This is a genomic window from Cohaesibacter intestini (assembly GCF_003324485.1).
GTDB classification, from domain to species: Bacteria; Pseudomonadota; Alphaproteobacteria; order Rhizobiales; family Cohaesibacteraceae; genus Cohaesibacter; species Cohaesibacter intestini.
The window spans coordinates 56,454-171,796 of record NZ_QODK01000001.1 but is presented as its reverse complement, the minus strand read 5'-3'; the positions used below and the strand labels follow the sequence as shown (position 1 = coordinate 171,796).

At 56.9% G+C, this 115,343-nt stretch carries 96 protein-coding genes and 1 tRNA gene (2 of these 97 cut by a window edge); 70 read left to right on the top strand and 27 right to left on the bottom strand.

Annotation, left to right across the window (positions count from 1 at the left end; genetic code table 11):
- From DSD30_RS00775 to DSD30_RS00755, 4 genes are all read left to right on the top strand, one after another.
- Positions 1–612, top strand: partial view of an ABC transporter substrate-binding protein gene (locus DSD30_RS00775; protein WP_114007703.1) — the 3' portion only. It extends 399 nt beyond the left edge of the window; only the last 612 of its 1,011 coding nucleotides appear in the window; its start codon lies off the left edge, out of view; the stop codon is at positions 610–612.
- A 59-nt stretch (positions 613–671) separates the two neighbouring features.
- Positions 672–1,649, top strand: a complete 978-nt coding sequence (locus DSD30_RS00770; RefSeq protein WP_114008546.1) for a FecCD family ABC transporter permease — start codon at positions 672–674, stop codon at positions 1,647–1,649.
- Positions 1,646–2,404 carry an ABC transporter ATP-binding protein gene (locus DSD30_RS00765; RefSeq protein ID WP_114007702.1) on the top strand — a complete coding sequence of 253 codons (759 nt, stop codon included), beginning with the start codon at positions 1,646–1,648 and terminating at the stop codon, positions 2,402–2,404. The genes DSD30_RS00770 and DSD30_RS00765 overlap by 4 nt, the downstream gene beginning before the upstream one ends.
- A 445-nt stretch (positions 2,405–2,849) precedes the next feature.
- A complete protein-coding gene (locus DSD30_RS00755; RefSeq protein ID WP_114007700.1) occupies positions 2,850–3,737 on the top strand; it encodes an NAD-dependent epimerase/dehydratase family protein in 888 nt (295 codons plus the stop codon).
- Between the two features lie 509 nt (positions 3,738–4,246).
- Here the strand turns inward: DSD30_RS00755 and DSD30_RS00745 are convergent.
- Positions 4,247–4,322, bottom strand: a tRNA-Ala gene (locus tag DSD30_RS00745).
- 290 nt (positions 4,323–4,612) lie between these two features.
- Entirely contained in the window at positions 4,613–4,996 is a 384-nt protein-coding gene (locus tag DSD30_RS00735; protein WP_114007698.1) for a TIGR02300 family protein, read from the bottom strand.
- Positions 4,997–5,252: 256 nt separating this feature from the next.
- On the opposite strand from DSD30_RS00735, the gene aroA reads away from it, so the two are divergent.
- The 14 genes from aroA (at position 5,253) to DSD30_RS00665 (ending at position 20,116) form a co-directional block, all read left to right on the top strand.
- Positions 5,253–6,590: a 3-phosphoshikimate 1-carboxyvinyltransferase gene (gene aroA, locus DSD30_RS00730; RefSeq protein ID WP_114007697.1), complete on the top strand. Its 1,338-nt coding sequence runs from the start codon at positions 5,253–5,255 to the stop codon at positions 6,588–6,590.
- 4 nt (positions 6,591–6,594) lie between these two features.
- On the top strand, positions 6,595–7,335 hold the full coding sequence (locus DSD30_RS00725; RefSeq protein ID WP_198662759.1) for a helical backbone metal receptor: 741 nt from the start codon (positions 6,595–6,597) through the stop codon (positions 7,333–7,335).
- A gap of 191 nt (positions 7,336–7,526) precedes the next feature.
- Positions 7,527–8,159: a (d)CMP kinase gene (cmk, locus tag DSD30_RS00720; RefSeq protein ID WP_114007695.1), complete on the top strand. Its 633-nt coding sequence runs from the start codon at positions 7,527–7,529 to the stop codon at positions 8,157–8,159.
- Between the two features lie 320 nt (positions 8,160–8,479).
- Positions 8,480–10,174: a 30S ribosomal protein S1 gene (gene rpsA, locus DSD30_RS00715; protein ID WP_114007694.1), complete on the top strand. Its 1,695-nt coding sequence runs from the start codon at positions 8,480–8,482 to the stop codon at positions 10,172–10,174.
- A gap of 331 nt (positions 10,175–10,505) precedes the next feature.
- Positions 10,506–11,471, top strand: coding sequence for a signal peptide peptidase SppA (gene sppA / locus DSD30_RS00710; protein ID WP_157967499.1), 966 nt, complete (start codon positions 10,506–10,508; stop codon positions 11,469–11,471).
- A gap of 85 nt (positions 11,472–11,556) precedes the next feature.
- Complete coding sequence (locus DSD30_RS00705; protein WP_114007692.1) at positions 11,557–11,853, top strand: integration host factor subunit beta; 297 nt, start codon at positions 11,557–11,559, stop codon at positions 11,851–11,853.
- Between the two features lie 33 nt (positions 11,854–11,886).
- A complete protein-coding gene (locus DSD30_RS00700; protein ID WP_198662758.1) occupies positions 11,887–12,276 on the top strand; it encodes a lipopolysaccharide assembly protein LapA domain-containing protein in 390 nt (129 codons plus the stop codon).
- A 241-nt stretch (positions 12,277–12,517) separates the two neighbouring features.
- Positions 12,518–13,483 (top strand): bifunctional Delta(1)-pyrroline-2-carboxylate/Delta(1)-piperideine-2-carboxylate reductase, encoded by a 966-nt coding sequence (gene lhpI, locus DSD30_RS00695; protein WP_114007691.1) that lies wholly within the window; start codon positions 12,518–12,520, stop codon positions 13,481–13,483.
- A gap of 64 nt (positions 13,484–13,547) precedes the next feature.
- Positions 13,548–14,192 (top strand): phosphoribosylanthranilate isomerase, encoded by a 645-nt coding sequence (locus DSD30_RS00690; RefSeq protein WP_425359441.1) that lies wholly within the window; start codon positions 13,548–13,550, stop codon positions 14,190–14,192.
- A 65-nt stretch (positions 14,193–14,257) separates the two neighbouring features.
- Positions 14,258–15,490 carry a tryptophan synthase subunit beta gene (trpB, locus tag DSD30_RS00685; RefSeq protein WP_114008544.1) on the top strand — a complete coding sequence of 411 codons (1,233 nt, stop codon included), beginning with the start codon at positions 14,258–14,260 and terminating at the stop codon, positions 15,488–15,490.
- Positions 15,491–15,508: 18 nt separating this feature from the next.
- A complete protein-coding gene (gene trpA / locus DSD30_RS00680) occupies positions 15,509–16,339 on the top strand; it encodes a tryptophan synthase subunit alpha (protein ID WP_114007689.1) in 831 nt (276 codons plus the stop codon).
- Between the two features lie 452 nt (positions 16,340–16,791).
- On the top strand, positions 16,792–17,823 hold the full coding sequence (gene accD / locus DSD30_RS00675) for an acetyl-CoA carboxylase, carboxyltransferase subunit beta (protein WP_114007688.1): 1,032 nt from the start codon (positions 16,792–16,794) through the stop codon (positions 17,821–17,823).
- Positions 17,824–18,008: 185 nt separating this feature from the next.
- Positions 18,009–19,316, top strand: a complete 1,308-nt coding sequence (locus tag DSD30_RS00670) for a bifunctional folylpolyglutamate synthase/dihydrofolate synthase (RefSeq protein ID WP_114008543.1) — start codon at positions 18,009–18,011, stop codon at positions 19,314–19,316.
- Between the two features lie 647 nt (positions 19,317–19,963).
- The gene (locus tag DSD30_RS00665) at positions 19,964–20,116 is read left to right on the top strand and encodes a DUF1127 domain-containing protein (protein WP_114008542.1); all 153 of its coding nucleotides are present in this window, start codon (positions 19,964–19,966) and stop codon (positions 20,114–20,116) included.
- Between the two features lie 376 nt (positions 20,117–20,492).
- Here DSD30_RS00665 and trxA read toward each other — a convergent pair whose 3' ends face one another.
- The 7 genes from trxA to ahcY form a co-directional block, all read right to left on the bottom strand.
- A complete protein-coding gene (trxA, locus tag DSD30_RS00660) occupies positions 20,493–20,828 on the bottom strand; it encodes a thioredoxin (protein WP_280955298.1) in 336 nt (111 codons plus the stop codon).
- A 114-nt stretch (positions 20,829–20,942) separates the two neighbouring features.
- On the bottom strand, positions 20,943–24,527 hold the full coding sequence (gene addA, locus DSD30_RS00655) for a double-strand break repair helicase AddA (RefSeq protein ID WP_157967498.1): 3,585 nt from the start codon (positions 24,525–24,527) through the stop codon (positions 20,943–20,945).
- Between the two features lie 2 nt (positions 24,528–24,529).
- Complete coding sequence (gene addB, locus DSD30_RS00650; protein WP_114007685.1) at positions 24,530–27,652, bottom strand: double-strand break repair protein AddB; 3,123 nt, start codon at positions 27,650–27,652, stop codon at positions 24,530–24,532.
- 34 nt (positions 27,653–27,686) lie between these two features.
- A complete protein-coding gene (locus DSD30_RS00645; protein WP_198662757.1) occupies positions 27,687–28,430 on the bottom strand; it encodes a nucleotidyltransferase family protein in 744 nt (247 codons plus the stop codon).
- Between the two features lie 44 nt (positions 28,431–28,474).
- A complete protein-coding gene (tsaE, locus tag DSD30_RS00640) occupies positions 28,475–30,076 on the bottom strand; it encodes a tRNA (adenosine(37)-N6)-threonylcarbamoyltransferase complex ATPase subunit type 1 TsaE (RefSeq protein WP_114007684.1) in 1,602 nt (533 codons plus the stop codon).
- 144 nt (positions 30,077–30,220) lie between these two features.
- Positions 30,221–32,857, bottom strand: a complete 2,637-nt coding sequence (locus DSD30_RS00635; protein ID WP_114007683.1) for a PAS domain-containing sensor histidine kinase — start codon at positions 32,855–32,857, stop codon at positions 30,221–30,223.
- A 505-nt stretch (positions 32,858–33,362) separates the two neighbouring features.
- Positions 33,363–34,760: an adenosylhomocysteinase gene (gene ahcY / locus DSD30_RS00630; protein WP_114007682.1), complete on the bottom strand. Its 1,398-nt coding sequence runs from the start codon at positions 34,758–34,760 to the stop codon at positions 33,363–33,365.
- A gap of 272 nt (positions 34,761–35,032) precedes the next feature.
- Between ahcY and DSD30_RS00625 the strand changes: the two genes are divergently transcribed.
- From DSD30_RS00625 to chrA, 16 genes are all read left to right on the top strand, one after another.
- Positions 35,033–35,740: an SDR family oxidoreductase gene (locus tag DSD30_RS00625; protein WP_114007681.1), complete on the top strand. Its 708-nt coding sequence runs from the start codon at positions 35,033–35,035 to the stop codon at positions 35,738–35,740.
- 220 nt (positions 35,741–35,960) lie between these two features.
- Entirely contained in the window at positions 35,961–37,343 is a 1,383-nt protein-coding gene (locus tag DSD30_RS00620) for a lipopolysaccharide biosynthesis protein (RefSeq protein WP_114007680.1), read from the top strand.
- 66 nt (positions 37,344–37,409) lie between these two features.
- A complete protein-coding gene (locus DSD30_RS00615; protein ID WP_114007679.1) occupies positions 37,410–38,552 on the top strand; it encodes a glycosyltransferase family 4 protein in 1,143 nt (380 codons plus the stop codon).
- Positions 38,549–40,075 carry a glucosamine inositolphosphorylceramide transferase family protein gene (locus DSD30_RS00610; RefSeq protein WP_114007678.1) on the top strand — a complete coding sequence of 509 codons (1,527 nt, stop codon included), beginning with the start codon at positions 38,549–38,551 and terminating at the stop codon, positions 40,073–40,075. Before DSD30_RS00615 ends, DSD30_RS00610 begins: the two co-directional genes overlap by 4 nt.
- Before the next feature lie 182 nt (positions 40,076–40,257).
- Positions 40,258–42,960 (top strand): GumC family protein, encoded by a 2,703-nt coding sequence (locus DSD30_RS00605; RefSeq protein WP_198662756.1) that lies wholly within the window; start codon positions 40,258–40,260, stop codon positions 42,958–42,960.
- 61 nt (positions 42,961–43,021) lie between these two features.
- Positions 43,022–43,780 carry a WecB/TagA/CpsF family glycosyltransferase gene (locus DSD30_RS00600; protein ID WP_114007676.1) on the top strand — a complete coding sequence of 253 codons (759 nt, stop codon included), beginning with the start codon at positions 43,022–43,024 and terminating at the stop codon, positions 43,778–43,780.
- 8 nt (positions 43,781–43,788) lie between these two features.
- Positions 43,789–44,982 carry a glycoside hydrolase family 5 protein gene (locus tag DSD30_RS00595; protein WP_114007675.1) on the top strand — a complete coding sequence of 398 codons (1,194 nt, stop codon included), beginning with the start codon at positions 43,789–43,791 and terminating at the stop codon, positions 44,980–44,982.
- A 136-nt stretch (positions 44,983–45,118) separates the two neighbouring features.
- A complete protein-coding gene (locus DSD30_RS00590) occupies positions 45,119–45,472 on the top strand; it encodes a hypothetical protein (protein WP_114007674.1) in 354 nt (117 codons plus the stop codon).
- A 196-nt stretch (positions 45,473–45,668) separates the two neighbouring features.
- A complete protein-coding gene (locus DSD30_RS00585) occupies positions 45,669–46,289 on the top strand; it encodes a ribonuclease H-like domain-containing protein (protein ID WP_114007673.1) in 621 nt (206 codons plus the stop codon).
- Between the two features lie 257 nt (positions 46,290–46,546).
- The gene (lptC, locus tag DSD30_RS00580) at positions 46,547–47,443 is read left to right on the top strand and encodes an LPS export ABC transporter periplasmic protein LptC (protein WP_114007672.1); all 897 of its coding nucleotides are present in this window, start codon (positions 46,547–46,549) and stop codon (positions 47,441–47,443) included.
- Between the two features lie 2 nt (positions 47,444–47,445).
- Complete coding sequence (locus DSD30_RS00575) at positions 47,446–48,075, top strand: LptA/OstA family protein (RefSeq protein ID WP_114007671.1); 630 nt, start codon at positions 47,446–47,448, stop codon at positions 48,073–48,075.
- Positions 48,076–48,348: 273 nt separating this feature from the next.
- Positions 48,349–49,083: an LPS export ABC transporter ATP-binding protein gene (lptB, locus tag DSD30_RS00570; RefSeq protein ID WP_245418362.1), complete on the top strand. Its 735-nt coding sequence runs from the start codon at positions 48,349–48,351 to the stop codon at positions 49,081–49,083.
- A gap of 366 nt (positions 49,084–49,449) precedes the next feature.
- Positions 49,450–51,063, top strand: a complete 1,614-nt coding sequence (gene rpoN / locus DSD30_RS00565) for an RNA polymerase factor sigma-54 (RefSeq protein ID WP_114007669.1) — start codon at positions 49,450–49,452, stop codon at positions 51,061–51,063.
- Positions 51,064–51,587: 524 nt separating this feature from the next.
- Positions 51,588–52,160 carry a ribosome hibernation-promoting factor, HPF/YfiA family gene (gene hpf / locus DSD30_RS00560; protein WP_114007668.1) on the top strand — a complete coding sequence of 191 codons (573 nt, stop codon included), beginning with the start codon at positions 51,588–51,590 and terminating at the stop codon, positions 52,158–52,160.
- A 155-nt stretch (positions 52,161–52,315) separates the two neighbouring features.
- A complete protein-coding gene (gene ptsN / locus DSD30_RS00555) occupies positions 52,316–52,780 on the top strand; it encodes a PTS IIA-like nitrogen regulatory protein PtsN (RefSeq protein ID WP_114007667.1) in 465 nt (154 codons plus the stop codon).
- A gap of 167 nt (positions 52,781–52,947) precedes the next feature.
- Entirely contained in the window at positions 52,948–54,288 is a 1,341-nt protein-coding gene (gene chrA / locus DSD30_RS00550) for a chromate efflux transporter (RefSeq protein WP_114007666.1), read from the top strand.
- A gap of 83 nt (positions 54,289–54,371) precedes the next feature.
- Here the strand turns inward: chrA and DSD30_RS00545 are convergent, their stop codons facing one another.
- The 4 genes from DSD30_RS00545 to DSD30_RS00530 all read right to left on the bottom strand — a co-directional run bounded on the left by DSD30_RS00545 (position 54,372) and on the right by DSD30_RS00530 (position 56,668).
- A complete protein-coding gene (locus DSD30_RS00545; RefSeq protein WP_157967497.1) occupies positions 54,372–54,635 on the bottom strand; it encodes a DUF1150 family protein in 264 nt (87 codons plus the stop codon).
- 78 nt (positions 54,636–54,713) lie between these two features.
- Entirely contained in the window at positions 54,714–55,166 is a 453-nt protein-coding gene (locus DSD30_RS00540) for an Hsp20 family protein (protein WP_114007664.1), read from the bottom strand.
- A 238-nt stretch (positions 55,167–55,404) separates the two neighbouring features.
- Positions 55,405–55,977, bottom strand: a complete 573-nt coding sequence (locus DSD30_RS00535) for a L,D-transpeptidase family protein (RefSeq protein ID WP_157967496.1) — start codon at positions 55,975–55,977, stop codon at positions 55,405–55,407.
- Between the two features lie 172 nt (positions 55,978–56,149).
- Complete coding sequence (locus DSD30_RS00530) at positions 56,150–56,668, bottom strand: GcrA family cell cycle regulator (protein WP_114007662.1); 519 nt, start codon at positions 56,666–56,668, stop codon at positions 56,150–56,152.
- An 881-nt stretch (positions 56,669–57,549) separates the two neighbouring features.
- Here DSD30_RS00530 and DSD30_RS00525 point away from each other — a divergent pair.
- From DSD30_RS00525 to DSD30_RS00500, 5 genes are all read left to right on the top strand, one after another.
- Entirely contained in the window at positions 57,550–58,746 is a 1,197-nt protein-coding gene (locus DSD30_RS00525) for an aspartate aminotransferase family protein (protein WP_114007661.1), read from the top strand.
- 15 nt (positions 58,747–58,761) lie between these two features.
- Positions 58,762–59,694, top strand: coding sequence for an ornithine carbamoyltransferase (gene argF, locus DSD30_RS00520; protein ID WP_114007660.1), 933 nt, complete (start codon positions 58,762–58,764; stop codon positions 59,692–59,694).
- Positions 59,695–59,918: 224 nt separating this feature from the next.
- A complete protein-coding gene (locus DSD30_RS00515) occupies positions 59,919–60,926 on the top strand; it encodes an Hsp33 family molecular chaperone (protein WP_114007659.1) in 1,008 nt (335 codons plus the stop codon).
- Between the two features lie 534 nt (positions 60,927–61,460).
- A complete protein-coding gene (locus tag DSD30_RS00505) occupies positions 61,461–62,945 on the top strand; it encodes an efflux RND transporter periplasmic adaptor subunit (protein WP_114007657.1) in 1,485 nt (494 codons plus the stop codon).
- Positions 62,942–66,349, top strand: a complete 3,408-nt coding sequence (locus tag DSD30_RS00500; RefSeq protein WP_114007656.1) for an efflux RND transporter permease subunit — start codon at positions 62,942–62,944, stop codon at positions 66,347–66,349. The genes DSD30_RS00505 and DSD30_RS00500 overlap by 4 nt, the downstream gene beginning before the upstream one ends.
- A 298-nt stretch (positions 66,350–66,647) precedes the next feature.
- On the opposite strand, the gene DSD30_RS00495 is transcribed toward DSD30_RS00500, so the two are convergent.
- Positions 66,648–67,511 carry a DUF2189 domain-containing protein gene (locus DSD30_RS00495; protein ID WP_157967495.1) on the bottom strand — a complete coding sequence of 288 codons (864 nt, stop codon included), beginning with the start codon at positions 67,509–67,511 and terminating at the stop codon, positions 66,648–66,650.
- A gap of 310 nt (positions 67,512–67,821) precedes the next feature.
- On the bottom strand, positions 67,822–68,568 hold the full coding sequence (locus DSD30_RS00490) for an SDR family NAD(P)-dependent oxidoreductase (protein WP_114007654.1): 747 nt from the start codon (positions 68,566–68,568) through the stop codon (positions 67,822–67,824).
- Positions 68,569–68,690: 122 nt separating this feature from the next.
- Here DSD30_RS00490 and DSD30_RS00485 point away from each other — a divergent pair, with 122 nt between their 5' ends.
- From DSD30_RS00485 to DSD30_RS00400, 18 genes are all read left to right on the top strand, one after another.
- A complete protein-coding gene (locus tag DSD30_RS00485; protein WP_114007653.1) occupies positions 68,691–68,960 on the top strand; it encodes a (2Fe-2S)-binding protein in 270 nt (89 codons plus the stop codon).
- Between the two features lie 254 nt (positions 68,961–69,214).
- The gene (gene bfr / locus DSD30_RS00480; protein WP_114007652.1) at positions 69,215–69,700 is read left to right on the top strand and encodes a bacterioferritin; all 486 of its coding nucleotides are present in this window, start codon (positions 69,215–69,217) and stop codon (positions 69,698–69,700) included.
- A 437-nt stretch (positions 69,701–70,137) separates the two neighbouring features.
- Positions 70,138–71,331, top strand: a complete 1,194-nt coding sequence (locus DSD30_RS00475; protein WP_114008540.1) for an ABC transporter substrate-binding protein — start codon at positions 70,138–70,140, stop codon at positions 71,329–71,331.
- Positions 71,332–71,465: 134 nt separating this feature from the next.
- Positions 71,466–73,163: an ABC transporter permease gene (locus DSD30_RS00470; protein WP_114007651.1), complete on the top strand. Its 1,698-nt coding sequence runs from the start codon at positions 71,466–71,468 to the stop codon at positions 73,161–73,163.
- A 75-nt stretch (positions 73,164–73,238) separates the two neighbouring features.
- On the top strand, positions 73,239–73,910 hold the full coding sequence (locus DSD30_RS00465) for an ATP-binding cassette domain-containing protein (protein WP_114008539.1): 672 nt from the start codon (positions 73,239–73,241) through the stop codon (positions 73,908–73,910).
- 59 nt (positions 73,911–73,969) lie between these two features.
- Positions 73,970–76,432, top strand: coding sequence for an ATP-dependent helicase HrpB (hrpB, locus tag DSD30_RS00460; protein ID WP_114007650.1), 2,463 nt, complete (start codon positions 73,970–73,972; stop codon positions 76,430–76,432).
- A 604-nt stretch (positions 76,433–77,036) separates the two neighbouring features.
- Positions 77,037–78,035: a BMP family lipoprotein gene (locus DSD30_RS00455; RefSeq protein WP_198662755.1), complete on the top strand. Its 999-nt coding sequence runs from the start codon at positions 77,037–77,039 to the stop codon at positions 78,033–78,035.
- A 277-nt stretch (positions 78,036–78,312) separates the two neighbouring features.
- Positions 78,313–79,974, top strand: coding sequence for an ABC transporter ATP-binding protein (locus DSD30_RS00450; RefSeq protein ID WP_245418320.1), 1,662 nt, complete (start codon positions 78,313–78,315; stop codon positions 79,972–79,974).
- A complete protein-coding gene (locus DSD30_RS00445) occupies positions 79,971–81,092 on the top strand; it encodes an ABC transporter permease (protein ID WP_114007648.1) in 1,122 nt (373 codons plus the stop codon). The genes DSD30_RS00450 and DSD30_RS00445 overlap by 4 nt, the downstream gene beginning before the upstream one ends.
- Before the next feature lie 12 nt (positions 81,093–81,104).
- On the top strand, positions 81,105–82,076 hold the full coding sequence (locus DSD30_RS00440; RefSeq protein ID WP_114007647.1) for an ABC transporter permease: 972 nt from the start codon (positions 81,105–81,107) through the stop codon (positions 82,074–82,076).
- Between the two features lie 15 nt (positions 82,077–82,091).
- A complete protein-coding gene (locus DSD30_RS00435) occupies positions 82,092–82,520 on the top strand; it encodes a cytidine deaminase (protein WP_114007646.1) in 429 nt (142 codons plus the stop codon).
- Positions 82,521–82,658: 138 nt separating this feature from the next.
- On the top strand, positions 82,659–83,468 hold the full coding sequence (locus DSD30_RS00430) for a purine-nucleoside phosphorylase (protein WP_425359446.1): 810 nt from the start codon (positions 82,659–82,661) through the stop codon (positions 83,466–83,468).
- Between the two features lie 120 nt (positions 83,469–83,588).
- Positions 83,589–84,347, top strand: a complete 759-nt coding sequence (gene deoC / locus DSD30_RS00425) for a deoxyribose-phosphate aldolase (protein WP_114007644.1) — start codon at positions 83,589–83,591, stop codon at positions 84,345–84,347.
- Complete coding sequence (deoA, locus tag DSD30_RS00420; RefSeq protein ID WP_114007643.1) at positions 84,347–85,666, top strand: thymidine phosphorylase; 1,320 nt, start codon at positions 84,347–84,349, stop codon at positions 85,664–85,666. The genes deoC and deoA overlap by 1 nt, the downstream gene beginning before the upstream one ends.
- Positions 85,667–85,749: 83 nt before the next feature.
- Positions 85,750–86,991, top strand: a complete 1,242-nt coding sequence (locus DSD30_RS00415; RefSeq protein WP_114007642.1) for a phosphopentomutase — start codon at positions 85,750–85,752, stop codon at positions 86,989–86,991.
- Between the two features lie 110 nt (positions 86,992–87,101).
- Positions 87,102–88,121, top strand: a complete 1,020-nt coding sequence (locus tag DSD30_RS00410; protein ID WP_114007641.1) for an adenosine deaminase — start codon at positions 87,102–87,104, stop codon at positions 88,119–88,121.
- A gap of 133 nt (positions 88,122–88,254) precedes the next feature.
- Positions 88,255–88,884 carry a uracil phosphoribosyltransferase gene (gene upp, locus DSD30_RS00405; protein WP_114007640.1) on the top strand — a complete coding sequence of 210 codons (630 nt, stop codon included), beginning with the start codon at positions 88,255–88,257 and terminating at the stop codon, positions 88,882–88,884.
- A gap of 176 nt (positions 88,885–89,060) precedes the next feature.
- Positions 89,061–89,612: a retropepsin-like aspartic protease family protein gene (locus DSD30_RS00400; protein WP_114007639.1), complete on the top strand. Its 552-nt coding sequence runs from the start codon at positions 89,061–89,063 to the stop codon at positions 89,610–89,612.
- Between the two features lie 66 nt (positions 89,613–89,678).
- Here DSD30_RS00400 and DSD30_RS00395 read toward each other — a convergent pair whose 3' ends face one another.
- The gene (locus DSD30_RS00395) at positions 89,679–90,293 is read right to left on the bottom strand and encodes an HAD family hydrolase (protein ID WP_114007638.1); all 615 of its coding nucleotides are present in this window, start codon (positions 90,291–90,293) and stop codon (positions 89,679–89,681) included.
- A 240-nt stretch (positions 90,294–90,533) separates the two neighbouring features.
- On the opposite strand from DSD30_RS00395, the gene DSD30_RS00390 reads away from it, so the two are divergent.
- Complete coding sequence (locus DSD30_RS00390; protein ID WP_114007637.1) at positions 90,534–91,679, top strand: phosphate/phosphite/phosphonate ABC transporter substrate-binding protein; 1,146 nt, start codon at positions 90,534–90,536, stop codon at positions 91,677–91,679.
- Between the two features lie 103 nt (positions 91,680–91,782).
- Here the strand turns inward: DSD30_RS00390 and DSD30_RS00385 are convergent, their stop codons facing one another.
- The 3 genes from DSD30_RS00385 to DSD30_RS00375 all read right to left on the bottom strand — a co-directional run bounded on the left by DSD30_RS00385 (position 91,783) and on the right by DSD30_RS00375 (position 93,853).
- Positions 91,783–92,325 (bottom strand): TadE/TadG family type IV pilus assembly protein, encoded by a 543-nt coding sequence (locus tag DSD30_RS00385; RefSeq protein WP_157967494.1) that lies wholly within the window; start codon positions 92,323–92,325, stop codon positions 91,783–91,785.
- A 45-nt stretch (positions 92,326–92,370) separates the two neighbouring features.
- Positions 92,371–92,928, bottom strand: coding sequence for a TadE/TadG family type IV pilus assembly protein (locus DSD30_RS00380; protein ID WP_157967493.1), 558 nt, complete (start codon positions 92,926–92,928; stop codon positions 92,371–92,373).
- 445 nt (positions 92,929–93,373) lie between these two features.
- The gene (locus DSD30_RS00375) at positions 93,374–93,853 is read right to left on the bottom strand and encodes a pilus assembly protein N-terminal domain-containing protein (RefSeq protein ID WP_114007634.1); all 480 of its coding nucleotides are present in this window, start codon (positions 93,851–93,853) and stop codon (positions 93,374–93,376) included.
- 615 nt (positions 93,854–94,468) lie between these two features.
- Here DSD30_RS00375 and DSD30_RS00370 point away from each other — a divergent pair.
- The 9 genes from DSD30_RS00370 (at position 94,469) to DSD30_RS00330 (ending at position 103,503) form a co-directional block, all read left to right on the top strand.
- On the top strand, positions 94,469–94,639 hold the full coding sequence (locus DSD30_RS00370; RefSeq protein WP_114007633.1) for a Flp family type IVb pilin: 171 nt from the start codon (positions 94,469–94,471) through the stop codon (positions 94,637–94,639).
- Between the two features lie 195 nt (positions 94,640–94,834).
- The gene (locus tag DSD30_RS00365; RefSeq protein WP_114007632.1) at positions 94,835–95,359 is read left to right on the top strand and encodes an A24 family peptidase; all 525 of its coding nucleotides are present in this window, start codon (positions 94,835–94,837) and stop codon (positions 95,357–95,359) included.
- 230 nt (positions 95,360–95,589) lie between these two features.
- Positions 95,590–96,363, top strand: a complete 774-nt coding sequence (cpaB, locus tag DSD30_RS00360) for a Flp pilus assembly protein CpaB (RefSeq protein WP_114007631.1) — start codon at positions 95,590–95,592, stop codon at positions 96,361–96,363.
- Positions 96,360–97,838 (top strand): type II and III secretion system protein family protein, encoded by a 1,479-nt coding sequence (locus DSD30_RS00355; protein ID WP_114007630.1) that lies wholly within the window; start codon positions 96,360–96,362, stop codon positions 97,836–97,838. Before cpaB ends, DSD30_RS00355 begins: the two co-directional genes overlap by 4 nt.
- Before the next feature lie 37 nt (positions 97,839–97,875).
- Positions 97,876–98,592 carry a CpaD family pilus assembly protein gene (locus DSD30_RS00350; protein WP_157967492.1) on the top strand — a complete coding sequence of 239 codons (717 nt, stop codon included), beginning with the start codon at positions 97,876–97,878 and terminating at the stop codon, positions 98,590–98,592.
- Positions 98,589–99,896 carry a CpaE/TadZ family protein gene (locus DSD30_RS00345; protein ID WP_114007628.1) on the top strand — a complete coding sequence of 436 codons (1,308 nt, stop codon included), beginning with the start codon at positions 98,589–98,591 and terminating at the stop codon, positions 99,894–99,896. Before DSD30_RS00350 ends, DSD30_RS00345 begins: the two co-directional genes overlap by 4 nt.
- A 13-nt stretch (positions 99,897–99,909) precedes the next feature.
- Positions 99,910–101,355: a TadA family conjugal transfer-associated ATPase gene (locus DSD30_RS00340; protein ID WP_114007627.1), complete on the top strand. Its 1,446-nt coding sequence runs from the start codon at positions 99,910–99,912 to the stop codon at positions 101,353–101,355.
- Between the two features lie 124 nt (positions 101,356–101,479).
- On the top strand, positions 101,480–102,484 hold the full coding sequence (locus tag DSD30_RS00335) for a type II secretion system F family protein (protein WP_114007626.1): 1,005 nt from the start codon (positions 101,480–101,482) through the stop codon (positions 102,482–102,484).
- A 62-nt stretch (positions 102,485–102,546) separates the two neighbouring features.
- Positions 102,547–103,503, top strand: a complete 957-nt coding sequence (locus DSD30_RS00330) for a type II secretion system F family protein (protein ID WP_114007625.1) — start codon at positions 102,547–102,549, stop codon at positions 103,501–103,503.
- Between the two features lie 90 nt (positions 103,504–103,593).
- Here the strand turns inward: DSD30_RS00330 and DSD30_RS00325 are convergent, their stop codons facing one another.
- Positions 103,594–104,394, bottom strand: a complete 801-nt coding sequence (locus tag DSD30_RS00325; protein WP_114008537.1) for a tetratricopeptide repeat protein — start codon at positions 104,392–104,394, stop codon at positions 103,594–103,596.
- A 316-nt stretch (positions 104,395–104,710) separates the two neighbouring features.
- Here DSD30_RS00325 and DSD30_RS00320 point away from each other — a divergent pair, with 316 nt between their 5' ends.
- The 3 genes from DSD30_RS00320 (at position 104,711) to DSD30_RS00310 (ending at position 107,537) form a co-directional block, all read left to right on the top strand.
- Positions 104,711–106,096 carry a leucyl aminopeptidase family protein gene (locus tag DSD30_RS00320; RefSeq protein WP_114008536.1) on the top strand — a complete coding sequence of 462 codons (1,386 nt, stop codon included), beginning with the start codon at positions 104,711–104,713 and terminating at the stop codon, positions 106,094–106,096.
- A 124-nt stretch (positions 106,097–106,220) separates the two neighbouring features.
- Positions 106,221–106,571: a MarR family winged helix-turn-helix transcriptional regulator gene (locus DSD30_RS00315; protein WP_114007624.1), complete on the top strand. Its 351-nt coding sequence runs from the start codon at positions 106,221–106,223 to the stop codon at positions 106,569–106,571.
- A 51-nt stretch (positions 106,572–106,622) separates the two neighbouring features.
- Positions 106,623–107,537, top strand: coding sequence for a C40 family peptidase (locus tag DSD30_RS00310; RefSeq protein WP_114007623.1), 915 nt, complete (start codon positions 106,623–106,625; stop codon positions 107,535–107,537).
- Positions 107,538–107,600: 63 nt separating this feature from the next.
- Here DSD30_RS00310 and DSD30_RS00305 read toward each other — a convergent pair whose 3' ends face one another.
- From DSD30_RS00305 to DSD30_RS00275, 7 genes are all read right to left on the bottom strand, one after another.
- Complete coding sequence (locus DSD30_RS00305) at positions 107,601–108,005, bottom strand: DUF6636 domain-containing protein (RefSeq protein WP_157967491.1); 405 nt, start codon at positions 108,003–108,005, stop codon at positions 107,601–107,603.
- Between the two features lie 143 nt (positions 108,006–108,148).
- A complete protein-coding gene (locus DSD30_RS00300; RefSeq protein WP_114007621.1) occupies positions 108,149–109,090 on the bottom strand; it encodes a 2-hydroxyacid dehydrogenase in 942 nt (313 codons plus the stop codon).
- A gap of 24 nt (positions 109,091–109,114) precedes the next feature.
- Entirely contained in the window at positions 109,115–110,752 is a 1,638-nt protein-coding gene (locus tag DSD30_RS00295) for an ABC transporter ATP-binding protein (protein WP_114007620.1), read from the bottom strand.
- An 11-nt stretch (positions 110,753–110,763) separates the two neighbouring features.
- Positions 110,764–111,915 (bottom strand): ABC transporter permease, encoded by a 1,152-nt coding sequence (locus tag DSD30_RS00290; protein ID WP_198662822.1) that lies wholly within the window; start codon positions 111,913–111,915, stop codon positions 110,764–110,766.
- Between the two features lie 2 nt (positions 111,916–111,917).
- Positions 111,918–113,027: a microcin C ABC transporter permease YejB gene (locus DSD30_RS00285; protein ID WP_114007618.1), complete on the bottom strand. Its 1,110-nt coding sequence runs from the start codon at positions 113,025–113,027 to the stop codon at positions 111,918–111,920.
- Positions 113,028–113,212: 185 nt separating this feature from the next.
- Positions 113,213–115,096: an extracellular solute-binding protein gene (locus DSD30_RS00280; RefSeq protein WP_114007617.1), complete on the bottom strand. Its 1,884-nt coding sequence runs from the start codon at positions 115,094–115,096 to the stop codon at positions 113,213–113,215.
- Between the two features lie 59 nt (positions 115,097–115,155).
- Positions 115,156–115,343: the 3' portion of an extracellular solute-binding protein gene (locus DSD30_RS00275; protein ID WP_245418319.1), read on the bottom strand. It continues 1,783 nt past the right edge of the window; 188 of the gene's 1,971 nt are visible here — the last part of the coding sequence; its start codon lies beyond the right edge, outside the window — the gene reads right to left on this strand; it ends in the stop codon at positions 115,156–115,158.

Below are 115,343 nucleotides of genomic sequence, written 5' to 3'. Positions count from 1 at the left end.
GGCGTTCCATCCTATCTCTCCCCAAGCGCCTGTTCCACCAAACTCGATGCTGGTGATGCCTATGGCTCCCGCGACGCATTGTGGAGCATGGATCTGCTTTACGAGGAGATTGACGATCTGTCCCGGATCTTCGATGTGGCCGATCGCGGTCAGGCATTGATCGAAGATTTCAAGGCACGCGAAGCCAAGTTGCGCGCCGAATTTGCCGACCAGAAGGATCTGACCTTTTTGTTTTGGTTCTCCAGCCCATCGCCCGCAGACGATGCCTATCTGGGTGGCGGAAACGGGCCGTCTGGTTATATTGCAAGCATTCTTGGCGGATCAAACGCGGTACAGACCAAAGCCGATTGGCCCGCCCTTGGCTGGGAAGGCATTATCGCTGCCAAACCAACGGTGTTTGTCGCCGCTCAAGTCGACCGCAATCGCTGGGATCTGGATACGGCAGAGAATAAGATCAACTTCCTCAAGTCCGACCCGACCGTCAGCCAAATGGAGGCCGTTAAATCAGGGCGTATCGTGGTGATGAGCGGTGCGGCGATGAATCCAAGCATCCGCACACTTTATGGGGCGGAGCAGGTTGCCGAACAACTCAAGACGCTTGATTTGCCGTGACACGACTTAAAAAGCCGGAACCCGGAGCCCTTCGTTTGTTTGTGCTTCTGGGCCTGTCAATGGCTGCACTCGCTCTCGCCGTCGCCTTTGCGACGGCGATTGGCGCTTATGATATCAGCCTCCGGACAGTGTTTCTGGCCATCACCAATGAGCTTGGCTTCACACACGCCGATATTCCTGCGATCGAGCAAAGCGTGGTCTGGAGCTTGCGCCTGAGCCGTGCGCTTGTGGCGGCCCTCGCCGGGGCCGGTTTGGCCATTTGTGGGGCCATTTTGCAGGCCTTGCTGCGCAATCCCCTTGCTGAGCCATTTGTGCTTGGCATTTCCGCAGGCGCATCCACTGGTGCGGTTTGCGTGATCGTGCTGGGGATCGGTGCGGGGAGCATGTCCTTGCCGTTCGGCGCCTTTGCTGGGGCCTTTGCCGCATTCGGCTTGGTGGCTTTGCTTTCGAACGGCGCCACCAGCGGACCGAACCATACCATTCTTGCCGGTGTCGCAGCCTCCCAACTGTTCAATGCGCTGACCTCCTATATTGTCACAACGTCGGGCAATGCCCAGCAGGCCCGGGATGTGATGTTCTGGCTTCTGGGCAGCTTTGGCGGTGTTCGCTGGCCCGATTTCCAGCTTTTGCTGATTGTTATCGCGACCAGCCTTGCAATCTGCATCTGGATGGGACGGGCGCTTGACGCCTTCACATTTGGTGATGAGGATGCCGCCGCTCTTGGCGTGCCGGTGGCGCGGATCCGTCTGATCCTGTTTGCGGTGACCGCCTTGATGACAGCAACCATCGTCAGCATGGTCGGGGCAATCGGATTTGTCGGATTGGTGGTACCCCATGCAGCACGCTATGTGGTGGGGCCGATGCATCTGCGCCTGTTGCCGGCCTCAGCCATTGTGGGGGCCATCTTCATGGTGGTTGCCGACATCGCATCGCGCGTGGTCGCAGGTCAGCAAACGGTTCCCATCGGGGTCGTGACTGCGCTGGTTGGTGTGCCATTCTTTGCCATCATTCTCTATCGTGCGAGGCCACAATCATGAGCGTGAAAGCCCAAAATCTCGTCTGGGGCGTCAAGCGCAGAGAGATCGTGCGGGACATTTCCCTTGATGTGAGCGAAGGGGAAACCCTCGGCCTCATCGGCCCAAACGGGTCCGGCAAGTCTTCACTGCTGCGGTTGCTGGCAGGTCTCAAATCGCCGCAGTCCGGTCAGGTGGCAATCAACGACAGGGATATTGCCAAAGTGCCAAGGCGTGCCTTGGCGCGTGAAATCGCCTTTGTGCATCAGAATGCAGCAACAGATACCAATGTGACGGTGCGCGATGTGGTGCGATTGGGCCGGACGCCGCATCGCTCCGCTTTGTCCGGTTGGACGGATGCTGATGAGGTTGCTGTGGTGACAGCCCTTGAGCGCGTGGATATGTCAAGCCACAGCGGGCAAGCCTGGCAAACCCTCTCGGGCGGCGAGCGCCAGCGTGTCCATATTGCCAGAGCCTTGGCTCAAGACCCGACAGTGATGTTCCTTGACGAGCCGACCAATCACCTCGATATCCACCACCAGATCGAAATCTTGCGACTGGTGCGCGACCTCGATCTGACCAGTGTGATTGCCCTGCATGATCTCAATCTCGCAGCCATGTTCTGCGACCGGATCATGATCCTTGAAGCCGGAGCCATGCACACATGCGGCACGCCACACGCGGTATTGACGGAAGACTTGATACAGGATGTTTTCAGAACCAATGCCGAAGTGACACATGACAACGGCGCGCTGCACATCCGCTTCAGGCCCGATTAACAAGCTTTTGCCGGTGTCCAAATGGTGCAATAGGTTGCCCTTAGAAATTGCCATGCGTTCAAGCGCTGCCAGCGAGCAAGACTTGACACCGTCCGTGACCAATTTGCATTTCTACGCTCCAGAGATAATGGACCTTTACGCCTTCACGGAAAGGTACAAAGGGCAAATCCTGCGTGATGGACACACCTCAGCTTCTGATGTTCTGCCATTCGAACGGAGTGCAGCATTTCCTGTGGCCCTGTGACCGCTGGGCAGCCAGAACGACCGTTCGAGACATTCGCTATGCCTCTATCGATCTGCTGAGTTGTTTGGATTGAAGGGGGGGATCGAAGGGCAGCATGCTCGTGCCTTTCCCCACCAATCTGCTCATTCTCTGGTTGCATCCATTTGAGTGGTCAGGGATTTGGGCGTATGGTGATGCCTGTAAAATTGGAGGGGGACTCTCATGCGGATTTTGTTTACCGGCGGATCGGGCAAGGCGGGACGCCATGCTGTGTCTTATCTGGTTGAAAAAGGCCATCGTGTGCTCAATGTTGATCGGGTTCCACTGGATCTACCCGGTGTCGAGAACCGTTTGGCCGACGTGACCGATGCAGGTCAAATGTTCGATGTCATGGCAAGCTATGCCGGATTTGACGAACTGGAGCCGGGCGAAGGGGTGCCAAAGTTCGATGCTGTTGTGCATTTCGCGGCGGTGCCGCGCTTGCTGCTGACCTCGGACAATGAATGCTATCGGGTCAATACGATCGGCACCTACAACGTCATCGATGCGGCGGTGAAATTCGGTGTGCGCAAGATCATCTTCGCATCGTCCGAGACGACCTATGGCGTCTGTTTTGCAGACGGCGAGCGCAAACCGGACTATTTGCCGATCGATGAAGAACATCCTGTCATTCCCGAAGACAGCTACGCCATGTCGAAGGTTGCCAATGAAGTAACGGCCCGCTCGTTTCAGCGGCGCAGTGGGTTCGATATCTATGGGTTGCGCATCAACAATGTGATCGAACCCCACGAATATGAACAGGATTTCCCGGCCTATCTGGCCGACGCTTCGCTGCGGCGACGCAATATCTTTGCCTATATCGATGCGCGGGATTTGGGGCAGATGGTTGATCGTTGCCTTAAAACCGATGGACTCGGCTTCGAGATCTTCAACGTATCAAATGACGATCATTCGGTTGCAGCAAGCACATCTGAACTGATCGAGACATATTATCAGGGTGTGCCTTGTCGAGATATGGGTCCCACGGAGACCTTCTATTCCAATGACAAAGCCAAGAGGATGCTTGGCTTCCGGCCCGAATATAATTGGCGCATGTATCTGGGAAGCTAGGCTGCAGGGAAGGAGCCTCGTCCTCTGGCCCGGGGACATAGCTTGCGACTGCATTAGCAATCGCGGCCCTCAGCGGACCCTCGCACGGGGCTTCTTCCCTGTAGCCAGTTTCCACATTCGGGACATTCGATTGAGACGCAACATTTCATCAACTCATCGTCCGACAACTCCATCGCGGCGAGTTCACAGAAAATGCTGAAAACGTCGTGCTTACCGGTGGGCCGGGAAGATGGCTGAGATGCTCACCAAGATCGACCTAGAGAGGTGGTCCTGGAATTTGGACCATATGTTAAGGTGGATTGCCTGAGAAGAAAGACGATCCGACATGACGAAGAGAAAGCGCTATTCCGCCGATTTCAAAGCCAAGATTGCGTTCTGAACGAGCCAAGCGAGCGGCGCGTGACAAAGGGGTGTTCTCTGTCTTTGTGTACCAGTGTTGTGTACCAATACAGCAAACTAAACGCCTGAAATCAAACGGTAATTAGAGATATCGATGGCATGGGAAGAAATGGTGGAGCTAAGCGGGATCGAACCGCTGACCTCGTGAATGCCATTCACGCGCTCTCCCAACTGAGCTATAGCCCCACATTTTGTGACGGGTGTCCGTCGGTGGTGAGCGGAACATATTGAACGGTTTCAGTGAAATCAATAGCCAATTTCATCAGTTTGTGATTTTTCCAAAGCTTGTGAAAAATCAAGGGCGTCACAAGCCACAGCTTGTGGAGTGAGATGCTGGTCGCACCCTTCCGGAAGATGGCGTGAATGCTTGAACAAGGCTCATACGAAAAAAAGCGCGACGGCAAGCGTCGCGCTTTTTGGGGGTCCGGTTGGGTGGTCCGGATCTGGTCATTTGCGCCGAAGCGCACCTGTTCAGCTTAGTCTTCGTCGTCGGAAGAAACCGCAACGTCGAGACCGATGGCGCCAAGCGCTTCTTCATCTTCCTCATCGTCAAGGAAAACGTCATCGTCATCATTGCTGTCATCGTCGTCGAGATCAGGAACATCAATGTCTGATGCCTGTTCTGCGTCGGCGTCTTCCAGAGAAATGACTTCTGCCCCAGCTTCTTCTGCAGCATCATCGCTTTCGGCGACGACTTCATCTTCTTGCTCTTCCACCTCTGCCACTTCGGCGGGTTTCGGAGTGTCCATTTCAAAGATGGTGCCACATTTGGGGCAGGTGATGGGATCGCGGTTCAGGTCATAATATTTGGCGCCGCATTCCAGACAGACGCGCTTTGTACCCAATTCTGGTCGTGCCACAGCTTTGCCTCTTCGACTTGAATTGTTGAATCTTGTGTGAGTTTGACCATCTCCCTTATCTAACCTTGCGCTGCCTGTCAAAAGCTAAAAGGCGAAACCGGGGCCAATTTGCGTTTTTATATGTGTAGTGGCGTGACGTAGTGCGTCATTTGGTGTAAGTCGGTGCCTGTTTGATCATAATTACGGCCCCTGATGTGAGAGACGAGACAAGAGCAATCAGGCGCGGCCACATAAAAAAATAGGAATGAGGGATAGTATGGCTCACGACGCCACCAACATGTCTCCGCTTTCGGCAGAGACCTCCAGCGGACTGAAAGGCCGCTTGCGCGTTCCGGGAGATAAATCCATCTCGCATCGATCTCTGATCTTCGGCGCTCTGGCGCGCGGCAAGACCACCATCCACGGATTGTTGGAATCGGAAGATGTGATCAACACCGCCAAGGCGATGGCCGCTTTCGGTGCAAAAGTGGAAAAAGATGATGACGGGGTCTGGCATGTGGAAGGCCTTGGCACCGGTTCGCTGATCGAACCGAACCAGGTGCTTGATTTTGGCAATTCGGGCACCGGTGCGCGCCTTGTCATGGGGATTGCAGGGGCGCATGCCTTTTCCACCACTTTCATGGGCGATGCCTCCCTGTCTAGTCGCCCGATGGGCCGGGTGCTCAATCCGTTGCGGGAGATGGGCGTACAGGTCCTCTCGCGCTCTGGCGACCGGTTGCCCCTGACAATCAAGGGGGCCGATCCAGCAAGCCCGATCACCTATCGGGTGCCGATGGCTTCGGCTCAGGTCAAGAGCTGCGTCCTGTTGGCCGGGCTGAACATGGCTGGCACCACCACTGTCATCGAGCCGATCAAAACCCGCGACCATACCGAAAAGATGCTGCGCGGCTTTGGTGCCGAGTTGGGGGAAGAAATCAATGAAGCGGGCGAAACCGTCCTCACCATCGAAGGCCTGCAGGAGCTGACAGGCCAGACTGTTACCGTTCCGGGCGATCCATCTTCCGCCGCGTTCCCGATTGTGGCAGCCCTGATCACTCCGGGCTCCGATCTGCTGATCGAAGACATCCTGCTCAATGATACCCGCACCGGCCTGATCACCACCCTGATCGAAATGGGCGGTGACATCACCATTGAGGATGAGCGTGAAAGTGGCGGCGAGCGGATCGGCAACATTCGTGTGCGGTCCTCCAGTCTGACTGGTGTGACCGTGCCTGCGGACCGCGCCCCGTCGATGATCGATGAATATCCGGTCCTGTCCGTTGCGGCTGCCTTTGCCAAGGGCGAAACCCGGATGGAAGGGCTGGAAGAATTGCGCGTCAAGGAAAGCGACCGTTTGGCCGCCGTTGCCGCTGGCCTCAAAGCCAATGGCGTGCCCCATGTGGAAGGCAAGGATACGTTGGTGGTCACTGGCGGTGCCAATGCGATTGGCGGAGGCACGGTGGTCACCCATCTAGACCACCGGATTGCCATGAGCTTCCTGGTGCTTGGGCTGGCTGGCCACAAGCCGGTCACCGTTGACGATGCGGCCATCATCAACACATCGTTCCCGGGCTTTGCCGATCTGATGGCTGGCCTTGGGGCAAAATTCGGGTGAGGCCTTGCGGGTAATCTCCCTTGTCCCCAGCTGGACTGAAACGCTTGTGCGCTGCGGCGTCGACGTCGTCGGGCGCACAAGATATTGCATCCATCCGACTGACCAACTAGCATCCATCCCGATTGTTGGCGGCACCAAGGATTGGGATTGGCCTGCAATCAAGGCCCTGCAGCCGGATTTGATTCTGCTGGACAGGGAAGAAAATGCTCGCTTCATGACCGAGCAAACGGACTTTGCGTGGCATGCAACCCATGTGAAGAGCATTGCCGATGTCACCAAGGAGACAAGGCGGCTGGCAGGCCTGCTAAAATCACCACACCTTGATGAACTCGCCGACAGATGGGCGCGCATTGCGTCCGCACCGACCGCTGCATGGGCGTCAGTCCAGAGACTGCCCGGCCTGATCGAATGGGGCCGAAAGCCAACCGGCCCGATTGACACCATCCTCTATGTCATCTGGCAAGGTCCCTGGAAAGCGGTCAGCCGGGACACATTCATCGGCAGCATATTGTCGGCAGTTGGTCTGGAGATTCCCACCTTCGAAGAGGCCTATCCAACGATCAATCTGGACAGCTACGATCCGGCCACGACCCTTCTACTGTTTGCTTCAGAGCCCTATCCCTTTTTGGAAAAGAAGGCCATCTTGGCGGACCTGCCATTCCCGCATGCCTTTGTCGATGGCGAGGCCTTCTGCTGGTATGGCATTCGGGCACTGGAATTTCTCGAAGCGAACCAATTGACCTGATCGCGGTATCCTCACCGTTGCACGGATAAGGTTACCCCATGCCAAGTTTCTCGCTTCCAAGGCCTGTCCCTCGCACGGCGACTCGGATACATGAATGCCTGACTATGCAGAGGCCCACTCTGAGGCCCGCATGCCGACCATTGGCCGTCCATTGGCCGTCCATTGGCCATCCATTGGAAAGACATTGGTGCATGATTATCGCAATTGACGGCCCGGCTGCATCGGGCAAAGGGACCATGGCACGCAAACTCGCTACGATGCTTGAGATCCCTCATCTGGATACGGGTCTGACCTTCCGCGCCGTGGCGCACGCCTTGCTGCGCGCTGGCCTGCCTCTGGATAACGAGGATCTGGCTGCCGAAGCGGCGGCAGCGCTTAACCTTGCCAGTCTTGATCGCTCGGTTCTGTCCGCCCATGAAATTGGCAATGCAGCCTCCAAGGTCGCCGTCATGCCAAAGGTGCGCACAGCCTTGCTGGAAGCCCAGCGCACCTTTGCCAACCGCCCTGGCGGTGCGGTGCTTGATGGTCGCGATATCGGTACGGTCGTCTGCCCGGATGCGGATGTGAAGCTGTTTGTCACCGCTAGTGCCAAGGTGCGCGCGCGCCGCCGTACGGATGAGATTCTCTCCCGCGGCGAGGCGGCTGACTATGAGCAGGTGCTCGCCGACGTCAAACAGCGGGACGAACGTGACCAAAACCGCGCGGTTGCGCCGCTGGTGCCTGCAGCAGATGCCCACTTGCTTGATACATCAAAATTGGATATAGAAAGCGCATTCCAGCATGCCGTGCGCATCGTTGAGGAAAAGAAAAATCGCAGTCTCTGACAGGCGAGGGCGCAGATGTGCCCTTTTTGTCGTCGCTAAGTGACTGATCGTTTGATCTTTTTCTGATATGTACGGCAGGATGCAACGGGGGATGCGGGCAAGTTGAGCAAGGGGACCTTGACGGGCCTGTCCACACCCTCCCTGGATTCGGGACGGAATATCAAAAAATTCGGCTTCTGACCGGCCGTTTACGCGCCGGACCATACCTTTTTCAAAAAGGGTGGGCTTGTCTTTGTAAAAAGACAGGGTCGGAAGGAAGCTTTGTGAAACACGAACCAATTGGCGCGCCGGGCCCCATCGGGGGCTATTTAGGAGATTTTATGAGCGATCTTAATCCGACCATGGACGATTTTGCCGCGCTGCTCGACCAGTCCTTCAGTGAAACGGAGCCACATGAAGGTTCCGTGATCAAAGGCACGGTTGTCGGCATCGAAAAAGACATGGCAATCATCGATGTTGGCTTGAAAGTCGAAGGCCGTGTTGCGCTGAAGGAGTTTGGTGCACAGGCAAAAGACGGTGGTCTTGAGATTGGCTCCGAGGTTGAAGTCTACCTCGAGCGTATCGAAAATGCGATGGGCGAAGCTGTCCTTTCCCGCGACAAAGCACGTCGTGAAGAGAGCTGGGGCAAGCTGGAAAAAGCCTTCGAAGCAGAAGAAAAAGTTCAGGGTGTCATCTTCAACCAGGTCAAAGGCGGCTTCACCGTCGATCTGGATGGCGCTGTTGCCTTCCTGCCGCGCTCCCAGGTGGATATCCGCCCGGTTCGCGACGTGACCCCACTGATGCACAACCCACAGCCTTTCCAGATCCTGAAAATGGACAAGCGTCGTGGCAACATCGTTGTGTCTCGCCGTGTCATTCTGGAAGAGACCCGCGCCGAACTGCGCACCGAGCTGGTTCAGAACCTCAAAGAAGGCCAGACCGTCGAGGGTGTTGTCAAAAACATCACCGACTATGGTGCATTTGTGGATCTGGGTGGCATCGACGGCCTGCTGCACGTCACCGACATTGCATGGCGCCGCATCAACCATCCAAGCGAAGTGTTGACCATCGGCCAGACCGTCAAGGTTCAGATCGTTCGCGTCAATCAGGAAACGCACCGCATTTCCCTCGGCATGAAGCAGCTTGAAGTTGATCCATGGACCGAGATCGAACAGCGTTACCCTGTTGGTTCCAAATTCACCGGTCGCGTGACCAACATCACCGATTACGGCGCATTCCTTGAACTGGAGCCAGGCATCGAAGGCCTGATCCACGTTTCTGAAATGTCTTGGACCAAGAAGAACGTTCATCCGGGCAAAATCGTTTCCACCTCTCAGGAAGTGGAAGTGATGATCCTGGAAGTCGATCCTGTGAAACGCCGCGTATCCCTCGGCCTGAAACAGACTCTCGACAATCCATGGGCTGTCTTTGCTGACAAAAACCCAGCCGGCACCGTTGTCGAAGGCGAAGTCAAGAACAAGACCGAATTCGGTCTCTTCATCGGCCTCGAAAGCGAAGTCGACGGCATGGTTCACCTGTCCGATCTGGACTGGAACCGTCCTGGCGAGCAGGTTCTCGAAGAATACAACAAAGGCGATATGGTCAAAGCCGTCATCCTCGATGTGGATGTCGACAAAGAGCGTATTTCCCTTGGCATCAAGCAGCTTGAAAGCGATCCGTTCGAGGAAGCTTCCGGCGACATGAAGCGTGGTGCAATCGTAACCTGTGAAATCACCGAAGTGAAAGAAAACGGTCTCGAAGTCAAAGTTGTTGACAGCGACATGACCGCCTTCATTCGCCGTGGTGACCTTGCTCGTGACCGTGGCGACCAGCGCACCGACCGCTTCCAGGTTGGTGAAAAAGTCGACGCACGCATCACCCAGTTCGACAAGAAAAACCGCAAACTGTCCGTCTCCATCAAGGCGCTGGAAGTTGCAGAAGAGAAAGAAGCCATTGCACAGTTCGGGTCTTCCGATGCTGGCGCATCCCTTGGCGACATTCTCGGTGCTGCACTGAAAGCCCGCGACGACGACTAAGATTTGCTGTCGCCCCGCAAGGGATGACATTTGAAATGAGAAACCGCAGATGCCTTGCATCTGCGGTTTTTTGTTGCCTTGCGGCAGAGCGGAATATGGGCGATGCGGCTGATCAAGCGAGACTTTTGCCTGATGCGAAAATCTGCCCAATTGCCGTTCACCCAAACCCTTTCTTAAACTCGACCGGTCAAGATCGTTGCAAATCCGTCCAAGGCGGGTATTAAATCATAGCCGATACTCTTGGTTAGGATCCGTCCATCAAGCCAACGACTGAAACCAACAAAGACTTGGAGCCTTGCGCAGCCATGGCTGAGCGATGCGGGAAGCAAAGATGATATTCGATACAGACCACGCGCTCGAACGGCGCCAAATGCGCCGCAAACTGTCCATCTGGCGCATTGTTGCCATCCTGTCTCTCATTTTGTTGGTAGCTGTTGCCGGCTACTCGGTTGTGGCCAACAGTCCCGATCTCAAGCGCAACAGCCCGCATATCGCCAAGCTGACAATCGACGGCGTGATTCTCGGGGAACAGCGCAAGCTCGACCTGATCCGCAAGCTCGAGCAAAGCGATGCGGTCAAGGGAGTGATCCTGTCGGTCAACAGTCCCGGCGGTTCCACCTCTGGCGGTGAAGCCATGTATGAGGCCCTGAGCAAGCTGGCCAAGAAAAAACCTCTGGTCACCAGCATGGACGGCATCGCGACCTCTGCTGGCTATATGGTCTCCCTGCCAGCGGAACGGATCTTCGCCCGACGCTCGACCATCACCGGCTCGATTGGTGTGATCTTCCAATATACCGATGTGACCAAGCTGATGAACACGGTGGGAGTTGAAATGCGTGCCATCAAGAGCACGCCCTTGAAGGCGGAGCCGAATCCCTTCTCAAAGCGCAATCCCGAAGCCGAAGCAATGATCCAGCGGATGATTGACGATTCCTATCAATGGTTTGTCGATCTTGTCGCCAACCGCCGTCCTTTCGACAGGGAAACCACCCTCAAGCTGGCTGATGGTCGGGTTGTAACCGGCGGTCAGGCGGTCGAGTTGCAGCTGGTCGATGAGCTCGGAGGGCCGGAAACAGCCAAGGATTGGCTGATCAAACAGCATGATTTGAGCGCCGATCTGAAGGTCATAGAATGGAAGCCTGCCCCACTGCGGGACGACCTTCCGTTCGGTTTGGCCAGCAAATTCCTCTCAAAATGGGTGCCAGCACCACTTTTTGACCTGATTGACACACGAAAACAGGTTGGGAAACTTGACGGACTGGTTTCAGTTTGGCAGGCTCAAAAAAGCGAACAATAATAGCATATTACGCTTTTGCATCAGCCGGGGACATGGCGCGTACGTATCTCGCCATATAGGGCACAGGAACGAAGGGGAGCGGACGATGATAAAGTCCGAACTGGTACAGACTATCGCAGAACAGAACCCACATCTCTATCAACGGGATGTTGAGCATATCGTGAATGCCATACTTGATGAAATCTCCGATGCGCTTGCGCGCGGCGACAGGGTCGAGTTGCGTGGCTTCGGGGCCTTTTCTGTCAAGAATCGTCCGGCGCGAGTCGGCCGAAATCCGAGAACCGGTGAGAAAGTACCTGTGGCCGAGAAATTTGTTCCCTTCTTCAAAACCGGCAAGGAAATGCGCGAACGCCTCAATGATGGCGAAGATGCGGGAGAATAACTCCTTGGCCGCTAACTTGGATTTCACACGATCATGAAAGCTATCAAGCGTCTCTTCCAGTTGCTCATACTGGTGCCAGTCGGCATTGTGCTTGTATCGCTGGCGGTTGCGAACCGTCACAATGTCCATCTGGCGCTCGATCCCTTTTCGCCAGAGCAGCCTGCTTTGGACTTCTCGGTCCCGCTCTATGTCGTCATGTTCGGATCCCTTCTGGTGGGCATCCTGATTGGTGGCTTCATGGCTTGGATGAAGCAGGGACGCCACCGCCGCACAGCCCGCGAAAAACGCTATGAAGCACGCAAATGGCGCAATGAAGCCGATCGCCAGCAGAAGCGGGTCGAGAAGCTGACCACGCTACCGCAAAGTGACGCGCCGGCTCTGCCTGCGCCTTCGGACGATAATATCGCCCGCCCGGCGGCCTGACCATTCCGGCCGATGTCTGCTGTCACAGACCGCGGCACATAGAAGACGTCAGGCAAGAAAGGCGCAAGCTTGGAAATGCGAGTGAAGATGCCAGCCTTTGAGGCTGGCATTTTTGTATTCAGCTGACCCCTATGTCCGCATGTGGGCCCTTGTTGATGCGCGAGGCGATTGCGCCGGGGAGACAGGCTCGTTATATAAAGAGACAGCTGAACATTGTATCCAATCCAAGAAAGGGTCCTCCATGCAGTTTCTGGATGCCGCCACCATCAACCGGGCCATGAATTACAAGGCGCTAGTGGAGGCACTCCGGCAGGCCTTTCAGGCGCGCTATGTGACGCCAGTGCGCCATCATCATACCATTTCCCTGCCGGATCAGTCCGACGCAACCCTGTTGCTAATGCCTGCATGGAGTGATGCTCAAGCCAACGGCACCTCCTACAATGGCTATATCGGCATCAAGATGGTGACAGTCTTCCCGGACAATGAGGTGCGCGTCAGTTTGCCATCGATCCTTGGAGCCTATTTTCTGCTCGATCAACAAAGCGGCACGGTGCGCGCCATTATGGATGGGCCTTCGCTAACAGTCTGGCGCACCGCCTGCGCCTCAGCGCTTGCTGCCGACTATCTGGCGCGCAAGGATGCCAAGACCCTGACCATGGTAGGGACCGGTGCGCTGTCCGAGCATCTGATCCGCGCCCATATGAGCGTGCGCGATATCAGGCGGATCATCATTTGGGGCCGCAATAAAGGCAAGGCCGAACGGGTTGCCGCTGGGCTCGATGGCCTGGATGTGACGATTGAGGTGGCCGATGACCGGGCCAAGGCCGTGGCGGAAGGCGACATCATTTCCTGTGCCACCATGGCAACCCAGCCGTTGATTGATGGTGCATGGCTGAAGCCCGGTGCCCATCTCGATCTGGTCGGCGCCTTCCGGCCGGATATGCGGGAATCGGACGATCAATGCATCACACGTGCCGAGGTCTATCTGGACACGATTGCCGGGGCGACCAAGGAGGGCGGCGATATCGTCCAGCCTCTGCAAACCGGTATTTTGGAGCCTGACGACATTCGCGGTGATCTGTTTGGCCTCACACAGGGTAAATGCAAGGGACGGGTTCGTGACGAAGACATCACCCTGTTCAAGTCGGTTGGCACCGCCATTGAGGATCTGGCCGCGGCACGATATATATACGAACAGATGACCTAGGCGCATCCGGGCCATCACCCCAAAACCCCAAAACCCCAAAACCATTGCATCGAGAGGGTTGGCCATGTATGTAAAGATATGCGGGCTATCGACACCGGATATGATCGAGACCTGCCTGCAAGCCGGTGCAAACTGGATTGGGTTTGTGTTTTTTCCAAAAAGCCCGAGGCATGTGGAATATGGGAAAGCGAAGGAACTGGTGGGTCCGGTACGCGGCAAAGCGTCCATAGTCGCCCTCACTGTCAATGCGAGTGACGATGAGCTTGAGGCCATCGACCAGTCGATCAATCCCGATATCTGGCAATTGCACGGGTCTGAATCCCCTCAAAGAGTGGCAGACATCAAGGCGCGCTTCGGCCGTCCGGTCATGAAGGCGCTTGCCATTCGGGATGAAACAGATCTGGCACCCATCGCTTCCTATGAAGCCGTGTGCGACATGCTGTTGTTGGACGCCAAGCCCCCCAAGGAGATGAAAACCGATCTTCCGGGCGGCAATGGCATCAGCTTTGACTGGCAACTGATCAAGAATCTCAAGCTATCGAAACCGCTCATCCTGGCAGGTGGTCTTGACCCGGACAATGTGGCCGAGGCAATCCGCCTGATCCATCCCCAAGGGGTGGATGTGTCATCCGGGGTGGAAAGTGAGCCGGGCGTCAAGGACCGGCAAAAGATCATTGATTTTGTCTTTGCAGCCAAAGGCGCCGCATAAAGGGTGCCGGATTGAAGGCGTCAGCCTTCCGCCAAAGACAGCCAGATATGCGCAAGGAAATTGCCATGACAGATACATCGACCCTGCCAAACTCCCGCTTTCAGGGACCGGACGAGCGCGGCTTTTTCGGGATCTATGGCGGCCAGTTTGTCTCCGAAACCCTGATGCCGCTGATCCTCTCGCTCGAGAAGGCCTATAATGAAGCCATGGCCGACCCGGCCTTTCATGCCGAACTGGCCGACTTGCACAAACATTATGTCGGTCGTCAGAGCCCGCTTTACTATGCCGAGCGCCTGACCGAAGAGCTGGGCGGCGCGAAAATCTATCTCAAGCGCGAAGAGCTGAACCATACCGGCAGCCACAAGATCAACAACTGCCTTGGCCAGATCCTGCTTGCCAAACGGATGGGAAAAACCCGGATCATCGCCGAAACCGGTGCCGGTCAACACGGGGTGGCCACCGCCACCGTCTGCGCCCGCTTTGGCTTCCCCTGCGAAGTCTATATGGGGGCGACCGATGTGGAGCGTCAGGCGCCGAATGTCTTCCGCATGGAACTGCTTGGCGGCAAGGTCAATCCGGTGACCGCTGGTGCTGGCACCCTCAAGGATGCCATGAACGAAGCCCTGCGCGACTGGGTCACCAATGTCGACAACACCTATTATATCATTGGTACCGCCGCTGGCCCGCATCCTTATCCGCGCCTTGTGCGGGACTTTCAGTCGATCATTGGTCAGGAAGTCAAAGAGCAGATGCAGGCTGCTGAAGGGCGCTTGCCAGACATGCTGGTCGCCTGCCTTGGTGGTGGTTCCAATGCCATTGGCATGTTCCATCCTTTCCTTGAGGATGAAGGCGTTCAGATTGTCGGCGTCGAAGCGGCCGGTCACGGTCTTGATACCGAAGCCCACTGCGCCTCATTGAATGCAGGCAAGCCGGGTGTGTTGCATGGCAACCGTACCTATTTGCTGCAGGATGACGACGGCCAGATCCTGGAAGGCCATTCCATCTCTGCCGGTCTTGATTATCCGGGCATCGGACCGGAACATTCCTACCTGCGCGATTCCGGCCGTGTGGACTATGTCTCGGCCAGCGACAAAGAAGCCCTCGACGCGTTCCAGTTGCTCTGCCGCACCGAAGGCATCATTCCGGCGCTCGAAAGCTCCCACGCCATCGCCGAAGTCATCAAGCGGGCACCGAGCATGGACAAGGACCAGATCATCGTGGTCAACCTGTCCGGACGTGGTGACAAGGATGTCAACACCGTCAGCAAGCATCTCGGCCTTGGCTCGATTTCGGAATAAGCAGCAGGAACAAAAGCAATGGAAAAAACTCGTATCGATACCCGCTTTGCTGCCTGCAAGGCCGAAAATCGTCCCGCTCTGGTCGGCTTCATCACCGCCGGGGATCCGGATCTCGACACCTCGCTGGCCCTGTTGAAGGCCTTGCCAAAGGCTGGCATTGACGTGATCGAGTTGGGCATGCCTTTCTCCGATCCGATGGCTGAGGGCGTGCCGATCCAGCTCGCCACCCAGCGCGCGCTGGCCGGTGGTCACACGATGGAAAAGACCTTGCAGATGGTGCGGGATTTCCGCAAGGAAGACAACGACACCCCGATCATCCTGATGGGTTATTACAATCCCATCTATATTTGGGGACCGGAAAAGTTCGTCGCTGATGCCAAGGCTGCGGGCGTCGATGGCCTGATCGTCGTTGATCTGCCACCTGAGCATGACGACGAGCTGTGCCTTCCGGCCCGTGATGGCGGCCTCAACTTCATCCGTCTGGCAACGCCCACCACCGATGATGCCCGCCTGCCCAAAGTGCTGCAGAACACCTCCGGCTTTGTCTATTATGTTTCGGTCACCGGTATCACCGGCACCGGCGCACTGGATGCCGACAAAGTGGCGGTTGCGGTCAAGCAGATCAAAGGCCATACCGATCTGCCCGTTGCCGTCGGTTTTGGTGTGAAAACCCCAGAGCAAGCCTCTGCTGTCGGCGCGACCGCTGACGGGGTTGTGGTCGGCTCGGTGCTGGTCAATGCCATTCGCGAAAGCCTCGATGACAATGGCAAAGCCACTGCCACCACCGTTAGCGCTGTAACGGACATTGTTGCAGGCCTTGCCAAGGGCTGCGCTGACGCCAGAAGCTGACCGTCAAGGCCCGATCAATCGGGTCTGAATCTAATTACGTTAGGGAAGGTCACCCTGCCCTTTAGGGGGATTTTCGTCAATAACTGACCCTGAAACCCGCTTCAGGCATTGAAATAAGGTCGTGCCATCGTCACATTTGCGTGTATTGTATGGCACGGCCTGACAAAGGCCTCGTTTGAGGCCTTTTTGTTAGCCACCAACATTGTGAACACCTCGCGCTGCTGCGGGGATTGACCTTGCTCGGTCTCATGATCAGAGGAACCCGTCCCACTTGCAGGGGCTGGCGGTCTCATGGGGTCAGGGCCACGCCTACGCTGCCAGTGACCTTCATGTAAGGGCATGGTTCGGGCGGGATGCAACAGAACGGGAAGGCATTTCATCCTGGCTTCATCCTAGCCGGGAAAGGGATGCAGCAGAACAAGCCCAAAAGGGCATAGATCAGGAAGTGGTTCGTGAACTGGATTAACACTGTCGTCAGACCGAAAATTCGCTCGATTTTGAACCGGCGGGAAGCACCGGAAAATCTCTGGATCAAATGCCCGGTCACCGGAGAAATGGTGTTCCATCGGGATTTGGAAAACAATCAGTTCGTCGTGCCGAACTCTGAATTCCACATGCGGCTGAATGCAACCCAGCGCTTCGGCTTCCTGTTTGATGATGGCGACTATAGCCTGCTGGAGTTGCCAGAAGCGTCGATGGATCCGCTGAAGTTCCGCGACACCAAGCGCTATGTCGACCGCATGCGCGATGCGCGCGCCAAAACGGGCAAGCAGGATTCGGTCTCTGTCGCGCAAGGCACGGTCGAGGGCCTGTTGCTCACCGCCGCCGTGCAGGATTTCACCTTCCTTGGCGGTTCCCTTGGCATGGCCGCCGGTGAAGCCTTGATCACCGGTATGCTGCGTGCCGTCGAAGACAAAACGCCTTTCGTTCTGTTCACCGCTTCTGGTGGTGCACGCATGCAGGAGGGCATTCTCTCGCTGATGCAGATGCCGCGCACGACCGTCGCCGTTCAGGCTTTGCGCGAAGCAGGATTGCCTTACATTCTGGTCCTGACCGATCCGACGACCGGTGGCGTGACTGCTTCTTACGCGATGCTTGGTGACATTCATCTGGCCGAGCCGGGGGCTTTGATCGGTTTTGCCGGTCAGCGCGTGATCGAACAGACGATCCGCGAAAAACTGCCAGAAGGCTTCCAGCGTGCCGAATATCTCAAGGAGCATGGCATGGTCGACATGGTTGTCCATCGTCATGATCTGCCAAGCACCATTGCCCGCCTGTGCCGCTTCTTCACCAACACCGACACCCCAGAGCCCAAAGAGGCCCCCGTGCCCATGGCTGATCTCGTTGAAGAAGCCCCGGTCGAGGCAGTTGAAGAAGCCCCGGTCGCTGCACAGGCCGCTGATCCAGCAGAGACGGTTGCCGCTGAGGACGAGCCAAAGGCAACTGACGAGGCTGCGGAAGAAACAGCCAACAACAAGGGCTAAGCCCTTTCTTGTTGGTGGTATGGCTTGCCTACCTGCTATCGTACGGCCCGACCTCGGAAGAGGCCGGGCTTTTTTGTGGTGACGCCCCGTTTGGCCTGACGTGAGAGCCACACTTGTCGATTGCCACGGGCTTGGCCGACGGATATACAGAACCGATCCAAAATCCAACACACTGGTCGGCAATGATGGAACAGGCAGAAGCGATACTCGAGCGCATGATCGCGCTGCATCCCAAAAGCATTGATCTGGGCTTGGAACGCATGCATGTCCTGCTCGACAAGCTGGGCAATCCGCACCATGCCCTGCCGCCCACCATCCATGTGGCCGGAACCAATGGCAAAGGGTCGACCTCAGCCTTCATCCGCGCCATGGCGGAAGCGGCGGGCCTCAAGGTTCATGTCTACAGCTCGCCCCATCTGGTTCATTTCCATGAGCGGATCCGTCTTGCGGGCAGCTTTGTCAGCGACGAAGCCTTGGTGGAGGCCTTGCAGATCTGCGAGAAAGCCAATGACGGTGCACCAATCACCTTCTTTGAGATCACCACTGTGGCGGCCTTTCTGCTCTTCTCCCAACATCCCGCCGACTTGTTGGTGCTCGAAGTGGGGTTGGGCGGACGCCTTGACGCCACCAATGTCATCGACAAGCCGCTTGCCAGTGTGATTACCCCGATCGCCCATGATCACGAGAATTTTCTCGGGCCTGATCTTGAGGGCATCGCGCGGGAAAAGGCCGGTATTCTCAAACCTGGTGTGCCGGCTATTTTTGCATCACAGGGCGATGTGGTCCGCAAAGTGCTTGAGGCTGAAGCCCGTACCGTGCGCGCCGGGCCTGTGCTGATCGGCGGCCAGGACTGGATGAGCTATGAAGAGCATGGCCGCATGGTTTTTCAGGGCGAAAGGGGATTGCTCGATCTGCCTCTGCCACGCCTCGGCGGGCGTCATCAGTTGATGAATGCCGGGGTGGCAATTGCCACCTTGAAAGCGGTCATGCCGGATTTTGATGACAAAGCGATCGAAGCCGGGCTGATCAATGTCCGCTGGCCAGCGCGTCTGCAGCGGCTGGCACAGGGTCAATTGCTTGATCTGTTGCCGCGCGAGGTCGAACTGTGGCTCGATGGTGGCCACAATCCGCAAGCCGGTTTGGCGTTGGCCTCGGCCTTGGCGGATCTGGAAGAAAAAGCCCCCCGACCGCTGCATATGATTGTTGGCATGCTCAGCACCAAGGATCCGTCGGGCTATTTTACGCCTTTCAAGGGGTTGGCAAAAGAGATCATCACCGTCCCGGTCTCCGGGTCAGCCGCCGGAATCGAACCGGTGGAGCTGGCGCGCATTGCTCAGGAAACCGGAATCCCGGCTTCCGCCGCTGGATCTTTGGAAGAAGCCCTCAAAAAACTCGATCTACAGAAGCTTCAGGGGGCTCCACGCATCCTGATTTGTGGATCTCTTTATCTCGCAGGCGCCGTTTTGGCGGCCAATGGCACCCCGCCTGTGTAAAAAAAGCGCTGCAAAACGAGTTTCGCACAGGGTCAAGCCCCGTACATCACGGCCAAAACTTTTTTCGAGATATGCATTTTTTGACAAGAAACTGGAGTGCGTGCTCAATAACCGCTCCATTCGGCTAGGCAAATGCCGTAAAAAGCAGCATTTCGCGCAAACGTTTGCTTGAAACTTCCGGAGACCCGTTCCGTCGGTTGGAATGGAAATCGTTACAATTTTGAATGCTTCTAGCGTGGGTCAGAAGGACGCAGCTCCGTAACTAATTAGAATTACTTCAAAATTTTGCGTTTGGACCCCAAATGCCGGTTTAAAACGCTCCAAACCTGTAAAATACAAACGCTTGTCTTAAACCAAGGTTGTAAGGTGATTTGCGTAGTAAATCGAGTTAAGTAATTGAAAAAATTGAATAATATTCTTGAGCACCTCAAGCTATGCGTTTTATGCATGGATAAAAAATGAGTAACAATGGTTTTGCATGTTTCGCAAGACAGCTATGCAAAACTGAGCGATGTAAATGCCCGAGCTATGAGCTATATACAAATCAACACAACGGAGCGACGCTTTAAATCGAGTTACGGCCCGCTTCGTTGCAAAGAGAAACAAAAAGAACTCGATACCGAAGCCACAGTGAAAGGATGATTATCATGCTTGATAACGTTGTGAAAAATTACCGTCAGTGGCGCAACTACCGTGACACTGTTGATGAACTGAGCCGCTTGAGCAACCGCGATCTGAACGATCTGGGTATCTCCCGCGCAGACATCACCTCTATCGCTCGGGAAGCTGCCCGCGTGTAATAAAGACTTTCGCTTCTGACTTGTCTCAAGCGAAAGCCCACAGTTTCAGCAAATTCAGGCTTTCTTCTCCTCCCAAAAAGCCTGATAGATCCAAAACATCCTCCTCCCGGTTTTGGATCTTGCAACGAAGCCCACCGGACCTCCTCCCCCGGTGGGCTTTCGTTATTTTGGGGAGACTTTTCCCGAAAACATACCCCATCCGCACGCCGTGTCGCCCAATTTGTGGCGGCGATCGTGCTGTCGTGCCTTGCGGGCGATCTCCCTTGCCACCAGACTTTCTGAACCTCCGGCTTTTGTGAGGTGGAATGTGCCCAAAAAGAAACCCGATCAGCTGGGCTGACCGGGTTTTGTACTAACCGAGAATGGGATCGACGGCTCAAGCGCCGGTTTCGATCCATTTTTCAAGGTCGGATTTTGGAGCCGCGCCAACTTTCATGGCAACCGGCTCACCGCCTTTGAACAGCAGCAGGGTCGGGATGGAGCGAACGCCATACTGAGCAGCAGTGTTCGGATTCTCATCAACATTGACCTTGACGATTTTCACCGCACCGGCTTTCTCGGTGTCGATTTCATTCAGGATCGGAGCGATCATTTTGCAAGGGCCGCACCATTCTGCCCAGAAGTCCACGACCACAGGCACATCGCCCTGGGTTTCTTCAGCAAAATTCGCGTCTGTCGCATTTACGATAGCCATAACATGCCTCTTTTCCATATGCGCCCTTGCCGATCGGGATATTGAAACGGTCAGGGCTGGTTATTCATCAATATTCATTGATAAGTGAATATTGGTCTGTTGCCTTGAAGGTAGGTATTCCCCCAGCGCGCGTCAAGAACCAATAGCAAGATCAACGCCGATCTCACGCAATGCTGAATGCCGCTGATCCGCCGAAAGCGCCATCATGGCAGGGGAGGCCGTCCACAACAGTTTACATGTGATTGCCTTGCCGGGATAGAGCGGTGCCAGCAAATGACCATAAAGCGCCAGCTGCACCTGATAGGCAAAGGGGATGTCGCGCGGGTCGGTCGGAACGTGACGATTCGTCTTGTAATCGACCAAGGTCACCTGATCCTCTTCCACCAGCAGCCGATCGATCTGGCCGGAAACCGACCGTATTTCTCCCTCGATCACCACCTGACCGGAAATGGAAATTTCTGCCAGACTGTCCTTGCCGAACAGAGCCGCGTAGTCCGGGTGATCGAGCAGGCGTTCGACTTCCTCGAGCAGGGCTTTGCGGGCGGGGGCAGGCATGTCGCTTGCCATCCGGGCGAGATAGGCATCCGCTGCCGCAGACCGATCCGCTTGGTTCACCTGTGGCAGATGCTCAAACAGAGCATGCATCAGCAACCCGCGCCGCCGTGGTTCCCAATCGTGGATCTGTGGTGTCCGCGTCCCGGCCAAATCAGAACCAAGGGTTGGCACAGGGCTGTGCTCGGCCTCTTGCATATCCGCAGCACGCGAAGGCTGCAGCATCGACTGAGCCGTCGGGGCAGGGCTTGCCGGTTGCCTAAGCCAGTCCGGCAAGGGAGCGTGTGGGATATCAGCGCCTTTTGGCCCCTCTTGTTTGCCATCCTTGGCAACAAAGCTCCCCTCCAATTGCCAGCGATGAACCACATCGCCGCTCAGCGGATGGGCCACTTCAAGCAATTTGTCCGACAGGGACCGGCGGGCCACTTCATACCAGCAATTTTCTGAAGCCTCGCGTTTGCCGCGATAGCCGCAGAGATAAAGCCGGTCTTCGGCCCGTGTCATGCCGACATAAAGCAGACGCAGATATTCCTCTTCCGCTTCCCGGTCAAGCTTGCTCAGGCTCTGCTTCACCGGACTTGGCTGGTTGGCGGTCGGCGCTTTCCAGACCATCAGGTCGGGATGGTCGGACAGAGGATCAGGATCGTCATGGGTCAGCGTCACCAAGTGCGGATGGTGGCGTGCATTGGCTGGCTGTCCGGTGCCATCGACCAGAAAGACAATCGGCGCTTCCAGACCCTTCGAGCCATGCACCGTCATGACGCGGATCTGGTCATCGGCGGCGCCCATATCGCGCTTGATTTCCGCGCCACCCTGTCGCATCGCAGCAAGAAAGGCCTGCAGGTTCGGCGTCTGGGTCTTTTCAAAATCGAGCGCCCGTGACAGCAATTCGTCGATCACTTCATCGGCTTCTGGTCCCAACCGTTCAACAAAGGCTTGCCTTTTGCCATCCGGCCCCAACACTTGGGCGAAAAAGTCAAAAGGAGGCTGGAAGTCGATCTGGCTCTGCCAGCGGAACAATTGCGCGAAAATTTCGGCGAAATCCGCATCCGCCGCGGCCCCGCTTTCGGCGCGTTTCTTCAGGCTGTCCCACAGGCTGCGGCGGCGTCCACCCGATTGATGGGCGAGGTCAAACAGCCGCTCCTCCGACAGGCCGAAAAGCGGGCTTTTTAGCACAGCGGCGAGCGACAGATCATCCTCTGGCAACAGCATCACATCCCCCAGTGACAACAAATCCATCACCGCAATATGATCAAGCAACGCCAAGCGGTCGGCGCCTGCCACCGGCAGGCCTTCTTCCTTCAGCGCCCGATTGACCGCCGTGACGAAGGCCCCGCGTTTGCGCACCAAAACCAGAATGTCGCCAGCCGTGATGGCGCGTCCGCTGCCTTCCAGCCGCTCGCCCGTTTCAATCCAATGGCGCACGGTGCGGGCAATGGTTCGGGCCAATTGGACCGGCGGGCTGAGATCCCCCTGCGCATCGAGCGGCTTGGCCCAATCCTCATCAATCTCTTGCTCAACCGGCTCATAAAGCGGCCAGATTTCCACCAGTCCGGGGTCGCGTTGACGGATCGGTTCATGCACCGTGGCTTCCTTGTCCGACGACAAGGCATCATAGGTGCTCTCAATCGAGAAGACCGAATCCACCGAGCGCAGCACATGCGGCGTCGAGCGGAAAGACAGCCGCAGTTTGATGTCATGGAACGGCTTTTTCGCTTCGTTGGCACGCTGCTTGAAGAAGCGGCGCATGTCAGCGAACCATTTGGGTTCGGCCCCTTGGAAGGAATAGATCGATTGTTTCTCGTCGCCAACCGCAAAAATCGTCCGATTTTCGGCCCGCCCACTGTCGCCATAGAAAAATTCTTCCCCCAGCTGGCGAATGATCGCCCATTGATGCGGGTTGGTATCCTGCGCCTCATCGACCAGAATATGATCGATCCCCTGATCGAGTTTGTAATGCACCCAGGCGGCCGCATTGACCGGGCGCAGCAGGTCGGCTGCCTTGAGGATCAGATCGTCAAAATCCATCAACCCACGCGCCGCCTTGGCCCGTTCATAATGGCCAATCACGCCGTCCGCCAATGTGAACAAAGCCCGGCTGACCTCAAGAGTAACAAGGGCATTGCTTTTGTCGGCCAAGGCATCAAGACGCGTCTGTTCTCGGTCGGTGCGGCCCGAAAGGGACGGCTCCGCCTCGCGCATCTTTTTGGACGCAAAGGTGCTGTCGGCCTTGGCCGCACCGTCCTTCTTGCGGAAAATCTGCTGCCACAGGCTGACCTGCACTGCCTCGCTGTCGGCTGCCAGCAAAACCCGCATCAAGGCCGCCTGATCCTTGTCGCGCTTGCCGCCGGTCTCAAACAACGGGGCAAGTGCCGCAATCGCATCGCGATCAAAGCCGGGGCCGAACGGAATGCTGGCTGTCAGCGCGGCAAGGCTGTCAGAGGGACTGAGATCCAGCCCTTGGGCGAGCGCGGCCAACGCCGCTTCCAGCCCGGTTTCGCCACCAGCGGCCTTTGTCCCTTCGCTCATTTCAAGGAAGCGGCCAAAGCCATCGCGCCTTCGCACCAGATCGGCCAAAGCGGTCTGGATGTCCCCATCGCCCATATGATCAATCAGCAGATTGAGCGCCTGTTGCCAGTCGGGGCGCTTGCCCAGCCGCGCCGAGCGCATCACATGGCCAAGGGCTGCTTGCAGGAGTTCTGTGGCCAATTGGTCATCGAGAATTTCAAAGTGCGCCGGAACATTGGCCTCCAGCGGGAACTGATGCAGCAAGCGTTCGGCAAAGGCATGGATGGTCTGGATTTTGAGGCCGCCCGGCGTTTCCAACGCCCGCGCAAACAGACGCCGGGCCAGCTGCAATGTGGCGTCAGACGGGGCCTTGCCTTCAATCTCGGTAAGCTTGTCCTTCAGCGCCGCGTCAGACAATTCGGTCCAGCCGGACAATTCGGCAAAGACCCGGTTCGACATTTCCGCCGCCGCCGCTTTGGTAAAGGTCAGGCAAAGAATGCGCGAGGGTTCGGTGCCATTGAGCAACAAGCGGATCACCCGGCGGGCCAAGACAAAGGTCTTGCCCGAGCCCGCATTGGCGCTCACCCATGCAGAATAATCAGGGTGGGAGGCATTGGCTTGCGCCAGCAGCGTGTCGGCTGGAATGTCAAAGGCCATGATCAGCTCTCCTCCCCATGCAAAGACCATTCCTTGACCCGCGCCAGATGGTCATAGGGGCTTTCAAACCGCTCAAACATCGGTCGCGCCCGCGATGGATAGCCCTTGGACGGGTCGTCATAGGCCGTGATCAGCGCCAGCAGGCGCTTGCCAATCAGCTCGACCACATCTTCTGCGGCATAGTCTTTCTCGACACCGCTCTTCACTTCGCCGGGTTTGCGCCCGCCAGACAGACGGATCCAGGCCATGTCAGCCATCTCGATGCCGTGTGGAATGTCGCTAAAGCCACCGAGCTTGGCCATATAGCCTTCCAACGCCAATTGCGGCGCAAAGCCGGGCAGTACCTGCTTGGCGCTTGGCGGCGTGCCGGTCTTGAAGTCAATCACATGCAATCGGTCATCAAGGCTAATATCAAGCCGGTCGGCCCGACCCCGCAAATGGAAATCCCCGCCGCGCACCGGCAAGGTGATGGCGCCGGAAATTTCCGCATAGCGCCCGGCAATCTCGCCCGTCCGAGAGGCTTCCCAGTCCAGCACGAACCAGCGGGCAATCCGCTCAAAACGCGGCCACCAAAAGGCCAATAGCTCGGGGAAATGTTCCAGCCGCTTGAAGGCCTCGCGCCCCAGTTCCAACAGTTTTTCGACGGCGCTTTCATCATAAGGGCCGGTCCAGCTCTGGGTGAAGTCCCCCAGAATATCATGAATGATCGAGCCTTTTTCTGCCCCGCCCGGTGCGGTGCCAATGTCATCCAAGGGCCGCAAGCCCAACACATGCTTGGCATAAAGCGCGTAAGGATCGCGCACCCATGTCTCGATTTCGGTTACTGACAGATGACGCGGTCGGGCATCCAGCGGTGGCACGGGCTCAGGGCGATGCAATGAGATGGTTCGCTGTGGGGCATCGAGCGCCTTGGCCCAGCGACCATAGCAGGCCCCGCGCTCACGCATGGCGGCACGGGCCAGAGGACCGGACACTGCTTCCAGTCGTTGCAGCCAGCGGCTGGGCACGGTCGGCTGTCCGCCTGTTTTCAGAGATCGGATCAACACCACCTCCGCCCGTCCCATTGCTTGCGCGAAGTCGTGAGCGGCAAGACCGATCCTTCGCTCGGGCGGCTCCAACAGCATCCCGGCCCGCATCGGGCGCGACAGCCATGCATCGCTCTTGGTTTCCGCCGGCCACGAGCCTTCATTCAGCCCGCCAATCACCACCCGGTCCACATCCAGCAGTCGGGCTTCAAGCGTGCCGAGCAATTGCAGACGCGGATCCCCTTCGCCATGGGAAAGAACCGTCTCGCCGGACATCATTGCCACAAGGAAGGGCGGCACATCGCGGCCATCGAGCGGCAAGGATCCTTCATTCCACTGCCCCGCCCGATCAAAAAAGCTGAGCAAGGCACGGCCTGCTGCCTCATCATACAGTCGGTCCGGTGTGCCCTCCTGATCGGCTGCCAGTGTCTCAAGGGAGGCAATCGCCGCTTCCACCCATTGGGCAAATTGGGCGCTGTCTTCTTGCTCCGTCAGTACCAACAAAGGCGCGACAGAGGCTTCCAGCTGATCAATCAGGCCCGCACAGAGATCCCAGATTTCGGTCTTGAAGTCGCCGCTTTGATGACGCTTTTCCGCCTCTTCACACTTGCGGAAAAGCTCTTTGCGGATCGGTGCAATGCCCGCACCAAGCCGTGGCCCGCGCAACACCTGCAACTCCAAAAAGCGTGCCGCTCGACGCACTTCACTGCGCGGCAGGCCAAAGCTGGTCAGCGGATGCTTGAGCAAAGCCAGCAGCCGCACCGGGTCAAAGCGATCAATGACGCATTCCACCATCAAGCGTAGCAGCAGGGCAGGTGGTGTCTCCGCCAGTGGCATCCCGGCAGTATCCTCGACGTCGATCTTCCAGCGTTTCAGCTCCAGCAGCACCCGCCGCGCCAACGCCCGGTCCGGGGTCACCAAAGCCGCGCGCGCGTCAGGCCGCTCCAACACTTCCCGCAGGGCCAGCGCCGCAATGCGGGCCTCTTCCTGCTCATTTTCCGCTTCTGCCAAGGCCACACCGGCCAGCGCTTCTTGGCGCATTGCATCGCTGAGGCGGCCAAGGCTCTCGCCCCATTTGTCGGTGGTCTCCGCAGGCCTTAGGGCTTCGCTGACCAATAGGATCCGGTCGCTTTGCGTCTGGGAAAGGCTAGAGAGATCGACCACGTCCGTGCGTTTCGCGCCGATCTGGTCGAGCAATTGCTTGAGGTTAAACTGCGGATGCCCCGCCACACCTGCGGCCTGACCAATCGCCGGATGCAAAGCGCCGATGGCCTGCCAGCTTTCTTCGTCAAGATGGAAATCAAGCCCCGGCAGGATCAGCGCGCCCTGAGCATGATGGGCAACCGCCTGCAACAGATCAGCAGTGGCAGGAATGGAACCGGTGGAGCCTGCGGCTATCACCGGACCATCGTGGGCCTTGATGGCTTCGATCTCGGCCTTCAGCACTGCATTGCGCCGCTCGACCGGATCAACCAGCCCCAAAGCTTTGAGATAATCCGGCCAGAGGCTGGTGGCGGTTTCAAGAAATTTGAGACTGATCTGCCAAAAGGCGCTGTAGTCCTCGGGCACCAACCCTTCCAGCAAGGCCCAGTCGGAGCGCTCGCGATGGACCGCATCAATCAAGGCCAGCAGATCAATTGCCAGATAAGCTGCATCCGAGGGTGTGTTGGACACATGCAGCGTCTCGCTGGCCGATAGGGACAGGGCTTCGCGGGCATAATTCTGCGCCCAGCGATGGACGAGCGATGTCATGGAAAGCCGCCGTTGCAGACTGTCCATCGCGGTTGGCAATTGCCAAAAGCCATCATCGCCGCCAGCCGCCACCTTGAACGGCATCAGATCCTCATCCATGTCGCCGATGACATGGATTCTGGGCAAGATGACGCTTTGCCAGCCACGGCTTTGAAGGTGCGGCAGAAACGCTTCTTTGAGCGCATCCGCCGTACGTTGGGTCGGCACATAGACAATGGCGCGTCCCAGATCAGCCGGACTGTCGGCCCGAAAATGCGGCAGCAATCGCCCCTCGATCAAGGCATCAATCAGGGTCGCCAGAAAGGGGCTGGCGGGCGAGATGGAAAAAATCGAGGGCGCGGCGTCCATTTTGGGTCCTGACAATTGGTCTGGGAGGCGCGCCTCAGGTATTCAGTCCCCGTGTTGCGCTATGGGCAATGGCACGTTCGGCCAATGGAATGGCGTGGGGCGTGCCCACATGCAGCCATTGGCCATCCATGATCAGGCCAAACAGTCGCCCCGATTCGATTGCCTTGTCAAACTGTACGTTGAGAGAGTGGGGGGTTGCAACGGACCCCTCGAACAGCCGTGGATGCAAGATGCCAGCTCCCGCATAGATATAAGGTGAGACTTCATGCGGCTTGCGGCGGCGCAGACGGCCAAACGGATCCATCTGAAAATCCCCTCGGCCATGATAGCCAACCGCATCCACCGTAGGGGACAGCAAAAGCAGACCATCCATATCATCTGACAGCCAATGCTGGGCCAGCAAATCGAGGTTGGGGATCGACCCCTCCATCCAGAAACTGTCCGAATTGAGCAAATAGAAGGGATCATCACCCAGCAACGGCAGTGCCTTGGTGATGCCACCACCGGTTTCCAGCAATTCTTCCCGTTCGTCGGAAATCTTGATGTCAATGTCTTTGCGGTGACGCACATGCACCTCCACAAGATCAGCGAGATAATGCACATTGATCACGGCCCGCTCGCCGCCAGCTTCGATCAAGGCGTTGAGTGCCCGATCAATCATCGCACGCCCGCCCACCGGGATCAGGGGTTTGGGCGTGATCGCTGTCAAAGGGCGCATGCGCTTGCCAAGGCCTGCTGCGAGGATCATGCCAGTTGTGGGCCGCGAAAATGTCGTCATTGCAGAGTTCCGTCTGTCTTTGGTTTGTTTGAGTGTCGGCTGGGTCAGCCGTCAAGCTGATGGCTGTCATACCAGTCTTTCAGGTCCGAAAGCCGCGGGTGGGCCAATGCCTTGCGAAGATACCCCAGAGATCGAGGAATATGGGCCAGATAGGAAGGCCGGTTCCATTGATCGGCAGCGCGTGCGAAAGCACCGAGATTTTTCATAGTGCGCTGGGCAACGCAAAGGCAATAGAGGACAGCGAAGCCTTCCCGACTTTCCCCGGTGATATCGCGTGCCGAATGATAGGCCGACAGGATATCCTCTTCCAGTCTATCGGATATGGTGACCCGGGCGTCGGTTGCAAGGGCGGCCAGATCATAGGCCACCGGGCCGATCAGGCAGTCCTGAAAATCGATGAAGCCGACAGGCTGACCATCTGGTGCATCTCTCAGCCAAAAGCAGTTGGGATCCTGCACATCCCTCAGAACAAGCACCTGCTCTGCCCGTTCCAGTCGATTCAATAGAGGCGCCCAAAGGGCTGCAAAGCGTGCCCGTTCCTCTTGGGGACAGGCCCTGCCTTTGACATGGGGCCAATAATGATCGAGAAACACGTCCAGCTCGACCAGAAAAGCCGCGCGATCATAGCGGGAAAGGTGATGCGTGCCGCCTGTGCCATCAAACGCAGTGGGGCAGGGCTGGCTGTGCAGATGGGCCAATTGTCGGGCAGTCGCGATATAGCGCTCGGCAACGGGGCTTTCCGGGCCGTCTGCCAAGGTGACGCCGCCCAAATCCTCCCACAGCATCAGGCCGTTGGTCAAATCTACACCGTGAATATTTGGTACTCTGAGGCCCAGATCAGTCAATCCTTCACTGATGCTGACCATCGGAGCCAACGCAGTCACCCGATGGGCCACCAGATCATAGGCCCGACCGTCGGCAAGAATGGGGCCGGGGGGCCAGGCTGGCATATCCATCAGGATGGCGTGTTTTTGCGCACCCGCATTATCCACCTCAAAGCTGTCTTGCGATGCCTGATCACTCAGCGAAACGCGGCCATAGCTGCGCGGCGACAGATCGCCCTTGATCGGGGTGATCATCCCGCCGCCCCAACCCGATGCTATCAGCAAGGCGCGCTTGAGGCAGAGCCGTTGCAGCCTGTTACCCCACGCCCCCGTCCCTGACAGGGTGAGCTTGCGGCGATCGTCATCCGCTCCGGGTTCGAATTGCAGCCACAGGGCGTCCTCAGGCAGCAGTTCTTCGGCCCGGTCTGGCCATTCGATCAGGGCCACTCCCTGCAGCCAGCTTTCCTCAAGGCCGATTTCATAAAGCTCATCGAAGTCACCGATCCGATAGAGATCGAAATGGCTGATCTCCAGGCTTTCCTGATCCTCTTGATCGCTCGGCATGTCGTAAGTTTGAACGAGGGTGAAGGTCGGGCTCGGCACTTCGAGTGCGGGATCCTCCGCCCGGCCACGCAGCAAGGCGCGGGCAAAGGTGCTCTTGCCAAGGCCAACGGAACCGTCCAGTGCCAGACAATCCCCGGTCCCGATCACGCCCGCCAGATCAAAGGCCAGAGCGACGGATGCCGCTTCATCCAGCGATGCAAAGCAAAAGGACCAGACGGTTTCATTGCGTTCGGAAGAGGGACATGTTGGGTCTGACATTGGCAACCTGCTGGGCTATCAACCGGAATTTTGCACGGCTTTCGGCCTGATCTTTGAGGGGATGGCAGGATGCCTGTCAGTGACCGGAACCCGAAAGAAAAATGCGGGCTCCGTCTTATCCCATTGCGAGGGCGTCTGTCGAGTTTATTCCGCAGCCGCACTTTCTCCGGCGCGGGCTAAATGAGGATCAATGGGAAAGCTGCAGGTGACAATTGTCCCACCTCCCTCGCTGCTATCAATCTGTATGCTGCCGCCGTGCAATTCGACAAAGCTCTTGACGATCGACAATCCCAACCCGACCCCGCGTCGGTTCCCCGCCGTGTTGCGGCTTTCGAAGCGATCAAAGATCGTCTCTTTATAATCCTCAGGGATGCCACAGCCATGATCCTGAATGGCAAAGGTGATGGCATCACTCAACCGGTCCGCATGGACCGAGATTTCGCCATGATCCTCAGAGAAGGCAATGGCGTTGGATATGAGGTTGAAAAGCACTTGCCGTACGCGTTTTTCGTCACCGACAAACTGGCCCATATTCTCGGCGACCGATATATCGAGGTGGATTTCTTTATCGGCAAGGCGGTCTTGCAGGCCTTCGGCGGCGGCGCGGATGGATTCCACCGGGTCGATCTGTTCCAGCTCGAGCTGCATGATGCCCGCATCGATGGTCGCCAGATCGAGAATGTCATTGACGATGGCACGCAGTGACGAACTCGAGGTCATGATATGATCGACATATTCGCGCTGCTTCTCGTTGAGCGTTCCAAAGGCCTCGCCTTGCAGCAGCTCGGTAAAGCCGCTGATGCTGTTGAGCGGCGAGCGCAGCTCGTAGGAGACATGCTGGACGAAGGTGTTCTTGAGCTGATCGGCAGCCAACAGCGCTTCGTTGCGTTCCTGCAGGTTGCGCTCGGCGGTGACGCTGTCGGTTACATCGACAAAGGTCACCATGGTTGCACCATCAGGCAGCGGGATCGACGCATAGTCAAGGAAGGTGCCGTCATTGCATTCCAGCTGGCCCTGCACGCTCATGCGTTTGTCTTCCAGACCGACAATGCTGCGCTTCAATTCATTCCAGGCGACTTCATCGTTGCATTTGCGGCGACACCATTCAAGCACGGCAGCGATGTGTGGCGATTCTTCCAGACGATCCGTGGGGAAATTCCAAACCTTGGAAAAGGCAGGGTTCGAGACCCTGAGGCGTCCGCCGGAGCCAAACACCACCACGCCATCATTGAGATGATCAAGGGTTTCCTGCTGAATGCGAATGAGGGAATTGTAGCGCTTTTCCAGTTCCAACTGTTCGGTGACATTGTCGAACAGATAGGTCACGCCACCATCCGGGTTGGGGGTCGCCACCACGCGCAGAGACTGGCCGTCGGGCAGGTGCCACCAATGCTCGCTCGGGTCTACATTGCGATAGGCGGAAAGGAAATCGAGTTTCCAGCCGTGGAAGTCGGCCTGCTCGGGTAGGCTGCGATTGGCCCGCATTCGGTCAAGAACAGCGCTTTCGCTTGGATGGCCATCAAGAAAGACCGGATCCAGCTTGAACTGCTGGCTGTAGGCGGCATTGTAATAGTGCAAATTCTGATTGGAGTCGAAAATGGCCACCGGAGTGGTCAGCTGATCCATTGTTGAGGTGTGGAAGGCCTGGGTGCGCTCAAGTGCCTTTTCCTTTGCCTCGATTTCGGAAACATCAATGGCGATGCCCACGGTGCCCATATGGGCAGTGATGTCGAGCACCTCGAAAATCTGCCGTTTGCCAGCAACGATCACCGGCAGGCGGTGGGTGATGGAATCAAGACTGGAGCCGTCGCCATGGGCCTGCTGAACGGCATCCCGACCGCGGTGATCGAGCAACTCCGTTTGATTGCGCAGGGCATGATCGAGACTGTCCGCTTCGACCGCCGACAGATAGGCATTGTTCATCCAGCTTAGATGACCGTCTTCATCGCGCGACCAGATCGGCATTGGTACTGCATCAAGCAGATGCTTCAGGCGGGACAGTTCACTGGCCTGACGGGCGGCCTCGTGATCGAGACGGGCGCGGTCATATTCCGCACCATCAAGCATGCGCAACTGGACAATGGCTCGTGCACCGGACGTTCGTCCGCTGATTTCGACCAGCGCATTGTCAAGGGTTTCCACGGTGCGCAAAAAGCGCTGTCCGGTGCTGCGCAATTGTTCGATGGCGAGCTCGACTTCCTGAGCGCATTCCACATGCAACCAGTTACCGAAGGCAAGGATCGACGTGCCTTGCGGAAACAAATGGGCATTGTTGCCCAGATTGCCGCGAAAATCCGGATCGCGCTGGGCGCCATTCCAGATGATCATCAGCTGGTCGAGGGCATTGAGCAGGCTTTCGGATTGATCAAGTCGGGACTGGATTGTGGTGATGGCTTCATGGGCGGAGCGCAGATTGGCACGATTGCGGCGCCGTTCGCCGATGAAGGCTGCGCCCGCTCCGATAGCAAACAACAGACTGGCCGTGAGCAGGACAAGCACCAGCAATTCCGCTGTTGTGACCATACCGGTCAAGGGCGCAATCAGCGCCGCACCGCTCTCAAGCGACAAACCGGACGCCTCTGGCGACAACGGTGTCGTTACGGTCTGATTTGTCATCCCTTCCTGCGCCTGCACCATGAGACTGGTGAAGGTGATGCCAATCAGTCCCAGCAATCCGATGCGTATGGAGGTGCGAGACCCCTTCGTCCGGTTGGAGGAGGTGATAGAAGAATTGAGACGTCTATTGTTGCTCTTGTTTCCGAACAGGCCGTTGATCGGCATCTTGCTCGCCCTTTCGCCGCTTGATCAGATCCACCCTCCAGCGCTCTGGGCGGTGCGGAGTGATCTTCTTCCTCTCTTTGATCCCCTGTATCGATGCCCCCATCTCAGCAGGTGATCAGAACCGGACGAAGCCGGTTCATTATCTCGTTTGCGCTGTTTGCAACATGACTTTTGCGTGTGGAAAATCTGGTCAATCCACATGACGCTGACCGAATCCACCCACGATCCCTGAATCGATTGATTCATGAAGACTGCCTCGGGCACACGCAAATGTTACAGCTTGAATACGCATCTTGGTGACCGGAGCCGGGGCCTCCACCGGTTCCAATCGAATCACTTTACATTACCGCTTCGTGGACTCCGGCAGAAGAGTCCGCAATGCATTTGAGTAAAAAAAATGCGCCCTATTCACTGACGAAAAGGGCGCATTCATTACAGATGAAAGGTTCAGGCAGTCGAACCTATTGGATTTCTGCCATTCCTTAACATTTGGTTAATTTTTCTGTTAATAGCGGTAATGCTCTGGCTTGAACGGTCCTTCCACAGGCACGCCGATATAGTCTGCCTGGTCCTTGCTCAGCTGAGTCAATTTGACGCCGAGTTTTTCCAGATGCAGCATCGCAACCTTCTCATCCAGCGCTTTGGGCAGGACATAAACATCCTTGCCATAGCCGCCATGATTGGTGAACAGCTCGATCTGGGCCAGTGTCTGGTTGGTGAAGGATGCTGACATCACGAAGGATGGGTGACCGGTGGCGCAGCCAAGGTTGACGAGGCGACCTTCGGCCAGAACGATGATGCGCTTGCCATCGGGGAATTCGACTTCATCAACCTGCGGCTTGACATTGTGCCAGGTCAGGTTTTTCAGGGCACCGATCTGGATCTCGCTGTCAAAGTGGCCAATGTTGCAAACGATGGCGCGATCTTTCATGCCACGCATATGCTCGATGGTGATGACGTCCTTGTTGCCGGTGGTGGTGACGAAAATGTCTCCCTGTGGCACGGCATCTTCCATGGTGGTGACTTCATAGCCCTGCATGGAGGCCTGCAATGCGCAGATCGGATCGATCTCGGTGACAATCACGCGGGCACCCTGAGAGCGCAGCGACTCCGCAGACCCTTTGCCCACATCGCCAAATCCGGCGACCACGGCAACTTTACCGGAAATCATCACGTCGGTTGCACGCTTGATGCCATCAACAAGGGACTCACGGCAGCCATAGAGATTGTCAAATTTCGACTTGGTGACCGAGTCGTTGACGTTGATGGCAGGGAACGGCAGATCACCGGCTTTCGCCAGATGATAGAGACGGTGCACACCTGTTGTGGTTTCCTCGGAAACGCCCAGAATGCCATCACGGATTTTGGTGAACCAGCCCGGTGTCGCCTTGGCGCGCTTCAGGATCTGGGCCTTGACCACATGCTCTTCTTCATTTTCCGGATTTGGAATGATCTCTTCGCCGGCATCGACCTTGGCACCGAGCAACACATACATGGTCGCATCGCCGCCATCATCGAGGATCAGGTTCGGGCCTTCGCCGTTGCCCCAATCGAAAATGCGGTCAACATAATCCCAGTATTCTACCAGCGTTTCGCCCTTGACGGCAAAGACAGGGGTGCCGGTGGCGGCGATGGCCGCAGCGGCATGGTCCTGGGTGGAGAAGATGTTGCAGGTCGCCCAACGGACTTCAGCGCCCAGTGCCTGCAGGGTTTCGATCAGCACAGCGGTCTGGATCGTCATATGCAGCGAGCCGGTGATTTTGGCGCCTTTCAGCGGTTGGGTTGGGCCATATTCCGCACGGGTCTGCATCAAGCCCGGCATTTCGGTCTCGGCGATTGCGATTTCCTTGCGGCCCCAGTCCGCCAGGGACAGGTCTTTGACAACATAGTCAGCCATGTTCATTCCTTTGCCTGAGGGCCCGCATCAAGGCCCGTCTTTTGTGTCACATAAAGCACGAAAACGGGCGCGATATACCGATCAGCCCGTTTGTTGGCCCTGTTATACCGTGGCTCTTTGCACAAAGCAATAAGGATATAAACAATTCTTTATGTCAGATCTACTCTGGATTGCAATAATTCCTGAAAGCAAGTTAATACTGTCTTGCTTGTGACATCCGGATCCTGTTCAAACAGGGGGAAATCACTTGTTGGCAGATCACACAGGGGCCAGGCATTATGAAACACTGCATCATCACCGGCAGCAATCGCGGCATCGGGCTGGAATTGACCCGTGCTTATCTTGATCGCCCCGACTGGCATATTCATGCCTGCTGTCGGGCACCAGAGAAGGCCGATGATTTGCGCCAACTGGTCACCAATCATCTTGGCCGCGTCACCTTGCACAAGGCCGATGTCACCGACCAAGCCAGTCTGGATGCCATGGCAGGAAGACTTGAGGGGCAGGCCATTGATTTGTTGATCAACAATGCGGGCATCATGGGCGGTGATCGACAGTCCATCGATGACATGGACTATGATGCCTGGTCGCACGTCTTTGCGGTCAACAGCATGGCGCCGATGCGTGTGGTCCAAAGCCTGCTGCCAAACCTGAAAGCCGCCGCCCGAGAAACGGACGGGGCAAAGATCGTCACCATCTCCAGCCAGCTCGGTGCACTCAGTTATCAAAGCAAAGGCCGCTATGCATATCGGTCGTCAAAGGCAGCGGTGAATATGGTGATGAAGCTGATGGCGGCGGACCTGAAGCCTGAGAATATCGCTTGCATCCTGTTCCATCCCGGTTGGGTCCAGACTGATATGGGCGGCGTTGAGGCCGACATCACACCCCAAGACAGTGCCCGCCAGATGGCCGACGTCATCGATCGCCTGACCCTTGAGGACACCGGATCCTTCCTCAATTGGACCGGAGACCCCCACGACTGGTAAAGCGCTGACGACAGGTGTGGCCGACACCAAACGCGATTAAGACCTAGTTAAACATGTCAGGTAACGGAATATTCTATAAGCCTGTTTATAGTCTTTCTATTGAAGAGCCGCACCAGCATGCATGCTTGCATTCTGATTTCAGGTCTTTCGCCTGCTGGATCCTATGGGGGCATGCGGCAGGCGCCATTGGGGGAACTGACTGGTTCGGCAGGAAACAGGTATGACAGATATTGCGCAGGCGTCCCTCTCCTTGCGGGCGCGTCTTCTACAGATTATCGGCAACAAGGTTGCCCAGGGCATTGCCGGGACATTGGCCATGAAGGTGGTCAGTGCAGTGATTGCCTTCGGCCTCTTCTCGTTGGCAGCCAACGCGGCCGGTGCCGAAGAGTTCGGGCACTTTTCAGTCCTTTTCTCTGTCGCCTCAATGCTGTCGATTGTCGCTGCAGCCGGCCAAGAGCTGCAGATCGTCCGCAACTGGAGCGAATATCGCACAAGCGGCCAGCATGGATTGGCGCTTGGGGCCTTGCGCTATGGCTGGATTTCTTCCGTGTTCGGGGTGATCATTGTCTCCGCCTTGCTGTTTCTGTTCTTTGCATTCAGTGACAGCTGGACCGAGCGAACGGGACTGGAAAAATGGTTTCTTGTGGTGGCCGTCATCGCCTTCATGGCCACCAACACCCTGTCGCTGTTCAGCTCGCACGTGGCCCGTGTGGTGGTCGGCATCAAACTCGGCGACGCCCACTATGAGCTGACATGGCGAGGATTGGCAATTGTCTTTCTTGCTGTCTGTCTGCTTATGGGGCGAATGGTCGACACGGCCGAGATCCTTGCCGTCTTTGCGGTGGGGTTGACCCTTGTCATTGGCTCGCAGGCCTATCTTTCTTGGCGTCGCGTCCGGGCCGAGATCGGCACCCCGACGCCCGAATATGATTTCGCCCAATGGACGCCCCGTTCTGTGCGTCTATGGCTCGCTTCCATCATGGAAGCCTCCAATCAGCATCTGGAAGTATTCCTGATCGGCCTGCTGCTCGATCCGATGCTTGCCGGGGCTTATTTTGTGGCGTCCCGTCTGGCCAATGCCTTTGCACTGGCCGCCAGTGGCATCAACACCTTCGGCACCCGCCGCGTTCCAAGCCTCTATTTCGCCCGGGACGTCGAAGCCGTGAAGCATAGCCTCAATCTGATGGCAGGCATGACGCTGATCATCGTGGTGGGCGGCATGGGCTGCGTGCTGCTGCTCGGCCATTACATGCTGTTGCTGTTTGGCGACATCTATATGGACTATTTCCACGTGCTGTTGATCCTGTCGATCGGCACGGCAATCACTGCGGCCAATGGTCCGGCTCCGAGTTTCCTGATGTTAACGGGCCACGAGAGCCCCTATATGACAACGGTCACCCTGTCGGTTGTGCTGCGGGTGATTGGCTTCTTTCTGGTGATCCCGCATTATGGCATCACGGGGGCTGCCATGGTGACGGCGGCTGTTATGGTGATCATGGCAATCTGGCTCAATATCCAATGCCGCAGCAAGACGGGCATGGACCCGTCCATCTTCCGCTTCCTGCATGAAAGTCCGGACGTCCAGCCCGAAACCGATCAATAGCCCACATCACGCCTTCATGTGTTTGAACGTGTATTTTCGAACGAGAAAGACCAAGGGGAGTTAGCCATGTCATCGCGACCGCGGATTCTGTTCATTCAGACCCAGGCCGAGAATGCTGGAGCACAGGAGATTTCGCGCCTGTTGGGCGAGGGGCTTGATCCCAAGGGCTATGACATCCATCACCTTTTCTTTTATCGCAAATCCTCAAGTTTCGAGGCGCCTCCCAACACGGTCTTCTGTGTCGAGGATCGCCCTCGCTCGGCGATGGCTTTTGCCAAATTCTTGTTCCGGCTGATCAGGCAGATTGCAGCCATCAAACCCGATGTGGTGCTGACCTTCCAGCATTATGGCAACCTGTTTGGCGCACCCGCCGCGCGACTGGCAGGGGTGCGTCATGTGATTGCCAATCAGGTCTCTGCACCCAAGACGATGAATGACAAGATCCGCGCCATCGACAAGCTGTGGGGCCGGATTGGCATGTATGATGTGATCACCGTCAATTCCGCCGACACCGCAGGGGATTATGCAGGATATCCGGACCGGTATGAAAAGCGCATGCTTCATGTGCCCCACGGGTTCCGCGACAAAAGCTCCAATCTCGGCCGATCGGCCGCGCGCCAACAATTTGGTCTGCCACAGGATGTGATCCTGCTTGGCTCGGTCGCCCGTCTCAATCCGCTCAAAAGGTTGGATGTGGCCATCCGGGCGCTCACCCACAATGAATGCTGGCATCTTGCGCTTGGGGGGCAGGGGCCAGATGAGTTGCGTCTTCGCTCCATCGCCGAAGGGTTGGGAGTGGCTGACCGGTTGCATTTCACCGGTGAGATGGGACCGGACAAGGTGGGGGATTTTCTCGCCGCCCTCGATCTCTTTGTCTTTCCAAGCGAAGCCGAAACCTTTGGCCTCGCCGCTGTCGAAGCCGCTCAGGCCGGCTTGCCCATCGTGGCCAACGATTTGCCGGTTTTGCGCGAAGTTCTACAGACCGAGCTTGGCCCTTGCGCTCTCTTTGCCAATTCTGATGAGCCGGACAGCTTTATCGAGCCGATCCGCGAGCTGCTCTCCAATCAGGGACGCGCCACCGCAATGGCAGAATCGGCCCGAGAATTGAAGAAACTCTACTCCCTTGACGCAATGATCAATGCCTATGATCAGCTCATCATGGATCAGGGCAAGGCAATACAAACACGGGCCGAAGAGGCCGCCGCATGAAAATTGGACTTTACATCGACCCATCCCATTGTCGCCAATGGATGGAGAGCCTCGCCCGTCGCCTGACCGAAAATCACGCTGCCAGCATTCATGTTGCCGTGTCGGATGCGTCCCCCCTGCCGGAGCATGTCGAACAACTGTTCCAAGCCGAGGAAGGCTATTATCACAAAAATCAGCGCCATGGTGCGACGCCGATGGATGTCTGTGAGCTGGAAAGGTTCCACGAACGGGCTCAACCGGACGAGACCTTCGATCTGGTGATCGATTTGGTTGGAGATGGGCGTCCTCCTTCCAGCAAGGAAAGTGTCACGCTGCTATATAATGGCCATGCAGGGGAGAAAGCGCTGGTCGCCTCGATCATGGCCTCCGGTATGCCGCAGATTGCCTTGCGCACCGGTACGGGAAAGATCGTGGCGACGGCAGCTCCTTCCGGTGAGTTGGCCGCTGGGGTTACAGGCTCGATGGATCAGGTCTTCGCCCGGGTCATCACGCTTATTGATGCCTGGATTGGTCATCCCCACCGCTGGGTTCAGCCGCTCATTTCCCGTTCGGCCCGCCTGCCCGATGCCGGGACCCTGAAGAAGCGAACCGCCAAATCTCGTTTCAAGGACAGGCTCAAGCAGATCTATTACCGCCTTTTTCGCCCCAGCCACTGGCGGGTCGGCTGGCGGTTTGTCGAGGACGAGGATGTCTGGAGCCGTCAGTCCTTGGCGGGCGAAACATGGCAGGTGCTGCGGGACAAGGAAACCCATTTCTATGCCGACCCGGTGCCTTGGGAAGAAGGTGGCCGCCATTATCTGTTCTTTGAAGACCTCGATCAGCGCACCCAGAAAGGGGTCCTGTCGGTCGTAACCTTCGATGAGGCGGGCAAACCCGGCCCTGTCGAATGCTGCCTTGAAGAACCTTATCACCTGTCCTATCCCTATCTCCTTCGCCATCAGGATCAGACCTACATGATCCCGGAAACCTCGGCCAATGGGGACGTGGCGCTCTACAGGACGGAGGCGTTTCCTGTTGGCTGGCAGCGTGAAAAGGTGCTTCTGACCGGACTTGATGCCGCTGATGTGACCATCGCTCAATGGGAGGGCCGCTGGTGGATCTTCTGCGTCACCCGCGACGGGGCTGGGGGCTATTCCGATTGCCTGTCGCTCTTTTATGCTGACGACTTGTTTGGACCATGGCAACCGCACGCGCAAAATCCGGTGCTGATCGACAAGGCAACCGCTCGCCCGGCTGGCAATATGATTGTGCGTGGCAAAAGTCTGCTTCGCCCGGTTCAGGATTGCACGGCCTCCTATGGGGCCGCGCTGAAACTGGTCGAGGTGACACACCTCTCCCCGGAGCATTACGAGCAACGGGTTATCAAGACGCTCGAACCAAACAGCCACTGGCCGGGGCGCAAACTCCACACGCTCAATCGGGCTGGCAATCTGGAAGTGATTGATGGTGCGATTCTGCGGCCAAAATGGTCCCTGCTGCGCTGGATTGCCGAGAGGATCTATCGCCCGAAAGGCTCGCGCTGAGCCACGCATTCGGCACGCCTTTGTGTCATCGCCCTTCGCTGTCAATGAGAAGAGATGGAAGCGAAAGGCTCGTCATTTCCACTTATGGTTAACCAAACCTCAATATCGTCCAGTGATACTAGCCGCAAGTGTGGGCTGTCAGCTCGCCCTTTGTCATGCCTTCTGACAACGGAATCAGTGGAATGTTTGGACGCAAGAAGAAGACCAGGAAACAGGATCTGGACTGGCAGCCTTCCGGGGAAGAACCAGTCAACAACGATCAGGACGTGCGTGCGCATTCCCCCATCAACACCGATCCGCAACCTCGACGGGTTGAGCCGCTTTATCCATCAGCCAGTGAGGGAGCCGGTGGCGACACGTGGGCCGGACTGATCCACCCCTTGTCCATTGCCCGATTCCTGCTTGGCAATTTGCGCAGCATTATCAAAGTTGCGCTCGTTGTGCTGATCGTGGGAATGGGGATCTATCTGCTGGTGCCGAACACCTACGGCACCAAGGCTCTCATTCTCGTGGATCCGCGTCAGCCGCGTGTCACCAACAACGAAGCGGTGCTTTCCGGTATCGGTGGCGATGCCGCCGCCCTGACCAGTTATGTCGAAGTGATGAACAGCGATGGCTTTCTTGGCAAGGTGGTTGATGAGCTGGATGTAAAATCCGATCCCACCTTTGCCAAGGCGACCAGCAAGACCGAACTGATCGGTATGTTCCGCAGCAACCTGTCGGCCTATCGGCAGGGCGCTACTTATATTGTCGAGGTCTACTACAAGTCCAAAAACAAGGAAAATGCCGCCAAATACGCCAATGGTGTGGCAGAAGCCTTTGTCCGGGATCAGAGGGATTTTCGTGCCGAGACCAGTGCCGATGCCTCCCGCTGGCTTTCGGAGCGATTGACTGCGTTGCAGGCCAATCTGAAAAAGTCCGAAGATGCGGTTGCCTCCTTTCAGGCCCGTTCGGGCATCGTCAATGCAGGGGCACAGGGAACGCTGGATGACCAGCAGCTGACCTCTCTGGTCCAGCAACTGGCAACCGTCTCAACCGAGTTGGCCGAAGCGCGTGCCCGCTATTTGCAGGCCAGCAAGAATGGCGAACCGGCCAGTGCCAACAATGGCCAGAGCAACCAGTTTGTCAATCTTGATCAATTGTTGCAGGAGCAGGACCGGTTGCGCCGTCAGGCTGCGGAATTGAACCAGACCCTTGGCTCACGCCATCCACGCGTGCTTGCCAATGCCGAACAGCAACGCATCATTGCCGGTCAGGTTGCGCAGGAGCGTCGCCGCCTTGTTCAGCGTACCAATCAGGCCTATCAAACGGCCAAAGCCAAGAAACAATCCATTGAGAGCCAGTTGGCCGATGCCCGCCAGCGCGCGATCAAGCAAAACACGGCCCGCGTTGAGCTTGCCAATCTTGAACGACAGGCCACCGCCAACCGCAATCTCTATGAGCAGTTTCTTGAGCGTTACAAGATCACGGACGAGCAGAGCAATTTCCAATTCAGCGAAGCCCGCATCGTGTCGCCTGCGCCAGTGCCAATCAAGTCCAACAAGCCATCCCTGAAGCTGGTTCTGCCGGTTCTTGTGGTGCTGGGAGCCTTTCTTGGTTTGTTGCTGGCCATGGTGCGGCAGGCAATGACGCTGCCGTTGCCACACTCACTGCAGCACCAGAGGTCTGCGGATGCGGCAAACCGGCCACAAGATCCCCCTCTGATGGCACCGTCCGATGCCCGCCGGGTGGATGTGATGGATTGCCCGCCCGAAGCCCTGCTTGAGGCGGTTGCGGCACGCGATTTGCGATCGCTGCCGTCAGACACCGACACGCAGCCGAACGAGGCCCATCCGGACGAGGCGATAGCAGATGATGCCACCAAGGCAAATGAGACCGTTGCCGTCTCGGACACCGTCGATCAAGATGTCGTATCGACCCCGGATGTGGATCTGGATACCGATGCGGAGGAACCGCATTCTCAGTCCACCCTTGTGACTGAACAGCCCGACGACAACGACAACACGGCCTTGCAGGAAGATCTATCCCTTTTGGAGGCAGAGCTTTCCCTCGATGAAGCGCAGCTGACTTCCAACGAAGGCGATCTCAGCGCTGTCGACGCTGAAGGGGAGCTGGAAGACCGAGTGGTTCACCTGAAGCAGACCCAGCCAAAATCCCGGCAATCCGCCCGTGCAGAACGGATCGCCGCTGCCACGAGGACCCGTGAGGCCGCGCGTGCGGAAAAGCGCCCGTCTCGACGCCGGACCCGCCTCACATCCTCTGCCGTTCTGATGTCCATGCCGTATCACGACGTGGATAACCGGGACCGGGTTCTGGATACCATGCTCAACACGCATCAGGACAAACTGGAGCAATTTCTGGCCGCTGGATTGGCAGAAGACCATGTTTGCCTGCTTGTTGCTGCCGCGCAGGATGGGGTCCGTCAGGATGCCACCTCCGACCTGTTCCGGGAATTCGCCATTGATGAGGGATTTCATCCGGTGGTCATTTCGCTGCAGGATCAGGCCGAAAAGGACCTGCCGCCGCCCCGCAAAGTCAGCACGGTTGCGGCCCCCGAGCGGGTTGCCCGCTTGCAGGAATTTGAAGGGTTCGACCAGATACCCTTCCTGATCGGCTCCGCCTTGCTGATGGAAAACGGCCTTGAAGACGAGCTTGCCCGCGAACTGACCAGCCTGTTGACCCTGTGCAAGGATCGCTATGGCTTTGTCATTCTCGAAACCCATCAGGTTGCCCATCCGGCCGTGCTTGAAGATCTGATCCAGTTGGCCGATGCGGCCGTTCTGGTGCTCGACGAGCAGAATTTGCCGTCCGACGAGATGCTCGAATGGCAGGACTGGGCAGAGGAAAATGCCGTCGGGCTGGTGATGGACCAAACCCAAAATTAAGCTTTCCTGCCTATAATCCCCCAAACATTCTAATCGAATATTTGGGGGATTTCGAAGAAGCATGACAGACCTTTCCAAGCCGATCATTGGTGGCCTGCCGATTACCGTCGAGGATCTGGACGGCGCAGCCAGGCGGATGATTGATCACGCAGTCGCGGCGAGGGGCATGGATCAGCCCCCTCTCTATTCCACCTCTGCCAATGGTCAGGTGCTCTCCATGTGTGCGCTGGAGCCCGGTGTGAAGGCTTTGTTCGAGCAAGCTGACATCATCCATGCCGACGGCGAGCCCTTGGTCAGGGCGTCCAGAATACTGGCCAAATCCAAACTGCCTGAACGGGTTGCAACCACCGATCTGGTGCACAACACCGCGCGTATGGCCGAGGCCGAACAGGTGAGCTTCTATTTCCTCGGTGCTTCGCAAGATGAAATCGAACGTGCTGTGGCCAACATGAAAGCGCTCTATCCCAAGCTGATTTTTGCAGGCTTCCGCAACGGCTATGTCAAACCGGAGGAAGAGGATGCGGTGATTGAGGCAGTCAATGCAGCCCAGCCGGATATCCTTTGGCTTGGTATGGGGGTGCCGCGCGAGCAGGACTTCGTCTCCCGCAACAAGGCTCGCCTTACCGGTGTTGGCGTCATCAAGACTTCTGGTGGTTTGTTCAATTTCCTCTCGGGCAAGAATAAACGCGCGCCGCAATGGATGCAGAAATCGGGACTCGAATGGGTCTACCGCATCGGACAGGAACCCAAACGGCTTTTCTGGCGCTATGTCACCACCAATCCCCATGCGGTTTGGCTGCTTTTGACAAAAACCCACTGAGGTAAGTCATGCGTTCTTTTCTGTCCCTCGGGCTGCAATCCGTTTTTTTGGCGTTGGCCATCTCGGTGGGGCAGCCCGCTGCAATTCTTCACGCAGACGAAGGCACCACCCCCCCGGATCCCTATGCCCACTGCCCGCAGGATCATCCATTCAGGCGGGGCAATGATCGGGCTTTGCTGGCGCGTGGTTTCAATCTGCCCAACTGGGATCCACTTTATAGTGGTTTCAAGCCCGATGATGCCTTGCTATCCGCCCTCAAACAGCAGGGCTTGCAACATATCCGCCTGCCAGTCGATGGCGAAAATTTGATATCGGCCTATCATGACGCCGATCACCGGCGGGCCTATCTTGATCAACTTGATGAAACCGTCACCCGCCTTGTCGGGCTGGGCTTTGCGGTCTCGGTCGACATGCACCCAGCAGGCCGCTTTCAAAAGCTGCACAGCATGGCCCCCAAACGGGCCTTCGGACAATTGCAGGAAGCCTGGCAGCATGTTGTTGAACGCGGGCGCGACTGGCCGCGTGAACAGGTCTATTTCGAGCTGCTCAACGAGCCGACCCCGCCCCAGAATGTCTGGTGGCCACAGGCCCAGAAGCTGGTCAGCTGGTTGAATGACGTGGACAAGGGGCGTCGGCTCGTGGTCGGCCCGGCTGTCTTCCAGCGCCACGAACCGTTGGTGGAGTCCCCCCCGCTCAAAGGCGACACCATCATCTATGCGATCCATTTTTATGATCCCTTCCTCTTCACCCATCAGGCCATGACGTGGGATGAGGGATCCTTAATGTCCCGTCTCAAGCAACTGCCTTTCCCGGGCAGTATCGATCATCCAGCGGTGCAGGAACAGATCAGGCAGTTCTCTGCGGCGGGAGAAACGGATGCGGTCGAGGAGATCCGCAATGCCTATGAAACCCCATGGGATGCCGTGCGCATCAGGGACGAGCTGTCGGCCACCGCCACTTGGGCGCGTCAGCATAGGGTCGCCGTGATCATCAACGAATTTGGGGTTCTCGACTTCGATGTCGACCGCTTTGCCCGCACCGATTGGCTGCGCGCCGTGCGCGAGGCGGCTGAAAGCCATTGTCTGGGCTGGGCCCATTGGGATTTCTCTGATGGATTTGCGATGGTCAATCCAGAGACAACTCTGCCGGATCCTTATGTGCTTGAGGCTCTGACAGCGCCGAGCACCAGCGCAAAGCCTTAGCTGTGGGCATCAAGACCGCTTTTCCTGCGCCCAATGGTAGCGCTGCCGCAGTTGCGCTTCATGCAGGGGACTGCGCAATGCTAGGATCAGGGCATCCCGGTACATTCTTGGCATGAGACTTGGAAGGAAGGCGTTGATGGCTTCTATCAAATCACAACTGACCAAACTGGCGATCATCCTCGCCGTGGATATTGCCTTGGCGACGGGTATCACCGTTTCTGCCCCTGTGGCCGTTGCTTATGACGGTGAGGATTATGTCACCTGCCGTCTTGATCCCAACGGTGACAATTATCTCTCTCTGCGCAGCTGTGGTGCAACCCATTGCGCTGAAATCATGCGCCTTGGACCGGAAACGCCGTTGCGCAGTTTCGAGCCAAGCGGCACTGCCGGCTGGCGCGAGGTGCAGGTGCTGACCTATCTCTTTGCTCCCCATGACGCCTATCCATCCGGCTGGGTTTTCGAGCGTTACATCTGCAAGGTGCAATATTGAGCCGGCCTCCCGATCATTATAAGGCGTGACCGAAAGGGTGGTGATCATGTGCGCTACTGCCGATCAAGTCTTGAGAGTCGTTAACGAACCTTTTAAGCTTTGTTTCACCATCGATGGGCCATCCGGGCTCATCGCCCATTCGACAATCATGCAACGCGGTCTTACCCCGTTTCATTATCCAAGGTATTGCAAATAGATGACCATACGGCTGCATCAAGGCGATCTCCCCAACCTCAACCATTATGATCAGGTCAATGCGGTGGCGATTGACACCGAAACAATGGGGCTCGATCCGCATCGGGATCGCCTGTGCGTTGTCCAACTGTCCCCCGGAGACGGATCTGCCGATCTGGTCCAGATCGCCAAGGGACAGACCGAAGCGCCCAATCTCTGCACCTTGCTGGCCAATGAAAAAGTCACCAAAATCTTCCACTTTGCCCGCTTTGATCTGGCCGTGCTCTATCACACCTTCGGGGTGATGCCGAACCCGGTCTTCTGCACCAAGATCGCCTCCAAACTGACCCGCACCTACACCGATCGCCATGGTCTGAAGGATGTCTGTCGGGAGTTTCTCGAAGTGGATATCTCCAAACAGCAGCAAAGCTCTGATTGGGGCGCGGACATGTTGACCGATGCCCAGAAGAAATATGCGGCATCTGATGTGCTGTATCTGCATGGTTTGATGGGGATTTTCCGGGCCCGCCTGTCCCGTGAGGATCGCAAGGACATGGCACAGGCCTGTTTCGATTTTCTGCCGACCCGCGCCAAGCTCGATCTGGCCGGTTGGGACGAGAGTGACATTTTCGCCCATTCCTGATTGAATGGTCCCAAAGGGATCACGGGGAGGGGGCGCCATCCCCCCTCAACCTGTCAGGCGACATTCCCTATCGGAAGGCCCGGCAACAGGCTGACAGGGGCAGAAGACAGCATATTTGCGCCTTGATTTCCCTGCTATATACGCCATATGCCAGACATGATCCCCTGTATGGGAGGTGCCCGTCCTGTGACGGTCGCCCGAACTGCCAACAAAATCTGGTGCGCCCCTCAGACAGCTGAAGAGCAGAGAGACCATTCATGACCGACCCGAAGGACGACCCGTTTCCTCAAACGCGCCGTGGCCCAGCCATTCCGGATCCGACGCGTCGCGAGGCTGTTCGTCAGGGGGGCGTTCAACACGAACAGGCAGAACGAGTTGAATCGGATCTCATCGAAGCCGATCATATCTCGGCAGATCTGGGGCCGGAACCGCTACATCCGACATCAATCCAACCGACAAAGGATGGCGCCTCCACCTTCTCCAACATGCGCATCATTTCGGAAGATGAGCAGCACAAGGCGTTTCGCTCCGCCCAGCGCCACACCCGCCGGGTGACATGGCTGAAATGGCTGTTGCCGCTGATTGCGCTTGGCATCATCGGAAGCTTCACCACATGGGCCGTCAATCAAAAACCTGTTCCGCTGCCTGAAGAGGTTGTCAGCAACGAAGAGGCCTTCAAGCAGGATGAGATCATCATGCAAAACCCGAACCTCAACGGCTTTTCCGATGACCGGGCCTATGAGGTGAAGGCGGTGAAGGCCATTCAGAAGCTCTCCGAGCCTGACGTGGTCAATCTTGAAGATCTGTCTGCCCGGATCACCATGCCCAACGCCGATTGGGTCACCTTCACGTCCAATGCAGGCCGCTTCAATCAGAAGGACGAGTTTTTGGAGCTGAGCGGCGCGGTCGATGTGAAATCTTCTCAGGGCTATGGCCTGAAGACAGAAGCGGTGGAAGTGAAGATGAAGGACAATTATCTGCGCACCACCGAGCCGGTTCGCATTGCCTCAAAGGACATTTTGCTGCAAGCCGACACACTCGAGGCGATTGATAGCGGAGATCTGATCCGTTTTACGGGCAATGTTCGACTGCGCATCGACACCGCATTGATCAATGGTGAAAGCAGTGCAGCACCGCAACAAGGGAGCAATTAGTCATGGATTCTTTCAGTATGCATCATCGCCCCCGTCCAACGGCTCGTGCGCAGGTCACGGCAAAGGCGGAAACGACCTCTGCCAAAATGCAACTCGCTACGTTCACCCTTGCCATGTTGCTGATGCTTGCATTGCTGACAGGTGGGGTATCCGCGCAAGGCATGGCGCAAGTCACATCAGGTCTGAGGACCAATCCCGATGCGCCGATTGAAATCGAAGCCGATCAACTCGATATCTTCGACAAGGAGAAGATCGCCGTCTTCAAAGGCAGTGTCCGCGCCAAACAAGGGGACACCATTGTCAATTCCGCACGCCTGACGGTCCATTATTCCGGTGGTGGGGTCGGAACTGCGCAGTCCATCACCCGGCTTGAGGCCGATGGCGGTGTCCGCATTTCACAAAAGGACCAGAATGCCAAGGGCGATCGCGCCTATGTCGACATGGTCCGCGAGGTCATTACATTGAGCGGCAATGTGGTCCTGACGCAGGGCAAGAATGTGCTGCGAGGCTCGAAGCTGACGGTGAACATGAAAAGTGGGGCTGCCCAGATGCTGTCCGCTGCCAAAACCGGCAACGCCAATGGAAAAGGCAAGGGGCGGGTTCAGGGCCTGTTCATACCCAATCGAAAATAGAGAAACACAAGGATCCAGCCTGAAACTCCTCGACAATGCGTCGCTTAGGATTTAAGAGCAATGACAATCTGTTCGGAGCCCGAAAGCCCCGAACACCGAACCCGAAGCCGGTGCTTGTAACCAGTTTCGACCCCAAACTGACAGTGACATGTTGAAACTGGTATGACGACCCTGTCGCCATGATCAAGAAGACCCGCGCAATCGATGCAAGAGACCAACGGCCAGAACCAACTTGATAGGGATGCTGAGGCTGATCAGGAGTTTGACCCCCTGATGCAGGATGGCCCCGGCTGGCTGGTTGTTCATGACATTGGCAAGAGCTACAAGCGCCGCACGGTGGTCACATCGGCCTCACTGGCTGTCAAAAGGGGGGAAGCGGTTGGTCTTCTGGGCCCCAACGGGGCAGGCAAGACGACGGTTTTCTACATGATCACCGGTCTGGTTCGCCCGGACAAGGGGTATATTTCCCTAGACGGTTTCGACATCACGCGCATGCCGATGTATCGTCGCGCCAAGCTTGGCATCGGCTATTTGCCTCAGGAAGCCTCGATTTTCCGTGGTTTGAATGTCGAAGACAATATCATGGCCGTGCTGCAGCTGGTTGAACGCAATCGCAAGAAGCGTCGTGAACAGCTCGATGAGCTGTTGGAAGAATTCTCCATCACCCATTTGCGCAAATCCATGGCGATTGCCTTGTCCGGTGGTGAGCGTCGTCGGCTGGAAATTGCCCGTGCTCTGGCCTCTCGTCCATCCTTCATGTTGCTTGACGAACCCTTCGCCGGCGTTGATCCCATCGCGGTTGGCGATATTCAGCAATTGGTCCGCCATCTGACGGCCCGCGGCATCGGTGTTTTGATCACCGATCACAATGTCCGCGAAACCCTGTCCTTGATCGATCGTGCCTATATCATTCATTCTGGCAACGTACTGACCAATGGCACACCGACAGAGATCATTCAGAACCCGGATGTCCGTCGCCTCTATTTGGGCGAAAGCTTCTCGATGTGATCTTTTGAGCCTGGACAACGCTCCATTCTGTGCGTCAGCACCTCTCCCAATGAGTCCAGGACGCGGCTCCAACTGCTTGTATTTTGTGCAAACATAATACCGCATTCGAGCTGCCGAGGTCAGTTTTCAACGACAATTCAGAGCCACACACGGAAATGCGCGATTTATGGTTGACGGTCGAATTTTATCTTAAGCCCTAGAAAATAAATAGATATTTATGATTTTAGTCTTGTGCCGGGCACGCGTTAAGACCAACCCGATGCCCCTTTATGCCGGGAGGCAGTTTTAGAAATTGTGCAAATGGCAAAAGGGCTGATATAAAGAACAAGCAAAAGTCGTACCAATTCACGCCGAACGGGATCAAGAATGGCTCTGACACCCAGACTGGATATTCGCCAAAGCCAATCGCTGGTGATGACGCCGCAGCTGATGCAGGCCATTCAGCTGTTGCAGATGTCCAATCTCGATCTGGTTTCCTATGTCCAGCAGGAGCTTGAAAGCAATCCCTTGCTGGAGGCGGCGGGTGGTGAATATGCCAACGAGACGTCCAGCTCCGAGTCGGGTGATACCTCTGACAGCGATCGCTTTGACGGGGATGCTCCTGCCAATGCGGAACGCAGCAACACAGAGGCTTCAGGTGAAGCGTCTGATGGCGAAAGCTCTGGCGGGGAAAGCGGTGGTCCCGACCTGTCCGAGCAGTTTGGCGACGAGCGACCTGAGCATATGGAAGCCATTTCCAATGACCTCGATGCCCGCCTCGACAATGTCTTTCCGGATGATCACGGCTCCGCCGAGCAAAGCGGCCCTCAGTTGAATGATCCGTGGATGTCGACCCCCATGCGCAATGGGGGGGCAAACCCCGACTATGATCTGGAAGCCGTGCTGGCTGGCGAGCTTTCCCTCAGTGATCATCTTGAACAGCAGTTGTCGACCGCGATTGCTGACCCGAAACAGCGGATCATCGGACAATTCCTGATCAATGAACTCGATGATTTCGGATATTTGCAATCGGACATGACCCTGGTTGCCAATCGGCTTGGTGTGGATGATGAGGAAGTGGAGGCGGTTCTGGCTGTGTTGCAAACCTTCGAGCCGGCCGGTGTCTTTGCACGCACCCTGTCTGAATGTCTGGCTTTGCAACTGAAGGAACAGAACAGGTTCGACCCGGCGATGGCTGCACTGCTGGACAATCTGGAACTTCTGGCCAAGCGGGACTTCGCTGCCCTACGCAAGCTTTGCGCGGTTGACGAGGATGATCTGACCGAGATGGTGGCCGAGATCCGGGCACTCAATCCCCGGCCCGGTGGTGGCTTTGGCCATCTGACGGTCCAGCCAATCATCCCCGATGTCTTTGTCAAGCAAGCAAGCGACGGCAGCTGGCGGTTGGAATTGAACAGTGACACCCTGCCAAGGGTGCTGGTCAACCGGACCTACTATGCGGAGATCAACCAGACCGCATCGGGCAAGAAGGAAAAGGAATTTCTGGTCGATTGCCTGCAAAGCGCCAATTGGTTGGTCAAGAGCCTTGATCAGCGTGCCCAGACGATCCTCAAGGTCGCGACCGAAATCGTCAAGCAGCAGGATGCCTTCTTCACCCATGGTGTGACCCATCTTCGACCCCTCAATCTGCGCACCATCGCAGATGCCATCCAGATGCATGAAAGCACGGTCAGCCGTGTGACCTCGAACAAGTTCATCGCCACCAACCGCGGCACCTTCGAGATGAAATATTTCTTCACCTCGGCCATCGCGGCCACCTCGGGCGGCGACAGTCACTCGGCTGAGGCAGTCAAGCACCGCATTCGTCAAGCGATCGACGGCGAGAGCGTTAGCAAGATTCTGTCCGACGATGCGCTTGTGACCTTGTTGCGGGACAGCGGCATCGATATTGCTCGGCGGACGGTCGCCAAATATCGCGAAGCGATGCATATTCCGTCGTCCGTTCAGCGGCGGCGCGAGAAAAAAGCCGCTCAAGGCTGATTGATTCTCGCTTTGGTGGCTGCTTTTTGTCACGAAGGCGGTGATTGAATCTGCAGAATTGCCCGGTTTTGAACAAGCAAAAAAGCGGTCTGTCAAGACTTGAAATCCTGCAGTTGAAAACAGGAACTATGCGTGATTGTGAAATTTTCTTAATACTTTGGTAGTTTCTACATTTCATTCATTTCAATTCATGAAAGTTAGTGGATAAATACGCATGCCATGCGCTTTCTGTCCCCTGTTTGTCATGTCTTCTGGTCAATGCCGCATTTATTTGGCAGACTGAAGCTATGCATGACAGATTTTCCCATACATTGACATTCATCGGCCCAGCGCATATGTGTGCGCTGCCCGGTTGCATGTGACTGTACCGGGACCATGTGCCATGCTTTGGCCGACCCGACACTCAACCATGTACTGACGCGGATGGCCGCATCCTAACCGATAGCAGGATTATACGGCGCGCGTTGATAAAGGGATGAAGACAGGTTGGTCATCCCATTGACCCAAGAAAAATAGGGGGTTCCATGACGCTTCGAGTATCAGGCAAACAAGTAGATGTTGGTGATTCACTGCGCAGTTATGCCGAAGATCGCGTTGCCGAAACCGTCCAAAAATATTTCGATGGTGGCTATAAAGGTCATATGACCTTGGAGAAAGAGGGGATCGGATTCAAGAGTGATCTGGTCATCCATCTCGATACCGGGATGGTCATGCAAGCAAGCGGTTCAGACGCTGACCCGCAGCGAAGTTTCGAGAATGCAAACGAGCATATCGACAAGCGCTTGCGGCGCTACAAACGTCGCCTGAAAAGCCATCGGACGGAACGTGCCGGATCGCCTGAGGCGATTGAAGTGGCATATGGCGTGATCCAGAATCCTGATACGCAGGATGAGGTCCCGGAAGACTTCACCCCGGTGGTCATTGCCGAATCCACGTCGCCCATCCGGACGATGACCGTTGGCGATGCCGTGATGGCGCTTGACATGACCGAAGCCCCGGTCATGGTCTTCCGAAATGCGGGAGATGATGCTATTAACGTGGTTTATAAACGCAAGGACGGCCATGTTGGTTGGGTCAATCCTTCCCTCACCAAATAAAGCCTGATAATGCCGACACCGATGGTGTTGGCTCGAGATCAACCTGCCTCCGAACAGTCATGTCGGGGGCAGTGTGGTTGGTCGCTCAAGAAACAGAAGCATTCTGCCAGCGTAGAGATGATGCGGGGGTGGAATGCTTGACAGATGAGAGTTTCATGGAACTGAACGATCTTCTCGCCCCTGAATCCATCATTCCGTTGCTCAAGGCCAGCAGCAAGAAACAGGTAATTCAGGAGCTGTCAGAGCGAGCCGCCCAATTGACGGGTTTGCCTCAGCGTCAAATTTTCGAGAAATTGCTGCAACGCGAACGCCTCGGCTCGACGGGTGTCGGTCAAGGTGTGGCGATTCCGCACGGCAAGTTGCCGGATCTGGATCGTATCCACGGCATTTTCGCTCTGTTGGACAAGCCGGTCAATTTCGACGCGATGGATGACAAGCCGGTCGATATCGTCTTTCTGCTGCTCGCCCCCGAAGGGGCTGGAGCCGACCATCTCAAGGCCCTTGCCCGCATTGCCCGCGTGTTGCGCAGTGAAGGCACTCTGGAAAAACTGCGCGCCGCAACCGAAGGCGATGAGATCCGCGCTGTTTTGAGTGTCGTTCAGGAATCCAACGCTGCCTGAATGCGCTTCTGAGCATCCGGGCTGAAGCGCTCCCGACGAGCCTTTTTTCTCCTCCCCTTGTTATCGACCTGTCAAACGAACAGGCCACAAAGGCAGTCTTGGCAGGGTCATATCTGCTGACAGGAATGGCAGCCGCCTGACAAGCGGCCCGTTGAGGAAGGAAAAGCGTGTCCAACAAGCAGCAGGATCCGTCGGCAACTGCACCGACGACAAACCCGTCTCCAACGCTGGCTGAGGCCAATCATGTCTGGTGGCATATCGGGCTTCTTTCCTTTGGTGGTCCGGCTGCCCAGATTGCGCTGATGCATCGGATGATCGTCGACGAAAAGGGCTGGTTGAGCGAGCGGCAGTTCCTCAATGCCCTGTCTTTCTGCATGATGCTGCCCGGGCCTGAAGCGATGCAACTGGCAACCTATTCAGGCTGGCGGCTGCATGGATCTCTCGGCGGGCTGATGGCCGGTCTGGCCTTTGTTATTCCCGGTGCGCTTGTCATTCTGGCGCTGGCAGCCTTTTACGCACTGGCGGGGCAAACCCCTTTGGCTGCCTCCCTGTTCATGGGCATCAAGGCCGCTGTCCTGATTATCGTTGTTGAAGCTTTGTTGCGAGTGGCAAGAAAAGCGCTCGACGGAACAGCCCATTGGCTGATTGCCGGTCTGGCCTTTGTCGGCATCTTCTTTCTGCAATGGCCTTTTCCGTTGATCATCGCGCTTGCGGCCGCTTATGGCGTCTGGCACGCCGGTCGCATGCCTGCCGGGGCTGCAGGCGAAGAGGGTGAGGCGGTCAAGGCTGTGCCCTTCAGGCAAACCCTCGCCACCATCCTTGTTTGGCTCACGCTCTGGCTGGTGCCTCTTGGCCTGATCGGCTGGCTGGTGGAACCCGCCATGCTCGGCAATATCGGTCTCTTCTTTGCCAAACTGGCAACCGTTACCTTCGGTGGAGCCTATGCGGTGCTGGCCTATATGGCCCAGGACGCCGTCAATTCCCATGGCTGGCTGTCTGCCAGCGAAATGATGGATGGCTTGGGACTGGCGGAAACCACACCCGGTCCGCTTATTCTGGTGACTGAATTTGTTGGTTTTCTGGCCGCCGCTCGGGCCGACGGAGGCGTCAATCTCTGGCTTGGACTGGTCGGAGCAATGGTGACCCTCTGGGCGACCTTCGCCCCTTGCTTCCTCTGGGTCTTTGCCGGGGCTCCCTATATCGAATGGATCAGCCACCGCCCGCGCCTGCGTGAAGCCTTGCGGGCGATCACCGCAGCGGTCGTCGGCGTCATCCTCAATCTCTCGGTCTGGTTTGCCCTGCATGTGCTGTTTGGCACGGTACAACAGCAGGCATTTGGGCCGATCCTGTTGCATCTGCCCGAGTGGGACAGTTTCAACCCTGCTGTCTTCGGCTTGGCTTTGGCTGCTGGTTATTTGTTGCACTGGCGGCAATGGTCGGTCCTTGCCTGCCTTGGAGTGACCAGCGCGCTTGGTATTGGTATCGGTCTGATACCTACCCTTGTGTAGGGTTGGCAATCAGACCACAAAAAACCGATCAGGGAAGCCTGACCGGTCTTGCATTGGTGTAATAGCTATGTAGCCATTTGGCGTTAGTGAACGCTGACGGTCTCGATGTCATGGCGCATGGCACTCAGCTTGACGGCGGATTCCGAGCCGGCCAAGGCGATCGGCTGACCCTGCACATCCAGGAGAGCCCACAATTCCTGACTGACCGGGAGTTCCGGTGCCTCGGGAAACATTTCCATCACATCATCCATTGTCACCTGACGCACATAAGCCATCCGGCGCTCGAGCATGATGGATTCCAAACCGTCTTCCATCTCTTCGCTTTCGAACATTTCGTCTTCATACATGGCGTTGCTCACATGTTGGGTCGAGCGGTGCGGCATTCATGGGAGGGTGAATAGACCGCCGGACCTGAGGGAAGGGCCTTATTCTTTGACGTCAATTGCGATTTTACGGACAACTTTCTCTGGTTCGGGCCGGGCGAGATCGATGGACAATAGCCCGTCTTTCAGTTCGGCTCCAAGAATTTCTATGCCCTCGGCCAGCACGAAAGAGCGCTGGAACTGGCGGGCGGCGATACCACGATGCAGATATTGGCGGGTCTGATCATCAATCTGGCGACCGCGAATGACCAGCTGGCTCTCTTCCAGGGTCACATCAAGCTGGTCGCGGGTGAAGCCTGCCACAGCAAGGGTGATGCGCAGCACGTCGCCGCTGCCTCCATTGCCTTCAAGCAACTTGCACTCAGTGGGATCCAGGCGTTCGATATTGTAAGGGGGATAGCCTTCATTGGCGCCCTTGGCCACCCGGTCAAGAACGCGCTCGACTTCATCAAAGCCAAGCAGAAAAGGGCTGGAAAAAGCAGACATGCGAGACATTGGCGGTCCTTCTTGTTAAGCGACGCGCTGTCCCTACGTTCGGTGCTACGTCCAGTGTCACCGTCATAGGGTCGTTGAAAGATTAAAGGGCAGGCAAAACCACACCCTGTTTTCCAGACCTCTGCTGAGCATCCGGGTTCTCTTCCAATATGGGGCGAGTCTGAGCGTTCTTCAAGCGGCTTCTAAAAGGAGACCCTTACCGGCTCGGGCTTTCTGCTCGCGCAGTTAAAAAACGGCTTTAGGGCAGGATTGTTACCCTCGCGCCGACAGGGACACGGGCATAGAGGTCCTCCATGTCCCTGTTCGAGACAGCAATGCACCCATCGGTCCAATTATGCGGCAGGGTCAGTCCAAAGGGGCGCAGGGCATTTGGCTGACCGTGAATGAAGATGTCTCCTCCCGGATTGCGTCCCGCAAGACGGGCTTTGGCGCGCTGGTCGGCTCTGGGATAGTCAAGTCCGAGCGAGAGATGAAACCGGGAGCGTGGATTGCGGCGGTTGATGCGATAGACACCTTCCGGTGTGCGCCCATCTCCTTCTTGCATTTTGTCGCCTTTGGGAGAAAAGCCCAGCCGGATACTATATTGGGCAATGTCCTTGCCTGCGCGCATCAGTGTCATCGTGCGGTCACCCTTGCGCACGATCAGGGCATCGGCTCTTAGGCCAGTTGCCACAAGGGCAGGGGCCGCGACAGCGGAAGGTCCCGCAAGCCAGACGCCTGCCAGACTGGCGAGAGCGGCGCCGACCAGAAGGGCCAGAAAGAGGCCTGCGGCGGTGCGCCAGAGGGTGCGCTTTGAGTAACGGGAAGGCATGAATGGATCCGTTTGAACTGCGGTCGTCCTGAACATACCGATAGAGTGTGGCCATTGATGGGAAGAATTGGGGGAAGGATCAGCTCGCTCATTTGAAAAGGGCACAAAAAAACCGCCCCGATGAAGGATCGGAGCGGTTTTCATGGTCTATATCGAGCAACGGTGAAGGAGATCAGCTGGCCTTTTTGGCGCGTCTCCGGTCAGCATTCGGCTGATAGGCAATTTCAGAATGATACTTGCAGTAGGGCGAGTCTTGTTCGGATTTGCATCCGCAGAAATGGAAGTCATTGTCGCCCGGATCGCCAATTGGCCATTTGCAGGTATTCTCGGTCAGGGTCAGGATCGTGGCGCGCTTGGAAATCGGCACGACCACAGCATCGACTGCTGGTTTCTGCTCGGCTTTTGGCTGCGGAGTTGCCTGCGGTTTCGCATCGGCCTTCAAGGCCGTTGCGCCAACCGTTGGCGCAGGTCCGCTTGACGGGCGGGCCGGACGAGACGATTGAGGTCGGCTCCGGCGCGCGCGAGGCGCAGTGGTGGTTGTTTTTGCCCGGCCGGACAGGCCAAGACGATGAACTTTACCAATCACGGCATTGCGCGTCACTCCGCCAAGTTCCGCTGCTACCTGACTGGCACTCAGGCCATCGGCCCAGAGCTTCTTCAATAGTTCTACACGTTCGTCAGTCCAAGACATAAATTTAGCCTCCGTCTAGACTGGTCAAAAGGCAAAAAGTACCGCCGCACCCCGGTCGCATGTTGCAACCAAAGGTTTTTGCCTTCTGATGAGATTTTTGGTTTTGCCGCACGATATATAGTCGTTAATAAATGGTAAACTACTATATGGTTACTCAGCGTTACAACAGGTGGCCGGTTTGAATTAATCCTTTTCCCCAGAATTTCGAATCAAACCGTGTCCAAAAATGGAGGAACAAATTAATTTTGCGTTTATTCCCCAATAACTGTTCATACCCTGTGGATAAGCTGTTTGTAAGGCTTGAAAAGGCATGTGATAACCAAAAGAGCAGCTCTCGCTTCCCTTTGAGTCACATAGGGTCAGACCCATTGTTTCACATCCTCATTGATCAGCAGGGCACAGATGCTCCTGGCTCTGTGCGCGCCGGAATAAATCACAACGCCCTGATCATGAAAACGTGTCCAAAAGGCCATGACATGCATTTAGTGCATATTGAGCAGTCGAGTTCAATGGCATCCAATGCGCCTTGATTGGTGGCTCTGTGACGGGTTTTGAACTGATGGGCTAGTAATCTGGATTTTGGCGCAGATAATTTTGTGGATTACCTGATCAAAAGCAGAAAATATCGAAAATATCCTCAAAACGCGGAATTGACAAAGCATTAGCCATACTGCACAAGTGGTGCTTTCTTGGCTGCCGGTTGGGCAGCTTTTTTTGTTGAAAGCCTTCCGGCTGTGAGGATGTGGGGATATCGCATTTGCGTCATTGCCTTCATCCCCTGCAAGCGATGTGATGATCGGGCGCGCCTTTAAAGATAAGGGGCCGATCATCCCGACAGGAAGCGCAATGGAGACCAAGGCCTTGGGACGAGGATAAAGACAATGACCCAATCTTCGCTGTTTGCCACTTATGCACGTGCGGATCTCAAATTCGTCAAGGGAGAGGGCGCCTGGCTGACAACGCAAGATAACCGACGATTCCTCGACTTTGCGGCCGGGATCGCCGTGAACAGTCTTGGTCATGCCCACCCGCATCTGGTTGCTGCCCTCAAGGATCAGGCAGAAAATTTGTGGCATGTCTCCAATCTCTATGACATTCCCGGTCAACAGAAGCTGGGTGACCGGCTCTGCGCCGCAAGCTTTGCCGACAAGGTGTTTTTCACCAACTCTGGCACGGAGGCGCTGGAATGCGCGGTGAAAACCGCGCGCCGCTATCACTTTGCCAAGGGGCATCCGGAGAAAACCGCGATCCTGACCTTCGAGGGCGCGTTTCATGGTCGGACATTGGCCATGATCGCTGCTGGCGGGCAGGAGAAATATCTCGAAGGCTTTGGCCCGAAAGCGGCTGGCTTTGTCAGTCTTGCCGCCCCGGACATCGATCTGGTCAAGGCGGCGATTGATGACGAGACGGCTGCCGTGTTGATCGAACCCATTCAGGGCGAGGGTGGCATCCGTGAAATCGATCCGGGATTCCTCAGAGCCCTGCGCAAATTGTGCGACGAAAATGGCATCCTGTTGATTTATGACGAGGTTCAAACCGGAGTCGGACGGACCGGCCATTTGTTTGCCTATGAAGAATCCGGTGCGGTGCCAGACCTGATGGCCATTGCCAAGGGCATCGGTGGCGGCTTTCCGCTTGGTGCCTGTCTGGCCACCGAGGCGGCGGCGGAAGCCATGATCCCGGGCACACATGGCTCAACCTATGGTGGCAATCCCCTCGCTATGGCCGTCGGCAACGCGGTGCTTGATGTGGTGCTTGAAGACGGCTTCCTTGATCATGTGCGTCAGGCTGGTCTGCTGCTCAAGCAAAAGCTTGCTGCGCTCAAAGACAGCTTTCCTGAGCAGGTTGTCGAAGTGCGTGGCCGCGGTCTGCATCTGGGGTTGAAACTCACCATGCCCCCCGTCGAGCTGCTTGCAGCCTGCCGGGCCGAAGGATTGCTGGCCGTCCCTGCCGGGGACAATGTCCTGCGTATCATGCCACCCCTGACGGTCAGTCAGGACGAAATCGAATTTGCAGTCAAAGCCCTTGAAAATGCGTTGCAGACCTGTGCCGCGCATGGGGCGCATAACGGTAAGTAAGGGAGGATTGCGATTATGTCGAACGATCCTATTCGCCACTTTGTTGATCTCGAATGCCAGAAGGCCGATGATCTGAAGACCATTCTGGCCACCGCACACAAAATCAAGGCCGACCGCAAAACCAAGCGCCGGACCGACATCCTCGATGAAAAGGTTATTGCGCTGGTGTTTGACAAGCCATCCACCCGGACGCGCGTTTCCTTTGATGTCGGCGTGCGCGAGCTGGGCGGCGACAGCCTGATGCTGACCGGTGCGGAAATGCAGCTCGGTCGTGGTGAGAGCATCCCTGACACCGCGCGCGTTCTGTCTCGCTTTGTCGATGGCATCATGATCCGTATGCTCGATCATCAGGCAGTGGAAGAGCTGGCCAAGAATGCCGATGTGCCGGTGATCAATGGTCTGACTTATTATTCCCATCCCTGCCAGATCATGGCCGACATCATGACCTACGAGGAGCATCGCGGTTCCATCGAGGGCAAGACGGTCACTTGGGTCGGTGACTATAACAATGTGCTGGTGTCCTGGATGCATGCCGCCGAGCATTTTGACTTCACCATCCGTGTGGCAATTCCCGATGAGCTGCTGACCGAAACCACGGTCATCGACCGCTTGCGCGAGCGCGGCGTCCGGATTGAATTGTGCGATACCGCAGGGGACGCGGCAGACGGCTCCGACCTGATCATCACCGACACATGGCTGTCGATGGGCGATGAGGATGCCGAGCATCGGCACAATCTCTTGAAACCTTATCAGGTCAATACCACATTGATGGGCCTTGCCAAGGATGATGCGCTTTTCATGCATTGCCTGCCTGCCCATCGCGGCGAAGAGGTGACCGATGAGGTCATCGATGGTCCGCAGTCGGTGGTGTTTGACGAGGCGGAAAACCGCCTGCATGCGCAAAAAGGCATCATGGCTTGGTGTTTCAACAAGGCAATTGGTGACTGAGGCCGACAAAGTCGCGTGTAGCAAAACCGTGACTTGACGCTGATGTGTTATTATTGAAAAGGGTGGATGGAAACACATCCACCCTTTTGCCATTTGCCATTAGCGATGCATAAGGAGTGCGCATTGTCGGGGACAAACCCGCCTCTTCAATGCATCCAGCGGGCCGGAGCGCGGTTGATGGCAACAAGCCGTAGCCGAGATCTGGTGCCACAAGAGGGAAGCCAATGACCGAAAAGACTGCCACGCAGATGGCCAAAACTGCTCAGCAAATGGACCGCGTTCTGCCCTTTCAGGTCGACGGACTGGATGTCCGTGGCCGGATGGTGCATTTGAACGACAGCGTCACCAACATCATCACCCGCCATCAATATCCCGATGCCGTCAACCGTCTGCTGGCGGAAGCCATTGCCCTGACGGCCCTGCTGGGATCGTCCCTCAAGTTTGAGGGCAAACTGATCCTGCAGGTCCAGACCAAGGGCGCGGTCAACATGCTGGTGGTCGATTTCGATGCCCCCGATGCTGTGCGGGCCTATGTCCGCTTTGACGAAGAAGCCGTGGCGCACCTGATCGAGCAGGGCGAAACACGCCCCGAACAGTTGCTTGGCGAAGGGCATCTGGTAATGACCATCGATCAGGGACAATATATGAACCGCTATCAGGGGGTCGTGGTGCTTGACGGCAAAAGCCTTGAGGAAGCCGCCCACAGCTACTTCATGCAGTCCGAGCAGTTGCCGACGCGTGTGCGGCTGGCAGCGACCCAGATGATGACCCGGCAGGAAGGCGGCGAGCCGAAATCCGAATGGATTGCCGGCGGGCTGCTGGTGCAGTATCTGCCATCCTCCAGTGGTGAAATCCCGCATCGTGATCTGCATCCCGGTGATCATCCCGATCCAGAGCAGCAAAAAACCCTGCATGTCGACGAAGTGGATGCATGGCGCGAATGCGAAGCATTGGTCGCGACCATTGACGATCACGAACTGACCGATCCGGCGGTGTCCGCCGAGACCTTGCTCTATCGTCTGTTTCACGAAAATGGTCCACGGGTCTTTGATGCCATGCCAATCGAGGATCGTTGCAGCTGCAGCCATGAGCGGATCGAGACGATGCTCAACAATTTCACTGCCGAAGAGCTCGATGGCATGATCGAGAATGGCAAGATCGAGATCACCTGCGAATTCTGCTCGTCCAAATATGCCTTTGCGCGAGATCAGGTAACAGGGCGCGATCAGTAGAGGCCATCCAAGGCAGCTCAGACAAGCTTGCATTCGGCCGTCGGTGATCCCGGCGGCCTTTTTTGTTACCAAACATTGCCCTTGAAGGTGATCTGCTTGCACTCCCGAATTGTATCAATTCCATAAGCTGAGAAAAAAGCTGTTACACTTTGATGCAAAGAAATGTTTGCCAGAGGGTGGGTTGCTTGAGATACATTTGACAAGCAGCAAGGGAACAAGCCCGGTCTGCATTTGCGAAGCATATGTGTTAAGCGCCTTGAAATAGGCAGATTTCGGCGCTTTGTTGGAAGATTGATAGGATGTCTCGCAAGAGACGCGACGGAAAATTGGTTGGACGGATGCCCTTTTCGCCTCATTGGCCTGGAAAAGAAGGGGTTCATTCATAGCTATATGCAACAACCAAAAAGTTCTTTTTGCCCATTGGGTATATCAAGACTGACCGGGTGCCCGGAGCAGTTCCAAGACGACCACGACGCCAACCTGAGCAGGCCGAACCAAGCCTGATCCTTTGGCAAGAGCGATTGACCCGACATCATGAATTATCACACGGACGAAACCAACAAGACCGCACCCAGCCGAGGCAAAGCCGCTCTCGGTGCTGACGTGACCGACTTGGCTGATCAGAGCCAAACCGAGGCCTCGGCCTCCCGGACTGATCGGCAGAGCGGTGCAATGCGCGTTGTCAATGTCTTTTCCAAGCTCTTCTTGCCACTCCTTGTGATTGCCGGGGCTGGCTTCCTCTCTTGGCAATTGGTTGTCACCAAACCCGAGGTTCACAAACGGGCGCCGCGTGAAAAGGCCTATGCGGTTCAGGCAAGGCCTGCTTTGGTCCGCGATTACCGCCCCAAGATCCGGCTGTATGGCACCGTGTCTGCCAGCCGCAAGGTTGAACTGCGGACTTTGGTCAATGGCGAGGTGATTTGGGTTAATCCAGCGCTGGCCGAAGGGCAGCTGGTCAAGGAGGGCGACGCTTTGGTCCGCATCGATCCCTTCGATTATGAGGGCGGCGTTACCGAAGCCGAAGCCAATCTGATGGAGGCCAAGGCCAAGCTTGCCGAAACGAAGGCGACGCTTGCCAGTGATGAGGCCGCACTTGCCTTTCTGATTGAGCAGCGCGACTTTGCCGCCAATGATCTGCAGCGCGCCCAGACCTTGGTGGAAAGCGGCAGCCTGACCAAACAAGCCCTTGAAAACCGAAAACTGACCCTGTCCCAGCGGGAACAGTCGGTCAATGCGCGGGTCAACAATCTGGCGGTCCTGCGGGCCCGGGTCGAACAGCAGAATGCCAATATCGAACGCCTTGACTGGCGGTTGAAGCAGGCGCGCCGCAATCTGGCCGACACCAGCCTGAAAGCCCCCTTCACTGGACTTGTTCAGAGCAAGAATGTCGATCTCGGTCGCTCCGTATCCGGCAATGATACCCTTGTTTCGCTCTATGATCCTGACCAGATGGATGTGCGTTTCACTCTCTCGGACGCCCAATATGGTCGCTTGCTTTCGGACGGGATTGCGCTGAAAGGCCGCGACATCAAGGTACTCTGGAAGCTTGGCGATAGGGTGCAGAGCCACGACGCGGTGATCGAACGGATCACCCCGGAAGTCAACGCAGCCAATGGCGGGATCGAGGTCTATGCCCGCCTTACCAAAGGCTCGGCCTTGCGTTCGGGCACCTTTGTCGAGCTGCAGGTGCCTGACAAGCTTTATCAAAATGCCATCACCGTGCCGCAGGCAGCCATCTATCAGGGCAATCTGATCTATGTGGTGGAGGATGGCCGAATGCAGCCGCGTGAGGTCTCCATTCTTGCCTATCTCGGCGACGATGTGTTGATCGATGGTTCAGGCTTCACGTCTGAAGATCAGATCGTCTCGACCCGTGTTGCAGAGGCAGGACCGGGCCTCAAAGTCTTGCTGCCCGGCAGCGAAGAGGTGCGCCCCGGATCCGCAACCAAAGCCGACAAGCGCGGCAGGCCCGCAGCTGAAGGCACAGACAAACAGACCAAGCAGGGAGCAAAGGAATGAGCCGATTTGACAAGGCTCGCCGGGGCGGGGCGGTTTCCTTCTTTGTCCATCATCCCAATGCCGCCAATCTGTTGATGGCTCTTTTGTTGATCGGGGGGCTCTTTTCCCTTGCACGCATGAACAGCCAGTTCTTTCCCTCCATTGCGACAGACACCATCCGTGTGTCCGTGACATGGACAGGCGCCAGTGCTGAAGATGTCGAAGCCGGGATTTTGGAGGTTGTCGAACCGAAAATCCGCTTTGTCGATGGCGTCAAGAATGTCGACAGCTATGCGCGTGAAGGGTCTGGTTCGATTACGCTCGAATTCAAGCCAGGCACCAACATGCAAATGGCCTTGCGCGATATCGAGGCCAATCTCGACACGGTGACCACCTTGCCCGATCAGGCGGACGAGCCGGAGGTTTCTTTCCGACAGTTCCGCGATGATGTCGCACGCCTGATTATCACCGGCCCCTTTGCCGAAAGCGCCTTGCGAGAATTTGCCAAGTCCATCCGGGATGATCTGATTGACCGGGGCATCGATACGGTGCAGTTCACCGGGATGCGGGACGAGGAATTCTATGTCGGTCTGTCCGACTATGACCTGCGTCGACTGGGGCTGACGGTCAAGGATGTGGCCGATCAGGTTTCAAGGAACAGCCGCGACCAACCATCCGGCAAGGTGCAGGATGGCATCGAAAAGCAGGTCCGTACGTTGGCAGTGGAGGAAAATCCCGAAAGCCTGTCGCGGATCGAGATCAAGTCCGAAGCCGATGGTTCAACGGTGGCATTGGAGGACATCGCCCCGATCCAGCGTCGTCTGGACCCGGACGCCGTCAAGGGGCGGATGAAGGAGCAGCCTGCCATTCAGGTGACCGTACGCCGGGCCGCCAGTTCGGATTCGCTCAAGGCCTCCGCCATCGTCAATGAGTATCTTTCTGAGGTCAGAGGCACCTTCCCGCCGACCTTGCAGGTCATCCAGTATGATTCCCGCTCCGAAGCCCTTGTCGATCGCATCCTTCTTCTGGTGAAAAATGCTGCTTCGGGCTTGGTGCTGGTGATGCTGATCCTTGCCCTGTTCCTTAATATCCGGACCGCTCTCTGGGTGGGGGCGGGCATCCCGATTGCCATGCTGGCAGCCTGTATCGTCATGCTGGCCTTGGGCCAAACCATCAACATGATGTCACTGTTTGCCTTCATCATGATGCTCGGCATCATTGTCGATGACGCAATTGTCGTTGGTGAAGAAGCCACCACCCGTTTCCAGTCCGGCATGCCCGGACCCGTGGCCGCCGAAGGGGCGGGCATTCGCATGCTGATGCCGGTCACCGCAGCATCGCTGACGACAGTGGCTGCCTTTTCACCCATTCTGCTGATTGGCGACACGATCGGTCAGATCATGGGTGTGCTGCCCATCGTGGTGATTTCAGTTCTGGTCGCCAGCCTGATTGAATGTTTCTTCATTTTGCCCGGTCACCTTGCCCATTCCATGACCCCAAGCCATCATCGCGGCTGGAACGTCCAGCGGGTGATCGTGATCGGCTTGGTCACCGTCTCCTTGCTGGTGCTGTTTTATGGTATGTCCGAAGAGCTGGTCGCCAAATTTGGTGGTGTCACCGAGTCCAGCTGGCACTGGGTTCATGCCAATCTGCCCGGAGCGGGATTGATGCCACTCCTCTCTCTGGTCGGGCTTGCTTTCGTCTTTGCCTGCCTGATCGAGTTTGTGCTGGTGAGAAGGGCACGCAAAGTCGACATCCGCACCAATGCCGGTCGCCCGAAGGACAGTGCCTTCCGGGCCGCGTTCGACAATGGGTTTGCTGCTTTTCGCGATGGTCCCTTCCGTAAGCTGGTGACCCTGTCCTACAATTGGCGTTACACCACGCTGGCCCTCTGTGTGGCGGCGATGATCGTTGTTGTCGGCGTGGTAAAGGGCGGACGTGTCGGCTTTGTCTTCTTCCCCTCGGCTGAAGCGGAAAGCATCACCATCTCGCTGGTCTACAATGTCGGTATTTTGGAAGAACGGGCGCGCGAAATCGCAGATGAAGTGGAGAAGATTGTCTATCAGACCGAAAAGCAGGTCGGTGGCGACGAGACGCTCGTCACGGGCACCTTCGTCACCCTTGGCAAGTCGGGATATGCCACCGCTGACAATGTGGCCTCTCTGCAGGTGCGCTTGACCAGTTCCGAGATACGCACCGTGCGTACACCTTTATTCCAGAATGCCTTGCGTCGCAACTTACCCAACTTGTCGGGTCTCAAACGAGCGTCCATCCGGGGCCGTCGCGGCGGGCCTCCGGGGGCTGACCTCGATATTCGCCTCACCGGAGCACGTCCAGAACAGCTCAAACTGGCGTCGCTGGAGCTGCAGGAGCGCCTGTCGAGTTATCCCGGTGTCAGTGAACTGGACGACAACATGCCCTATGGCAAGCCCGAGTTGGTGCTTGAGCTGACCGCGCGGGGGCGTTCCCTTGGCTTCACCCCCCAAACGGTCGGCGAACAGGTGCGCGATCTGGTTGATGGCCGGGTGGCCCGCAAGCTTTCGATCATGGATGAAGAGGTTGATGTCCGTATCCAGCAGATAAAGCGCACGGACGAAGACAATCTGCGGTCCATCTGGCTGAAAAGTCCGGGTGGAAAGTTTGTGCCATTGACTGAAGTGGTCTCCTTGCGGGACCGTCAGGGCTTCTCCTCCATCCTGCGCGAGGATGGCAAAACGACGCTGGCTGTCACTGGTGATGTGGATTCCGCCGTGGTGACAGTCACCGAGCTGGTGGCCGATCTCGGTCAGAGTCTGGTTCCCGAAGTGGCGGCAAAATATGGGGTGGACTACCACTTTTCCGGACGCAACGAAGAGCGGATGAATGCCTTTGCTGACTTGAAACTCGGTGTGGTCATCGCGTTGATAACCATCTTTATCGTGCTCTCATGGGTTTTTGCCTCCTACACAAGGCCTTTCGCCATCATGATGATCATCCCATTTGGTGTGGTTGGTGCCGTGCTCGGCCATTACCTGCTGGGCTTCCAGTTGACCATCATGTCGCTGATTGGCCTGTTGGGTCTGGCGGGCATTCTGGTCAATGACTCGATCATTCTGGTCAGCCGGCTGGATGAGCGTCTTGCCCATGGGGAGTCCTTGCGCAAAGCCGCCATCGGGGCCAGCTGCGACCGTTTGCGCGCTGTGCTGTTGACCTCCCTGACCACAGTCTGTGGTCTGACGCCGCTGTTGTTCGAGGCATCCCTTCAGGCGCAGTTCCTCAAACCGATGGCAATCACCATTGTCTTCGGTCTTGCGGTCGCAACCCTGTTTGTGCTGTTCCTCGTGCCCAGCCTGTTCGGCGTTGGCGGAGACATCCGCAGGTTTGTTTCCCTGCTGTTGCATGGATCTTCCAAACGGTCCTCCGGTGGCACACAGCCTGCGGAATAGACCTCAAACAAACCACAGCCCGCTCACGCAGGCGCATCACACAACAAACGGCCCTTCTCGTTGATACAGAAGGGCCGTTTTGTTGGGGTCAATTGGAAAATACAGGCAGAACTTGTCGCGCCAATCCGCTGTAACTGTCGGGCAGGCTGCCTGCAAATATCGCTCTGACATGCAAAAAGACCGGAGCAGGTAGGCTCCGGTCTTTCCTCGCAATTTTCGCGATCGGTCATCTCGTCAGATGATCTCGGTCTCTTTGGCCAATTTTGGGGACGAGCCAAAGAAACTACCCCTCACTCTATCACTGTATATCATCGGTTGCATCAGAAAATGTTGCTTCTTCAAAGAGAATTGCACGTTTGTATAGGTGCCAGGTTGCATGACCGAGCAAAGGAAGCACGAAGATCAGTCCCAACAGGAAAGAGGCAAGGCTGATCATCAGCATGAAAGCGATGAATATGGCCCAACTCAGCATAGCCTTTTGATTCGTCAGGACACATTTGATCGACGTGATCATGCCTGTGATAAAGTCGACATCCTTGTCGAGCAGCAACGGGAAGGAAATGGCGGTGATGGAGAACACCGCCACGCCCAGCGCCGCCCCGACAAGATTGCCGACCAGCAGGAACAGCGCCCCTTCCGGTGTGGTGACAATGGTGGTGATCAGTTCGCTGACATTGATGCTTTGCAAGCCAAAGAAGATCACATAGAGGAAGATGGCAATATCGATCCAGATGATGAACGCAAAGCCGGTCACCAGCGCCATCCAGCGCAACTCCTTGCTCTGGGGGCTGAAGATCGCGCCCAGCACATGGGACCAGCCGAGCGGTAGTCCCAGTTCACGGCGGCGGCTGATTTCATACAGGCCAGCAGCAATGAAGGGTGCAATCAGCGCAAAGCCGGAAGCCAGTGGATAGGCCAGATAGGGCAGATTGTAGGAACTCATCAGCCACAGGAGCAACCAGCCGCCGATGGCATAGAAGGCGCCGAAGAACAGCCCATACATCGCGGTGGCCTGAAAGTCACGCAAGCCCGCACTGAGCGCTTCGGTCAGATCGTCGGTTGTCAGGGTCTGGATAATCGGCTTGGGCATCTTGCGTGCCGGTGCTGCATCCTTGTTTTTGCCCTCAAGAGTTACGGATCCGGCATCGATTGCGTCTGTCATTGGGTCCTCCCGCCAGTAGACAAAACCGCCCTCTTTGTATGATGTACTGAGAGGGGTCAGCTCTGCCTGTCGGTTCATTCGCGTTTCTGCGTATGAGACCATCCTAGCGGGAATTATGTGCGACACAATGTCACATTTGCAAGAAATGATAATGCGTCGCAGCATAACTTGACAGACTGTTGCGAAAAACTTCTGTAAAAGACTGGAATCAATGCAAAAATTATAATGTGCATTGCAGTATTCATTTTTTCGCAATCAGGGGCCTTCTGCGAATAAGTGATTGAAATTGGGAGGAAATATCGCTGGAGGCCTAAACGTGCTGGCCGCCGTTGATGTGAATCTCGCTGCCCGTGACATAGCTGCTTTCCTCTGAGCAGAGATAGAAGATCGTGTCGGCTACCTCACCCGGGGCGCCCAGGCGACGCAACGGAATGGTCTCGACGATTTTCTCCGTCCCCGGTGACAGGATCGAGGTGTCAATCTCGCCCGGCGCGATGGCATTCACCCGGATATTGTGCGGTCCGAAATCGGCTGCCATTTCTCGGGTCAGTGACGCCAGGGCCGCCTTTGAGGTTGCGTAAGCCGTGCCGGCAAAAGGATGCACCCGCATACCGGCAATCGAGGTAACATTGACGATCGACCCTTCCGCTGCCTTGAGTTCCGAAAACAGGCCCCTGGCCAACATGATCGGCGCGAAGAAGTTCACCTGAAAGACCTGTCGCCACAAATGCATTGGTGTCTCGAGGCTATCAAGCCGTTGTCCTTCTTCATTTTTCGGGCTGATGGCCGCATTGTTGACTAACGCATTCAGTTTGCCGCCCTCGGTCGCCAGTCGCTTGCGGATCTCACCGACCGCGACACCCAGATTGTCCGGGTCCGACAGGTCGATCTGGATATGATCTGCTTCCCCCATTGGCCACGGACATTTGTCGGAAAAAGGCTGTCGGGAGCAACTGATCACCCGCCATCCCGCCTTGGAGAAGCGCTTCACAGTTGCATGTCCGATGCCGCGGCTCGCGCCGGTTAGCACCAGTGTCTTTTTGTCGCTATTGGTCATGCCAAATTCCTTTCCAACTCAAGATAAGGTGCGCAAGCGGATTTGCCAATCCTTTGGTGACCGCCTATATGTGAATTTCAGGCTCAAATTTTAAGCAGGCAAGAAACCGGGAATCGCCCTCCATGATCATATGTCATTGCAATCGCATCACCGATGGGCAAATCATTGAAGTTGCAGATCGTTTGCGGAACGAAAATCCCGGTCGTCCGATCCGGTCCAATCTGATCTATCGTGGCTGTGGCTGTCGTCCCCAATGCGGCTGTTGCCGACCCTCGATCGATGCCCTGTTGCTTTCCAAGGGCTATGATGTTTCCATCGCCCAAAGAGATGAAATCGCCCGAATCCGCGTACCGCACTATCTTGATCGCGAAAAAGTGGAAGCCGGAGAATAAGCGCTGATTGCGTCAATCCTGCGCATTTTACCTTGACGAGAACCCTTTGTGCCTCTAAATTAGAATCATTCTAAGATAGAGCACTTTGCCCGCCAGCACTTTGGTAGTTTGCCGCATATCCGCAGTCTCATACCAGCGGTATACTTTCCGCCAAAGACGACTCGATGCGACATCAAGCACCGCCGCTCCATGGCCTGTGGACGGCTGCCGGACATATTGAAGATTGACCACACACCATCGTGGAGAGGACCATCATGAAGGGTAACGAAAAAGTCATTGAGTATTTGAACAAGGGTTTGCGCAGTGAACTGACGGCGGTCAGCCAATATTGGCTGCATTATCGTCTCCTCGACGATTGGGGTTACACCAAAATGGCGGCCAAATGGCGCGCGGAATCGATCGAGGAAATGGAACATGCCGATAAATTCATCGAGCGCATCCTGTTCCTCGAAGGCCATCCAAACCTGCAGCAGCTCGATCCGCTGATGATTGGTCAGACCATCAAGGAAATTCTGGAAAGCGACCTGAAAGGCGAGATTTCTGCGCGCGCTCTCTATAAAGAAGGCCGCGAATGCTGCAACGAAGCCGGTGACTATATCACCATGAAGCTGTTCGAAGAGCTGATGGCCGACGAAGAAGGCCATATCGATTATCTCGAAACCCAGCTCAATCTGCTCGACCAGCTTGGCGATCAGAAATATGCCCAGCTGCAGGCTGAAGATGCTGGCGCTGGCGACTGATCGCGCCCGGCATCATTGCTGACACCAAGGCTCGCATCCAGCCGGATGCGGGCCTTTTTGCTGTGTGAAGCGTCGTGATTGATATGGATTTCAAGTAGTTGTGAATTGACCGTGTGCTTGCCCGACTGAAACAACAAGCACAGGCACTCATCCCTTATAGCGCTATTTTTATGGTGCTGCGGTCCGGTTTGTTGTTTGATGCCAACATTGGCCGGACAGGCGCAAAGCAGGAAGTGTGCAAGTCCCGTTGCTCTAAGAGGGGTCTGATCTCTTGGATTGCCGCGAAGTCGAGAAACACAGAGAATTTGATGTCCACATCGTCGCGCAAGTCTGGCGAATGGGACGCAAAGGAGAGAGAAACCGGAATGTCTGCCCTTCACAACCTGTTTTCGCCCCAAACTTTCACACGTCGAACCCTGCTGCTTGGCTCGGCTCTGATGGCTGGCAGCTTTGCTCTTTCGTCCGGTGCATCCTTTGCCGCCGACCTCGATGTCAAGGACTGGCAGGCAGTTCTTGCCAAGGCCAAAGGCCAGACCGTCTATTTCCACGCCTGGGGCGGCGGTGACCGGATCAATGCTTATATCGACTGGGCAGGGCAGCAAGTGGCTGATCGCTATGGCGTCACTGTCAAGCATGTGAAGGTGAGCGACACCGCGAACGTGGTCTCCCAGATCATCGCTGAAAAAGCAGCAGGCAAGGAAGAAGGCGGCTCGGTTGATCTCGTCTGGATCAACGGCGAAAACTTCGCCTCCCTGAAGGAAAAAGGCTTGCTGCTGCCCATGAGCTGGGCTCCGGATCTGCCTAACTACCAATATGCCGATATCGATGGCAAGCCGACCCTCACCACCGATTTCACCATTCCCACCGATGGACTGGAAAGCCCGTGGGGCATGGCGCAGCTGTCCTTCTATTATGATAGTGCGATCACCACAGATCTGCCAAAATCCGCCGCCGAATTGCTCGATTGGGCCAAGAAAAATCCCGGCCGCTTTGCCTATCCAAAGCCACCGGATTTCATCGGCTCCACCTTCTTGAAGCAACTGGCGCTGGAACTGGCTGAGGATCCCGCCGTCCTGTCAAGCGAGGCAACAGATGCCACCTATCAGCCGGTCGCCGACAAACTGTTTGCCTATCTTGACGAATTGCACCCCCATCTGTGGAGGCAGGCCAAGGCCTTCCCGGACAATGTATCGAGCCTGAAAAACTTGCTGGCCGACGGCGAAACAGAAATCGCCTTCACCTTCAATCCAAGCGATGCATCCGCGTCGATTGCCAATCAGGAACTGCCAGACACGGTCCGCTCTTTCACCTTCGAGGGCGGCACCATCGGCAACAGCCATTTTGTCGCGATCCCCTTCAATGCCAACGCCAAGGCTGGTGCTTTGGTCTTGGCCGATTTCCTGCTGTCGCCCGAAGCCCAGGCGGTGAAGCAGGACCCGCAGGTCTGGGGTGATCCGACGGTTCTGAATATCGCCAGCCTCAGTGCCAAGGACAAGGCCCGCTTTGAGGCGCTTGATCTTGGTATCGCTACCCTGAAGCCAGAAGAATTCGGCCCGGCCCTGTCGGAACCGCACGCCTCCTGGTTGACCCGCTTCGAGGCCGACTGGACCAAACGCTACGCTGTGCAATAGGCACCGAGCCGAGCAATCGGGCGGGGTGTTTACAATGCCCCGCCCAGTGTCTTAGGCAACAAGACGTGCCCTTCGCTGACAGCCTTAACGTCGACAGGAACCCTTTGCTCTGACAGGAAGCAGGCATAAGCCCCATGTCCTCACGCACCACCCTCATAGCGCCCGCTGTGGCTTTGATCCTGATGCTGGGACCGATTCTTGCGGGCCTTGCAGGATCGCTGGCCCCTGCCTTTGGCTGGCTGCCGGTGCTGGGGGGCGATGCTGTGACGCTCGACCCATTTCGCGCCCTGTTTGCCACAGCAGGACTTGGCAAGTCTATTATGCTCAGTTTGGCAGCGGGTCTGGTGACAACGCTGATTGCGCTGTTGATCACCATCGGTTTGCTCGGTGCATGGTCGGGGACAGCCTTCTTTCGCTGGATCGAGCGGTTGGTCAGCCCGTTGCTCTCCATTCCGCATGCGGCTACCGCGCTGGGCTTTGCCTTCCTGCTCGCTCCATCGGGCTGGCTGACCAGGATGATTTCCCCTGACCTGTCTGGCTGGAGCCGACCGCCAGACTGGATCTTCCCCCATGATGGTCTGGGGCTGGCAATGATTGCCGGCCTTGCGACCAAGGAACTGCCCTTCCTGCTGTTGGTCAGCCTTGCGGCCTTGCCTCAAGTCAATCCACGCCGCCATGCAAATGTTGCACGGACATTGGGATACGGTCCGATGTCTGCCTGGATTTATGCGGTCTGGCCGCGCCTTTATGCCCAGATCCGTTTGCCGGTCTTTGCCGTCATCGCCTATGCCACCTCGGTGGTCGATGTGGCGCTGATCCTTGGCCCCACAAACCCACCAACACTGGCCGTGCAGCTGACCCGCTGGATGAGTGACCCGGATCTTGAATACCGCTTTCTCGCCTCGGCCGGTGCCATCCTGCAATTGGCTGTCACTTTGTTCGCTCTTCTGCTCTGGTGGGTCGGTGAAAAACTGACCGGTCGACTCTTTCGGCATCTGGCGGTTTCAGGCGCACGCTTTCAACAGGATCTGCTCTTGCGAGGGGCCGCCGCGATGGCAACCATTGCCGCTGTTCTGGTGATGGTGCTCGGCTTGGCAGGCATGGGGCTGTGGTCCATTGCCGGTTTGTGGCGCTTCCCCGATGCTTTTCCCGCGACCCTGTCCATGCGCAGTTGGGAGCGGCAAGCCACGATGATGGGGGACCCGTTGATCAACTCCGTCCTGATCGGCTCTCTGGCCACGTTGATTGCGCTGGTCGTAACCATCGCCTGTCTGGAATCGGAGAACCGATCCCGCCGCAAAACATCCCGCCGCAGCCTGATGCTGCTTTATGTGCCGCTCATCGTGCCGCAAGTCGCCTTTCTGTTCGGCTTGCAACTGCTGTTTCTGCTTGGCGGCAGCGCCCACAGTTTGCCGACTTTGGTTCTGAGCCATTTGATTTTCGTATTGCCCTATATTTTTCTGTCACTGGCCGACCCATGGCGCAGTCTTGACCCACGTTACGCCCAGCTCGCAGCGTCTTTGGGCTGTGGACCGTGGGTGGCCTTCCTGCGCCTGCGCCTGCCGATGCTACTGCGCCCGATCCTCACCGCCGCCGCCGTCGGTTTTGCGGTTTCCATCGGGCAATATTTGCCAACCCTGTTAATCGGTGGCGGCCGCTGGGACACGATCACCACCGAAGCCGTAGCCCTGAGTGCTGGCGGCAACCGTCGCCTCATCGGTGTCTATGCTCTGGTGCAAATGGCTTTGCCATTCGCAGGCTTTCTGCTGGCAACGGCTCTGCCTGCACTGGTATTCCGCAATCGCCGCGATATGAAACCGGTACACGGCTAGGAGAGACCAACGATGCTTGATACTGTGCTCCAAAAGCCCGCACAAAAATCCAACCTTGAAACAATGCCCGACATGATGGCAAAGCAATCTGGCAATGAGAGGGACCTGACACTGGACAAGGTCCGCATCTGCCTCAGGGGAGACCTGCTGATCGATCTGTCCGTGTCGGTCGCAGCTGGCGAAATCCTCACCATCATGGGGCCATCAGGGTCTGGGAAATCAACATTGTTGTCCTTTCTCGGCGGCTTTCTGTCATCCGAATTCGAGGCGGAAGGGCGGATCCTGCTTCAGGGTCGGGACGTCACAAACCTGCCTGCGGAAAAACGCCATATTGGCATCTTGTTTCAGGATCCCTTGCTTTTCCCGCATATGTCGGTGGGAGACAATCTCTCCTTCGGTCTGGCATCCTCCTTGCGTGGGGCCAAGAGACGGGGGCATATTGAAGCGGCGCTTGATCATATCGAGATGACCGGCTTTGCCGACCGCGATCCAGCCACCCTGTCCGGAGGGCAGAAAGCCCGCGTGGCGCTTGCCCGGATCCTGTTGTCGAATCCTTGCGCCCTGTTGCTGGATGAGCCTTTCTCCAAGCTCGATGCCAATCTCAGGCAGCAGATGCGCCACTGGGTGTTTGAGGAAGCGCGGCAGCGTGCCCTTCCGATCCTGCTTGTTACCCATGATGAAGCCGATGCCGACGCGGCTGGTGGTCGGGTCATTCGGCTTGATGTTCCCAAGCTGGTCACCGGCTGAACCAGCGGCTGCGCCAGCAAATGGCTTGCCTTCCTGTATCGAAGCGGGTAGGCGAAGACATGTCGAAATTTGATGCCATCCTCTTGCCTGATCTTCCCATTCGTGAAGCCCTGCCGTCTTTGTTGAGCGCGCTGGGTGATGCGGGCCGCGCGGTGCTGATCGCTCCACCGGGCGCGGGCAAGACCACCTGCGTGCCGCTCGCCTGCCTCGATCAGCCATGGCGAGAGGGAAAGATCATCATGCTGGAGCCGCGCAGGCTGTCGGCGCGGGCTGCTGCCCGCCGCATGGCCGAGCTGTTAGGCGAGCCGGTTGGCAAGCGCGTCGGCTATCGCGTCCGCATGGAAAGCCGCATCTCGAAAGACACGATCATTGAAGTGGTCACCGAAGGGGTCTTTGCCCGGATGATCGTCGATGATCCGGGGTTGGAAGGCGTCTCATTGGTGCTGTTTGACGAGTTTCACGAACGCAGCCTTGATGCCGACATGGCGCTGGCCTTCACCTTGGAAGTGCAAGCCGCCCTGCGCGATGATCTGCGTCTCGTTGTCATGTCGGCCACCCTTGATGGCGGTCGCGTCGCCTCAATCCTTGACGATGCGCCGATTGTCCAATCCATGGGCCGGACCTATCCGGTCGAAACCCGCTATCTGCCGCGCAAACCGCAAGGCCGTCTGGAAGAGGCCGTCACCGCCGCTGTCATGCAGGCCTTGGAGGAAGAGGAAGGATCCCTGCTTGTCTTCCTGCCCGGTCAGGCCGAAATCCACCGCACCGAGGAGCGTCTCGCCAAGCGCCTGCCAAAGGACATCCTGCTTGCCCCGCTTTATGGAGCGATGGATGGCAAGGCGCAGGATCTCGCCATCCGCCCCGTTGGCGCAGGCAAACGCAAGATCGTACTGGCCACCTCGATCGCCGAAACCTCGCTGACCATTGATGGCGTCCGGGTCATCATCGATGCGGGGCTGGTTCGCCGACCGCGCTTTGAACCCAATCTGGGCATTTCGCGGCTGGAAACCGTCCGTGTCTCCCGCGCCAGCGCCGACCAGCGACAGGGCCGCGCTGGCCGGACCGAGCCCGGTGTCTGTTATCGCCTGTGGGACAAGGGGCAAACCGCTGCCCTGCCGGCCTTTGAGCCGCCGGAAATTCTCGAAAGCGATCTCTCCCGACTGGTGCTTGATCTGGCTTTGTGGGGAGAGAGCGACCCAACCAATCTCAAATGGCTTGATCAGCCCCCGGCTGCCGGATGGAGCGAAGCGGTCAAGCTTCTGACGGATTTTGGTGCCCTCGATGACAAGGGCCTGTTGACCGCCCATGGCAAGGCCATTGCGACCTTGCCTCTGCCGCCGCGTTTGGCCCATATGCTGGTGCTCAGTCGCAGGCAGGGGGGCGAACCTCTGGCTGCCCGCATCGCGGCTTTGCTGACCGAAGGCGGCCGCATGCGGCACAATGATCTAAGACGCCTGCTGCAGGATCTCGACAGCAACCGCCTGCCTAGAGCCAGAGACATCAAGGCCTTGGCCAGCCGTTGGAGCAAGGCATCTGGCAAAGGCGCAATCCCACCGGAAGAAGCTGGATCCATTCTGGCACTGGCCTATCCCGACCGCATCGCCATGCGGCGCGGCGCGGCGGGGCGCTATTTGTTGGCCTCTGGGCGGGGCGGGGTGCTCGACCCGGAAGACCCGCTCAACACCGAGATGTTTCTGGTGGTGGCGGACTTGCAAGGCGCTGCAGGCAATGCCCGCATCACGCTGGCAGCCCCGATTGACCGCAAGACGGTGGTCGACAACTTTGCCGACCTGATCACTCAAGAAGAAGCTGTCACCTATGATCGCCAGACCGGAACTGTCTCCGCCAAGCTCGAAACTCGCCTTGGTCGGATCGTGCTGGCAGAAAAGCGCTTGAAGCAGCCATCCCCGGACGCCATCAGCGCAGCCCTGATTGCCGCCATCCGCAAGGAAGGCCTGCGGGTCTTGCCTTTCTCGAAGGAAACCCAGCGCTGGCGCGGTCGCATTCGCTTCGTCGCCGAGCGGGAGGAGGGTTGGCCAGACTTCTCCGATGCCGGTCTGTTGGACCGTCTCGAGGATTGGTTGCAGCCCTTCCTTGCCGGCAAAACGGCCCTGTCTGACATCACCAGCGGCGATCTCCAGTCGGCTCTGCAAGCCCAAGTCCCCTATGACCGCCTTGCCTCGCTGGATGCTGTTCTGCCGACCCATTTTGTCGTGCCGACAGGCTCGAAAATACCGATTGATTACGGGGCAGAAAATGGACCGGTTCTGGCCGTGCGGGTGCAGGAATTGTTCGGTCTTGATAGCCATCCGTCCATCATGGGTGGCAAATTGCCCCTGTTGCTGCATTTGCTCTCGCCCGCCCATCGTCCCTTGCAGGTCACCCGCGATTTGCCGGGCTTCTGGCGTGGCTCATGGAAGGATGTCAAAGCCGACATGCGCGGCCAATATCCCAAGCATGTCTGGCCCGATGATCCGTTGACGACACAAGCAACACGGCGGGCCAAACCACGGGGCAAATAGGGGTAACCGCGCTCAAAGGGGAAGCGAGCGTGAAATCACCAGCGCGAAAGAGACCCACCAAAGGCGATTCATAGCGCTTTGAGTGCGCGAAAAGCGGTCTTTTTGCCGACTGAGTCTCTTGTTCAACGCTCCGATTGACTTGTTTTTGACGACATCAGTGTGAAAAAGGCAGGAAGTTCGCACGATCGTTCAAGTTATCAACTGTCAAAAAGTCGCACAAAAGGCAACGGTTGTATATTGAATGATCTCAAAAACAGATCATTGATCCAGACTTGTTCGGCGGATGATCGCATTTTGGCGTAGGTGTGGACGCAAAAAGCGTGCTTAACCCTCCGGATAAACCCTGAATACAGAATGTCGCAGCGGCATATGCATCAATTGCAGTCCTTGGCGTGAAGCAATGCGCTATCACGATGGGGGAAATAAAATTTTCTGGCTGCAATCAAGGGCGGACCGTGCCAGACTAACGTCCAATGCCGCCCCTGCGGACTATCAGGCGCTGCCAATTTCGGGCGGCTTGGACTGAAGCGGGGCAGGGCATGACGAAAATCGTTCGTCAGATCGGTTCAACAAGCATAACAGATATCGACAAAAGGGGTTTTACATGTTGCGTCAATTTATGGGTGCCGCTGCTTTTGCTGCCGCAATGGCTGCAAGCGCTGCATTTGCTGCAGACATCAATCCTGCCGTTGTCTATGACCTCGGCGGCAAGAATGACCAGTCCTTCAACCAGTCCGCTTATGCCGGCGCTGAGAAATACAAGGAAGACACCGGTAGCGCTTACCGCGATTTTGAAATTCAGAATGACACCCAGCGCGAACAGGCCATGCGTCGCTTCGCTAAAAAAGGTCACAACCCGATTGTCGTTATCGGTTTCTCCCATGCGGAAGCATTGAAGAAAGTGGCACCGGAATTCCCGGAAACCAAGTTTGCCATCATCGACATGGTTGTCGATCTGCCAAACGTCCGCTCCGTGGTCTTCAAGGAGCATGAAGGCTCCTACCTTGTTGGTCTTTTGGCTGCCAAAGCGGCCAGCTCGGGCAAAGTCGGTTTTGTTGGCGGCATGGACATTCCGCTGATCCGTGCTTTTGCCTGCGGCTACAAGCAAGGTGCCAAAGCAGCCAACCCGGATCTGGAAGTGTTTGAAAACATGACCGGCACCACTGGCGCTGCATGGAATGACCCTGTGAAGGGTGGCGAACTGGCCAAATCCCAGATCGATCGTGGCGCTGACGTGATTTATCATGCTGCTGGCGGCACGGGCGCTGGCGTCCTGCAGGCAGCCGCTGACGCTGGCAAACTGGGCATTGGCGTTGACTCCAACCAGAATGGCCTGCATCCGGGCAAAGTCCTCACCTCCATGGTCAAGCGCGTCGACATCGCTGTCTACAAAGCCTTCAAAGATCTGGCCGACGACAATTGGAGCTCGGGCATCAACGTGCTCGGTCTGGCCGAAGGTGGCGTGGCATGGGCTGACGATGCCAACAACAAGGACCTGATCACCGAAGACATGCGTGCTGCTGTGGCTCAGGCGTCCAAAGACATTGTCGAAGGCAAAATCGTTGTGCATGACTATCGTGCCGACAATACCTGCCCATTCTAAGGCGATCTGCTTCAACGCCCCGCTTATTTCGGCGGGGCGTATCCCAGAGACACAAAGAGACACAACACGACGTCGCCGTATCCCCGGAGACGCCGGATAAGCCGAAGGGCCACACGGTCCATTGGGAAACGCCCACCCACACCGCTGATGCCATGCGCTGACACCACGTTTGTGGTGAAAGACGCTCAAGCGAAAGCGGGTCCTGAATCTCTGTGACCGGAGTGTTGGCCAGAACCGCTTCTGACCGACCAGACAGAAATGCCGGGAGGGGCTTGAAATGGGGAACATGACTTTGCATTTGGACGAGACGACGCAAAAGCAAGGCGGAAACACTGAAGGTGGGGCCGGCAACGGGCCGACTGATCCCGTCGCAGCCATTCGCCTGGTGGGCATCGAAAAGCGCTTTGGCCCCGTATATGCCAACCGGAACATTGATCTGACGGTCAATAAAGGCTCGATCCATGGGATCATCGGCGAGAATGGCGCGGGCAAATCCACCCTGATGTCGATCCTCTATGGCTTCTATCAGGCCGACGCTGGCGATATTTTCGTCAATGGCCGGAAGGAACTGATTTCCGACAGCCAGAAGGCGATCAGCATCGGCATCGGCATGGTTCACCAGCATTTCATGTTGGTCGACAATTTCTCGGTTCTGGAAAATATCGTGCTTGGCGCCGAAGGCGGAGCGACGTTGGCGGGCGGTTTTGCCAAGGCCCGCAAGGAACTTCGGCGTCTGGCTGACGAATATGAGTTGAACATCGACTCCGATGCGCTGATCGAAGATCTGCCGGTCGGGCTGCAGCAGCGGGTCGAGATCCTCAAAGCGCTTTATCGGGGTGCCGACATCCTGATCCTCGACGAACCGACCGGGGTGTTGACCCCGGCTGAAGCAGACCATTTGTTCCGCATTCTTGAGCAATTGCGCGATCAGGGCAAAACCATCCTGCTGATCACTCACAAGCTGCGTGAGATCATGGCGATCACCGACGAAGTATCGGTTATGCGCCGTGGCGAGATGGTCGGTCATGTCCACACCAAAGACACCTCGGTGGAGCAATTGGCCGAAATGATGGTCGGCCGTCGGGTCCTGCTGCGGGTGGAAAAGGGTGAGGCCAATCCGGGCAAGGAAGTCCTCAAGGTCGAAAATCTCACCGTCACCGACAAGCGTGGTGTCGATCTGGTCAAGGATGTGTCCTTTTCCGTGCGCGCAGGCGAGATTGTCGGCATTGCTGGGGTGTCTGGCAACGGTCAGAGCGAGCTGATAAAAGCCATTGCCGGGATGATCCGGGCCCGCTCGGGTCGGGTGCTGCTCAATGACGAGCCGATTGGCGTTGCCGAGAACGCCGACGCCTTGGAGCTGCGCCATCGTGGCATGGCCCATGTGCCTGAAGATCGCCACCGCACCGGTCTTGTCACCAAGTTCCCCGCTCGGGAGAACATGATTTTGGGCTATCAGGATCAGGAAAAATATGGCAAGGGCCTATTCCTTGATCTCGATGCCATTTTGGCGGAAACCCAGCACCATATGGAGGATTTTGACGTCCGCCCGCCGGATCCGCACTTGAAGATGGCCAACTTTTCGGGTGGCAACCAGCAGAAGCTGGTGCTGGCCCGCGAAATGGAACGCAATCCGGATATTTTGCTGGTGGGTCAGCCAACCCGCGGCGTCGATATCGGGGCGATTGAATTCATTCACAAACGCCTGATCGAAATGCGCGATGCGGGCAAGGCGATCCTGTTGGTGTCTGTCGAGCTCGATGAAATCCGCTCCCTTTCCGACCGTGTGTTGGTGATGTTCGCGGGCAAGGTGGTTGGCGAACGTCCGCCGACGGCCTCCGAGCAGGAGCTGGGTCTGATGATGGCGGGTGTGGAAGACACCTCCAAGGTCCAATCACACAAGGAAAGAGCTTCGCAAGAAGCCAGAGGAGGCGAGAAATGAGTGCTCCCCTTGCAAAATTGCCCAAATGGGTCGATTACGGCCTCATCCCTCTGCTCAATCTGACCGCAGCCTTTCTGGTGTCCGGTCTGGTGGTGCTGTTGATCGGTGAGAATCCACTCGAAGCGGTCTACTGGCTGGTGCAAGGCTCGCTTGGCTATGGCGAAGGCGTCGGTTTCACCCTTTATTACGCCACCAACTTCATTTTCACTGGTCTTGCAGTGGCGGTGGCTGCCCATGCTGGCCTGTTCAATATTGGCGGCGAGGGGCAGGCCTATTTTGCCGGCCTCGGCGTGGCGCTCGCCTGTCTGGCGCTTGATCATTATGTTCCATGGTGGATTACCTTTCCCTTTGCCCTGATGGGCGCGGCTTTGTTTGGCGCGGCTTGGGCGGCGATCCCGGCCTATCTGCAGGCCAAACGTGGCAGCCATATCGTTATCACCACCATCATGTTCAACTTCATCGCCTCAGCGGTGATGGCTTATTTGCTGGTCGAAATCTTCAAGCAACCGGGCTCGATGCAGCCGGAAAGCCGTACCTTCCTTGAAGGCGGCCGTCTGCCTTTCATGCATGACGCTCTGGGCTGGTTTGGTATCAAGGTGGCGAAATCACCACTCAACCTGTCCTTCGTGGTTGGCCTTGTCGCTTCGGCTTTGGTCTGGATGATGGTCTGGCGCACCCGCCTAGGCTATGCCATTCGCACCATCGGCACCAACCCCGATGCTGCCGTCTATGCCGGTATCAAGGTGCCGCGCATCATTATCATCACCATGATGATTTCCGGTGGCCTTGCCGGTCTGATGGCGCTGAATGAGGTCATGGGCGTGCAGCACCGCCTGCTGCTCGATTATGTCACCGGCTATGGCTTCGTTGGCATTGCGGTGGCCTTGATGGGCCGCAATCACCCGGTCGGCATCCTTCTGGCGTCCTTGCTGTTCGGCATGCTCTATCAGGGCGGGGCCGAGCTGGCCTTTGAAATGCCGAAGATCACCCGCGACATGATCATCGCCATTCAGGGTCTGGTCATTCTGTTTGCCGGAGCCATGGAGCATATGTTCCGCCCGGCTCTCATCCGCCTCTTTGCAGCCTTGGGCTCCAAAGATGTCATGAGCGAAGCGTAAGGGAGAGCGATTATGGATTTTCTGATTACCCTCACCCTGATCCTCGATTCCGCCGTTCGCTTGTCGGTGCCTTTGCTCTTGGCCTGTCTGGCTGGCCTTTATTCCGAGCGCTCCGGTGTGGTCGATATCGGCCTTGAAGGCAAGATGTTGGCCGGGGCCTTTGCCGCCGGGACGGTTGCCGCGCTCACTGGCTCGGCTTGGCTTGGCATGGGGATGGCAATTGTCGTCTCGATCTTCTTTGCGCTGATCCACGGCTATGCCTCGATCACCCAGCGTGGCAACCAGATTGTCTCTGGCGTCGCCATCAATTTCGTCGCTGCCGGTCTCACCGCCCTTTTGGGGCAGGCATGGTTCTCGATGGGTGGCAAGACCCCACAATTGCAGCGCGAAGCCCGCTTCAATTCGATCGATCTGCCCTTTGCCGAAAGCCTCAAGGATGTGCCGGTCATCGGTCAGCTCTATTCGGAATTGATGTCGGGTCACAATCTTCTTGTCTATGTCGCGGTGGTCGCCGTTGCCGTGACCTGGTGGATCCTGTTCCGCACCCGCTTCGGGCTGCGCCTGCGTGCGGTTGGAGAAAATCCCGGTGCCGTGGATACCGCAGGCATTTCGGTTGCCTGGCTGCGCTACCGGGCGGTGATGATCACCGGGGCCCTTTGCGGTCTGGCCGGTACCTATCTGGCCATCGCCCAGTCGGCAGGTTTTTCCAAGGACATGACCGCTGGTCGTGGCTTCATCGCGCTGGCCGCCCTGATCTTTGCCAAATGGAAACCGGTCAATGCGTTGGGCGCCTGCTTCCTGTTCGGCTTCCTTGATGCGGTGGCCATTCGCATGCAGGGCGCCAGTTTGCCACTCGTCGGTCAGGTGCCGGTGCAGTTCATGCAGGCCCTGCCTTACATTCTGACAGTGATCCTGCTTGCAGGCTTCATTGGTAAGGCCATCCCGCCCAAAGCCAGCGGCACCCCTTACACCAAGGAACGCTAGGAGTATCAACCCAAGATGTCCCCAGTTACGGTGTCTACAGACGTTACCGAACAGAGCCTGGAGCTCTTGCGCCTCGCCCAAAAGGCACGACTTCAGGCCTATGCACCCTATTCACGGCTTCTGGTCGGGGTCGCCTTGCGCACCCGGGCAGGGAGTGTTCATGCGGGTTGCAACATCGAAAATACGGCCTTCCCGGAAGGTTGGTGTGCCGAAACCTCGGCCATCTCTGCCATGATCATGGCTTGTGATGGGGTGGAAAGTCGCGAGATTGTCGAACTGGTGGTGATTGCCGATCACACACCACCCATCACCCCATGTGGCGGCTGTCGACAGCGGATCAAGGAATTTGGCGGACCGGACACAATTGTCCATGCCGCCGATCTTGACGGCATCAAGCAGAGTTTTCTGCTTGGTGATTTGCTGCCCGCAGCCTTCGGTCTTTAAATTCATCAAGACGAGCAGGGCGAGGCCCGAAGGCGATCAGCCACTAGGGGCCGTTGCCCGCCTCGCTCTCATTCAGTTCATTCCTGCCATCCCTCAGAGGGTGACGGCAGGCGCAATACAGGAGAAGCGACAATGACCATCAAGGGTCTCGCTCACGATGCCGCGCAACGCATTCTCGACAAAATCAAAGGCCCCATCGAGGTCGGCATGGTGCTGGGCTCCGGTCTCGGCACCTTGGCCGATGACGTGGAAAATGCCGTACGTTTTCCTTATCACGAGCTACCGGGCTTTCCGGTTTCCTCTGTCTCTTCCCATGCTTCCGAGCTGGTGGTTGGCACATTGATGGGGGTAAAGGTTGCTATTCTTGCGGGTCGCGCCCATTTCTATGAGCGTGGAGACGCAACCATCATGAAACAGCCTTTGGCGACCCTGAAGGCGCTGGGCTGCGATCACATCTTGCTAACCAACGCGGCGGGGTCCCTGCGCGAGGAAATCGCTCCCGGTGAGTTGATGCTGATTGACGATCATATCAACTGGTCCGGGCGTTCACCCTTGATTGGCGTGGAAACCGACGATCGCTTTGTCGGACTGACCGAAGCCTATGACGCCCAACTACGCTCCAACCTCACGGTGGCGGCCGCCAGCGCCTCGGTGGATCTCAAGTCCGGCGTCTATGCCTGGTTTTCCGGGCCTAACTTTGAAACGCCAGCGGAAATCCGTGCCGTGCGGATGCTGGGGGCCGATGCGGTGGGTATGTCCACTGTGCCAGAGGTCATTCTCGCACGCTGGATGGGGATGCGCGTTGCTGCCATTTCCACCATCACCAACTATGGCGCTGGCATGACAGGCACCGAATTGTCTCATGAAGAGACCAAGGAAGTGGGCCCTATCGGAGCTCAGAAGCTGATCAAGGTCATTCGGGCCTATTTGCAGGCACTGGCTGCCTGACAGGCGCGTTATAAAGAATAAACAAGACGGAAGAACGTCTCGCGCGACCCAGCGCGAGGCATGTCTTTCTGTCTTTCTAAGAAACAATTGGCCAAAGGCCACACTGTGAGAGACGCATCCATGGATAACAAGCAATTGGCTGCAAAAGCCATTTCCCTGCTCGATCTGACCAATCTTAACGATGATTGCGACGAGGCCGCCATTGAGGCGCTTTGCCAAAAAGCCCAGACCCCACACGGCAACACCGCCGCAGTCTGCGTCTGGCCCCGGTTCGTCGCCAAGGCGAAAAGCTGCCTTGAGGGGACCGGCATCAAGGTCGCGACTGTGGTCAATTTCCCTCACGGCGGCGATGATCTGTTGGCCACGATCGAGGAAACCAAAGCTGCCATCGCCGATGGCGCTGATGAAATTGATCTTGTCTTGCCATACAAGACATTTGCCAATGGTCGTCGTGGCTATGGCGAAACCATGGTCGTTCGCGTCAAGGAAGCCCTGTCGGGCGATGTCAAGCTGAAGGTCATTCTGGAAACCGGCGAGCTGAAAGATGCGGACGTCATCCGCGAGGCTGCCGAAGCGGCCATTACAGGCGGAGCGGATTTCATCAAGACGTCTACGGGGAAGGTCGAGGTCAATGCCACCCCGGAAGCCGCCGAAATCATGCTCGATGTCATCGCCCAGAGCGGCAAGCACGTTGGCTTCAAGCCAGCAGGTGGCGTCCGCACCTTGGACGATGCGGCGACCTATCTCGCTATCGCCGAGAAATTTATGGGGTCCGACTGGGCAACGCCTGCCCATTTCCGCTTTGGCGCCTCTGGTGTGCTTGATGCGCTTTTGGCTGTCATGGACGGCAAAGAGGCCGAAGCAAGCGAGGGCTATTGATGCTACCTCAGGAAATCATTCGCAAGAAACGCGATGGCGGCACACTGACTGCGGCGGAAATCCAGTTCTTCGTCGATGGCATCACCTCAGGCGATGTCACCGAAGGTCAGATTTCGGCCCTTGCCATGGCGGTCTATTTTCAGGGCATGGAGCTCGATGAACGGGTGGCGCTAACCTTGGCCATGCGCGATTCCGGCACCGTGCTGGACTGGTCCGAGCTCGACGGCCCGGTGGTCGACAAGCATTCAACCGGCGGGGTTGGTGACAACACCTCCCTGATGCTCGCCCCGGCATTGGCCGCTTGCGGGGCCTTTGTGCCGATGATTTCCGGTCGCGGCCTTGGTCATACCGGCGGCACGCTGGACAAGTTCGATTCCATCCCCGGCTATGTCACCCAGCCCGACAATGACCTGTTCCGCAAGGTAACCAAGGAAGTCGGCTGCGCCATCATCGGACAGACCGCCAATCTGGCCCCTGCCGACAAGCGTTTCTATGGCATCCGCGATGTCACCGCGACGGTGGAATCGATCCATCTGATCACCGCCTCGATCCTGTCCAAGAAACTGGCCGCCGGTCTGCAAGGCTTGGTGCTCGATGTCAAGTCCGGCTCCGGTGCCTTCATGCCGTCCCATCAGGACAGTGTCGCGCTGGCCAAAAGCCTCGTCACGGTTGCCAATGGGACAGGGGTGAAGACCTCGGCGCTGATCACCGACATGAATGAGCCGCTGGCCAGTGCCGCAGGCAATGCGATCGAAATGAAAAATGCGGTCAATTTCCTCACTGGTGACGCCATCGATCCGCGCAACTGGGACATCACCGTGGCGCTCTGTGCTGAAATGCTGCTGATTTCCGGTTTGGCGTCTGATCGCGACGAGGGCACGGTCAAAATCGAGGAAGCCTTCCGCTCCGGGGCTGCGGCCGAGAAATTCAGCCAGATGGTCACCGCTTTGGGTGGCCCGGCTGACTTCATTGACAATATGGAAGATCACTTGAAGTTGGCGCCCTTGGTGGCTGATATTCATGCGGATGGTGAGGGTTTCGTCTCCGCAATTGACACGAGGCAAGTGGGCATCGCCGTGGTTGAACTGGGCGGGGGCCGCGTGCGCGCTGCTGACGCCATCGACCATTCCGTCGGCCTCGACAATCTGGCAGGCCTTGGTGACAAGATTGACGCTCATCGCCCGATTGCTCGGGTCTATGCCAACAGTCAGGATCAGATCGACGCTGCCGCTGCCCGCATCAAGGGTGCCTATCGCCTCGGCGATGCGCCGGTCGAAAGCGGCACAGTCTATCAGATCATCGATCGCGACACTGAGTAACGACAACACAAATACAAGCGGGTCGAGCGGTCCGTCACAAATGAATAGACCGGTCGCTCCCCGAAATATAAAGGAGGTGCGTTATGGCACGGGCATTTCTACTGGTTCTCGATTCCTTCGGCATCGGCAATGCGCCCGATGCGGAGCAATATGGGCGTCCAACCTCGGACAAGGGGTCGAACACGCTCGGCCATATTGCTGAACGGTGCGCACGAGGGGAAGGCGACCGTCAGGGCTTGCGCTCCGGTCCGCTGAGCATCCCCAATATGGACCGCCTTGGTCTGGGTCTGGTGGCGGAAAAAGCCGCCGGCAAGCGCCCAGATGGCCTCACCTATGACGGTGAGCCGACGGGGATCTGCGCCAATGCGGTGGAAGTCTCCAAAGGCAAGGACACCCCGTCCGGCCATTGGGAAATTGCCGGGGTGCCGGTGCCGTTCGATTGGGGCTATTTCCCCGACACCGAGCCGACCTTCCCACCTGAGTTGACCAAGGCCTTACTTGAGAAAACCGGCCTGCCGGGCATCCTTGGCGACAAACATGCCTCCGGGACAGTGATCATCAACGAGCTGGGCGAAGAAAGCATCCGCACCGGCATGCCGATCTGTTACACCTCGGCGGACTCGGTCTATCAGATCGCCGCCCATGAAGAGCATTTCGGCCTTGAGCGGCTCTATGAGATCTGCGAAATCGCCTATGATCTGGTCGCCCCTTACAATATCGGCCGGATCATCGCCCGTCCTTTCATCGGTGAGACGCCCGCCGATTTCGAACGCACCGGCAATCGCCGCGATTTCTCGGTCCTGCCACCGGAGCCGACCTTGCTCGACCGGGCAAAAGAGGCTGGCCGCAATGTGCTCGCCGTGGGCAAAATCTCGGACATTTTCGCCGCCCAAGGGGTGACGAAAAAGATGAAGGCCACCGGCAACCCGGAGATTTTCGAAACCACCCTCGAAGCCATCAAACTGGCCAAGGATGGCGATCTGGTCTTCTCCAACCTTGTCGATTTCGACATGCATTTCGGCCATCGTCGCGATGTGCCGGGCTATGCTGCCGCGCTTGAATATTTCGACCAGCGCATCCCGGAACTTCAAGCCATGCTACAACCCGGCGATATGGTCATCCTGACCGCCGATCATGGTTGTGACCCCACGTGGCAGGGCACCGACCATACCCGCGAGCAGGTGCCTGTGTTGATCTTTGGTCCTGACATCAAGGGACGCTATGCAGGCCAGCGAGCCACCTTTGCCGATATTGGCGAGACGGTCGCCGACCATCTGGGCCTTGCGCCGGGTGACCATGGCCGGTCTTTCCTGATTGAGGATTGAGCCTCTAAGCCGCGCCTCATCAAACCCGCCGGTCGCCCATCGGCGGGTTTTCTGCAAATGAAACCCTGCCTGAAACCATGCAATTAAAGCAATAAAAAGAAAGACATATCATGCAAGACAGTGCGATCAAACCAAGTGGGCGAAGCCTTTTGAAAGCCGAGCTGCATCTCCATCTCGAAGGCGGCGCCCATCCCGAACTTGTCCGCAAACTGGCCGCCCGTCACGGCAAGAATCTCGATCACTTCATGCGCGATGACGGCACTTACATCTGGTCCGATTTCACCACCTTCCTTAAATGCTGGGACAAGGTGGCCGAGGTTATTTGCACGCCCGAAGATTATGCCGACCTGACCGAAGACTATCTTCTGCGCAACGCTGCAGAAGGCTGCTTCTATACCGAATTCTTCATCTCTCCCGACCATGTCGCCCTGCTGGGCATGTCCTATGATGATTTGCTGGAGGGGGTGGCAACGGGCTATGAGCGGGCGCGCGCCACTTGCGAGGCTGATGGCTTCCCCATTGATGCCCGTTTCATCGTCACCTGTGTGCGCCATATGGGGCCGGATAAGGCCGTTGGTGTCGCCAAGACTGTGGCTGCCAAGCAGCATCCTTTGGTCACAGGCTTTGGCATGGGCGGCGATGAACGCATGCATAGCCAGGAAGCCTTTGCTCCAGCCTTTGCCATCGCGGCGGATGCCGGTCTTCTTTGCACCACCCATGCAGGGGAATTTGGCGGGCCACAAAGTGTCATCGACGCCCTTGATCATTTGCCAGTCAAACGCATCGGCCATGGGGTGCGCTCGATCGAGGATGCAGATGTCATCAAGCGGCTCGGGGGCGAGGGTATCGTGCTTGAAGTCTGCCCGCATTCCAACGTGGCGCTTGGGCTCTATCCAGACCTTGCCACCCACCCTCTGCCCAGGCTGATGGATGCTGGAGTGCTGACCACCATATCATCCGACGACCCTCCCTTCTTTGCCACCACCATTGGCAAGGAGTATGACTCGCTCGCTGCGCTTCATGGCTGGCAAGAATCAGAGATGAAAGGCTTCACCCGCCGCTCGCTTCAGGCCGCTTTTGTTGATGAAGAGACGCGAGACGGCCTCCTCGCTCGCCTTGATGCGTCCTAAGGCGCAATTGGACCCAAAGGGCAGGCCAGAATCCGGTTCATCATCGCAGATGTGCACCGCTGGCAGCTTGCCCTTTTCCACGTCCTTGGGCTAAGAATGGCAAAATTGGCCATTAGCGAAGGATATGAGAGCAATGAAGCAGGTCACCGTCGTCGATCATCCGCTTGTCCAGCACAAGCTTACCATCATGCGTGAGAAAGACACCTCCACCGCTTCCTTCCGCCAGCTGCTCCGGGAGATCTCGCATCTGCTGTGCTATGAAGCCACCCGCGAGCTGGCAATGACCACCAAAACCATCGAGACCCCTCTGATGGAAATGAATGCCCCGACGCTGGCAGGCAAAAAACTGGTTTTTGCCTCCATTCTGCGTGCTGGCAATGGTCTGCTTGAAGGCATGCTCGATCTGGTTCCATCCGCCCGCGTCGCCCATGTGGGCCTTTATCGCGATCCGGTGACCTTCGAAGCCGTTGAATATTATTTCAAGGCACCAGAAGATCTCGAAGACCGTCTGGTGATTGCCGTTGATCCGATGTTGGCAACTGCCAACTCGGCCATTCTGGCGATCGAAAAGCTCAAAGAGCGCGGCGCACAGAATCTGCGCTTCGTCTCTCTGCTGGCCGCCCCTGAAGGCATCAAGGCCTTCACCGAAGCCCATCCGGATGTGCCGATCATCACCGCCGCCCTCGACAAGAAGCTGAATGAGAAAAACTACATCCTGCCGGGTCTGGGTGACGCCGGTGACCGGATGTATGGCACCAAATAAGCATCATTGCGGGCAACAATCTGCAAATGAAACAATGAGAGCAAGGCCTGAGCATCCGCTTCAGGCCTTGTTTACTTTATGGGCCAAAAAACCGGTTGGTGCTGCCGCGACTTAACGACTTTTCCGTGCCGTGCCCGTCATGATGAACCAACGACGGACGGAAAAGAGAGGCATCCATGGCGCGCTATTTGATCATGGCGATTTTGGCGATCGGAATTTTCACCCAGATCCCCATGCTGGCCAGTGACTGGCTCAAGACCAATGGCTATCTGGAAAGCGACGCGGTCGAAGCCAAGAGCACGCAGGTCTCGCCGAACGGATCGCAACAGTCCTATCAGCAGAGCAGCGTCAAACGGGTCGGCAAGACCATCCTCAAGGCCAATAAAAACGGCCATTTCTTCACCCGTGCCCACATCAACAACAAATTGATCCGGGTGCTGGTCGATACCGGTGCAACCATGATCGCGCTGAGCTATGAGGATGCCCGCAAGCTTGGCCTTCGGCCGACAAAGTCGGACTTCACCATCCCGGTCAACACGGCCAATGGCCGGACCTATTTCGCCAGTGCCAAGCTGCGGTCCGTCCGCGTTGGTCGAACCGAAGAGCGCAACATCAAGGCAACCATCGCACCCGAGGGTGTTTTGGATATCACGTTGCTCGGCATGAGCTATCTGAAACAGCTCAAACGGTTTGAAATCAGCAACGGCAAGCTCGTCCTCGAAAATTGACTAACCCCGGCAGAGAGCGAGAGGGTGACGGCACAGGGTGTCCCGCCACCAGAGCCCGACGTCCAGTCACATGGCAAAGCCATGGCGTTTGAGATCTTCTGCCAGCCAATAGGGGCTGCGGAAATGATGGGCGTGCATGCCAACGGCCCGTGCGCCATCCACATTCTTCTCGCTATCATCAATGAACAGGCAGTCAGCAGCCTCAAGGCCATTGCGCTCCAGCAAACGCTGATAAATGACCGGATCAGGCTTGATGACCTTCTCGTCCCCGGAAATGACAATATCGCGAAAGGCTTTGAGCGTCGGGAAACGCGCTTGTGCCTCGGCGAAGGTGTCAGCTGCAAAATTGGTGATTGCGTAAAGCGGCACGCCCTGCTCTTCCAGCCGTTCCTTGATCAACACGGTCCCGGCAATGACCCCCGGCACCGTGTCATGCCAGCGGGCGCGAAAGGCACGAATTTCCTGCTCATAATGAGGAAACTGTCCGATCAGGTCGTCTTCCGCTTCTTTCCAGTCGCGGCCCATATCCTGCTGCAAATTCCAGTCTGCCAGCCCGGTCTCATCAATGAAGGCCTGGGTCGCCGCCCGGTCGGGGAAAAAGGATTCATAGAGAAAATGCATATCCCATCGGATCAATACATTGCCGATGTCGAAAACCACAATAGTCGGATTCTTGGTCATAAAAGCCCCATTATTCGCCGTCAGATTTGAGCAATGTGACGTGGTGTTTTGCCATCCTGTTGCAATCCGGCCAGCAAGGGTCGGACGGCTCCGGGGGGCAGAAAGTTTCAGGCAAATCGCTCTGTTTGGCGCGCTTTTCAAAGGCGCTTCACATGCCGAGCGTGATTGATCCTGAAGCCGTAACACAGCATGATGTCCAATATATGATTCGAACTTCAAAAAACGCGGTATTGAGTGACAATGGGAAACTTTCGGACAAGCCACGGGTCAACACGCCAGCACTGGCATTTGTTGGCGGCCTCATGGCTGGTGTTGTTGCTTGTGGTCTGCCTGCCTGTGACCGGCTTTGCGCAAGGTGCCGTGGAAACACGCGCTTTGCCCGCACTACCCATGCAAACCGACCCGAATCTGACAGGCACGGCTGATCCCGATGTGACAGGCCAGCCCGATACAACAGCCGCGCCGAATAGTGCGTCCATTGTGGACTTGTCCCAGCCCATGCCGGACAAGGGGAGCGGAGCCGAAAATCCGGTTGATCTGACAGACATGCCAAAGCCGCTGCGGATCGGGATGGTGGCCGAGCGCGGTGTTGCCTATTTGCAGGGGCGCATCGAGCCATTTCGGCGCTATCTGCAACAAAGCCTCAGTCAGCCGGTCGAAGTGGTCGGTTTTCGGGCCATGCAGGCGCTGATTGCCGCGCACACATCCGGTCAAATCGACTATGCCATCTATCCGGCCAGCACCTTTGCCATGGCCCATGCCTCCTGCGGCTGCCTGATGCCTTTGGTTGCTCCCTTTTCGACACAGGCACCCGATGGCATCTATATGTTGCTGGTGGTGCGCGGGGATAGCAACATCCGAACGCTGGCGGACATGACTGGCCGCTCAATGGCCCTGTCGTCAAAGTCCGGCGCGCTGCCTTTCTATGTCGCCCTGCATGAACTCGGCTTGCAGGGGCTCAATCCCGAAAGGGATCTGTCAGCGCTCTATCGCCGCGAGACCCCGCAGGACGCCCTTGACATGCTGGAGAAAGGCGAGGTGGATGCCGCCCTTGTCTGGTCAACAACCCAGTTCAACCAATCGCTCTTTACCAGCGAAGGCGCGGTGGCTGCCTATCTGGCGGCCAAGAAGACCAGCCGCAACCCCAATCCCGCCCAACCGGATTTCCTCTCCATCTGGCGCTCAAGACCGATCCCTGCGGGCCCTCATGCGGTCCATAATCAAATGCCCAAGCAACAAAGGGCAGAGCTGATCAGGATATTGAAACGCATGAAGCAGGATGACCCGGATGCCTATGATGCGGTCGAGCGCTATTATGATGCAGGCTTTCAGTCCGTCACATTGGAAAGCTATGCGCCGCTGATTGCGGTCGCCACGGCGCGCTGAGCAGACGGGAGAGCCTTGGCATCGCAGAGACACCAATGAAAAAGGCGTTGATCACGGGATCAACGCCTTTTTCATCTAAGGGGCAATGAAGCCTAGAGTTCGCTTACTTTGCCGCAATCTCGGCTGTCAGACGCGGCACCATGATCGCCTTGTCCTTGAATGTCATGCCGCCAAAGATGCTGTTGCCAATTCTGGCTTCGAAATCGATCTCGGCTGCCGCCATGACGTAGAAGGAGTTTGGCACGACCAACCCCGCAGGCAGGGCATAGGGGTCAAGCTCAGCAGTGCCGTGATCCATATCCTTGACCTTGATGATCTTCTTGTTGGCATCCACTTTCACCCCGATCAGCCGCACCCGGTAGGTCAGGTTGTCATAGGGATAGAGAAATTCCTTGATGATCTCATTTTTGAGAATATTGAACTTGTCCTCTGACAAGTTGGTGCCTTGCGTGGTCAGGTCAGCAAGCAGCGTGGCGGCCTGATTGGCCTTGTTTTTCACCAGAACCGCATTCAACGCTTCCCACGAAATCGGAATGACGACCGCCAGCAAAATGGGCACGACGATGGCAAACTCAACCGCTGACGTTCCGCTCTCATCGCGCCGGAATGACTGGAAGCAGGATCGAATTTTCGCGAAAAATGTCATGGCTTTATCCTGTCTGAACTGCGCGTGATCGCTCATATTGACTCTCTAGAAGGGCTCATTGCGGAACACGGTCCGGGCCGTCAGGATGAGTTCCTTGTTGGGAAAGGAACTGAAGGAGTTCAGAAGCGTCACATATTCTGTTGCCGGCAGATAGGCAGAGACAATGACATAGTCGCTGCCCTCGCCCGGTTTGTATTTTTCTTTGGTCTTGTCCGGCAGGCCGTTGGTAAATGGTTTGTCTTGAGACACATCCTTGAGGTCCGGAGCGCTGTGAACATCCAGAACCAGATTGTCCAGGCAATTGTCCTTGCTGAACACAACCTCGTCACAGACCAGCGCCTTGAAACCGGTTTTGGTGATCCCTTGCGCGTCGATCTTGCCCACCCGGATCTGGCGCCCCATTTCGCTGACCGCATCCTCCAGCGAAATGGTCATCACATAGATGTAACCGAAAAACAGGCTAAGGCCGATGGTGATGATGAAGGGGACGGCGAGAATGGCAAATTCAACAGCCGTTGCACCGGACTCATCTGTGCAGAAGAATCGCCGGACACCTTGCCCGATCTGGGCGCGCAGTCTGCCAAAGCGGCTATTGCTGACCATTCCGGACCTTTTTGACGATGCATGCATATGCCATTCCCCTTGACCAACAGACAGCTTTGTCGCGTTTTGTCTGAACAGATGATGCTTCCAACAGGACAAGCGCGCCGGACAGCGGCATCTCACCCCACCGCACTCAGAGTGGACAGTGGAATGAAGACGCATCTCTGGCGCGAATTCTGGTTAAGAATGACAGGAAAGAGTTTAGGAATGATTGGGAAAGGTGGTTAACGGCAAGCCCACGACGAAGGCTGAGAAGATGCAACTGTTAATGGGAGAGGGGGAAACACCCCCTTCTTGCTTCGTGGACCGCGCCGGGAAGGGACAATGCAAAAGAGGCTGGAATTGGGACAAACGATGGAGTTAGACGCCATGTGCCCCTATAAATAAAGCAAAAGGCACGGAAAACCGTGCCTTTAGAATTGGGGTCATACAAGAGGTAGAGGACTTATTCGTTGCCATCGATCTCGATTTGCTCGCCCTTTGACATCCGCTTGTAGGTCTCGATCTGCTGGGCCAGTGCCACGGAGTGTTTTTCCTCGTCACCCATGCGATAGACAGGTGAACAGTCCGGTGCGCAATTGAGAGTTTGCCGTGTCACACCCTTATACACCGTTACGCTGTTCTCGTTGGCCGCAGACACATTAAGCAACTCATCGGCAATCGGCTCCCCTTCAGCATCCAGAACAATCAGGTTGGTCGAGCCATATTGCTTGCCGGTGATAATCAGGGTTTGGCTATCCTTGATCGTCGCATCCGCAATGGCCGGGTTGCCGATAATGATCATCGCAGCGGGCCGAGAAACACGCATCACCTTGGCACGATCCACCTTCACGTCGATCACCGGATAGGATTGCGCAAGGCTGAGGGAAGGGGCCAACGAGCCGCCAGCCAGAAGCAGAGCAAAGAGTGCGGACGCAAATTTCATTTCAACCTCCGAAGGGCACCGGTTCTTCCGGCGTGATTGCCCATACTTCCCACATGGTTTGTGCACCCCGTCAGCGGTTGCAATCTCATTGAACGGGATTGAACACAAAGTGCATTCATACCTGTGGTTTGCACAACCAACTGTTTGGCGACGACAAAACAGGCCCTAAAAGCCTGAACATTCATGCCAATCATGGAAAAAAATGGTGAAGGAAGCCTTAAAGACACCGGGAAGTGAGAATTGGAAGCCCCAAGTTTGGTGACTGCATGTAAAAGAGTTGGGCTTCTATCCATCTCCTTTGCAATATTATTTGTGTTTAATTTGACGATATAATCAAATAATTTTAATAAATATAAGTATTAATTGATCTTAAAGAGTCGATTAACCATGCTTTTGTTGGATTAATATATCATTTAGGCTTATGCGTTGTATGTAAAAATTTAACCATGACTTACCGATGGTTGCGATTGAACGAGTGTTATTGTGATATTTAACCAGTTAGAAAGAGATTTGCCCTAAAAGTATTCTTGTCTGAGGGGCGCAGTCAAAACGCAATAAAAGCAAAAGCCGCCAGACGGAAGAGCTGTCAACAAATGGAATTTCTAGGAGTCCAAAATGAAACTTTTTGCTCGCTTTATGAAAGACGAATCTGGTGCAACCGCTATTGAATACGCTCTGCTCGCTGGCCTGATTGGCGTTGGCATCGTGACCGCAGCCGGTAACCTCGAAGGGTCCATCACGTCCCTGTTCGGCACCATCAAAGGCAAACTGGACGCTGTGAAGTAATGTCCAGCTGGCAATGCGCCGCTTGCTGGCGCGCCGGTCTTGATTGGAAAAAGGCTGCCTCAACGGGCGGCCTTTTTTCGTCGATTTGGAAAATTGTATCAAGAAAATCAATGCTTTGATAACGATTTTCCCGCATGATCTCTGCGACGGGCGCAAGCTCTGTTTGATGATATCCAACCGACGGGAGCCTATGACATGATCGACACCATCTTTGCCTGGGCCTTGCTTTTGTTTGCGCCGCTGGTTTTTGCCTATGCTGGCAGCTCGGACATCTTCAATATGCGCATTTCCAACCGGGTGGCCCTCATCTTCATGGTGCCATTTCCGCTTTTTGCCTATGGCATCGGTATGGGCTGGACCGAGGCCTTTACCCATCTTGGTGTGGCCGTGGTGACATTGGTCATCTGTTTCGGCCTCTGGATGGTCAAGGCGATTGGCGGTGGTGATGCGAAGTTCGCAGCCGTGGCCTCCCTGTGGCTCGGGCCTGAACTGGCATTGCTGTTCTTTGCATTGACGTCCGTCTATGGCGCCTTGATGGGGATTTTCTTTCTCTATTTTCGGTCCCAGATGCTTCCCAAATTCCTCATCCGGACGAACTGGGTCTATCGCCTGCACAGCATCAAACGCATTCCTTATGGCGTCGCCTTTGCCATTGCAGGCCTGCAGATCTATGCGGGATCGGACTGGATGCAGACCGGCATTCGTCTGGCGATATCCTGACCCGAAGCGCCTTCAACCGTACCATCTGATCGAACGCTCGGCCGTCTTCGTCCGGGCGTTTTGTGCGTCTACCCTTCAGTCTCGCCTCCCTCTTTGCCGCAAAATGCGACTTTAACGGCATATTAAGCACGCTCGCTTACTTGTCGTTAACCATAAGTGTTGGACACTACAGCAAAGGAGCAGGTGCGCCTGTTGCTGACTGTCATCGCATAAGGACGGGAATCCGAGTTATGAAAGTTGCGCGTATAGCTGTTGTTGTTGTTGCTGTGCTTGCTGGCCTGATTGCCATGATGCTTGCCCGCTCCATGGGTGACAAGCAGCCGGAAGGACCGGTTGAGCAGGAGGTTGCAGCGCCGGTACTGGACGTGGTGGAAGTCCTCACTGCAGCTAAAACCGTATCGCTGGGCTCCAGTTTCACCGCTGACATGTTCGTTTGGCGCAAATGGCCAGCCGACAGCACCAGCCCGGGCTATATTCTGCGTGACGATCGCCCAGAGGCAGACAGCGAACTGGTCGGTGCGGTGGCGCGCGGCTCCTTCCTGCAAGGAGAGCCGATCAATGAAGGCAAGATCGCCATCGCCGGCAAGGGTTTCATGTCATCGATCCTGCCCAAGGGCTTCCGTGCGGTGGCAACCCGCATTTCTCCGGAAACCAGTGCTGGCGGTTTTATCCTGCCCAAGGATCGCGTTGACGTCATCCTGACCGAAGAAGGCGACAAGCGGGTCACCTCCGAGACGATCCTTACCAATATTCAGGTTCTGGCGATCGACCAGACCATCGAAGATCAGGACGGCACCAAGGTGGTGGTTGGTGAGACAGCAACGCTGGAACTTTCTCCAAGCCAGAGTGAAATTCTGGTTTCCGCCCAGCAGCAGGGTGCATTGTCCCTCGCCCTCAGGTCCCTTGAGGATGCTGGTGGCGATGAACGCCGCGAGGAGGCGCAGAGCGGCACGATCACCCTTGTGCGTTCAGGACAGTTGAGCAAGAGGACGGTAAAGCAATGAGCAGACATTTCTCGAGCGAGCCCGCCAATGGCTCCAGGACCCTGTCGGCAGCCGTTGAAATCTGGTTGTGGCAGGCGGCCCGTCTCACAGCCCTGATGCTGGCCGTCATCGGCCTTGTCTATTTTGGCCTTGGCTCAGCGCCCGTCAGCGCAGACTCGACCGTACGGCTTCAGTCCGCCAGCGCCCATGGTCGTCACATCACGGTCGGCCTTAACAAATCGATTGTCATCGAGACCCCGCGCGATGTGCGCGATGTGCTGGTATCCAGCCCCACCGTTGCCGATGCCGTCGTCCGCAAGGCCCGACGCGTCTATATCATTGGCATGAAGGTTGGACAGGCCAATGTCGTCCTGTTTGACGGCAGTGGCGGCCAAATCGCCAGTTTCGAAATCAATGTGGCGCGGGACAATACCGCCCTTGCTGCCTTGCTGCGCCGGATGATTCCGGGATCCAACATTCAGGTGGAGGGTGTCGGTGAAGGCGTGGCCCTGTCCGGTGCCGTGCGCAACCCGGCCGACTCACAGAAAGCCATGGATCTGGCTGCCACCTATGTTGGTGACAAGAAAAAGGTCAGCAACTACATTTCCGTGCAGGCCCGCGAGCAGGTTCAATTGCGCGTAACCGTTGCCGAGGTCGAACGGACCGCGCTGAAACAGCTGGGCGTCAACCTTCAGGGTTCCTTCACCGCAGGCAATGTTTCCGGTGCTGGCCTGACCGAAAACCCCTTTTCTGCGACGCTGGTCAACCTGTCCGAGACGGTGCTTGGTCTACGCGTCGGCTCCGCTTCAAACTATGCGAGCGGTACTTTGCAGGCGATGGAACGCGCCGGCCTCATCCGTACGCTGGCTGAACCGAACCTGACCGCGATTTCGGGCGAAAAGGCCGACTTCCTGGCAGGTGGTGAATTCCCGATCCCCGTTGGGGTTGAAGATGGCCGGATTGGCATCGAGTTCAAGCCCTTCGGTGTCGGGCTCGGTTTCCGCCCGGTGGTGATGTCGGAGAACCGCATCAGTTTGCAGATCAAGACCGAAGTGTCGGAAATCTCCTCGGATACCTCTGTTCGTTTGGGCAGCGTGACCAACTCGGTCAACATTCCCGGCCTCAGGGTGCGGCGTTCCTCGACCACCGTCGAGCTGCCATCCGGGGGCACCATGGCCATGGCCGGTCTGTTGCGCGATGAAATTCGTCAGAATATTGATGGCTTCCCGTTCCTCAAGGATCTGCCAGTGCTTGGCCAGTTGTTCCGCTCGCGTGACTTCAAACGCAGCCAGACCGAACTGGTGATTTTTGTCACCCCATACATTGTCGAACCCATCGCCAAGTCGAAGGCTTCGCTGCCAACCAAGAATGTCGAGCCGGCATCCGACATGAATGCCATTTTCCTCGGTCAGCTCACCCGTCGCTACGATATGAGCGGTGGCAAGGGGCGCCGTGGGGTCCGGTATCACGGCCGCTTTGGCTACAGCTATGATTGAGGGCAGAGAGATGAAATATTGGAAAGAGGTCGTTTCGATGTCCGACACACAACCGCACGCACTGTCTTCTGGCCGGTTGCTGAAAGCGGCCGCAATCGCCGCCTGTGCCTTGACGCTGGTTGCCTGCGACAGCAAACGTGAAATCACCGGTTCCGTGAGTGATGATTATCGCTTGCGCCATCCGATCACTTTGCAGCAAGCGGCTCGCACCATCGACATTCCGGTTGGAATTCATAGCGAAAATCTGACCCCATCCTCCCGGTCGGCTGTTGCCGCCTATGCTCGCGATTTCAAGCATGAAAATGCGGCCGTCATCCAGATCATGGTGCCATCCGGGGCCGAGAATGAAAGCAGCGCTGGCTACATGGCCAAGCAGGTGCGGACCGAATTGATGCGTTCCGGTGTCAAGCCAGGCCAGATCGACATGATCTCCTATGGTGCAGCCAATGCGAGCGATGCGCCGGTCCGCTTGGCCTATCCGCGCGTTGAGGCCAAAACCCTGCCTTGCGGCACGCATCCTGCGGATCTGGGGCAGCAGAAGGACAATCGCAGCCATTTCGATTTCGGGTGCACCACGCAGGCAAACTTCGCCGCCATGGTCGCCAATCCGCAGGATCTGGTGCAACCGCGTGGCTGGGATGCCCGCGACAGCATGCGCCGAGCCACGACCACCGAAAAATATCGCAACGGCGAAGCCTCCTGGTCACAAGATCTGGGGACCTCCGTTGGATCGAGTTCAGAGGTTAGCAAATGAGCGAACAAAGAGCTCCTGAGTCTGGTTTTGAGCTGGACAATGACTTGGCTGCGTTCGAGCAGGAATTTGCCAGCGCGGGCGTTGAAGAACTGGCGGAAATTCGCCCGCTCCCCCGTGTGTCGATTCATGCTTTCTGCGACACGCCGCAAATTCTCGAGACGGTCGAGGCGGTTGCCGCCGACCGCCGGATGGCGCGTGTTCATCTGAAAGCGGTGATGGGTGGCATTCGCTCGGCGACGGAATTCTTCTCCGAGGCCGCCACGCCGAACCTCATCCTGCTTGAGGCCAATCAGAGTTATGATCAACTGGTCGACGATCTCGACAAGCTGGCGGAAGTCTGTGACATCGGCACCAAAGTGGTGCTGATCGGTCATATCAACGATGTGCAGATGTACCGCGATCTTGTTCGCCGTGGTGTGTCGGAATATATCGTGGCACCCGTCGGCCAGATCGAGCTGATCAAGTCCCTCAGCGACCTGTTCGGCAGCCCGGAAGCCGAACCGCTTGGCAAATCCGTTGCTTTCATTGGCGCCAAGGGTGGTGTCGGCTCTTCCACTCTCGCTCACAATGTCGGTTGGTCGATCTCCTCGAAATTCCAGCAGGACGTGATCATTTCCGACTTCGACGTCGCCTTCGGGACCACCGGGCTCGATTTTAACGAAGATCCACCCCAGACCATTGCCGACGCCATCAAGGCAGCTGACCGCCTCGATGACCAGTTTCTCGAACGTCTGCTGACCAAATGTTCCGAGCGCCTGAGCCTGCTGACGGCGCCCGCCGTGCTCGACAATACCTGCGATTATGACGGTGAGTTTTTCGGCCACATGATGGAGCTGCTGCAAAATAGCGCCCCCTATATCGTCATGGATCTGCCCCATGTCTGGACCGAATGGAACCGCCAGCTGCTGCTCAATGCCGACGAAATTGTCATCACGGCGGCACCGGATCTGGCCAACTTGCGCAATGTCAAAAATTTGCTCGACCTGCTCGGGCAGGAACGGCGCGGGGACAGGCCGCCTCATCTGGTGATCAACCAGACCGGCATGCAAAAGCGTCCGGAAATCAAGGCCAAGGAATTTGCCACGGCTCTTGAACTGACCAACTATGTCGAAATTCCATTCGATGCCGCTACCTTCGGTATGGCAGCAAATAATGGCCAGATGATCAGTGAACTGGGATCAAATGCAAAAACCGCAGACATTTTCGATACCATTGCTGGGGACATTACCGGTCGCTCTGATGCACCGAAAGCCAGCAAATCCTTGCTTGCCCCGCTGTTGGGCAAGTTGAAAAAGTCGAAGTAACTGGTGAGAGTATATGTTCGGAAAACGTGGAACAGATAGTGCGCGGAAAGCCCCGGTGGCACCCAAGCCTTCTCCTGCCAAGCCAGAGGCCAAGAAGCAGGACGACAGCGCTTACAAGCAAGCGGTCGAAGTGAATTATCAGCGGATTGAAGAATCCTCTCAGGCAGGCCGTTCCGAACAGTATTTTGACATCAAGACCTCCGTCTTCGGGGCCCTGATCGATACCATTGATCTGGCCCAGATGGCGCGCTTGGACGCAGAGACGGCGCGCGAGGAAATTCGCGATATCGTGTCCGAGATCATCGCGCTGAAAAACATCGTCCTGTCGATTGCCGAGCAGGAAGACCTGCTTGATGATATCTGCAACGACGTGCTTGGCTATGGTCCGCTGGAGCCGCTATTGGCCCGCGACGACATCGCCGATATCATGGTCAATGGGGCCGAGAAAACCTACATCGAAACTTCGGGCAAGGTGTATTTGACCAATGTCCGCTTTCGTGACAATGGTCAGCTGATGAATATCTGTCAGCGGATCGTGTCGCAGGTTGGTCGTCGCGTCGATGAATCAAGCCCGATCTGTGACGCCCGCCTGCCCGATGGATCCCGTGTCAACGTCATCGCGCCACCTTTGGCCATTGACGGTCCGTCCCTGACCATTCGTAAGTTCAAGAAAGACAAACTGACCCTTGATCAGCTGGTCAAGTTCGGTTCGATTTCGCCAGAAGGGGCCAGCATCCTCAAGATCATCGGCAAGGTCCGCTGTAATGTGGTCATTTCGGGTGGTACCGGTTCAGGCAAGACCACGTTGCTCAATTGCATGACCAACTATATTGAGGTCGACGAACGCGTCATCACCTGTGAAGACGCCGCCGAGTTGCAATTGCAGCAGCCCCATGTGGTGCGTCTGGAAACCCGCCCGCCGAATCTGGAAGGCGAGGGACAGATCACCATGACCGACCTCGTCAAAAACTGCCTGCGTATGCGTCCTGAGCGTATCATCGTCGGTGAGGTGCGTGGCTTTGAAGCCTTTGACCTTTTGCAGGCAATGAACACTGGCCATGACGGCTCAATGGGCACCTTGCACGCCAACTCGCCGCGTGAAGCCTTGTCGCGTCTGGAAGCCATGATCACCATGGGCGGCTATGACCTGCCCACCCGGACCATCCGCGAAATGATCGTCGGCTCGATTGATGTCATCATTCAGGCCTCGCGCCTGCGTGACGGCTCGCGCCGCATCACCCACATCACCGAAGTCACGGGTATGGAAGGGGATGTGATCACGACGCAGGATCTGTTCCTTTATGAGATCCAGGGTGAGGACGCCAACGGCAAGATTATTGGCAAGCACAAATCCACCGGCATCGGTCGTCCTGCTTTCTGGGAGCGGGCCCGATATTATAACGAAGAAGCCAATCTGGCTGCCGCTCTCGATGCGGCCTCAGATAGCGATGGCTATTGATTTTCGGCCTTTCCAACGGTGCATTCCGAATGCATAGGCCAGACGACACAAAGCCTCCTGTTCGGCAAAGGCCAAACCGGGAGACTGCACACTGGGTAGAAAAGAAGGCTGACAAGGAGCGAGCATGGATTTTGTCACAGATGACCTGATCTTCACGATTGCGTTGTTTGCGCTCGTGGTTTTCGCGGTGGTTGGCATTGCGTGGGGCTTGTTCTACCCCAAGCTTTCCAAGGACCATCGGCGCCGTCAGCGGATGGAAACCATTTCGATTAGCCGTGTCCATCTGGCCGACAAACGGATCAAGGCCGCAAGCGCTGATCGCCGCAAGGATCTCGAAACCAGCCTGAAGAAGATCGAAGAGGCCCAGAAGCAGGGTGCCAAGAAAAAGCAGACCCTGTCCGCCCGTCTGGTTCAGGCCGGTCTGGAAATCAAGCCGCGCACATTCTGGTTCTATAGCATGATTTGCGGGGCCATCTGTTTTCTGGGTGCCTTGATTGGTGGCATGAGCCTGTTGGTTTCACTGGGCATTGGTATTGTCGGCCTTATCGGCCTGCCCAATCTTTGGCTGGCACGCAAACGCAAGAAGCGGATAAACAAGTTCATCGCCGAGTTCCCCAATGCCATCGACGTCATCGTCCGGGGTATTCGTACAGGCTTGCCACTGGGCGACTGCATCGTCATTGCATCCTCCGAAACCGCCGAGCCGGTTCGCTCCGAATTCAAGCGTCTGGTGGACGAGCAGGCCATGGGGCTACCCCTGTCTGCGGTTGTGCCGCGCCTGCATGAACGGGTGCCGATTGCCGAGACCAACTTCTTTGCCATCGTCATTGCCATTCAGGCCCAGGCCGGTGGCTCCCTGTCCGAGGCTCTAGGCAACCTGTCGCGCGTGCTCCGGTCCCGTGCCCAGATGAAGGAAAAGATCTCGGCCATGTCGATGGAGGCCAAGGCGTCTGCGGCCATCATCGCGGCGATGCCTTTCATCATTGCCTTCATGACCTATCTGACCTCGCCCGACTACATCATGGTGATGTTCACCCACCCGATGGGGCACATGGTCATGGCGGCGACCTTCGTCTGGATGGCGATTGGCATCATCATGATGCGCAGCATGATCAACTTCGATATTTGATCCCGGAAATCCTGACAGCTGGGCTGTCGGGAAATCTCTGGGTCTGACAAGGAATATGGCACATGATTGGCTTTGATATTCAGGACATTTTTGCGGTGATGACGGCCATCGCCGTGGTCGCGTCGATCCTTGCTGCAGCCATGCCATTCCTTGAAACGGACAAGCTCGGCAGCCGTATGAAAGAGGTGGCGACCGAACGCGAGCAGATCCGCCGCCGGGAGCGGGCAGCCCTGAACAACGATGGTCGCGGCAAACCCTCTCTGCGTCAGGAGCCCAAGGCGGTGATCCTGAACATCGTTGACCGTTTCAAAATGCGCGATGCTTTTGCCGACAAGGAAAGCCGCATTCGGTTGAAACAGGCGGGCTTTCGCAGTGAAAATCACCTGATGACCTTCACCTTTGCCCGGATCGTCGGGCCGATGGTCGGTCTGATGGTGGCGCTCTTCTATTTGTTCATTGTCCTCAAGCCTGACTATCCGCCGATGGTCCAGATCTTTCTGTCGCTGCTGTTTGCCTATGCTTGCTACTACGCCCCGGCGCTCTATATCCGCAACCTGATCTCCAAGCGGCAGGCTTCGATCACCCGCGCCTGGCCAGACGCTCTCGATCTGCTGCTGATTTGCGTCGAATCCGGCATGACAGCAGAAACCGGCTTTCAGAAAGTGGCTGCCGAAATCGGCAAGTCGAGCGTTGAGTTGGCCGAGGAAATGACCCTTCTGACCGCCGAATTGTCCTATCTGCAGGATCGCAAGATCGCCTATGAGAATATGTCGACCCGCACCGGGCTGGAAGGTGTACGCGCGGTGATGACCTCGCTCATTCAGGCCGAACGCTATGGCACGCCGCTTGGTGATGCCTTGCGTGTGATGGCCAATGAAAACCGTACCATGCGCATGACAGCAGCCGAGAAAAAGGCAGCGGCCCTGCCGCCGAAACTGACGGTGCCGATGATCCTGTTCTTCCTACCCGCAATTTTTGTTGCCGTTCTGGGACCGGCGGCCATTTCCTTCTGGGGCTGATCGGGACAACAAGCCCCAACCCAACCCAAGAGACAAAAGGTCGATGCAGCAGCATCGACCTTTTGTCATTTCAGATAGGGATGTTGGTGATTAGCCTTGTTTCTTCAGGGTCTTCCAATTGCCGCGCTCTTTGAGCATGGTGCGCAAGTAAGCCATGTTGGCTGCGGCCTGCTGGGGTGACAGCTCGTTGCTGGCAATCGCTTCCGCTTCGCTGAACTTGCCTTGCAGTCCCAGCACCAGAGCCAGATTCTGCCGCACGCGGCTATCCGCGCCCGGCTGTTTGGCCGCCTCGCGCAAATACCCCTCGGCAGACGCAAGGTCGCCTTCCAGCAGATAGGACAGGCCATAGTTGCTCAGCACGCTCGGAGCGCCGGGTGCCTGCAACAGGGCCTTGTCATAATGGTCGCGCGCGGTGGAGAAATTGCCCAACTGGTCATGAATGGCACCCATGGCCGATTCCAGCCGCCAGTCCGGGGTTGTCGGGGTTTGTGCGCGCTGCAACACGGTGAGGGCCTGCTGGAACCGCCCGATCGAGGCCAGTGCCTTGCCATAGGCTGCCAGCACGACACGGTTCTTGGTTTCCGTGGCAGCCACGGTTTCAATCACCGCCAGAGATTGCTCATAGCGACCGGCATGGCGTAGTGCCGTGCCGTAATTGAGAGCGACTTTGACATCCTTGGGATTGTTCTTGTAACGCTTTTCCCAATAGTGGATGGAATCCTGCAAGGCCTGTTCGCTGGCATAGCCCGTGCGCTGATGATCAGAGGCCGAGACGCTCTTCTTGTTCGATGAACAACCCGACACAGCCACCAGCAGCGCGACAGACGCCACAAGAAAGGCTTTGCGGGCCCGAGCTGGGGAAGGGGAGCGGGTGAAGGAACCACTTGTCATGACGCAATCCTCGTGCAGAACGGCAACAGGCTGACCCACAGATTGCGGGCGGACTGATGCACGATGCTTTCTTCCCTCAGCAATAAACAATTAACCCTAATGCTTGGTTAATTCGTGCAATTTGCATGCATTCTACGCTCCGCCCTTCGCAAAAAAGCCTTCTGCAAGGAGCGCGAAGCCAGCACAGGGGAGCCATTCGGTCATTCCCTTCCGCAGGCGCTTGCAGTACTCTTTGGCCTTGATCGGCGGTCTGATTCCATCCGATGCCATCCCGCCATATGGTGCATCGGGCAACCACTCGGGAAATTCTCAAAGCATGTCTGAACAAGCCAAGTCCACGCCAATTCATTTCGTCGCCTCCGATGGGGAAAGCCATGTGCCCAAGGCCATGTCGGCAGCTGGCACCCAATGGGCGGAAAGCACCGGCTTTGCGGCAAAGGAAGGGGAGATTTGTCTGATCCCTTCCCTGGATGGATCCATCGAAGCGGTCCTGTTTGGCATTGGCAAGCAAAGCAACCCCAATCGGTCGCCATTGCTCGCCGGTTTGCTGCCCGTACGTCTGCCGGAAGGCCGCTATCACTATGTGATCGAAGATGTCTTGGCAGAGGATGATCAGGCTTTGTTTCTGGCGGTGCTGGCCTGGCATCTGGGGGCGTATCGGTTTGATCGCTACAAGGAAAATTCCAAACCCATGCCGGAGCTTGATTGGCCTGAAGGGGTTGATCGCGAGGATGTCCTGCGTCAGGCCAAGGGCAGCAATCTGGCCCGCGATCTGATCAACATTCCCGCCAATGATATGGGCCCGGACGAGCTGGAAGCGGTAACCAAGGGGCTGGTTGATACCCATGGAGCGATCCTCACCGTCATCAAGGGTGAAGCGCTGCTGGAGCATAATTTCCCGATGATCCATGCGGTCGGCAGAGCGTCTCCGCGCGCGCCACGCCTGCTTGATTTTGTCTGGGGTGACGAGAGCGCGCCAAAGGTCACTCTCGTTGGCAAGGGCGTCTGTTTCGATACAGGCGGCCTCGATCTCAAACCCTCTTCGTCCATGCTGCTGATGAAAAAGGATATGGGCGGCGCGGCCAACGTGCTTGGCCTTGCCTCGATGATTATGTCGGCGCAATTGCCCGTACGCTTGCGTGTCCTGATCCCGGCGGTTGAGAATGCGGTCTCCGGCAATGCGTTCCGTCCCGGCGATGTGCTGCAGAGCCACAAGGGCCTGACCGTCGAAATCGGTAACACCGACGCCGAAGGCCGTCTGGTGCTGGCCGATGCCATGGCACTGGCCGATGAGGAAGAGCCAGAGCTGATGATTGATATGGCCACCCTGACCGGCGCAGCCCGTGTGGCGCTCGGCCCCGATCTGCCCCCCTTCTACAGCGATGATGCGGACCTGGTTGCCTCTCTTTCTGCGGAAAGCCGCAGCCAGTGGGATCCGCTTTGGAACATGCCGCTCTGGCCGGGCTATGACGGCAATCTTTCGTCAGACATTGCCGATGTGAACCACATATCCACCGGCGGCTTTGCCGGATCGATCACCGCGGCCCTGTTCCTGCGCCGCTTTGTCGACAAGAGCCGCAGCTGGGTTCATTTTGACATTTACGGCTGGGCACCCGCGGCGCAACCGGCCCGGCCAAAGGGCGGCGAAGCACAAGCCATTCGCGCCATTTACAGCCATTTGAAGGAAAAATACGCCAAGTAAGGCCTCGCAAACGGGGATTGTCGCTTTGCGGCAATTCCCTTCGCACTTGCATCCAAGCTGTGAATCAGCGCACATTATACCGGAGCCGGAACGAGATAGAATTGGCCCACAGGCAAGGTGTTGCATGGCGACGACAATGAGCGCGAGTCAGGCGCTGAACTTATGGCACGATGTCACCCACGATCTGGTGCTCAAAGATGACACGGATCTGTCCGCTCGGCAGATGACCGTGCTTTTGACCGTCTATCTCGAAACGCCACCTCACACGGTGCGCGGATTGGCCGCCAAGCTCGGTGTCACCAAGCCCGCCATCACAAGAGCACTCGACACAATGGGCCGCATGGGCCTTCTGACCCGCCGCCGCGATGATCAGGACAAACGCAATGTCGTCATCCTGCGTACGGTCAAGGGGGCGCTCTATGTGCATGATCTGGGCCACAAGATCGTTGAGACGACCGCCGCCCTTGCAGAGTGAGGGCAAGGCAGTTACCTCTAGCGCAAAAGATCTCCAATCAGGAAAAAAACCATGCTCAATCCGTCCCTCAATGCCTTTCGTCCCGACCTAGCCGATAAACGTCTTGAAGGGCAGGTCGAGGCCGAACGGTTCGTAACCCCCCATGTGATGCGTGTCCGCGTCCCCGTCGCGCCTCTGAAAGCTGCGCCGGACGGACGCAGTGGCCTTGACAGTCAAGCCCTGCTGGGTGAGGTGGTTCATGTCTTCGAGCAGGATGACAAGGGCTGGTGCTGGGTCCAACTGGCGGGGGACGGCTATGTCGGCTATATGCCAACGGACGCCATTGGGCCTTATTCGGGCCACCTGTCCGATGAGTTCGCCGCCGGGGAGCCAACCCACAAAGTCAGCGCCGTACGCACCTTTGTCTATCCGGGGCCGGATCTGAAATTCCCCGCCGCCACCTTCCTGTCGATGGGGGCTGGCCTCGTGCTGGGCGAAGAGGAAGAGGTCCGCGGTACCCTTTATCGCAAACTGGTCAACTTGCCGATGCCAAACGGCGAAGCCGGATGGGTCGTTGCCCAGCATGTGGTGGAGCGTCAGCATAAAGCGACCGATTTCGTCAGTGTTGCAGAAAGCCTGATTGGCACGCCCTATCTCTGGGGTGGCAAAAGCTCGCTTGGCATCGATTGCTCCGGCTTGGTGCAGCTTGCATGCGAAATGGCGGGCATCCCGATGTTGCGTGATGCCTCGATGCAGGAAAAGGAAGCGGGCACTTCCCTTGATCTTGACACTGCGCTCACGTCCCTGCAGCGTGGCGATTTGCTCTTCTGGCCTGGTCATGTCGGCGTGATGAGCGACGTCGAGACGCTGCTCCATGCCAACGGCCATCATATGGCTGTGGCCAAGGAACCGCTGTCTGATGCGCTCAAGCGGATCGCGGCCAACGAATATGGTGATCTGCGCGCTGTGAGACGGTTGGCGCTCTAGGGTGGGAAGGCGAGGGACGTCGGCCTGTCAGTAAGACAACGTGCATCCCTTGCCGTTTTTGTGTCAGAAAATTTCCTGTTTGCGCCGGGAGAGGAAAAAGCCATGCCCGCTTCGATTTTCGCAAGTGAAGCCGGTGCGCTCCGAGTAACAGGTGATGTCGCCAAACGTGCCCGACTGCCCATAGGCAGCGATCTCGGAATAGCCGACCCGCGACGGTTTGGGACCGCAAATCAGTTCGGCCGACCCTGATCCTTGCAGAGAAAAACTGTGACCCCAACTCTGGCGACAGGAAGACGGTTTGGGTCTGGCTGGCGGGCCCTGTCGTACGACAATCTCGCACGAAATGCCTCCACCGTCGCTGATATGCCCATTGCAATAGATATTGCCCGAAGGCGTTTCAAAACCGAACCCGTCCGCCCATGCGGGCAACGGGGCCAGAAAAATCAAAAGCAACAACAGTCTCTTCAAAATCCGGTCTCCTTGAAAATGCAATTTGGTATATTGCCATAGGAGAGCGTTGATTGCGGTTGAAGTCAACCGTCAAAGAGAAAGCCGGACCAAGCGGCCCCTGATCCGTAGCCTTGCAAGACAAGACAACAAAGGTGCGGGGGTCAGTATCCCGCGTTGCGATCAACCACGCTTTCCATCGGCTCGCCCGCCTCAAATAGCGTCAATTGACGAGCCAGATAGGCCGTTGTGGCGATCGGGTCACTGACCGCGGCATTGTGTGGGGTGAGAATGATCGAAGGATGCGACCAGATCGGACTGCCGTCCCGCAAAGGCTCCTCCTCGAACACATCCAGCGACGCGCCGATCAGGCTGCCTTCATCAAGCGCTTCCATGATATCACGCTCGACCTGCAGCTTGCCGCGCCCGGCATTGATCACCACCGGTCCCCCCAGCGGTCCGTCCTGCGCCAGCTTGCGGAACAGGGTGAGATTGAGCATGCCCTCGGTCTGGGGCGTGTGCGGCAATAGCGACACCAGAATATCCGTCCGCGCAGCCATCGCATCCAGCCCCTCGGCTCCGGCAAAGGTGCGAAGGCCATCGATGGATTTGGGCGACCGGCTCCAGCCAGCGACGTCATAGCCGACCATTTGCAATTTTCGGGCTGCGTCAAGGCCGAGTATCCCCAGCCCCAGCACGCCGACACGGATTTCGCGAGCCGCCACATCGGCCTGATCCTTCCAGATACCGGCGGCTTGATAACGCAGATAGGAGAGGGTCCGGCGATGATGCAACAGGCATTGCAGCAGCACATATTCGCTCATCCGACCCGTCAGGTCCGGGTCAATCACCCGCACCACCGGCAGGTCAGGCAGGTCTGGGTCGGCCATCAGAAAGTCAACCCCGGCGCCAAGTGAACAGATGACCTTGAGGTTGGGAAAGCCTGCGAGATATCCCGGTTCCGGCTTCCAGACCATCGCATAATCGACACTGGCCGGATTGGTGAGCGTGTCCGGCGTGATGATCGTTGCATGAGGCAGTTCCTTGCGGATGCGTGTTGCCCACGCATCCATGTCCCAGCCATTGGCATAGAGGAGAATATTCATTGTCTTGATCTTTCAGAAGAGCCTTCAGTCAGCAACGACCCCCGTTGGGGCGGTCTCCATCCGAAGGGCCGCTGCCATCAGGGCCTTGGTATAGTCTGTTTCCGGCGCGTCGAAAATCTGCTCGACATCGCCTTGCTCGATGATTTTGCCCTGCCGCATCACCATCACCCGGTTGGACAGGGCCCGCACCACCTTGAGATCGTGGCTGATGAAGAGATAGGTCAATCCATGGCGGGCCTGAAGATCACGCAACAGATCAACGACCTGACTTTGCACGCTCATGTCAAGCGCACTGGTCGGCTCATCGAGCATCACGAAGGATGGCTCCAGTACCATGGCCCGCGCTATAGAAATGCGCTGCCGCTGACCACCGGAAAATTCGTGCGGATAGCGATGGCGGGTCTCCGGGTCGATGCCCACTTCCTTCAAGGCCTGCACCACCTTGGCATCCCGTTCCTCGACACTGAGGTCGGGTGCATGAATGGCCAGACCCTCTGCCACAATCTGGGCAATTGACATGCGCGGCGACAGCGAACCGAACGGATCCTGAAACACGATCTGCATGTCCCGCCGCTTGTCACGCATGGCCTTGTTGTCGAGCTGATCGAGGCCCTTGCCCTGAAAGACAATCGGACCGTCGGACGAAATCATCCGCAACAGCGCGAGCCCCAAAGTGGTTTTTCCAGACCCGGACTCCCCGACAATGCCGAGCGTCTCACCAGCCCGGATCGACAGCGAGATGCCGTCCACCGCCTTGATATGACCAACGGTGCGGCGCAGGAAGCCGCGCTTGATCGGGAACCAGACCTTGAGATCCTCGGTTTCCAGCAGGATTGGCGCATTGTCTGCCACCGGGTGCGCCTTGCCGCTTGGTTCGGACGACAGGAGATGTTTGGTGTAGCGATGCTGTGGATTGGCAAAAATCTCGGCCGTCGGGCCGCTCTCGACAATCTCGCCATCGGTCATCACGCACACCCTGTCGGCCAGCTTTTCGACAATGCCAAGATCGTGGGTGATGAAGAGCAGCGCCATGTTGTGGCTCTTTTGCAAGGCGCGCAGCAATTCGATGATCTGCGCCTGCACGGTCACATCCAGTGCGGTGGTTGGCTCATCCGCAATCAGGATTTCCGGCTCATTGGCCAACGCCATGGCGATCATCACCCGCTGGCGCTGGCCACCGGACAATTGGTGCGGATAGCTTTTGAGGCGCTTTTCCGGTTCGCGAATGCCCACATCATCGAGCAATTCCAGCACCCGCGCACGGGCCTGTTTCTCGCCCATTCCGTGATGGATTGACAGAACCTCGCCGATCTGTTGCTCCACCGTATGAAGCGGATTGAGCGAGCTCATCGGCTCCTGGAAGATCATCGAAATCCGGTTGCCACGCACCGAGCGGAGCAGCTTGTCATTGGCATTGAGCAGATCAATGCCATCAAACAGCACCTTGCCTGACGGGTGGGATGCGGACGGATAGGGCAGCAACTTGAGAACCGAGAGGGCCGACACCGACTTGCCCGAGCCGGATTCCCCCACCAGAGCCAGCGTCTCACCGCGATTGAGGCTGAAGGAGACCTTGTTGACGGCCAGCTTTTCCGTGCCATCCTGACGAAAGGCAACGGAGAGATCCTCGACCTGCAAAAGGGGCGTATTATTGTTGTCCATACTATCACCCCTCATTGGAATGTCTTGCGCGGATCAAAGGCATCGCGCACGGCTTCGCCGACAAATATCAGCAAGCTCAACATGATCGAAATCGAGAAGAAGCCGGTCAGACCCAGCCACGGCGCCTCCCAGTGCTTCTTGCCTTGAGCCAGCAATTCCCCAAGCGATGGGGAGCCGGGCGGCAGGCCAAAGCCGAGAAAATCGAGCGAGGTCAGCGTGGTGATCGATCCATTGAGAATGAAGGGCATAAAGGTCAGCGTCGCCACCATGGCATTGGGCAACAGATGCCGCATCATGATGGTCCCGTTGGAGACGCCAAGGGCGCGGGCCGCAGAAACATACTCAAAGTTTCGCGCCCTGAGAAATTCCGCGCGCACCACCCCAACCAGCGCCACCCAGGAGAAGAGCAACAGGATGCCGAGAAGAATCCAGAAGCTGGGGGTGATGATGGCGGCAATGATCAGCAACAGATAGAGCTGTGGTACCGAGGTCCAGATCTCGATGAAGCGCTGGAAAAGAAGGTCCGTCAGACCGCCGAAAAAGCCCTGAATCGCACCCGCAGCAACCCCGATGACCGACGAGAACAGCGTCAGCGTCAGGCCGAACAGCACCGAAATCCGAAAGCCATAGATAAGGCGTGCCAGCACGTCCCGGCCGCTATCATCGGTCCCGAGCCAGTTCCAGTTGCCAATGGAGCAATTGCGATCTTCAACGCCCATGTCATAGGGCGCGCAACGCACCTCCTTGTCGAGCAACCAGCTCGGCGGTGAGGGGGCCGGGGTTGGCAGGTCGATATTGACCGTCCGATAGCCATAGCGCACCGGGGCCCAGAGGATCCAGCCATTCTCGTTGATTTCATCCTGAATCACCGGATCATGATAATCGGTTTTGGGCAGGAACCCGCCAAACTTGCTTTCCGGATAGTCGGTTACCAAGGGGGACAGCAACTCGCCCTTGTAAGAGACCAGCAACGGCTTGTCATTGGCGAGCATCTCGGCAAATAGGGTGAGAACAAACAGGACGGCAAACAACCAGAGCGAAACATAGCCGCGCCGGTTGGATTTGAAATTCTTCAACCGCCGCTGATTGATCGGCGACAGGTTGGCAAAGAAGCCCGGCGTCTGCTTGGACGGGTCATTTTTGCGGCTGAATGGCAATCGCATCATCAGACCTCCCGGCTTTCAAAATCAATCCGCGGATCGATCAACATATAGGTCAGGTCGGAAATCAGGCTGACGACCAGTCCCATTAGCGAGAAGATATAAAGCGTCGCAAAGACCACTGCATAATCCCGGTTGATGACGCTTTCGAACGACAAAAGCCCCAGCCCGTCAAGGGAGAAAATCTGCTCGATCAGCAGGGAACCGCCAAAGAAGGCACCAATGAAGGCACCGGGGAAGCCCGCAATGATGATCAGCATGGCATTGCGGAACACATGGCCATACAGCACCTGCCGTTCAGTCAGGCCCTTGGCCCTTGCGGTCACCACATATTGCTTGCGGATTTCATCAAGGAAGGAGTTTTTCGTCAAAAGCGTGGTGGTGGCAAAGGCCGCCAGTGCCATCGAGGTGAGCGGCAGGGCCAAGTGCCAGAAATAGTCGAGGATCTTCTCCCACCAGCTCAACTGGTCGAAATTGTCCGAGATCAGTCCGCGCAGCGGGAACCAGTCAAAGAAGGAGCCACCGGCAAACAGAACCACCAGCAGAACCGCAAACAAAAAGCCCGGAATGGCATAGCCGATGATCACCACGGCGCTGGTCCAGACGTCAAACTTGCTGCCATCGCTGACCGCCTTGCGAATGCCAAGCGGGATGGAAATCATGTAGGAAATCAGCGTCATCCAGAGGCCAAGTGAAATTGATACCGGCATCTTTTCGGCAATCAGTTCCAGCACGCCAATATCGCGGAAATAGCTGTCGCCGAAGTCGAAGGTGGCATAATTGACCAGCATCTGACCGAAGCGTTCGAGTGGTGGTTTGTCAAAGCCGAACTGTTTTTCCAGCTCTTTGATGAATTCGGGATCCAGCCCCTGTGCGCCACGATAACGCGAGGTAATGTCCTCGCCGCTCGAGGCAGATGGTCCGGTGCCGGTTCCGGCAAAATCACCGCCACCGGAAATCCGCTCGGTGGCAGAGACATCGGTGCCGGTCACCTGCGCGATGATCCGTTCAACCGGTCCGCCGGGGGCAAACTGGATGACTGCGAAATTGATTGCCATAATCCCGATCAATGTCGGAATGATCAGCAACAGACGTCGTAAAATATAGGCGCCCATTCCCTCTCCATTTCCCTTCGCGCGTGGACAGTTTGTTGCGTTTGATTGTTACGCCTCTTGCGCGAACGTGGTTCTTCTCTCTTTGGTCTTCAGTGATGCACAAAGGCTCATAACACTTTGTTAACCAAGATCTCTCTTTTGACGCTGATACAGTCTGGCACACAGAATGTGCAACGAGTAAGGCGTCAACCTTTCATCCACCACCAGCTTTCAGGGTAGAATTCGTAAAGTCCGGCAGTTTCACCGGCCTGAATGCCTTGCCAAAGGCCAATCGTGTGGACCGGCTTGTTCCAGTTGGGAATCCAGTAATGTCCGGCCCGCCAGATCCGGTCGATGGCTTGTCCGGCCGCTTCCATATCCTCGCGGCTCTCAGCAGCCAGCGCCGCATCGATCATGGCATCCATCGCGGCAAGCTTCAGACCCGCCAGATTATAGCTGCCATTGGTATCTGCTGAAGCAGATCCCCAGACCGAGCGTGTCGCAGGCCCAAGGGTTGCCGACATGGAATAACGCCGCCCGGCCAGATCAAAATCAAACTCATCCAGCCGTCGCTGGAATTGGGCCGGATCCACCAGACGGAAGCGCAATGGCACCCCAATCAGCGCCAGACGTTCGGCCCATGGATTGATGATCCGCTCAAACAGAGGAGTGTTGCCGAGCAGTTCGATCTCCAGCGTCTCGCCCGATCCGTTGACCCAACCAGCCTCGGTCTGGGTCCAACCGGCCTCTTTGAGGAGCTGGATTGAGCGGGCCAAAATCTTGCGATCGCGCCCGGAGCCGTCCGACACCGGTGGCATGTAAGGCTCGTCAAACACCGCAGCGTCCAACTGGTCTCGATAAGGCTCGAGCAAGGCCAAAACCTTGCCTTCCGCCTTGCCACTGGCCTTCATTGCCGTGCGTTCAAAGAAAGAGTGGGTGCGTTGATAAAGGCCGAAAAACAGCTTTTCATTTGACCATTCGAAATCGAAGGTGATGGCAATCGCCTCGCGCGTTCGCGGATCGGCAAATTTGCTCCGCCGGGTGTTGAAGAACCAGCCCTGTGCCGCCGATGGCTCATCGTCCGGCAGCTCGAGCTTTTGCACCCGTCCCTCCGACAATGCCGGGAAGTCATACTGGGTCGCCCAGCGCTTGGAGGAGAATTCCTGCCAAAAATTAAGATCGCCCTTCTTGAAGCTCTCAAAGGTCGTGGTGGAATCGCGGCTAAAACTAAGGCGGATAATATCGAAATTATGGTGCCCGACAGCGGTTGGCAGATCCTTGCCCCAATAATCGGGGTCCCGGTGAAACTCGATCACACTGCCCGGATTGATCAGGCCGACCTTGTAGGGGCCAGAGCCGACCGGCGGGGTGAGGGTCGAGCCATCAAAGGCCTTGCCGTCATAATCAGCCTTGGAGAAAATTGGCACAATCGAGGCCGCCTCGATCGGGTCCTGCCGCGTTTGCGTGCCGTCAAACACCAATGTCACGCTGTCATCCGAAACTTCGACTTTGTCGAGCGCCCGCAGGGATAGCTTGAGGTTCGGATGACCCTTGTCCTTGATTGCCAGATAGCTGAAAGCCACATCCTCAGGCGTCACCTTGGTGCCATCATGGAAGCGTGCTTCTGGGCGCAGTTGGAAGGTCAGACGGTTGCCGTCGGTCGACAGGGCGACGGACTGCGACAAGTGGCAATAGACCGCGTCTGGCTCATCAGAGGCCCGCACCATCAGCATATCGAACAACAATTCGATCCGCGGCGGTGCGTCCCCTTTGAGCACAAAGCCATTCAATGTGTTGAAGGTCTGCGGATTCTGGTTATAGAGCCAGCTTGGCGCCGAGAAGGAAAACCGCCCACCCTTGGGGGCATCTGCATTGATATAGTCAAAGTGGCCAAAACCCGGCGGATATTTGAGCTCACCAAAGACCGACAGGCCGTGCCGCTCCACACTCGCAAACCCGACCAGTGGCCGGGCGGTCAGAGCAACGCCGCCCAATAAGCCGGTCAACAGAGCGGCAGAACTGCTTTTGAGCAAGGCGCGCCGTGTGAGTGAGGTCCGCACAGGCTGGTTCGGGTCTGTCTCTTTTGGCATTGCGTCTGGCTCCCTATCTGGCAGGCTTTCTTCACCCTTTTTACGTCACCTTGAGCGGATCAGTTCTTGGCCGCAACAGCAGCCGCCTTGTCCTTGTCCCACCACCAGATGTCAGGGAAGCCCACAGTCATCATCGGCAGGGGCTTGGGATGGGAGAATTTGTCCCAGCGCGCAATCCGGTCCGCAGGCAGGGTCCAGCCGGGGAGTGTGTAGTGATTGGCCAGCAACACCCGATCCATCGCTTTGG

Coding starts and splice junctions, on each gene's coding strand:
- DSD30_RS00770 (WP_114008546.1), top strand. CDS start 672: ATGGCTGCACTCGCTCTCGCCGTCGCCTTTGCGACGGCGATTGGCGCT.
- DSD30_RS00765 (WP_114007702.1), top strand. CDS start 1,646: ATGAGCGTGAAAGCCCAAAATCTCGTCTGGGGCGTCAAGCGCAGAGAG.
- DSD30_RS00755 (WP_114007700.1), top strand. CDS start 2,850: ATGCGGATTTTGTTTACCGGCGGATCGGGCAAGGCGGGACGCCATGCT.
- aroA (WP_114007697.1), top strand. CDS start 5,253: ATGGCTCACGACGCCACCAACATGTCTCCGCTTTCGGCAGAGACCTCC.
- cmk (WP_114007695.1), top strand. CDS start 7,527: ATGATTATCGCAATTGACGGCCCGGCTGCATCGGGCAAAGGGACCATG.
- rpsA (WP_114007694.1), top strand. CDS start 8,480: ATGAGCGATCTTAATCCGACCATGGACGATTTTGCCGCGCTGCTCGAC.
- sppA (WP_157967499.1), top strand. CDS start 10,506: ATGATATTCGATACAGACCACGCGCTCGAACGGCGCCAAATGCGCCGC.
- DSD30_RS00705 (WP_114007692.1), top strand. CDS start 11,557: ATGATAAAGTCCGAACTGGTACAGACTATCGCAGAACAGAACCCACAT.
- DSD30_RS00700 (WP_198662758.1), top strand. CDS start 11,887: ATGAAAGCTATCAAGCGTCTCTTCCAGTTGCTCATACTGGTGCCAGTC.
- lhpI (WP_114007691.1), top strand. CDS start 12,518: ATGCAGTTTCTGGATGCCGCCACCATCAACCGGGCCATGAATTACAAG.
- DSD30_RS00690 (WP_425359441.1), top strand. CDS start 13,548: ATGTATGTAAAGATATGCGGGCTATCGACACCGGATATGATCGAGACC.
- trpB (WP_114008544.1), top strand. CDS start 14,258: ATGACAGATACATCGACCCTGCCAAACTCCCGCTTTCAGGGACCGGAC.
- trpA (WP_114007689.1), top strand. CDS start 15,509: ATGGAAAAAACTCGTATCGATACCCGCTTTGCTGCCTGCAAGGCCGAA.
- DSD30_RS00670 (WP_114008543.1), top strand. CDS start 18,009: ATGGAACAGGCAGAAGCGATACTCGAGCGCATGATCGCGCTGCATCCC.
- DSD30_RS00665 (WP_114008542.1), top strand. CDS start 19,964: ATGCTTGATAACGTTGTGAAAAATTACCGTCAGTGGCGCAACTACCGT.
- trxA (WP_280955298.1), bottom strand. CDS start 20,828: ATGGAAAAGAGGCATGTTATGGCTATCGTAAATGCGACAGACGCGAAT.
- addA (WP_157967498.1), bottom strand. CDS start 24,527: ATGGCCTTTGACATTCCAGCCGACACGCTGCTGGCGCAAGCCAATGCC.
- addB (WP_114007685.1), bottom strand. CDS start 27,652: ATGGACGCCGCGCCCTCGATTTTTTCCATCTCGCCCGCCAGCCCCTTT.
- DSD30_RS00645 (WP_198662757.1), bottom strand. CDS start 28,430: ATGACGACATTTTCGCGGCCCACAACTGGCATGATCCTCGCAGCAGGC.
- tsaE (WP_114007684.1), bottom strand. CDS start 30,076: ATGTCAGACCCAACATGTCCCTCTTCCGAACGCAATGAAACCGTCTGG.
- DSD30_RS00635 (WP_114007683.1), bottom strand. CDS start 32,857: ATGCCGATCAACGGCCTGTTCGGAAACAAGAGCAACAATAGACGTCTC.
- ahcY (WP_114007682.1), bottom strand. CDS start 34,760: ATGAACATGGCTGACTATGTTGTCAAAGACCTGTCCCTGGCGGACTGG.
- DSD30_RS00625 (WP_114007681.1), top strand. CDS start 35,033: ATGAAACACTGCATCATCACCGGCAGCAATCGCGGCATCGGGCTGGAA.
- DSD30_RS00620 (WP_114007680.1), top strand. CDS start 35,961: ATGACAGATATTGCGCAGGCGTCCCTCTCCTTGCGGGCGCGTCTTCTA.
- DSD30_RS00615 (WP_114007679.1), top strand. CDS start 37,410: ATGTCATCGCGACCGCGGATTCTGTTCATTCAGACCCAGGCCGAGAAT.
- DSD30_RS00610 (WP_114007678.1), top strand. CDS start 38,549: ATGAAAATTGGACTTTACATCGACCCATCCCATTGTCGCCAATGGATG.
- DSD30_RS00605 (WP_198662756.1), top strand. CDS start 40,258: ATGTTTGGACGCAAGAAGAAGACCAGGAAACAGGATCTGGACTGGCAG.
- DSD30_RS00600 (WP_114007676.1), top strand. CDS start 43,022: ATGACAGACCTTTCCAAGCCGATCATTGGTGGCCTGCCGATTACCGTC.
- DSD30_RS00595 (WP_114007675.1), top strand. CDS start 43,789: ATGCGTTCTTTTCTGTCCCTCGGGCTGCAATCCGTTTTTTTGGCGTTG.
- DSD30_RS00590 (WP_114007674.1), top strand. CDS start 45,119: ATGGCTTCTATCAAATCACAACTGACCAAACTGGCGATCATCCTCGCC.
- DSD30_RS00585 (WP_114007673.1), top strand. CDS start 45,669: ATGACCATACGGCTGCATCAAGGCGATCTCCCCAACCTCAACCATTAT.
- lptC (WP_114007672.1), top strand. CDS start 46,547: ATGACCGACCCGAAGGACGACCCGTTTCCTCAAACGCGCCGTGGCCCA.
- DSD30_RS00575 (WP_114007671.1), top strand. CDS start 47,446: ATGGATTCTTTCAGTATGCATCATCGCCCCCGTCCAACGGCTCGTGCG.
- lptB (WP_245418362.1), top strand. CDS start 48,349: ATGCAGGATGGCCCCGGCTGGCTGGTTGTTCATGACATTGGCAAGAGC.
- rpoN (WP_114007669.1), top strand. CDS start 49,450: ATGGCTCTGACACCCAGACTGGATATTCGCCAAAGCCAATCGCTGGTG.
- hpf (WP_114007668.1), top strand. CDS start 51,588: ATGACGCTTCGAGTATCAGGCAAACAAGTAGATGTTGGTGATTCACTG.
- ptsN (WP_114007667.1), top strand. CDS start 52,316: ATGGAACTGAACGATCTTCTCGCCCCTGAATCCATCATTCCGTTGCTC.
- DSD30_RS00545 (WP_157967497.1), bottom strand. CDS start 54,635: ATGTATGAAGACGAAATGTTCGAAAGCGAAGAGATGGAAGACGGTTTG.
- DSD30_RS00540 (WP_114007664.1), bottom strand. CDS start 55,166: ATGTCTCGCATGTCTGCTTTTTCCAGCCCTTTTCTGCTTGGCTTTGAT.
- DSD30_RS00535 (WP_157967496.1), bottom strand. CDS start 55,977: ATGCCTTCCCGTTACTCAAAGCGCACCCTCTGGCGCACCGCCGCAGGC.
- DSD30_RS00530 (WP_114007662.1), bottom strand. CDS start 56,668: ATGTCTTGGACTGACGAACGTGTAGAACTATTGAAGAAGCTCTGGGCC.
- DSD30_RS00525 (WP_114007661.1), top strand. CDS start 57,550: ATGACCCAATCTTCGCTGTTTGCCACTTATGCACGTGCGGATCTCAAA.
- argF (WP_114007660.1), top strand. CDS start 58,762: ATGTCGAACGATCCTATTCGCCACTTTGTTGATCTCGAATGCCAGAAG.
- DSD30_RS00515 (WP_114007659.1), top strand. CDS start 59,919: ATGACCGAAAAGACTGCCACGCAGATGGCCAAAACTGCTCAGCAAATG.
- DSD30_RS00505 (WP_114007657.1), top strand. CDS start 61,461: ATGAATTATCACACGGACGAAACCAACAAGACCGCACCCAGCCGAGGC.
- DSD30_RS00500 (WP_114007656.1), top strand. CDS start 62,942: ATGAGCCGATTTGACAAGGCTCGCCGGGGCGGGGCGGTTTCCTTCTTT.
- DSD30_RS00495 (WP_157967495.1), bottom strand. CDS start 67,511: ATGACAGACGCAATCGATGCCGGATCCGTAACTCTTGAGGGCAAAAAC.
- DSD30_RS00490 (WP_114007654.1), bottom strand. CDS start 68,568: ATGACCAATAGCGACAAAAAGACACTGGTGCTAACCGGCGCGAGCCGC.
- DSD30_RS00485 (WP_114007653.1), top strand. CDS start 68,691: ATGATCATATGTCATTGCAATCGCATCACCGATGGGCAAATCATTGAA.
- bfr (WP_114007652.1), top strand. CDS start 69,215: ATGAAGGGTAACGAAAAAGTCATTGAGTATTTGAACAAGGGTTTGCGC.
- DSD30_RS00475 (WP_114008540.1), top strand. CDS start 70,138: ATGGCTGGCAGCTTTGCTCTTTCGTCCGGTGCATCCTTTGCCGCCGAC.
- DSD30_RS00470 (WP_114007651.1), top strand. CDS start 71,466: ATGTCCTCACGCACCACCCTCATAGCGCCCGCTGTGGCTTTGATCCTG.
- DSD30_RS00465 (WP_114008539.1), top strand. CDS start 73,239: ATGGCAAAGCAATCTGGCAATGAGAGGGACCTGACACTGGACAAGGTC.
- hrpB (WP_114007650.1), top strand. CDS start 73,970: ATGTCGAAATTTGATGCCATCCTCTTGCCTGATCTTCCCATTCGTGAA.
- DSD30_RS00455 (WP_198662755.1), top strand. CDS start 77,037: ATGTTGCGTCAATTTATGGGTGCCGCTGCTTTTGCTGCCGCAATGGCT.
- DSD30_RS00450 (WP_245418320.1), top strand. CDS start 78,313: ATGGGGAACATGACTTTGCATTTGGACGAGACGACGCAAAAGCAAGGC.
- DSD30_RS00445 (WP_114007648.1), top strand. CDS start 79,971: ATGAGTGCTCCCCTTGCAAAATTGCCCAAATGGGTCGATTACGGCCTC.
- DSD30_RS00440 (WP_114007647.1), top strand. CDS start 81,105: ATGGATTTTCTGATTACCCTCACCCTGATCCTCGATTCCGCCGTTCGC.
- DSD30_RS00435 (WP_114007646.1), top strand. CDS start 82,092: ATGTCCCCAGTTACGGTGTCTACAGACGTTACCGAACAGAGCCTGGAG.
- deoC (WP_114007644.1), top strand. CDS start 83,589: ATGGATAACAAGCAATTGGCTGCAAAAGCCATTTCCCTGCTCGATCTG.
- deoA (WP_114007643.1), top strand. CDS start 84,347: ATGCTACCTCAGGAAATCATTCGCAAGAAACGCGATGGCGGCACACTG.
- DSD30_RS00415 (WP_114007642.1), top strand. CDS start 85,750: ATGGCACGGGCATTTCTACTGGTTCTCGATTCCTTCGGCATCGGCAAT.
- DSD30_RS00410 (WP_114007641.1), top strand. CDS start 87,102: ATGCAAGACAGTGCGATCAAACCAAGTGGGCGAAGCCTTTTGAAAGCC.
- upp (WP_114007640.1), top strand. CDS start 88,255: ATGAAGCAGGTCACCGTCGTCGATCATCCGCTTGTCCAGCACAAGCTT.
- DSD30_RS00400 (WP_114007639.1), top strand. CDS start 89,061: ATGGCGCGCTATTTGATCATGGCGATTTTGGCGATCGGAATTTTCACC.
- DSD30_RS00395 (WP_114007638.1), bottom strand. CDS start 90,293: ATGACCAAGAATCCGACTATTGTGGTTTTCGACATCGGCAATGTATTG.
- DSD30_RS00390 (WP_114007637.1), top strand. CDS start 90,534: ATGGGAAACTTTCGGACAAGCCACGGGTCAACACGCCAGCACTGGCAT.
- DSD30_RS00385 (WP_157967494.1), bottom strand. CDS start 92,325: ATGACATTTTTCGCGAAAATTCGATCCTGCTTCCAGTCATTCCGGCGC.
- DSD30_RS00380 (WP_157967493.1), bottom strand. CDS start 92,928: ATGGTCAGCAATAGCCGCTTTGGCAGACTGCGCGCCCAGATCGGGCAA.
- DSD30_RS00375 (WP_114007634.1), bottom strand. CDS start 93,853: ATGAAATTTGCGTCCGCACTCTTTGCTCTGCTTCTGGCTGGCGGCTCG.
- DSD30_RS00370 (WP_114007633.1), top strand. CDS start 94,469: ATGAAACTTTTTGCTCGCTTTATGAAAGACGAATCTGGTGCAACCGCT.
- DSD30_RS00365 (WP_114007632.1), top strand. CDS start 94,835: ATGATCGACACCATCTTTGCCTGGGCCTTGCTTTTGTTTGCGCCGCTG.
- cpaB (WP_114007631.1), top strand. CDS start 95,590: ATGAAAGTTGCGCGTATAGCTGTTGTTGTTGTTGCTGTGCTTGCTGGC.
- DSD30_RS00355 (WP_114007630.1), top strand. CDS start 96,360: ATGAGCAGACATTTCTCGAGCGAGCCCGCCAATGGCTCCAGGACCCTG.
- DSD30_RS00350 (WP_157967492.1), top strand. CDS start 97,876: ATGTCCGACACACAACCGCACGCACTGTCTTCTGGCCGGTTGCTGAAA.
- DSD30_RS00345 (WP_114007628.1), top strand. CDS start 98,589: ATGAGCGAACAAAGAGCTCCTGAGTCTGGTTTTGAGCTGGACAATGAC.
- DSD30_RS00340 (WP_114007627.1), top strand. CDS start 99,910: ATGTTCGGAAAACGTGGAACAGATAGTGCGCGGAAAGCCCCGGTGGCA.
- DSD30_RS00335 (WP_114007626.1), top strand. CDS start 101,480: ATGGATTTTGTCACAGATGACCTGATCTTCACGATTGCGTTGTTTGCG.
- DSD30_RS00330 (WP_114007625.1), top strand. CDS start 102,547: ATGATTGGCTTTGATATTCAGGACATTTTTGCGGTGATGACGGCCATC.
- DSD30_RS00325 (WP_114008537.1), bottom strand. CDS start 104,394: ATGACAAGTGGTTCCTTCACCCGCTCCCCTTCCCCAGCTCGGGCCCGC.
- DSD30_RS00320 (WP_114008536.1), top strand. CDS start 104,711: ATGTCTGAACAAGCCAAGTCCACGCCAATTCATTTCGTCGCCTCCGAT.
- DSD30_RS00315 (WP_114007624.1), top strand. CDS start 106,221: ATGGCGACGACAATGAGCGCGAGTCAGGCGCTGAACTTATGGCACGAT.
- DSD30_RS00310 (WP_114007623.1), top strand. CDS start 106,623: ATGCTCAATCCGTCCCTCAATGCCTTTCGTCCCGACCTAGCCGATAAA.
- DSD30_RS00300 (WP_114007621.1), bottom strand. CDS start 109,090: ATGAATATTCTCCTCTATGCCAATGGCTGGGACATGGATGCGTGGGCA.
- DSD30_RS00295 (WP_114007620.1), bottom strand. CDS start 110,752: ATGGACAACAATAATACGCCCCTTTTGCAGGTCGAGGATCTCTCCGTT.
- DSD30_RS00290 (WP_198662822.1), bottom strand. CDS start 111,915: ATGCGATTGCCATTCAGCCGCAAAAATGACCCGTCCAAGCAGACGCCG.
- DSD30_RS00285 (WP_114007618.1), bottom strand. CDS start 113,027: ATGGGCGCCTATATTTTACGACGTCTGTTGCTGATCATTCCGACATTG.
- DSD30_RS00280 (WP_114007617.1), bottom strand. CDS start 115,096: ATGCCAAAAGAGACAGACCCGAACCAGCCTGTGCGGACCTCACTCACA.